General features: G+C 57.5%; 119 protein-coding genes and 5 tRNA genes. 27 read left to right on the top strand and 97 right to left on the bottom strand.

From position 1 onward, the window contains the following. Positions 1-372: 372 nt before the first annotated feature. The gene (gene pssA / locus F1529_RS07515; protein WP_007151102.1) at positions 373-1,149 is read right to left on the bottom strand and encodes a CDP-diacylglycerol--serine O-phosphatidyltransferase; all 777 of its coding nucleotides are present in this window, start codon (positions 1,147-1,149) and stop codon (positions 373-375) included. Positions 1,150-1,245: 96 nt separating this feature from the next. Next, positions 1,246-2,262, bottom strand: coding sequence for a ketol-acid reductoisomerase (ilvC, locus tag F1529_RS07510; protein ID WP_007151182.1), 1,017 nt, complete (start codon positions 2,260-2,262; stop codon positions 1,246-1,248). A 177-nt stretch (positions 2,263-2,439) separates the two neighbouring features. On the opposite strand from ilvC, the gene ilvY reads away from it, so the two are divergent. After that, entirely contained in the window at positions 2,440-3,327 is an 888-nt protein-coding gene (gene ilvY / locus F1529_RS07505) for an HTH-type transcriptional activator IlvY (RefSeq protein WP_007149256.1), read from the top strand. Between the two features lie 95 nt (positions 3,328-3,422). On the opposite strand, the gene ilvN is transcribed toward ilvY, so the two are convergent. After that, complete coding sequence (gene ilvN / locus F1529_RS07500; protein ID WP_039926852.1) at positions 3,423-3,914, bottom strand: acetolactate synthase small subunit; 492 nt, start codon at positions 3,912-3,914, stop codon at positions 3,423-3,425. Continuing rightward, positions 3,914-5,635 (bottom strand): acetolactate synthase 3 large subunit, encoded by a 1,722-nt coding sequence (locus F1529_RS07495; protein ID WP_007148449.1) that lies wholly within the window; start codon positions 5,633-5,635, stop codon positions 3,914-3,916. The genes ilvN and F1529_RS07495 overlap by 1 nt, the downstream gene beginning before the upstream one ends. A 454-nt stretch (positions 5,636-6,089) precedes the next feature. Between F1529_RS07495 and F1529_RS07490 the strand changes: the two genes are divergently transcribed. Beyond that, the gene (locus tag F1529_RS07490) at positions 6,090-6,551 is read left to right on the top strand and encodes a DUF4124 domain-containing protein (RefSeq protein WP_155133372.1); all 462 of its coding nucleotides are present in this window, start codon (positions 6,090-6,092) and stop codon (positions 6,549-6,551) included. A gap of 87 nt (positions 6,552-6,638) precedes the next feature. Here F1529_RS07490 and clpB read toward each other — a convergent pair whose 3' ends face one another. The 4 genes from clpB to rluD form a co-directional block, all read right to left on the bottom strand. Further along, positions 6,639-9,236 carry an ATP-dependent chaperone ClpB gene (gene clpB, locus F1529_RS07485; RefSeq protein ID WP_155133369.1) on the bottom strand — a complete coding sequence of 866 codons (2,598 nt, stop codon included), beginning with the start codon at positions 9,234-9,236 and terminating at the stop codon, positions 6,639-6,641. 292 nt (positions 9,237-9,528) lie between these two features. Then, positions 9,529-10,284 carry a peptidoglycan editing factor PgeF gene (pgeF, locus tag F1529_RS07480; protein ID WP_155133366.1) on the bottom strand — a complete coding sequence of 252 codons (756 nt, stop codon included), beginning with the start codon at positions 10,282-10,284 and terminating at the stop codon, positions 9,529-9,531. Between the two features lie 14 nt (positions 10,285-10,298). After that, a complete protein-coding gene (locus F1529_RS07475; RefSeq protein ID WP_155133363.1) occupies positions 10,299-10,703 on the bottom strand; it encodes a hypothetical protein in 405 nt (134 codons plus the stop codon). Between the two features lie 15 nt (positions 10,704-10,718). Continuing rightward, positions 10,719-11,693, bottom strand: coding sequence for a 23S rRNA pseudouridine(1911/1915/1917) synthase RluD (rluD, locus tag F1529_RS07470; RefSeq protein WP_155133360.1), 975 nt, complete (start codon positions 11,691-11,693; stop codon positions 10,719-10,721). Between the two features lie 68 nt (positions 11,694-11,761). Between rluD and F1529_RS07465 the strand changes: the two genes are divergently transcribed. Continuing rightward, positions 11,762-12,580 carry an outer membrane protein assembly factor BamD gene (locus F1529_RS07465; protein ID WP_007148454.1) on the top strand — a complete coding sequence of 273 codons (819 nt, stop codon included), beginning with the start codon at positions 11,762-11,764 and terminating at the stop codon, positions 12,578-12,580. A 108-nt stretch (positions 12,581-12,688) separates the two neighbouring features. Here F1529_RS07465 and F1529_RS07460 read toward each other — a convergent pair whose 3' ends face one another. Next, positions 12,689-14,314 (bottom strand): NAD+ synthase, encoded by a 1,626-nt coding sequence (locus F1529_RS07460; protein ID WP_155133357.1) that lies wholly within the window; start codon positions 14,312-14,314, stop codon positions 12,689-12,691. Positions 14,315-14,434: 120 nt separating this feature from the next. On the opposite strand from F1529_RS07460, the gene F1529_RS07455 reads away from it, so the two are divergent. The 3 genes from F1529_RS07455 to F1529_RS07445 are packed head-to-tail and all read left to right on the top strand — an operon-like array spanning position 14,435 to position 17,632. Continuing rightward, on the top strand, positions 14,435-14,677 hold the full coding sequence (locus F1529_RS07455) for a PP0621 family protein (protein WP_007149672.1): 243 nt from the start codon (positions 14,435-14,437) through the stop codon (positions 14,675-14,677). Then, a complete protein-coding gene (locus F1529_RS07450) occupies positions 14,667-16,220 on the top strand; it encodes a PAS domain-containing sensor histidine kinase (RefSeq protein ID WP_155133354.1) in 1,554 nt (517 codons plus the stop codon). Before F1529_RS07455 ends, F1529_RS07450 begins: the two co-directional genes overlap by 11 nt. Before the next feature lie 11 nt (positions 16,221-16,231). Continuing rightward, positions 16,232-17,632 (top strand): sigma-54 dependent transcriptional regulator, encoded by a 1,401-nt coding sequence (locus tag F1529_RS07445; protein ID WP_155133351.1) that lies wholly within the window; start codon positions 16,232-16,234, stop codon positions 17,630-17,632. On the opposite strand, the gene F1529_RS07440 is transcribed toward F1529_RS07445, so the two are convergent. Beyond that, complete coding sequence (locus tag F1529_RS07440; protein WP_155133348.1) at positions 17,572-18,687, bottom strand: FAD-binding oxidoreductase; 1,116 nt, start codon at positions 18,685-18,687, stop codon at positions 17,572-17,574. The two genes, F1529_RS07445 and F1529_RS07440, sit on opposite strands and share 61 nt — an antisense overlap. Positions 18,688-18,790: 103 nt before the next feature. On the opposite strand from F1529_RS07440, the gene F1529_RS07435 reads away from it, so the two are divergent. Then, a complete protein-coding gene (locus tag F1529_RS07435; RefSeq protein WP_155133345.1) occupies positions 18,791-19,303 on the top strand; it encodes a GspH/FimT family pseudopilin in 513 nt (170 codons plus the stop codon). Here F1529_RS07435 and F1529_RS07430 read toward each other — a convergent pair. The 13 genes from F1529_RS07430 to F1529_RS07370 form a co-directional block, all read right to left on the bottom strand. Next, positions 19,300-19,755 carry a type IV pilin protein gene (locus tag F1529_RS07430; protein WP_304503043.1) on the bottom strand — a complete coding sequence of 152 codons (456 nt, stop codon included), beginning with the start codon at positions 19,753-19,755 and terminating at the stop codon, positions 19,300-19,302. The genes F1529_RS07435 and F1529_RS07430 overlap by 4 nt on opposite strands. Further along, positions 19,752-22,751: a PilC/PilY family type IV pilus protein gene (locus F1529_RS07425; protein WP_155133342.1), complete on the bottom strand. Its 3,000-nt coding sequence runs from the start codon at positions 22,749-22,751 to the stop codon at positions 19,752-19,754. Before F1529_RS07425 ends, F1529_RS07430 begins: the two co-directional genes overlap by 4 nt. Before the next feature lie 9 nt (positions 22,752-22,760). After that, positions 22,761-23,300, bottom strand: coding sequence for a PilX N-terminal domain-containing pilus assembly protein (locus tag F1529_RS07420; protein WP_155133339.1), 540 nt, complete (start codon positions 23,298-23,300; stop codon positions 22,761-22,763). Then, positions 23,297-24,028 (bottom strand): PilW family protein, encoded by a 732-nt coding sequence (locus F1529_RS07415; protein ID WP_155133336.1) that lies wholly within the window; start codon positions 24,026-24,028, stop codon positions 23,297-23,299. Before F1529_RS07415 ends, F1529_RS07420 begins: the two co-directional genes overlap by 4 nt. Beyond that, entirely contained in the window at positions 24,025-24,543 is a 519-nt protein-coding gene (gene pilV / locus F1529_RS07410) for a type IV pilus modification protein PilV (protein ID WP_155133333.1), read from the bottom strand. Before pilV ends, F1529_RS07415 begins: the two co-directional genes overlap by 4 nt. Continuing rightward, entirely contained in the window at positions 24,543-25,031 is a 489-nt protein-coding gene (locus F1529_RS07405) for a GspH/FimT family pseudopilin (protein ID WP_155133330.1), read from the bottom strand. The genes pilV and F1529_RS07405 overlap by 1 nt, the downstream gene beginning before the upstream one ends. 249 nt (positions 25,032-25,280) lie before the next feature. Next, positions 25,281-26,216, bottom strand: coding sequence for a 4-hydroxy-3-methylbut-2-enyl diphosphate reductase (gene ispH, locus F1529_RS07400; RefSeq protein ID WP_155133327.1), 936 nt, complete (start codon positions 26,214-26,216; stop codon positions 25,281-25,283). A 125-nt stretch (positions 26,217-26,341) separates the two neighbouring features. Continuing rightward, a complete protein-coding gene (locus tag F1529_RS07395) occupies positions 26,342-26,812 on the bottom strand; it encodes a peptidylprolyl isomerase (protein WP_155133324.1) in 471 nt (156 codons plus the stop codon). Beyond that, positions 26,805-27,350, bottom strand: coding sequence for a signal peptidase II (gene lspA, locus F1529_RS07390; protein WP_155133320.1), 546 nt, complete (start codon positions 27,348-27,350; stop codon positions 26,805-26,807). The genes F1529_RS07395 and lspA overlap by 8 nt, the downstream gene beginning before the upstream one ends. Next, entirely contained in the window at positions 27,343-30,156 is a 2,814-nt protein-coding gene (gene ileS, locus F1529_RS07385) for an isoleucine--tRNA ligase (protein WP_155133316.1), read from the bottom strand. Before ileS ends, lspA begins: the two co-directional genes overlap by 8 nt. An 11-nt stretch (positions 30,157-30,167) precedes the next feature. After that, positions 30,168-31,145: a bifunctional riboflavin kinase/FAD synthetase gene (ribF, locus tag F1529_RS07380; RefSeq protein WP_155133315.1), complete on the bottom strand. Its 978-nt coding sequence runs from the start codon at positions 31,143-31,145 to the stop codon at positions 30,168-30,170. 83 nt (positions 31,146-31,228) lie between these two features. Further along, a complete protein-coding gene (gene murJ, locus F1529_RS07375; RefSeq protein WP_155133312.1) occupies positions 31,229-32,794 on the bottom strand; it encodes a murein biosynthesis integral membrane protein MurJ in 1,566 nt (521 codons plus the stop codon). Continuing rightward, the gene (locus tag F1529_RS07370; protein WP_155133308.1) at positions 32,791-32,955 is read right to left on the bottom strand and encodes a hypothetical protein; all 165 of its coding nucleotides are present in this window, start codon (positions 32,953-32,955) and stop codon (positions 32,791-32,793) included. Before F1529_RS07370 ends, murJ begins: the two co-directional genes overlap by 4 nt. Positions 32,956-33,040: 85 nt before the next feature. Here F1529_RS07370 and rpsT point away from each other — a divergent pair, with 85 nt between their 5' ends. Continuing rightward, the gene (gene rpsT, locus F1529_RS07365) at positions 33,041-33,307 is read left to right on the top strand and encodes a 30S ribosomal protein S20 (RefSeq protein ID WP_011587742.1); all 267 of its coding nucleotides are present in this window, start codon (positions 33,041-33,043) and stop codon (positions 33,305-33,307) included. Positions 33,308-33,449: 142 nt separating this feature from the next. Here the strand turns inward: rpsT and proB are convergent, their stop codons facing one another. From proB to rplU, 4 genes are all read right to left on the bottom strand, one after another. Beyond that, positions 33,450-34,580, bottom strand: a complete 1,131-nt coding sequence (gene proB, locus F1529_RS07360) for a glutamate 5-kinase (RefSeq protein ID WP_290518422.1) — start codon at positions 34,578-34,580, stop codon at positions 33,450-33,452. Between the two features lie 67 nt (positions 34,581-34,647). After that, positions 34,648-35,829 carry an Obg family GTPase CgtA gene (cgtA, locus tag F1529_RS07355; protein ID WP_155133306.1) on the bottom strand — a complete coding sequence of 394 codons (1,182 nt, stop codon included), beginning with the start codon at positions 35,827-35,829 and terminating at the stop codon, positions 34,648-34,650. Positions 35,830-36,224: 395 nt separating this feature from the next. Next, the gene (rpmA, locus tag F1529_RS07350) at positions 36,225-36,485 is read right to left on the bottom strand and encodes a 50S ribosomal protein L27 (RefSeq protein ID WP_007149973.1); all 261 of its coding nucleotides are present in this window, start codon (positions 36,483-36,485) and stop codon (positions 36,225-36,227) included. 45 nt (positions 36,486-36,530) lie between these two features. Further along, the gene (gene rplU, locus F1529_RS07345) at positions 36,531-36,842 is read right to left on the bottom strand and encodes a 50S ribosomal protein L21 (RefSeq protein ID WP_007148862.1); all 312 of its coding nucleotides are present in this window, start codon (positions 36,840-36,842) and stop codon (positions 36,531-36,533) included. A 264-nt stretch (positions 36,843-37,106) separates the two neighbouring features. On the opposite strand from rplU, the gene F1529_RS07340 reads away from it, so the two are divergent. Genes F1529_RS07340 through F1529_RS07330 form a run of 3 tightly spaced genes read left to right on the top strand, consistent with a single transcriptional unit; the run spans position 37,107 to position 38,970 of the window. Further along, positions 37,107-38,078 (top strand): polyprenyl synthetase family protein, encoded by a 972-nt coding sequence (locus F1529_RS07340; protein ID WP_155133303.1) that lies wholly within the window; start codon positions 37,107-37,109, stop codon positions 38,076-38,078. Between the two features lie 26 nt (positions 38,079-38,104). Beyond that, positions 38,105-38,686, top strand: coding sequence for a YajG family lipoprotein (locus tag F1529_RS07335; protein ID WP_155133300.1), 582 nt, complete (start codon positions 38,105-38,107; stop codon positions 38,684-38,686). Then, entirely contained in the window at positions 38,686-38,970 is a 285-nt protein-coding gene (locus F1529_RS07330; protein WP_155133297.1) for a SelT/SelW/SelH family protein, read from the top strand. Before F1529_RS07335 ends, F1529_RS07330 begins: the two co-directional genes overlap by 1 nt. A 237-nt stretch (positions 38,971-39,207) precedes the next feature. Here the strand turns inward: F1529_RS07330 and F1529_RS07325 are convergent, their stop codons facing one another. From F1529_RS07325 to F1529_RS07315, 3 genes are all read right to left on the bottom strand, one after another. Then, positions 39,208-39,402, bottom strand: coding sequence for a CPXCG motif-containing cysteine-rich protein (locus F1529_RS07325; RefSeq protein ID WP_155133294.1), 195 nt, complete (start codon positions 39,400-39,402; stop codon positions 39,208-39,210). Beyond that, a complete protein-coding gene (locus tag F1529_RS07320) occupies positions 39,402-39,824 on the bottom strand; it encodes an HIT domain-containing protein (RefSeq protein ID WP_155133291.1) in 423 nt (140 codons plus the stop codon). The genes F1529_RS07325 and F1529_RS07320 overlap by 1 nt, the downstream gene beginning before the upstream one ends. Before the next feature lie 97 nt (positions 39,825-39,921). Beyond that, positions 39,922-40,938: an AraC family transcriptional regulator gene (locus tag F1529_RS07315; protein ID WP_063537251.1), complete on the bottom strand. Its 1,017-nt coding sequence runs from the start codon at positions 40,936-40,938 to the stop codon at positions 39,922-39,924. A gap of 156 nt (positions 40,939-41,094) precedes the next feature. On the opposite strand from F1529_RS07315, the gene F1529_RS07310 reads away from it, so the two are divergent. Together F1529_RS07310 and F1529_RS07305 are read left to right on the top strand one after the other, a co-directional pair. Then, the gene (locus F1529_RS07310; protein ID WP_155133288.1) at positions 41,095-41,931 is read left to right on the top strand and encodes an NAD(P)-dependent oxidoreductase; all 837 of its coding nucleotides are present in this window, start codon (positions 41,095-41,097) and stop codon (positions 41,929-41,931) included. 196 nt (positions 41,932-42,127) lie between these two features. Next, on the top strand, positions 42,128-42,319 hold the full coding sequence (locus tag F1529_RS07305) for a hypothetical protein (RefSeq protein ID WP_155133285.1): 192 nt from the start codon (positions 42,128-42,130) through the stop codon (positions 42,317-42,319). A gap of 38 nt (positions 42,320-42,357) precedes the next feature. On the opposite strand, the gene F1529_RS07300 is transcribed toward F1529_RS07305, so the two are convergent. Continuing rightward, positions 42,358-42,738 carry a hypothetical protein gene (locus F1529_RS07300; RefSeq protein WP_007148508.1) on the bottom strand — a complete coding sequence of 127 codons (381 nt, stop codon included), beginning with the start codon at positions 42,736-42,738 and terminating at the stop codon, positions 42,358-42,360. Between the two features lie 256 nt (positions 42,739-42,994). Here F1529_RS07300 and F1529_RS07295 point away from each other — a divergent pair, with 256 nt between their 5' ends. Together F1529_RS07295 and F1529_RS07290 are read left to right on the top strand one after the other, a co-directional pair. Beyond that, positions 42,995-43,423, top strand: a complete 429-nt coding sequence (locus F1529_RS07295) for a phasin family protein (RefSeq protein ID WP_039926830.1) — start codon at positions 42,995-42,997, stop codon at positions 43,421-43,423. A gap of 210 nt (positions 43,424-43,633) precedes the next feature. Continuing rightward, positions 43,634-44,968 carry an AarF/ABC1/UbiB kinase family protein gene (locus F1529_RS07290; protein ID WP_155133282.1) on the top strand — a complete coding sequence of 445 codons (1,335 nt, stop codon included), beginning with the start codon at positions 43,634-43,636 and terminating at the stop codon, positions 44,966-44,968. An 85-nt stretch (positions 44,969-45,053) separates the two neighbouring features. On the opposite strand, the gene F1529_RS07285 is transcribed toward F1529_RS07290, so the two are convergent. Continuing rightward, positions 45,054-45,605, bottom strand: coding sequence for a porin family protein (locus F1529_RS07285; protein ID WP_007150559.1), 552 nt, complete (start codon positions 45,603-45,605; stop codon positions 45,054-45,056). 136 nt (positions 45,606-45,741) lie between these two features. On the opposite strand from F1529_RS07285, the gene F1529_RS07280 reads away from it, so the two are divergent. Beyond that, positions 45,742-48,168 (top strand): hybrid sensor histidine kinase/response regulator, encoded by a 2,427-nt coding sequence (locus tag F1529_RS07280; protein WP_196220378.1) that lies wholly within the window; start codon positions 45,742-45,744, stop codon positions 48,166-48,168. A gap of 26 nt (positions 48,169-48,194) precedes the next feature. On the opposite strand, the gene F1529_RS07275 is transcribed toward F1529_RS07280, so the two are convergent. The 6 genes from F1529_RS07275 to F1529_RS07250 all read right to left on the bottom strand — a co-directional run bounded on the left by F1529_RS07275 (position 48,195) and on the right by F1529_RS07250 (position 52,953). Further along, on the bottom strand, positions 48,195-49,556 hold the full coding sequence (locus F1529_RS07275; RefSeq protein ID WP_155133279.1) for a VWA domain-containing protein: 1,362 nt from the start codon (positions 49,554-49,556) through the stop codon (positions 48,195-48,197). Next, the gene (locus F1529_RS07270) at positions 49,556-50,485 is read right to left on the bottom strand and encodes a MoxR family ATPase (RefSeq protein ID WP_007148627.1); all 930 of its coding nucleotides are present in this window, start codon (positions 50,483-50,485) and stop codon (positions 49,556-49,558) included. The genes F1529_RS07275 and F1529_RS07270 overlap by 1 nt, the downstream gene beginning before the upstream one ends. A gap of 186 nt (positions 50,486-50,671) precedes the next feature. Then, on the bottom strand, positions 50,672-51,034 hold the full coding sequence (locus F1529_RS07265; RefSeq protein WP_007150411.1) for a putative quinol monooxygenase: 363 nt from the start codon (positions 51,032-51,034) through the stop codon (positions 50,672-50,674). Between the two features lie 89 nt (positions 51,035-51,123). Continuing rightward, on the bottom strand, positions 51,124-51,807 hold the full coding sequence (locus tag F1529_RS07260) for a nitroreductase (RefSeq protein ID WP_155133276.1): 684 nt from the start codon (positions 51,805-51,807) through the stop codon (positions 51,124-51,126). 68 nt (positions 51,808-51,875) lie between these two features. Beyond that, positions 51,876-52,205, bottom strand: a complete 330-nt coding sequence (locus F1529_RS07255) for a hypothetical protein (protein ID WP_007150910.1) — start codon at positions 52,203-52,205, stop codon at positions 51,876-51,878. A gap of 115 nt (positions 52,206-52,320) precedes the next feature. Further along, positions 52,321-52,953 (bottom strand): TetR family transcriptional regulator, encoded by a 633-nt coding sequence (locus tag F1529_RS07250; protein ID WP_007151503.1) that lies wholly within the window; start codon positions 52,951-52,953, stop codon positions 52,321-52,323. A gap of 234 nt (positions 52,954-53,187) precedes the next feature. Between F1529_RS07250 and F1529_RS07245 the strand changes: the two genes are divergently transcribed. From F1529_RS07245 to F1529_RS07230, 4 genes are all read left to right on the top strand, one after another. Beyond that, a complete protein-coding gene (locus F1529_RS07245; RefSeq protein WP_155133273.1) occupies positions 53,188-55,194 on the top strand; it encodes an SDR family oxidoreductase in 2,007 nt (668 codons plus the stop codon). Positions 55,195-55,460: 266 nt separating this feature from the next. Continuing rightward, positions 55,461-57,419, top strand: a complete 1,959-nt coding sequence (locus F1529_RS07240; protein WP_230457737.1) for a GMC family oxidoreductase — start codon at positions 55,461-55,463, stop codon at positions 57,417-57,419. Beyond that, a complete protein-coding gene (locus tag F1529_RS07235; protein ID WP_155133267.1) occupies positions 57,416-57,880 on the top strand; it encodes a hypothetical protein in 465 nt (154 codons plus the stop codon). The genes F1529_RS07240 and F1529_RS07235 overlap by 4 nt, the downstream gene beginning before the upstream one ends. Before the next feature lie 20 nt (positions 57,881-57,900). Next, entirely contained in the window at positions 57,901-58,878 is a 978-nt protein-coding gene (locus F1529_RS07230) for a hypothetical protein (protein ID WP_155133264.1), read from the top strand. 89 nt (positions 58,879-58,967) lie between these two features. Here F1529_RS07230 and F1529_RS07225 read toward each other — a convergent pair whose 3' ends face one another. Together F1529_RS07225 and F1529_RS07220 are read right to left on the bottom strand one after the other, a co-directional pair. Beyond that, positions 58,968-59,459 (bottom strand): nucleoside triphosphate pyrophosphohydrolase family protein, encoded by a 492-nt coding sequence (locus tag F1529_RS07225; protein ID WP_155133261.1) that lies wholly within the window; start codon positions 59,457-59,459, stop codon positions 58,968-58,970. Continuing rightward, a complete protein-coding gene (locus tag F1529_RS07220; protein WP_155133258.1) occupies positions 59,449-60,417 on the bottom strand; it encodes an alpha/beta fold hydrolase in 969 nt (322 codons plus the stop codon). The genes F1529_RS07225 and F1529_RS07220 overlap by 11 nt, the downstream gene beginning before the upstream one ends. 216 nt (positions 60,418-60,633) lie before the next feature. Here F1529_RS07220 and F1529_RS07215 point away from each other — a divergent pair, with 216 nt between their 5' ends. Both F1529_RS07215 and F1529_RS07210 read left to right on the top strand, forming a co-directional pair. Beyond that, positions 60,634-62,133: an adenylate/guanylate cyclase domain-containing protein gene (locus F1529_RS07215; RefSeq protein ID WP_290517646.1), complete on the top strand. Its 1,500-nt coding sequence runs from the start codon at positions 60,634-60,636 to the stop codon at positions 62,131-62,133. Continuing rightward, the gene (locus F1529_RS07210) at positions 62,117-63,136 is read left to right on the top strand and encodes a hypothetical protein (protein ID WP_370456971.1); all 1,020 of its coding nucleotides are present in this window, start codon (positions 62,117-62,119) and stop codon (positions 63,134-63,136) included. Before F1529_RS07215 ends, F1529_RS07210 begins: the two co-directional genes overlap by 17 nt. Before the next feature lie 194 nt (positions 63,137-63,330). On the opposite strand, the gene gspD is transcribed toward F1529_RS07210, so the two are convergent. The 5 genes from gspD to F1529_RS07185 form a co-directional block, all read right to left on the bottom strand. Beyond that, complete coding sequence (gspD, locus tag F1529_RS07205) at positions 63,331-65,415, bottom strand: type II secretion system secretin GspD (RefSeq protein WP_155133255.1); 2,085 nt, start codon at positions 65,413-65,415, stop codon at positions 63,331-63,333. 50 nt (positions 65,416-65,465) lie between these two features. Beyond that, positions 65,466-66,332 carry a type II secretion system protein N gene (locus F1529_RS07200; RefSeq protein WP_155133252.1) on the bottom strand — a complete coding sequence of 289 codons (867 nt, stop codon included), beginning with the start codon at positions 66,330-66,332 and terminating at the stop codon, positions 65,466-65,468. 96 nt (positions 66,333-66,428) lie between these two features. Further along, positions 66,429-67,157, bottom strand: coding sequence for a type II secretion system protein N (gspN, locus tag F1529_RS07195; RefSeq protein WP_155133249.1), 729 nt, complete (start codon positions 67,155-67,157; stop codon positions 66,429-66,431). Between the two features lie 26 nt (positions 67,158-67,183). Further along, a complete protein-coding gene (ssb, locus tag F1529_RS07190) occupies positions 67,184-67,693 on the bottom strand; it encodes a single-stranded DNA-binding protein (RefSeq protein ID WP_155133246.1) in 510 nt (169 codons plus the stop codon). A gap of 90 nt (positions 67,694-67,783) precedes the next feature. After that, positions 67,784-69,151, bottom strand: a complete 1,368-nt coding sequence (locus F1529_RS07185; RefSeq protein ID WP_155133243.1) for an MFS transporter — start codon at positions 69,149-69,151, stop codon at positions 67,784-67,786. Between the two features lie 265 nt (positions 69,152-69,416). Here F1529_RS07185 and F1529_RS07180 point away from each other — a divergent pair, with 265 nt between their 5' ends. The 5 genes from F1529_RS07180 (at position 69,417) to F1529_RS07160 (ending at position 75,744) form a co-directional block, all read left to right on the top strand. Next, positions 69,417-70,067, top strand: coding sequence for a response regulator transcription factor (locus tag F1529_RS07180; RefSeq protein ID WP_007148438.1), 651 nt, complete (start codon positions 69,417-69,419; stop codon positions 70,065-70,067). A 120-nt stretch (positions 70,068-70,187) separates the two neighbouring features. Further along, on the top strand, positions 70,188-73,010 hold the full coding sequence (uvrA, locus tag F1529_RS07175; RefSeq protein ID WP_155133240.1) for an excinuclease ABC subunit UvrA: 2,823 nt from the start codon (positions 70,188-70,190) through the stop codon (positions 73,008-73,010). A gap of 8 nt (positions 73,011-73,018) precedes the next feature. Further along, complete coding sequence (locus tag F1529_RS07170; protein WP_155133237.1) at positions 73,019-73,837, top strand: hypothetical protein; 819 nt, start codon at positions 73,019-73,021, stop codon at positions 73,835-73,837. Between the two features lie 121 nt (positions 73,838-73,958). Then, on the top strand, positions 73,959-75,239 hold the full coding sequence (locus F1529_RS07165) for a glycerophosphodiester phosphodiesterase family protein (RefSeq protein ID WP_196220377.1): 1,281 nt from the start codon (positions 73,959-73,961) through the stop codon (positions 75,237-75,239). A gap of 124 nt (positions 75,240-75,363) precedes the next feature. Next, positions 75,364-75,744, top strand: a complete 381-nt coding sequence (locus tag F1529_RS07160; RefSeq protein ID WP_155133234.1) for a hypothetical protein — start codon at positions 75,364-75,366, stop codon at positions 75,742-75,744. Positions 75,745-75,764: 20 nt separating this feature from the next. Here the strand turns inward: F1529_RS07160 and F1529_RS07155 are convergent, their stop codons facing one another. The 52 genes from F1529_RS07155 to F1529_RS17600 all read right to left on the bottom strand — a co-directional run. Next, positions 75,765-76,100, bottom strand: a complete 336-nt coding sequence (locus F1529_RS07155) for a DOPA 4,5-dioxygenase family protein (RefSeq protein ID WP_155133231.1) — start codon at positions 76,098-76,100, stop codon at positions 75,765-75,767. A 108-nt stretch (positions 76,101-76,208) separates the two neighbouring features. Further along, complete coding sequence (rplQ, locus tag F1529_RS07150) at positions 76,209-76,592, bottom strand: 50S ribosomal protein L17 (RefSeq protein WP_011587709.1); 384 nt, start codon at positions 76,590-76,592, stop codon at positions 76,209-76,211. A gap of 49 nt (positions 76,593-76,641) precedes the next feature. Further along, positions 76,642-77,649, bottom strand: coding sequence for a DNA-directed RNA polymerase subunit alpha (gene rpoA, locus F1529_RS07145; RefSeq protein ID WP_007150795.1), 1,008 nt, complete (start codon positions 77,647-77,649; stop codon positions 76,642-76,644). A gap of 20 nt (positions 77,650-77,669) precedes the next feature. Beyond that, positions 77,670-78,302 carry a 30S ribosomal protein S4 gene (rpsD, locus tag F1529_RS07140; protein WP_007148340.1) on the bottom strand — a complete coding sequence of 211 codons (633 nt, stop codon included), beginning with the start codon at positions 78,300-78,302 and terminating at the stop codon, positions 77,670-77,672. A 16-nt stretch (positions 78,303-78,318) separates the two neighbouring features. After that, complete coding sequence (gene rpsK, locus F1529_RS07135) at positions 78,319-78,717, bottom strand: 30S ribosomal protein S11 (RefSeq protein ID WP_011587706.1); 399 nt, start codon at positions 78,715-78,717, stop codon at positions 78,319-78,321. Between the two features lie 36 nt (positions 78,718-78,753). Next, complete coding sequence (gene rpsM / locus F1529_RS07130; RefSeq protein WP_007150589.1) at positions 78,754-79,110, bottom strand: 30S ribosomal protein S13; 357 nt, start codon at positions 79,108-79,110, stop codon at positions 78,754-78,756. A 116-nt stretch (positions 79,111-79,226) separates the two neighbouring features. Continuing rightward, positions 79,227-79,343 (bottom strand): 50S ribosomal protein L36, encoded by a 117-nt coding sequence (rpmJ, locus tag F1529_RS07125; RefSeq protein WP_008928865.1) that lies wholly within the window; start codon positions 79,341-79,343, stop codon positions 79,227-79,229. 17 nt (positions 79,344-79,360) lie between these two features. After that, entirely contained in the window at positions 79,361-80,743 is a 1,383-nt protein-coding gene (gene secY, locus F1529_RS07120) for a preprotein translocase subunit SecY (RefSeq protein ID WP_039926807.1), read from the bottom strand. An 11-nt stretch (positions 80,744-80,754) separates the two neighbouring features. Then, positions 80,755-81,189 carry a 50S ribosomal protein L15 gene (gene rplO, locus F1529_RS07115; RefSeq protein ID WP_007151502.1) on the bottom strand — a complete coding sequence of 145 codons (435 nt, stop codon included), beginning with the start codon at positions 81,187-81,189 and terminating at the stop codon, positions 80,755-80,757. 3 nt (positions 81,190-81,192) lie between these two features. Further along, entirely contained in the window at positions 81,193-81,375 is a 183-nt protein-coding gene (gene rpmD / locus F1529_RS07110; protein ID WP_007149547.1) for a 50S ribosomal protein L30, read from the bottom strand. A 24-nt stretch (positions 81,376-81,399) separates the two neighbouring features. Next, positions 81,400-81,897, bottom strand: a complete 498-nt coding sequence (rpsE, locus tag F1529_RS07105; RefSeq protein ID WP_007149291.1) for a 30S ribosomal protein S5 — start codon at positions 81,895-81,897, stop codon at positions 81,400-81,402. A 12-nt stretch (positions 81,898-81,909) separates the two neighbouring features. Beyond that, a complete protein-coding gene (gene rplR / locus F1529_RS07100) occupies positions 81,910-82,260 on the bottom strand; it encodes a 50S ribosomal protein L18 (RefSeq protein WP_011587701.1) in 351 nt (116 codons plus the stop codon). A 17-nt stretch (positions 82,261-82,277) separates the two neighbouring features. Then, positions 82,278-82,811: a 50S ribosomal protein L6 gene (gene rplF, locus F1529_RS07095; RefSeq protein WP_007150172.1), complete on the bottom strand. Its 534-nt coding sequence runs from the start codon at positions 82,809-82,811 to the stop codon at positions 82,278-82,280. A gap of 31 nt (positions 82,812-82,842) precedes the next feature. Continuing rightward, a complete protein-coding gene (gene rpsH / locus F1529_RS07090; RefSeq protein ID WP_007150648.1) occupies positions 82,843-83,235 on the bottom strand; it encodes a 30S ribosomal protein S8 in 393 nt (130 codons plus the stop codon). Positions 83,236-83,266: 31 nt separating this feature from the next. Continuing rightward, on the bottom strand, positions 83,267-83,572 hold the full coding sequence (gene rpsN, locus F1529_RS07085; protein WP_007148355.1) for a 30S ribosomal protein S14: 306 nt from the start codon (positions 83,570-83,572) through the stop codon (positions 83,267-83,269). A gap of 11 nt (positions 83,573-83,583) precedes the next feature. Beyond that, positions 83,584-84,123: a 50S ribosomal protein L5 gene (gene rplE, locus F1529_RS07080; RefSeq protein WP_007151080.1), complete on the bottom strand. Its 540-nt coding sequence runs from the start codon at positions 84,121-84,123 to the stop codon at positions 83,584-83,586. A 13-nt stretch (positions 84,124-84,136) separates the two neighbouring features. Then, complete coding sequence (rplX, locus tag F1529_RS07075; protein WP_039926805.1) at positions 84,137-84,445, bottom strand: 50S ribosomal protein L24; 309 nt, start codon at positions 84,443-84,445, stop codon at positions 84,137-84,139. Positions 84,446-84,460: 15 nt separating this feature from the next. After that, positions 84,461-84,829, bottom strand: coding sequence for a 50S ribosomal protein L14 (gene rplN / locus F1529_RS07070; RefSeq protein WP_007151625.1), 369 nt, complete (start codon positions 84,827-84,829; stop codon positions 84,461-84,463). 51 nt (positions 84,830-84,880) lie between these two features. Continuing rightward, on the bottom strand, positions 84,881-85,144 hold the full coding sequence (gene rpsQ / locus F1529_RS07065) for a 30S ribosomal protein S17 (RefSeq protein WP_011587695.1): 264 nt from the start codon (positions 85,142-85,144) through the stop codon (positions 84,881-84,883). A 2-nt stretch (positions 85,145-85,146) separates the two neighbouring features. Continuing rightward, positions 85,147-85,338 (bottom strand): 50S ribosomal protein L29, encoded by a 192-nt coding sequence (rpmC, locus tag F1529_RS07060; RefSeq protein ID WP_007150643.1) that lies wholly within the window; start codon positions 85,336-85,338, stop codon positions 85,147-85,149. Between the two features lie 3 nt (positions 85,339-85,341). Then, on the bottom strand, positions 85,342-85,755 hold the full coding sequence (gene rplP / locus F1529_RS07055; protein ID WP_007150407.1) for a 50S ribosomal protein L16: 414 nt from the start codon (positions 85,753-85,755) through the stop codon (positions 85,342-85,344). Positions 85,756-85,768: 13 nt separating this feature from the next. After that, positions 85,769-86,461 carry a 30S ribosomal protein S3 gene (rpsC, locus tag F1529_RS07050; protein ID WP_007149325.1) on the bottom strand — a complete coding sequence of 231 codons (693 nt, stop codon included), beginning with the start codon at positions 86,459-86,461 and terminating at the stop codon, positions 85,769-85,771. 4 nt (positions 86,462-86,465) lie between these two features. Continuing rightward, positions 86,466-86,810, bottom strand: a complete 345-nt coding sequence (gene rplV / locus F1529_RS07045) for a 50S ribosomal protein L22 (protein WP_007149326.1) — start codon at positions 86,808-86,810, stop codon at positions 86,466-86,468. A 10-nt stretch (positions 86,811-86,820) separates the two neighbouring features. After that, positions 86,821-87,096 (bottom strand): 30S ribosomal protein S19, encoded by a 276-nt coding sequence (rpsS, locus tag F1529_RS07040; protein WP_007151633.1) that lies wholly within the window; start codon positions 87,094-87,096, stop codon positions 86,821-86,823. A gap of 22 nt (positions 87,097-87,118) precedes the next feature. Further along, positions 87,119-87,943 (bottom strand): 50S ribosomal protein L2, encoded by an 825-nt coding sequence (gene rplB / locus F1529_RS07035; RefSeq protein ID WP_011587693.1) that lies wholly within the window; start codon positions 87,941-87,943, stop codon positions 87,119-87,121. An 18-nt stretch (positions 87,944-87,961) separates the two neighbouring features. Beyond that, positions 87,962-88,258, bottom strand: a complete 297-nt coding sequence (gene rplW, locus F1529_RS07030) for a 50S ribosomal protein L23 (RefSeq protein WP_007150124.1) — start codon at positions 88,256-88,258, stop codon at positions 87,962-87,964. Continuing rightward, positions 88,255-88,857, bottom strand: a complete 603-nt coding sequence (rplD, locus tag F1529_RS07025) for a 50S ribosomal protein L4 (protein WP_007150728.1) — start codon at positions 88,855-88,857, stop codon at positions 88,255-88,257. The genes rplW and rplD overlap by 4 nt, the downstream gene beginning before the upstream one ends. Before the next feature lie 14 nt (positions 88,858-88,871). Continuing rightward, positions 88,872-89,507 (bottom strand): 50S ribosomal protein L3, encoded by a 636-nt coding sequence (gene rplC, locus F1529_RS07020; RefSeq protein WP_007149479.1) that lies wholly within the window; start codon positions 89,505-89,507, stop codon positions 88,872-88,874. 42 nt (positions 89,508-89,549) lie between these two features. Next, positions 89,550-89,861: a 30S ribosomal protein S10 gene (gene rpsJ, locus F1529_RS07015; protein ID WP_007148458.1), complete on the bottom strand. Its 312-nt coding sequence runs from the start codon at positions 89,859-89,861 to the stop codon at positions 89,550-89,552. 613 nt (positions 89,862-90,474) lie between these two features. Continuing rightward, positions 90,475-91,665 (bottom strand): elongation factor Tu, encoded by a 1,191-nt coding sequence (gene tuf / locus F1529_RS07010; RefSeq protein WP_007151164.1) that lies wholly within the window; start codon positions 91,663-91,665, stop codon positions 90,475-90,477. A gap of 32 nt (positions 91,666-91,697) precedes the next feature. Further along, positions 91,698-93,797: an elongation factor G gene (gene fusA, locus F1529_RS07005; RefSeq protein WP_290517656.1), complete on the bottom strand. Its 2,100-nt coding sequence runs from the start codon at positions 93,795-93,797 to the stop codon at positions 91,698-91,700. Between the two features lie 78 nt (positions 93,798-93,875). Beyond that, positions 93,876-94,346, bottom strand: coding sequence for a 30S ribosomal protein S7 (rpsG, locus tag F1529_RS07000; protein WP_011587676.1), 471 nt, complete (start codon positions 94,344-94,346; stop codon positions 93,876-93,878). Between the two features lie 134 nt (positions 94,347-94,480). Then, a complete protein-coding gene (rpsL, locus tag F1529_RS06995; RefSeq protein ID WP_011587675.1) occupies positions 94,481-94,852 on the bottom strand; it encodes a 30S ribosomal protein S12 in 372 nt (123 codons plus the stop codon). A gap of 218 nt (positions 94,853-95,070) precedes the next feature. Next, positions 95,071-99,273 (bottom strand): DNA-directed RNA polymerase subunit beta', encoded by a 4,203-nt coding sequence (gene rpoC, locus F1529_RS06990; RefSeq protein WP_007150244.1) that lies wholly within the window; start codon positions 99,271-99,273, stop codon positions 95,071-95,073. 91 nt (positions 99,274-99,364) lie between these two features. Continuing rightward, positions 99,365-103,507, bottom strand: coding sequence for a DNA-directed RNA polymerase subunit beta (rpoB, locus tag F1529_RS06985; RefSeq protein ID WP_155133228.1), 4,143 nt, complete (start codon positions 103,505-103,507; stop codon positions 99,365-99,367). Between the two features lie 146 nt (positions 103,508-103,653). Next, positions 103,654-104,031: a 50S ribosomal protein L7/L12 gene (rplL, locus tag F1529_RS06980; RefSeq protein ID WP_007149799.1), complete on the bottom strand. Its 378-nt coding sequence runs from the start codon at positions 104,029-104,031 to the stop codon at positions 103,654-103,656. A gap of 65 nt (positions 104,032-104,096) precedes the next feature. Then, entirely contained in the window at positions 104,097-104,627 is a 531-nt protein-coding gene (gene rplJ, locus F1529_RS06975; RefSeq protein ID WP_007148782.1) for a 50S ribosomal protein L10, read from the bottom strand. Positions 104,628-104,933: 306 nt separating this feature from the next. Further along, positions 104,934-105,629: a 50S ribosomal protein L1 gene (gene rplA / locus F1529_RS06970; RefSeq protein WP_007150884.1), complete on the bottom strand. Its 696-nt coding sequence runs from the start codon at positions 105,627-105,629 to the stop codon at positions 104,934-104,936. Positions 105,630-105,632: 3 nt separating this feature from the next. Beyond that, positions 105,633-106,061, bottom strand: coding sequence for a 50S ribosomal protein L11 (gene rplK, locus F1529_RS06965; RefSeq protein ID WP_007148611.1), 429 nt, complete (start codon positions 106,059-106,061; stop codon positions 105,633-105,635). Positions 106,062-106,174: 113 nt separating this feature from the next. After that, the gene (gene nusG, locus F1529_RS06960; RefSeq protein WP_039926800.1) at positions 106,175-106,717 is read right to left on the bottom strand and encodes a transcription termination/antitermination protein NusG; all 543 of its coding nucleotides are present in this window, start codon (positions 106,715-106,717) and stop codon (positions 106,175-106,177) included. A gap of 9 nt (positions 106,718-106,726) precedes the next feature. Further along, positions 106,727-107,101 (bottom strand): preprotein translocase subunit SecE, encoded by a 375-nt coding sequence (gene secE / locus F1529_RS06955; protein WP_007150146.1) that lies wholly within the window; start codon positions 107,099-107,101, stop codon positions 106,727-106,729. Between the two features lie 43 nt (positions 107,102-107,144). Continuing rightward, positions 107,145-107,220 (bottom strand) — tRNA-Trp (locus tag F1529_RS06950). Between the two features lie 67 nt (positions 107,221-107,287). Further along, positions 107,288-108,478, bottom strand: coding sequence for an elongation factor Tu (tuf, locus tag F1529_RS06945; RefSeq protein WP_007151164.1), 1,191 nt, complete (start codon positions 108,476-108,478; stop codon positions 107,288-107,290). A gap of 156 nt (positions 108,479-108,634) precedes the next feature. Further along, a tRNA-Thr gene (locus F1529_RS06940) sits at positions 108,635-108,710 on the bottom strand. 44 nt (positions 108,711-108,754) lie between these two features. Continuing rightward, positions 108,755-108,828: transfer RNA gene (locus F1529_RS06935), tRNA-Gly, on the bottom strand. Positions 108,829-108,906: 78 nt separating this feature from the next. Then, a tRNA-Tyr gene (locus F1529_RS06930) sits at positions 108,907-108,990 on the bottom strand. 77 nt (positions 108,991-109,067) lie between these two features. Next, positions 109,068-109,143, bottom strand: a tRNA-Thr gene (locus tag F1529_RS06925). A gap of 83 nt (positions 109,144-109,226) precedes the next feature. After that, positions 109,227-109,877: an SPOR domain-containing protein gene (locus F1529_RS06920; RefSeq protein WP_370456970.1), complete on the bottom strand. Its 651-nt coding sequence runs from the start codon at positions 109,875-109,877 to the stop codon at positions 109,227-109,229. Between the two features lie 17 nt (positions 109,878-109,894). Continuing rightward, positions 109,895-110,632, bottom strand: a complete 738-nt coding sequence (locus F1529_RS06915; RefSeq protein WP_155133225.1) for a type III pantothenate kinase — start codon at positions 110,630-110,632, stop codon at positions 109,895-109,897. Beyond that, entirely contained in the window at positions 110,629-111,591 is a 963-nt protein-coding gene (locus F1529_RS06910; RefSeq protein WP_155133222.1) for a biotin--[acetyl-CoA-carboxylase] ligase, read from the bottom strand. The genes F1529_RS06915 and F1529_RS06910 overlap by 4 nt, the downstream gene beginning before the upstream one ends. A gap of 5 nt (positions 111,592-111,596) precedes the next feature. After that, a complete protein-coding gene (locus F1529_RS06905) occupies positions 111,597-113,279 on the bottom strand; it encodes an AMP-binding protein (protein WP_155133219.1) in 1,683 nt (560 codons plus the stop codon). Between the two features lie 403 nt (positions 113,280-113,682). Further along, on the bottom strand, positions 113,683-113,887 hold a 205-nt coding region (locus F1529_RS17600; RefSeq protein WP_230457736.1), incomplete at its 5' end, for a hypothetical protein.

The following is a 113,887-nucleotide window of genomic DNA, read 5'->3' as shown; positions in this document are numbered from 1 at the left end:
TTGGAAGCCTCGGCCTCCTGACTGCGTCCTTGGCGTGTTGCCGTGTCCGCCGTCTCTGTGGGGGCGCATTCTAGAGATTTACGGGGGACCGTCAACACTTTTTTCATCACTTTTTTATCAAACGGTCACCTTTTAGCCGGGACGGATGAAAAACCATCAAAAACGGCCTAAAACGCTCGTTTCTTATGCGATTTAAATCCCGAACCAGCAACCTCCCGCTCCAGGAAATACGCAGCAGGGAGAGGAAAATACCATAACCCACCGCTTTTTTTTGCGCCAGCTGCCGGTTTTTTCATCACTCCTGTCGCCGCAGCCATCCTCCCCATACAAAAAAGGCGCCCTGCGGGCGCCCTTTATGTGCAACAAAAGCGGTTAATGCTTGCGCAGTTGCCACAAACTCATCAGCAAACCCACCGCCACATAGATCACCGCCACGCTCAGCAACACCAACGGCGGATCCAGAAAAACGATGGCAAAGGCAATAATGACCCCCAGCAGCATCTTGAAGGGCACGCGACCAATGTGAAATTCCTTGAATGAGTGGTATTTCACCGACGACACCATCAGCAGGCCCGCCCCCGCGACCACCACGGCCACCAGCCAGGAGATATCCGCACCTTCGATGCCACGGCTGGCCCCAAGCCACACAAGGGTCGCTACCAGCCCCGCGCCGGTGGGGCTAGGCAAACCGATGAAGAAGCGTTTGTCGGTGGTTTCCGCCTGCACGTTGAACCGCGCCAGCCGCAAGGCAGCACAGGCCACATAAATAAACGCCGCCACCCAGCCAAACTTGCCAAGCCCGGATAGCGCCCAGGCATATGCCACCAGCCCCGGCGCTACGCCGAAGGCCACACAATCGGAGAGGGAGTCGTACTCCGCCCCGAATTTGCTCTGGGTATTGGTCATGCGCGCCACGCCGCCGTCCATCCCGTCCAGGACGCCAGCAATGATGATCCCCAGAGCGGCATTCTCAAAATGCCCGTTCATGGCCGCCACGATGGCGTAAAACCCGGCGAACAGGGCCGCCGTGGTAAACAGGTTCGGCAGCAGATACACCCCCTTGTGGCGAGCGCCTGTGCGATGCTCTGCTTCCACAACCTCAAAGGTTTCCGGCGTATCCGTCGCTGTTGTCTTGTCGTTATCCTGCATGGTTATCCACCCATTAATGATGGCGCTAGTGTAACGCAGTGCCCTCAAACAAAAAACGCGGCCGAAGCCGCGTTTTTTGAAGATCAGGACAAGCGCTTAGTTCTTGCTCTTGTCTACGATCTGGTTAGCCTGGATCCACGGCATCATGCCACGCAGCTTCTCGCCCACCTGCTCGATGGGGTGCGCTGCATTGTTGCGGCGCGCGGCGGTCATGGACGGGTAGTTGTGCGCCCCTTCCGCGATGAACATTTTCGCGTATTCACCGCTCTGGATGCGCTTGAGTGCATTGCGCATGGCCGCACGGGACTCGTCGTTGATCACTTCCGGCCCGGTCACGTACTCACCGTACTCCGCATTGTTGGAGATGGAGTAGTTCATGTTGGCGATGCCGCCTTCGTACATCAGGTCAACAATCAGCTTCAGCTCGTGCAGACACTCGAAGTAGGCCATTTCCGGGGCATAGCCCGCTTCGGTCAGGGTTTCGAAGCCCGCTTTCACCAGCTCAACCGCACCACCACACAGGACTGCCTGCTCACCGAACAGGTCGGTTTCAGTCTCGTCCTTGAAGGTGGTTTCGATGATGCCGGTGCGGCCGCCGCCCACGCCACAGGCGTAGGACAGAGCCAGCTCTTTGGCGCTACCGGACGCATCCTGGAAGATCGCGATCAGGTCAGGAATACCGCCACCTTTGGCGAACTCGGTACGTACGGTATGGCCCGGCGCTTTCGGGGCGATCATGATCACGTCCAGATCGGCGCGCGGCACAATCTGGTTGTAATGGATGGCAAAACCGTGGGCGAAGGCCAGAGTTGCACCTTCTTTCAGGTTCGGCTCGATGTCGGACTTGTACAGCTGTGCCTGGAACTCGTCAGGCGTCAGCACCATTACCACGTCCGCGGCAGCAACAGCAGACGGTACGTCAGTAACGCTGAGGCCATGGGCTTCGGCTTTGGCGATGGACGTGGAGCCAGTGCGCAGACCAACGACCACATCCACACCGGAATCCTTCAGGTTGCAGGCATGGGCGTGGCCCTGGGAGCCGTAACCCAGAATGGCCACTTTCTTGCCCTGGATGATGGAAAGGTCACAATCCTTGTCGTAATACACTTGCATGCTCATAGCTCTGGCTCTTTCAAGTTAGGAGAAAAGGGTAACGGCGCGGCACGCAATACGCGCACGCCTGATGGGCCAGTACTCTAGGGCATCCGTCTTATTGCGTAAAATGATATATTTGAAACATTGCATTCCTTTTTCTGCAACAATGGAGCCACAGCACCAACCGGATACCCCATGGACACCAAACCCCTGCGCCTGTTCCTGACCTTGGCCGACACCCTGCACTTCGGACGCACCAGCTCCATGTGCCACGTCAGCCCCTCCACGCTCAGCCGCACCATTCAGCAGCTGGAGGACGAGCTGGGCGTGCCGTTGTTCTACCGGGACAACCGCAGCGTCACCCTGACCCGGGAAGGTCAACGCTTTCAGGAATACGCCCGTGACACCTTGATGCGCTGGGACGGGCTTCGTCATGCCCTGCAAGAGGACCGCCGCATTCTGCAGGGTGAGCTGAGCCTGTATTGCTCCGTTACCGCCAGCTACAGCTTTCTCTACGATCTGCTCAGCAGCTTTCGACACCAATACCCGCGTATCGAACTGAAGCTTCATACCGGCGACCCGGCCCAGGCCGTGCAACGCATCCAGCAGGGCGAAGAGGATATCGCCATTGGCGCGCGCCCCGACCACCTGCCCGCAGGCATCGCCTTTCGCCCTATCGCCCGGTCACCACTGCTGTTCATCGCCCAAGCCGGGCAAACCCAGCAGGCCGAGCGCCTCAACGGCGCGGCGAATAAGTCAGCCTGGGAAGACATCCCCATGATCCTCTCCGAGGAAGGACTGGCGCGGGACCGGGTAGATCGCTGGTTTCGTCAGCTTGGCGTCAAACCACACATCTATGCCCAGGTCAGTGGCAACGAGGCGATAGTGAGCATGGTGAGCCTGGGCTTCGGGGTGGGCGTGGTTCCCAAGATTGTGCTGGATAACAGCCCGTTGGCCGGGCGCACCCGGCAACTGGATGTACAACCCGCCCTGGCACCTTACGAGGTAGGCCTGTTTACCCAGGAGCGACGCCAGGAAGAACCGCTCATCAATGCCTTCTGGTCGCAGGTTAGTGACGCCTGACGCCGAAAGGCCCGATGCCTGACGCTTAAAACCAAAAAAAGCCGCTCCGAAGAGCGGCTTTTTCATCTGGCATACAGCGTCAGGCGTCGGGCTTTCTACAAGCTCAATACCTTTTCACCGCGGGCAATGCCGGACACGCCGGAACGGACCACTTCCAGCACCTGGGTTTCCCCAATGGCGCCGATAAAGGCATCCAGCTTGTCCGATGCACCGGTGAGCTGAATGGTGTAGACAGTACTGGTCACATCCACGATCTGGCCACGGAAAATATCCACGGACCGCTTCACCTCAGCGCGCTGAGCGCCGGTGGCCTTCACCTTGATCAGCATCAGCTCGCGCTCGATGTGCGGCCCTTCGGTGAGATCCACCAGCTTGACCACTTCGATCAGCTTGTTCAGATGCTTGGTGATCTGCTCGATTTTCAGATCATTACCGAAGGTGGTCAGCGTCAGGCGAGACAAGGTGCTGTCTTCGGTGGGCGCCACCGACAGGGTTTCGATGTTGTAACCCCGCTGGGAGAACAGACCGATTACCCGGCTCAGTGCGCCCGGCTCATTTTCCATCAGGATAGAAATAATTCGACGCATCAGGTCCGCTCCGTCTTGCTCAGCCACATATCACGCATGGAACCGTCTGCGATCTGCATCGGGTATACGTGCTCGGTGGGGTCAACATAGATATCCATGAATACCAGGCGATCTTTCAGGGCAAAGGCTTCCTCCATGGCCCCGTCCAGATCCTCAATCTTCGTGATCTTCATGCCCACATGGCCATAGGACTCAGCCAGCTTGACGAAGTCCGGCAGGGACTCCATGTAGGACTGGCTATGGCGGCCACCGTACTGCATGTCCTGCCACTGGCGAACCATGCCCAGCGCCTGGTTATTGATGTTGATGACCTTCACCGGCAAACCATACTGCAGGCAGGTGGACAGCTCCTGGATATTCATCTGAATGGAGCCTTCACCGGTCACACAGGCAACCGTTGCTTCCGGGAACGCAAACTGCACACCCATGGCCGCCGGCAGGCCGAAGCCCATGGTCCCGAGGCCACCGGAGTTGATCCAGCGACGCGGCTTGTCGTACTGATAATACTGAGCCGCAAACATCTGGTGCTGACCCACGTCGGAGGTCACATAGGCATCACCCTTGGTGGCCTTGTACAACGCCTGCACCACCTGCTGGGGCTTCATGGGGCCATCTTCGTTGGTCTCATACCGCATGCCATGCACTTTGCGCCAGCCGTCGATTTCTTCCCACCAGCGCTCCAGCGCCTTGCGGTCCGGCTCGCCGCCGTGCTCGTCCAGCGCCGCCAGCATCTCTTCCAGCACCTGTTGCACCGGGCCCACAATGGGAATGTGCGCCATGATGTTCTTGGAGATGGTCGCCGGGTCGATATCGATATGGATGATCTTGGCGCCCGGGCAGAACTTCTTGACGTTGTTGGTCACCCGGTCGTCCAGACGGGCGCCCACCGCCAGAATCACATCGGAGCTGTGCATGGTCATGTTGGCTTCGTAGGTGCCGTGCATGCCCAACATGCCCACGTTCTGACGATCGGTGCCGGGGAAGCCCCCCAGCCCCATCAGGGTATTGGTCACCGGGAAATTGAGGCGGTGAGCCAACTGGGTCAGCAGCTCGCTGCCCTCGCCCTGCACCACGCCGCCACCGGCGTAAATCACCGGGCGCTTGGCTTTCATCAGCTCGTCCAGCGCCTTGCGGATCTGGCCGGAATGGCCACGGCTGACCGGCGCGTAGGAGCGCATCTTCACTTTCTTGGGATACTCGTAAGGATTCTTGACGTTCGGCGCGGTCTGATCCTTGGGAATATCCACCAGCACCGGGCCGGGACGGCCGGTGGTGGCAATATAGAAAGCCTTCTTCATGATCTCCGGGATGTCTTTCGCGTCACGGACCATGAAGCTGTGCTTCACCACCGGACGGGACACACCAATCATGTCGGTTTCCTGGAAGGCGTCATCGCCAATCCAGTCAGAGCGAACCTGACCGGATAACACCACCATGGGAATCGAGTCCATAAAAGCGGTGGCCAGGCCGGTAATGGCGTTAGTGGCGCCCGGCCCGGAAGTCACCATGACCACGCCGGGCTTGCCGGTGGCACGGGCATAGCCGTCCGCCGCATGGGTAGCCGCCTGCTCGTGACGAACCAGAATGTGACTGACAGAGTCCTGCTGGAACAATGCATCGTAAATGTGCAGTACGGACCCTCCGGGATACCCGAAGATGTACTCCACTCCCTCGTCTTGCAGCGCACGGACCACCATTTCCGCGCCGGATAACATTTCCACGGTTGCTACCTCAAATTTGAATGCATACAACCCACTGCCACGCAGCGGGACGATGTTTATTGCTTGCTGCCTGCGGAAAGCACCGTATTTGGGTGCTCTGGGGTCCTGTCGGAGGTGGCCGACACGAACGCAGGCTGGGAAGGGCGACACGGAGGAACTGCAAACCTGAAAGGGAGTACTCCCGCTTTTAGGAATTGAGAAACCTCCGGAGGCTCCCACAGCGGGACGAGAGTGCAGTGATACTGCTGGCAGGACATCGCGGTAACGGTGCCCCGGGTCCCGGCCTCACACACGCCGGTAAGCGAATGCGGGTCCCGATCTCCGGAAAGCCATAATTTTGGCAGAAATGTGCGGCCAATCAAAGCCCTTGGTCGACTTTAGGTTGCAGAAAATCCCTTTCTCACGTCATGCTAAAGTCTGATGAATCACCCGAAATCATAAGAAGACTGACACCATGACAAAATTCAGCCTGATCCTTGGGGCCGCCCTGCTCGCCATTTCCAGCCTGAGCCCAGCGGCCAAGTTCTATAAGTGGGTGGACGACAAAGGCGTTACCCATTACGACGCCCAGCCTCCACAGGGGGCGAACGCGACCGAAGTAAACACCCGCGCCAATGCCAGCTCGGATCAGAGCGAGGCCATCGAAGCCCTTGAGGCCAAGCGCAGCGCTGTACAAAAAGCCAAAGAAGCCGCAGCAACCCAGGCCAAAGAAGAGCAACGGTTAAAAACAGAACCGGATGCCGTCGCCCAGGAGCGTTGCGAACAGCACCGCAAGAATCTGGAAACGCTGGCAAACAAACCCACCGTGCGGCGCAAGAATCCGGAGACCGGCGAGATGGAAGTGCTGGATCAGGAAGCCAGAGACAAGATGGTGGAAGACACCCGCAACGCGCTGGAAAAGTGCGAAACACGCTAAGAGCGCATCTGCCGACAGCCTCTGCACCCATAAAAAACCGCCGGCATCATCGCCGGCGATTTTTGTTTACAGACGACTTCCCTCAATTTAACGCTTGAAGGTAAACCGCTCGTCTTCCACGTCCACACGGACGGTATCGCCCTGAAGGTACTCGCCCCTCAATAGCGATTGGGCCAACGGGTTCTCCAGCTGCTGCTGGATGGCTCGCTTGAGCGGCCGCGCCCCGTAGACAGGATCGAAACCGGCATCCACCAGCTTGTCCAGCGCCTCGTTGCTGAGTGCCAGACCAATGTCCCGCTCCGCCAGTCTTTTTTGCAAAAAGCCCAGCTGAATCGACGCGATGCCCTTGAGCTGATCCTTCGCCAACGGATGAAACACCACGGTTTCATCCACCCGGTTGATAAACTCCGGCCGGAAGTGGCTACCCACCACCTCCATCACCGCGGACTTCATGGCCTCATAATCACTACCGGATTGCGCATCAGCGCCCGCCAGTTTCTGGATCAGGTCCGACCCCAGGTTCGACGTCATCACTACCACGGTATTGCGAAAGTCCACGGTGCGGCCCTGGCCATCCGTCAGGCGCCCATCATCCAGCACCTGCAGCAGAATGTTGAACACATCCGGGTGGGCTTTTTCCACTTCATCGAGCAAGACCACCGAGTAGGGCTTACGGCGCACCAGCTCAGTGAGGTAGCCGCCTTCCTCATATCCCACATAGCCCGGAGGGGCACCCACCAGCCGTGCCACGGAGTGCTTCTCCATAAACTCGGACATGTCGATACGCACCATGGCTTCTTCGGTGTCGAACAGGAAGTTGGCCAGCGCCTTGCACAGTTCCGTCTTGCCCACCCCGGTGGGACCGAGGAACAGGAAACTGCCGTTGGGCCGGTTCGGGTCCGACAAGCCGGCCCGTGAGCGGCGCACCGCATTGGCCACTGCTTCCACGGCTTCGTCCTGACCGACGACCCGGTCGTGCAGGGCCTCTTCCATGCGCAGCAGTTTGTCTTTCTCGCCTTCCAGCATTTTCGACACGGGAATACCGGTCCACTTGGCCACCACCTCGGCGATTTCCTCGTCGGTGACCTTGTTGCGCAGCAGCTGGGTTTCCGCCTGGGCCTGCTCTTCGCGGTCCTGGGCATCCTTCACTTTCTTTTCCAGCTCCGGAATCTGCCCGTACTGCAGCTCGGACATGCGACTCAGGTCGCCGGCGCGACGCGCCTGCTCCATTTCCACCCGCGCCTGCTCCAGCTCTGCCTTGTATTCCGCAGCGCCCTGCAGGGCCGCTTTTTCCGCCTGCCAGATTTCTTCCAAATCGGCATACTGTTTTTCCAGTTCGTCGATCTCTTCTTCCAGCTTCTCCAGACGCTTGCGGCTGGCATCATCTTCTTCCTTGCGCAGCGCTTCGCGTTCCATCTTTAGCTGGATCAGGCGGCGGTCCAGACGGTCCATTTCTTCCGGCATGGAATCAATTTCCATACGGATACGGCTGCCCGCCTCGTCGATCAGGTCGATGGCCTTGTCCGGCAGCTGCCGGTCGGTGATGTAGCGATGGCTCAAGCGCGCGGCCGCAATGATAGCGCCATCGGTGATATCGACGCCGTGGTGCACTTCATAGCGCTCTTTCAAGCCCCGCAGAATGGCAATGGTGTCCTCCACCGTGGGCTCATCCACCAACACCTTCTGAAAACGACGCTCCAGCGCTGCATCTTTCTCGATGTACTGGCGGTACTCGTCCAGGGTGGTAGCGCCCACGCAATGCAGCTCGCCACGGGCCAGTGCCGGCTTGAGCATATTGCCCGCATCCATGGACCCTTCGCCCTTGCCGGCACCGACCATGGTATGCAGTTCATCGATGAACAGAATGATGCGCCCTTCCTGCTTGCCCAACTCATTGAGCACCGCTTTCAGGCGTTCTTCGAATTCACCCCGGTACTTGGCTCCGGCGATCAGCGCGGCCATATCCAGAGACAGCACCTGTTTGTCTTTCAGGCCTTCTGGCACTTCACCATTAACGATACGTTGGGCCAGCCCTTCCACAATGGCCGTCTTGCCCACGCCAGGCTCACCAATCAAAACCGGATTGTTCTTGGTACGACGCTGCAATACCTGGATGGTGCGGCGGATTTCATCATCACGACCGATCACCGGGTCCAGCTTGCCGGACTCGGCCCGCTCGGTCAGGTTGACGGTGTACTTGTCCAGCGCTTCGCGCTTGTCTTCCGCATTGGGATCGTTCACCGCTTCCCCCCCGCGCACTTCGGCAATTTTTTCCGCCAGCACCTTGCGGGTCACACCGGCGTTCTTGAACAGCTTGCCCAGCTCGCCGTTATCATCACAGGCCGCCAGCAACACCACTTCCGTGGACAAATACTGGTCACCGCGTTGCTGCGCTTCCCGGTCGGCAAGGTTCAGCAGGCGGCCGGTGGCCTGGCCCATCTGCACGTCGCCATTGAAGTTATTCACGGTGGGCAGCTTGTCCACGGCCATATTCAGGGCGGTGATCACATCGGCGCTGTTGGCACCGGCTTTTTCCAGCAAGGGCCGGGCAGCACCACCCTGCTGCTGCATCAACGCCAGCATCAGATGGACCGGTTCAATGGAGCTGTTGCCTTGCCCCACGGCCAGGGATTGCGCGTCTGACAGGGCTTCCTGCAAGCGGGCGGTGAGTTTATCCATTCGCATTGTTACTCTCCTATCCGGTCGTGATCCGCACAACGCCTCCCTGACGGCAAGGCGCTCTTACCTATAGAGAAGGGATCACCGGTTATCAATCAACTGAGAGTTAAATGGGTCCGATTGGGCCAAACTCAAGAGCAATTAATAGTTAATAATGAATAATTAATAGCTACGCGTTCAGCGCTGTTGGAACGCTCAAACAATGAGGCCGCGCCCAAACTCTGGGCGCGGCCTCCTGCATTTAAGATCAATCTAAAATCCTGTCGCGCGTTATTAATTATTCATTATTAACTATTAATTATTGACCACCGCCATCCAGCCAGATCAGCGACGCAAAACGCCCTGTCTCACCTTCCTTGCGATAGGAATAAAAACGGGACAGGTCACAGGCTGTGCAGAGATCCCCACCGTGGACATCGTCGACACCGAGCTGGGCCAGCTCGATGATGGCGGCGTGAGCCACCGAGAATCGCCAGTGGTTGGGAGTAGCATCTTTCTGGAAAGCAGGCTTGAACGCAGGCCGATTCTCGGTAAAGGCACGGTAGACCTCATCCCCCACCTGATAGCACTGCCCACAAATGGCCGGACCCAACCAGGCACTCACGGGCTCACCGTTGGGCGCAATACTGGCCACGCCTTCGGCAATAATACCGGCCTGAAGGCCCCGCCAGCCGGCATGGACCGCCGCGACAGCCGTTCCATCAGTGCGGGCCAGCAACACCGGCAGGCAATCGGCGGTCAGCACCACACAGGGCCAGCGTTGCTGGTCAATCCAGACCCCATCGGCCTCGTTATCCTGGGCATCGGCGCGTATCACCTGCTTGCCATGGACCTGCCACAACCAGGCGGCAGGGTGATCCGCCTGCAGCAGTTTTTCCACATGATGACGGGCCTGCTCGACCCGCGCCGGCTGGTCACCGCAGTTCAACCCCAGATTGAACCCGTGCCAGGGCTTGGGGGAATGATCACCGGCACGGGTCGTCACGCACACCCGCACGGCCGGGTGTGGATTCCAGTCCGGGCATAGCCATTGGCTCTTGTCAGGCAGTGACATTGCTGGCTCCTTGGTCAGTCGGGGGAACACACCCCTTCCGCCACACGCAACTTGAACAGCACTCCGTGCTGAGACAGGCCGGGAGAACTGAAGTTTCCACCCATGGCATCGCCTCCGGTTCGCACTGGCGCACTGGTCGCCATGTCTGACTGGGCCACATTGCCGTGGATTCGGTGGGTGATATCCGTCACCGAAACAGCTTGCAGGCCCAGTAGCGTCTCACAGCGGCGCTGCAGATAGCCATCCAGCACCGCCCAGTCTGTTCCTTTTTCCGCGTGGTAACTTACCGCGTAGGTCTGATCGCCCAAAGGCTGATCCTGATACCCCTTGGCCCCATTCCAAGGGTGGTAGCTGCTGGCACAACCAGCCATCAGCAACGTCACACCCAGCCATCCCACGCCACCCCGAGACAACCCCATACCCTTCACCTCTTATCACTCTTCTTCTTTGATATCGTTTTCCAGTGCGGCAATCAGCCCTGTCATATCCGCCGGCAGCGGCGCTTCGAATTCACGGTATTCGCCCGTGGCCGGGTGAATCAGCCCCAACTTGCGGGCATGCAGTGCCTGGCGGGGGAACTTGTGCAGCGCCTGGCGCAGCGCTTCGGTGGCCCCGGCAGGCTGCTTGAGGCGACCACCATAGAGCGGATCCCCCACCAGCGGGTAGTTACGATACGCCATGTGAACGCGGATCTGGTGGGTGCGGCCGGTTTCCAGCTGCACCTGAATGCGGGTATGGGCCCGGTAGCGATCCAGAACACGATAGTGGGTCACCGCATTCTTGCCGCCGGTTTTCACCACTGCCTGCTTCTTGCGGTCCACCGGGTGACGCCCCATGGGTGCGTCCACCTTGCCGCCGCCAGTCATCACGCCCACAGCAATCGCCTCATATTGCCGGAACAGGCTCTTGTCCTGAAGTTGCGCCACCAGGCTCTGGTGGGCCTCCAGGGAGCGAGCCACCACCATCAATCCGGTGGTATCACGGTCCAGCCGGTGAACAATCCCCGCGCGGGGCAGGCTATTGAGCCGTTCATCAAGGTGCAGCAGACCGTTCAGCAAAGTGCCATCTGCGTGCCCCGCCGCCGGGTGGACCACCAGCCCGGTGGGCTTGTTGATCACGATCAGGTCGTCATCCTGGTATACCACGTCCAGATCAATGGATTGGGGCTGATCATCCAGCTCCGGCTCAATTTCCACTTCCAGCGTCAGCGATTCATTACCGGTCAGCTTCTCTTTGGGCTTGGTCTTGGCTCCGTTGACCGTCAGCACGCCATTCTTGATCCAGGTCTGCAGGCGAGACCGGGAAAAGCCGTCAAACAGCTCTGCCGCCACCTGGTCTACCCGCTGCCCGGCGTGCTCCGGCTTCACCTGTTCGGTGCGCTGAATTTTTTCGCCGCCAAGATGTCCCATATAAAAGGTTCCTCAACCTGTGCTTAAATACCGAATTCGCGAATTGTAACCCGTTCAACGAGGAAAGAATGCCACGACTTTTATGGCCACTACTGTGTGTACTGATTCTGGCCGGCTGCGCCGGCAACCCGGAGGATCGCCCGGAACTCACCGAGGCCGATCAATATCGGGAGGCCAGCGAGTCCATTGAATCGAAAAACTACCTGACGGCCATCGACCAGCTCAAGGAGCTGGAGGCGCGCTTTCCGTATGGGGACTATGCCGAACAGTCTGCGCTGGACCTGATCTACGCCCAGTACAAGTCCGTGGACTACCCGGCCACCGTGGTAGCCGCGCAACGCTTCATGCGCAACTACCCCGCGCATCCACGCATGGACTATGCCCTCTACATGCGCGGGCTGGCCAACTTCAACATGGAGAAAGGCCTGTTTGACAACATGGTCACCTCCGATCGCTCCAGCAAGGACATGGATGCTGCGAAAGACGCCTTCCGCGATTTCGAGCGACTGGTTGCCCGCTTCCCGGACAGCGAATACTCCCCCGACGCCCGCGCTCGCATGGTCCACATCCGCAACCAGCTTGCCCGTCAGGAGCTGCACGTAGCCCGTTACTACGCTCGCCGTGGCGCCATTGTTGCCTCCATAAACCGGGCACAATACGTGGTTAAACACTACCAGCAGACCCCGGCGGTGGAAGAAGGCCTGGCCATTATGACCAAAGGCTACCAGCGGCTGGAGCTGCCCGAGCAGGCAGAGAAAAGCCGCGCCGTGCTGGCCCTGAACTGGCCAGACAGCGCCTTTCTGGATGACGACAAGCAAGTGGATCTGGCCTGGTGGCCGGATGAAGATGAAGGTCTACTCAGCCTGCTGACGTTTGATTTGCTTTAAGAGACGCCGCACGCTTCACGCCACAAGCATCACGCTAAAGAGCCCGCAACTGCGGGCTCTTTTTGTTTTACGTGTAAGCGTGTGGCGTTAAGCGTGCAGCGTCTCTTGCTAATCCCCCGGTCGCCAACCGTTGGTAATCGGATACCGCCGGTCCTTGCCGAAGGCGCGGCGGCTGACGCGGGGGCCGACGGCCGCCTGGCGTCGCTTGTACTCATTGCGGTCGGTGAGCTTCACCACCCGGTAGACCGTGTCGCGGTCAAACCCATCACGGATCACCGCTTCCGCGCTCATGTCCTGCTCCACGTAACGCTCCAGAATCGCGTCCAGCTCGTCGTAATCGGGCAGCGAATCACTGTCCACCTGATCCGGGGCCAGCTCGGCGGACGGCGGACGGGTGATTACCCGGTCCGGAATGATTTCGGCCCCGGCCTGCTGGTTACGCCAGCGGCACAGGTTAAACACGGAGGTTTTGAAAACATCCTTGAGCACCGAGAAGCCCCCGGCCATGTCGCCGTACAGGGTGGCGTACCCCACGGCCATTTCGCTCTTGTTGCCGGTGGTCAGTACCACGGAGCCATTTTTATTGGAAAGCGCCATCAACAACACCCCCCGACAACGGGCCTGGAGATTCTCTTCAGTGGTATCCCGGGCCGTGCCGGAAAATGACTCACTGAGGATATCCATAAAGCCATTGAACGCGGCCTCGATGGGCAACACACGATAATGGACACGCAAAGTACGCGCTTGCTTCTCGGCATCTTCCAGGCTCATGGCAGAGGTGTACTGGAACGGCATCATCACCGCCTCTACCCGTTCCGGGCCGAGGGCATCCACCGCCACCGCCAGCGTCAGGGCAGAGTCGATACCACCGGATAGCCCCAATAGCGCGCCCTTGAAACCATTCTTGTTCACATAATCGCGCGTCGCCAACACCAGCGCCTGGTACATGCCCTCTTCCGGGCCTGGCAATGGCAGCTCCTCCCCGCGGGGCTCACAGTGCCCGCCCTGGCATTGCAGATCCACCGGCACCAGCGCTTCAGTAAAACTGGCGGCCTGCACGCAACGACTCCCCTTGCTATCACAGACAAAGGAGGCCCCATCAAAGACCAGCTCATCCTGCCCCCCCACCAGGTTGCAATACAGCACCGGCAACCCGGTTTCCCGGCAACGGGCCTGCACCTGGGCAAAACGCTCATCCGCTTTGTTGGCCCGATAAGGGGACGCATTCAGATTCAGCACCAAGTCCGCATCCGCCTGCTGCAATTGGGCTGCCGGGCCATCGTGCCAGATGTCTTCACAGATGGTGATGCCCAGCGTCCAGCCCTCGATATCAAAGGTGCAGATATCCGTGCCCGGCTGAAAATAGCGCTTTTCATCAAATACCCGGTAATTGGGCAGATGCTGCTTGAAATACTCATGACGGGGGCCGGACTCACCGGGAAACACCACGCCGGCCGTATTACGGCGATGTCCATTGCGCACCGCCGGATAGCCCAGCACCACGGGTACCGAAATCGCCGCGCCAATGTCGGCCAGCGCCGCATCAACCCGGCTGTTCAGGCTGGGACGCAACAACAGGTCTTCCGGCGGGTAACCGGTGAGCATCAGCTCCGGGAACAATACAAGGTCCGCGCCTAGCAGTCGGCGCGCTTCGTCTGCAGCGGCAATAACGCGCTGGGCGTTCCCTTCGATATCGCCCACCAGCGCGTTCTGCTGGGCCATAATAATTCGCATGATCAACCGGCCTTTCCTCAAGTGAGCGCTGATTGTACTCTTTAGCCGGCAATCGATGAATGCGCTAAAAACACAGAACACCACAGCAGCTGACAAAAACACCAACCCGAGGGGAGCTCCATGGGCCTGATTCGCCTGATTATTATCGCCGCGTTGATCTATCTGGCCTGGCGGGTCATAAAACGATTGCTGGCCCAGGCCCGGCCCGCAGAATCCGACAATAACGCCGGCAACCCGCAGATCATGGTCAAATGCGCGCAATGCGGCGTCCACGTTCCCACCCCCGAAGCCTTCAGCCACAACGGCCAACACTTCTGCAGCCAGGACCATCAGCGTCAATATCTGGAACACCATGACCGCTAGCCAGGGCTGGACACCGGCACGCATTTATAATGTCTATCGCATTGCCATTGCCTGTGTGCTTCTGCTGCTGCACTACGGACCGGACAAGGCACTGCTCGGCACCCATTTTCCGGCCCTTTTCGAAACCACACTTTTTCTTTACCTGGGCCTGACACTGGCCTCTGCCACCCTGGACAACCGCCGGCACCAGCGGGCTTTCCCTACCTGGGCACAACCGGCGGCGTTAATCAGTGATCTGGGGATGCTGACGCTGGTCGTGCACTCCAATGGCGGGCTGGAAGGTGGCCTGGCGGTGCTTTTGCTGGTGACCGTTGCCGCCGGCAATATTCTGTTGCGCGGTCGACAGGGCTTTCTTATTGCAGCACTGGCGACCCTGTCCGCCATGTTCGAGCAATTCTATTTTTCCATCCATGCACAATTATCGTCCCCGTTCGCCCTGACCGAATCTGGCCTGCTCGGCATCGCGTTCTTCATGGTATCGCTGATCATCCAACAGATTGCCCAGCGCCTGGAACAAACCGAAAGAATCACCAAACAACAACAGGTCGCCATTGAACGTCTGGAAGCACTGAACCAACAAATTGTGCAACGCATGCGCACCGGCATTCTGGTTTTCGACGACACCTTCCATGTCCTCATGTCCAACCAGTCCGCCAACAACCTGTTTGACAACCCGATGCTGGGCAAACACTTGCCCAACTCCCTGACCAGCCGCTTTCAGCGCTGGCAAGACAACCCGCTTCTGCCCTTGCCCACCCTGCGCGTCTCGGAACAATCCCCCGTACTGAGCCCACGGTTCGCACAGCTGGACACCGGTCACGAAAGCCTGACCTTATTATTTCTGGAAAATACTGCACAAGTCGCGCAGGAAGCCCAGCAAATGAACCTGGCATCGCTAGGCCGGTTGTCTGCCACCCTGGCCCACGAAATCCGCAACCCGCTCAGTGCCATCAACCATGCCACGGACCTTTTGCTGGACGACGAACCCAGCCCGGAAGATCAACACCTGCTGCAAATCATCCGCAACCATGTGACCCGGGTTAACGGCATCATCCATGACGTCCTTGACCTGTCACGACGCCCCAAGGGCCAAGCCGAACGTTTCACCTTGACGGCACTGATTCAGGAAGTGACTGCGCAATGGGAAATGAAAGACGCCACGGGCAGCTTCAGCCTGCATTGTCAGCCCGACGTGGAAGTCCGTTTTGATCGCAACCAGCTTCTTCAGGTTCTGGACAACCTGATCGGCAATGCGCTTCGCCATGGTGGCACCCCCTGCACTGTCACACTGCGGTGCGGCCACCACGACCGTACCGGCCTGCCCTGGCTAAAAGTTCAGGATAATGGCCAGGGCATCAGTGAAGAGGCCATGAATTATCTCTTCGAACCCTTTTACACCACCGCCAAAGACGGCAACGGGCTGGGCCTTTATCTGTGCCGGGAATTGTGCCATGCCAACCAGGCCACACTGGACCTTGAGGAAACCCCGAAAGGCGCCAGCTTTGTGATAACCTTTGCTCACCCGCACCGACAATTTCAATAACAGAATCGCCTATGAGTGCAGATACCCCCCACGTACTGGTTGTTGACGACGAAGCTGACCTGCGCGAACTGCTGGTCATCACACTCGGACGCATGAAGCTTCAGGCCACCGCAGCCGACTCCCTGTCTGCCGCCAGGCAGCAGCTCAAAGACGCGCATTACGACCTCTGCCTGACCGACATGAATCTGGGCGATGGCACAGGCCTGGAACTTCTCCAATTCATCTCACAACACTGCCCAACCATGCCCACCGCCGTCATCACTGCCTACGGCAGCATGGAAACCGCCACCGATGCGATGAAATACGGCGCCTATGATTTCATTGCCAAGCCTGTGGCACTGGACCGGTTACGGCAGCTGATCGAAGACGGCCTGGGCATCAGCGAAGTCGAAGAACACCATGAGGAAGAAGACAATCTGATTGGTGACGCACCCAGCATGGTGGCGCTGAAAGCCCAGGTTCGAAAGCTGGCCCGCAGCCAGGCTCCCATCTATATCAGCGGCGAGTCAGGCAGTGGTAAAGAACGTATTGCGCGGCTGATTCATACTCTCGGCCCACGCCGGGAAAAACCGTTTGTCGCAGTCAACTGCGGCGCCATTCCGTCAGAGTTGATGGAAAGCGAATTCTTCGGCCACCGCAAAGGCGCGTTCACTGGTGCCGTGGAAGACCGAAAGGGGCTGTTCCGCGAAGCCGACGGCGGCACCCTGTTTCTGGATGAAGTGGCCGACTTGCCACTGCATATGCAGGTCAAGCTACTGCGCGCCATTCAGGAAAAATCCGTGCGCCCGGTAGGCGAAGCCAAGGAATTCCAGGTCAACCTGCGCATTCTCTGCGCGACCCACAAGAACCTGGAAGATGAAATGGAAGAGGGGCGCTTTCGCCAGGATCTCTTCTACCGACTGAATGTTATCGAAGCGCATGTGCCGCCGCTGCGCGACCGACGTGAAGATATTCCCAAACTGGTTCAGCATATTCTCAACCGGCTCAGTCAGGCCTGGGACATACCACCACCCAGCGTCAGCTCTGACGCGGTGAACGCCATAGAAAATTACTCCTTTCCCGGCAATGTCAGGGAACTGGAAAATACGCTGGAGCGGGCGCTAACCCTGTGCGACGGCAACACCATTCTGCCAGAGCACCTGCGCCTGGCATCAGGCCGTTCGACCGCGGCTGCCCCCCGCCATAACGCCCAGGCATCGACAACGACACCATCAACGAGACCTGGCGACCAGCCTCTGGAAGACTTTCTGCAAGATATTGAAAAGCAGGAAATTCTCAAGGCGTTGGACGCCACCCACTGGAACCGCACCGCTGCCGCCAAAAAACTCGGCATGACCTTTCGCTCTTTGCGTTACCGGCTGAAAAAGCTGGAGCTGGACCGGGACGATGGCGAGACAGAAGATAACGAATAAGGCTCGGGATCCGTAAAGGGCGGCTCACCGACTATCAGCTGGGCAAGCAGTTCTGCACTGGCCGGTGCTGACACCAGCCCATTGCGATAATGCCCCACCGCGGCAAATATACCGTTGGTACCGGGCACCGGGCCAATGAACGGAATATCCCGATCACAACCTGGCCGCACTCCTGCCCAGTGAAAAGCCGGCGAGCAGGATGCCAACGCCGGCCATAACGACGCCGCCAACCGCTCCAACTGATAACGCCCGGCAACCGTGGGATAGGTGGTATTGTCCCCTTTCCTCAGCGTTGACCCTACCAGCACGGAACCATCCTGCCGGGGGATCAAATACCCTTTCTCCGTCAACATAACCGCAGGCACCTGGCCGGGCTTCATACGAAACAGAAGCATCTCCCCTTTTGCAGGAAAGAGCGGCATCGCCATCCCCATCGGTAACAAAAGCTGCCCCGCCATATGCCCGGCACTGACAACAACCGTATCGCCTTGCCATTTCCTTCCATCAGCAGCCAGAACCTCTGCCCCCACCCTGGTGGGCAGCACCCGGCTGACCATTGCTGATTGAAAACGAACCCCCAACCGCTGCAAATGCGCACGCAGCACTTTCAACAGACCAGGGTTACGAATATTGCCCAGTGACGGGAACAACAGCCCCGCCCCGGCAGCAGACTCTGGCATCCGCTCACTGGCAGACACTGACTGTACAGGGATTTGCCAGCGCTCAGCCCACTGGCGGGCACGAACAGCGTCATCGCCGGACGTTTCCACCCACAGACCGCCACTATGCAGCAGCGCCTCGCAACCCGGAATGCGAGCGGCATCGCACTCACCCAGTATCTGTTGATAGCGGGCAAACGCATCCACGGACAGACGCGTCATGGCATCGGAATAACGCCAGGCATACAACGGAGAAAGAATGCCGCCACCCGCCCAGGAAGCCGGGGGGCATTGAGCCGGGGCATCAATAATCGTCACCGCTCTTCCGCGCCGTGTAAGCTCAAGCGCACCAAGAAGGCCGACAATTCCACCACCTACAACGAGTACATCAGACATGGCAATACGGGGAAACGGAAGACACTAAGGGTGGCAACAATAGCATAACCACCAGGCGCATTCTTCCGTAGGCTTCCATAACAGTGTCACAGGAGCCACGCCGATGCCCCGTTTTCGATGCCAACAGCAGCAAGGATTTACACTGATTGAATTATTAGTGGGCCTCTCCATAGCCGGCATTCTTCTTGTCTGCGTCTCACATGCCTGGAACGACCTCCTTCCTCGTTACCAGGTGCGCACGGCCACAATGACATTACACAGCCTGATCCGGCAGGCCCGTGCCGGCGCGATCACCGACGGCAATCGCATGCTCTGCGACGGACAGACGGGATGCAGAAAGTTCGAGAAAACGCAGAAGGTATGGATGGGATTTGATCAAAATGAAGATGGGGCACTAAGTGCGTCTGAAATTATTGAGCACTACCAACTTCCAGGAGCGACCCGGCTGGTCTGGAAGCGATTCAAAGGAGATGCACTCGTATTCCACAACCGAGGCAACAGCCACTTCCAGAACGGCAGCTTCTATCTATGCAACAACGTCGCGGCGAGAAGAATTGTCATGAACTGGATTGGCCGCCCCAGAGTGGAAACGGCCAAACCAGAAGACTGCAATTAGTGTTCTTTCCAGGAATCATCCGTGCCAATAGTGCAACCAGAGACTTTCATGCATGTTTGCCCCTCACTATTGAGCTTCAGCACTTCCGTCCCTGTCATTAAGCCCGTTTTTGGCGTCGTGGTAATTTCATACTGCTGGCTTCCGGTCCCTGTCACTGAGATGGCTGTAGTGAAATAGTCACTATTGGCAAGCACTGGCGACAGCTCCGACAATTTAGTATTGGCGTCTTTATAGGAGAAATTCTTGGCGCGGTAACGCTCCAGCGCTCCGGACAAGGCCATCATCTCACCCTGCGCTTCCGCCTGCCGGGTATCCTGCACATAGCGGGTATAACTGGGGTAACCGACAGCGGCCAGAATGGCCACTATCACTACCACAATCATCAGCTCTATCAGGGTGAAGCCAGACTCACTTGACTTCCCTTGTAAGTTCATCAGCTGATTCCATTTCATTTTGCCGCCTTGAATTCGTTGGCCTGGGTTTTATCCATTTGATACCAACGCCGCTTGCGAAGGTGGCTGTACCCCATATCCTGTTCGCCAACCACCTCCGTACCGACGACAACATCGATGTTACCCTCACCGTCCGTAACAAGAACAGGAGAAGGGGGAGGCGTAGTTTGGTCCATGTCCTCTCTGCGTGAATTAGGCACAGTACCGTCATTATTCGTAGCAGGCTTCGACGTCACTATATCCACGGTATGCAGGAAAGACCGACCATAGCTGACTGCACATGGATTATCGTCCAGATCCTCCCCTTTCGGTGAATAGGTCGAAAAGCGCAACACGCCATCAAAAACAACGGGCGAAGACATGGATTTTTCACCCTCTTCAAGATAGTAATACCACCCCATATCTTTAGGATCCGCTTCACCACTGGAGACATTAGTCATCTCCGCCAAGCTTACATCCTTAGGTGCCGTTACTGTTTTCGCCAGTGCCGTCTTGTCTTTCACAACAAAAATACCATCTTGTGTTTTCTCATCCAGCGGATGGGAGCGATAACCAGACGCAGCAGCCACATAGAGCACCTTCTGCCCACCTTCATTAAGGTAAACCACCGACGGGGCATCGTAAAAACGTCGATTCGTGGAAGCAGAAGAGCCACCTAGGCTAGCAAGGCGATGAACCGAATTCTTCAACGCACCGGACTGATCAATATCAACCCGGAATAACTGCCCCCCAAGGTCCCCGAAGTAAAGAAAGTCTGCAACGCCATCAAACTCTTTATCGACAACGGAAATTCCGCCCGGCACAGACCACTTCAAGTTGGTATTGTCTGAGCCTGTGGCAGACCAAAGTAAATCACCACTCTCAGCATCAACTATGTAAATCGCATTTCCCATGGAATCACCCGACACTCGACCCATTCCCTGACGATTGTCATGCCCGGAAGGATCATAGCCACCACCAAAGATGAGAACAGGCTTTTTGCCCTCCCCAAACGGGATTTGCGTCAATGTGGGTGTTGACCAGGTTTGGCCGAGATCATCAAACTTCCCCTGACCGCCCTCAATCACGGGGAATTTCATTTTGGGGCTGCTAAGCGACGTAACGTCAAGCGCATAATAATTACGCCCACCGCGACGCATTCCGCCATAGATATATACAGCATCAGGCTTATCCGTCACTGAATCGCCAGGCTTACGCCATGAAATCCAGCTTCCATCCAGCCTGTAACTTTGTCGAGTATTGTCGCCATTCAAGCCAAGCGTATGCGTAGTCACCTCATCCGCCCGACTAAGAAACTCATGAGGCATAAAGGCAAACTTCTCAGATCCATCAGAGACATCAATCGCGTGAAGCATGCCCGCATTATTCGAAACAAATACAATATTGTTCTCACTATTACCCCCATAGTTTACCATCAGCGGAACACTATGGAGAGGATCGCCCCAAACAACCTTAAGCTTATCTATCAACAATGCGAGATCGGCATCTGTTGCTGTTGATTCAAGCCCAAAATCAGTTTTCCCTAAATAGCCAGTTGTACCGACCTTATCCCAGTCCAGCTTACTCAGGCTTGTGTTGGTATTAGAGGTACTATAGAAAAGCGTTCGGTCGCTCACCTCATCACGCGCACCACCAACCTTGGCATCGTAACCATCGACCTCAGAACTCCAAAAACTCTGGGCAGAGTTTTTAAAATACCCCGTATTCTCACTAACAGCGGATCCGTTTTGGCCTTTAATTACACCATCTTCAAGCTGATAGCGCTTCAAATTCCCTTCCCAAAAGCTGCTACTGGTGGGCTCGAATACGGAATAATACAATTGATCCAAGTGTTGAAACCGATTCATCTGATTAATCGCAACACCGGGAGAGGAAATAGACCGAGAATTCTCGTCAATCAAATCCAATTCATCAATAAACGCCTGAGCCAACTGCTCTGCTGATTCAGCATTGTATGTCTGTCCACCACCAGCCTTGGACACGCCTTCCATATCGTCTTTATAATTCCCCATGTAGAGACCGATATTAGAAGTAATGACCTTTCTCTTCATCGCATTTGAATCACTATTCAGGTAGCTGGCTGTCTTCTCCTGGCAGGTATAACTACTCGATATACTGCCGGTTGCCGAGGAACACAAAGAGGAAGGAAGCTTATCCGAGTTTTTACTTGGCGCGCCATCCGTCATAACGATGACATAATTGGATTCGCACTGGTTTTTCATATTCATAGGTGAGACATATTTTCCATCTTCAACGATGGGCGCAGGATCAGCACAATATTCTTCCATAATTTCCTTCGTGCCAAATTCAAGCTCGTAATATCTAGGATTCCAAAAAGGCCCCTCCCGATCACAATTATTATTATTGGCATTGCAGTAATTTACTTCTTTCCTACTGATAACATTATTATAATCCGGCACGGTAATCGGTCTCTGAGCATAGCCCAGACAAACAGAATTCTGACTGTAACCCCCGTTTCCATTTTCACCATAAATAGGAGACTGCCCCATCATATAACGGCGCATTTCATAGTAAGCTTCAGAAGTCGGAGTTCCCCCAGTGGGATCACTTGAGTATTTATACGTGCTGGCCACAGCCTCTTTGAGAACTTTCTTTGTCTTATTGTCGACATCAACAACAGGCACCATGACATGGCCACCATCAGTCTCATCACGACGAAAACGGCTAACGCCAATGCGAACACCATTTGGCACATTATCGATCATTGTATTAAATGCATTAATCAGCATCACAATGCGGCGGTTATTCTCTTTATTACACCATTTGGGACCGTTATTACCAAACTCTAAATTTGATTTACAGTATCTCATGCTGCCAGACGTATCTAAAAGAATCATCACGTTAGCCGCAGGCACATTTTCACTATTGTCTGCCGTCGCTCTGGAAAAGAAAATTTCCGTATCATCTGCATAAAGGCTGACCGGAGACAAGCAGACCACCAGTATTAAAAGTAGCGTATTTCGTATTCTGTTCATGACTCCCCCTTATTCGATTTCCGAACCTGGTTTGAGGCCGCGCTTTAACGCTTCCTGAAAATGATGATTATCAAGATTAAAACTTTTCATATCGCTCTCACCAAGCATCGCGACCTTATATTCCACATATACTGCGCCGCCTCCAGAGGTGCTAATCTGCGATCCTGGAACAGGCTCATATCCATTAAGCTTACTGACCGAAGATGACTGTAGTAACTGGCGCGAATCGAGGTAATCGCCCTCAACGCATGCCCCTTCTTTATTTTTGTCCGAACTGGAGACGCAACGTTGCAGCACAGCCCCGCCCCCCATTGAGGCATATAAATCCTCACCGCTCATGGCATTCAGCTCGGAATACACTTTTATTAACGCTGTTTCCGCCGCCTCAAAAGTCATTGCATCTGCCTGGGTGCCCGTAGCCACCTTCGCCGAGAACACGCTGGACTTCATTGCTGACACCCCAAGCAGGGAAACCACCACCAGAATTAGTAATGCAACTACCAAGGCAGCGCCTTGCTGGCTTCGCAATGTCGCAATATTGGTATTCATACGGCATCCCACTTGTAGTTACGCATTTTGACTGTAGACATAAATACACGACGAACAGAACGATCTTCCGGTTCGTCCACTGTCTTGGTCAGCACATAAAATTTCCGTTTTCCATCACTTTGCGGCAGAGAATTACTCTCCTCTTTGAGCAAAAGAGAAAATCGAACGGCGATGACAGGAGAGGTACCCTGAGAGCCAGCCTCAACATAGCGACTAACATTGGCGTAGCCATCCGTGTTTTCATCTATGCCGTACAGCACCTCAAATGCCTCAACGTCATCAAGCAGCACCACACCATTACCTCCAGTCAGATTGCCCTGACAGACAAGCTCGGCATCGCTGTTCACAAAATACGTATTCACCACTTCTGTCAGGCCACTGGCCACTGAGCCTTCACAATCCGACGTGCCATGGTAGCCCAGCGTGAGACGATCATAATCGTTCCCATTTGCCGAGCCTGGCACTGCCCCCCCCCAAGCCGCAAATCGAACCCCTTTCTCATCAGGTAATGCAGCAAGCCCATCTCTTTCAAGGCCAGCCCGGCGTAGATCAGCCACAAGGAAACGCACGAAAAGTTGCCCATTTTCCTGAACGCGGGACAACGTCTGCTGCAAGGCAAACGATTGCTGGTTAGCAAGAAATAACTGCAAGGCAGCCCCGGTTATCAGCAGCCCGAGAAGCATTGCCACCATCAGCTCAACAAGGCTAAACCCTTTGCTTTTTCTCATCGCGCCACCTCCAGCACCACGCAAGACGTCCCTTCATCCATGTTAACTCCAGCGTTTGTCATGCAGTCATCTGGCGCATCATCGTTCCAGCTAATGACGACACAGCTGATCCCGGTAGCATGCTTGCATTCGTCTACAGCAATCATTCCCGCCGGCAACCGATTCGCCGCCTGCCACGCCAGCATGCTGATATCCCAGGAAGCGAGGTCATCAGCACTACAGGACTTGGTAATGCAATCATTCAGCTTCGCCGGCTTTTCCCTAGGAGTCGCGCTCTCATCTGGCCATTCATCAACATTGGTGTACGTCGCCATTGCTGTTTCGTTGGCCAGAAAGCGCTCCAGCGCATCCTGCCCCAGCAAGGTTGCCTGTGCGCGGTTGTTGGCATCTTCTGCCGCTTTCAGCGCGGTAAGCTGCATGCCCGCATAGCCAAGCACGCCAATTGCCAGCACTAGCAAAGCAATCAGCACCTCGATAAGGCCTACACCCCGTTGCGGTTTTCTTGAGATTTTCATCAGCTACAACTCTTCACTTCGTTGGTGATCTTGCCAAAGGGCGACACCGTGATTGTCCTTCCTTCCTCTCCGCTGCGGTCATCGCATAGAGAGAACTCCGCCTCACCCGCGCTCGACAGACCATTGCTGCGAAATTCAATTTTGCTCAGGCCGTCTTCAGAAACAATTTTCCCGCTACCGGTTGGCGAAAATTCCTGGTCTTTCTCTGTGATGACCGATGCTGGATACTCAATCTTCCAGCCAGCGCCCCAGTTATTACCCGAAATAGGTTTAAGGGTTACAGAAGTTCGTAGATTGATTGCCTGAATGCGTGCCGTGTTCACCGCTGTAATAAAATCTGCGGCGGTAGAGCGGAGTGCATTTCTTTCCTGAAAGCCAGTAAACGCTGGCACGGCAATCGTCAAAAGAACGCCCGCCACAGCAATACCGATCATCAACTCGATGACAGTAAAGCCAAACTGATTGCGGCTTTTAAATCCTGTTTTCATCCCTGCCCCGGCCTATCGGTTTTTGTACGTGGTATCACTCTAGCAAGGCCGGATATGCCTTCAATTGAATGGAGACCAGCGGAGCCTTGCTGTCGCCGAACGGTATAAGCTGCTGAAAAATAATGATTTTTGGTACTTTAGTGTGTGAGAGGGCTCACACTTTAATCGTAGACTGGCGCATTTTTTTGCCTAACCTAAAGAACCAGATCTTAACGCGGGGGATGAACGGTCAAACAAGCGGGACAGGCGCTACGGGCGTAGCGCCTTGGGCATGGAGAAGCGGATGTTTTCTTCACGGCCAGGGATTTCTTCGGCGTCTTCGCCTCCCAGGCCTTTGAGGGTGGCGATGACTTGCTGCACCAGGTCTTCAGGCGCGCTGGCGCCGGCGGTGACACCGACAGTGGTTTTCCCTTTCAGCCAGTCCGCATCAATCTGCGACGGCTCGTCAATCAGGTAGGCATCCGCACCACAGCGTTCGGCCAGCTCACGCAGCCGATTGGAGTTGGAGCTGTTTACCGAACCGACCACCAGCACCAGACCACACTCCAGCGCCAGCTGGCGTACGGCATCCTGGCGGTTGGTGGTGGCATAGCAGATATCTTCGCGCTTGGGACCAAGAATGGCCGGAAAGCGCTGGCGCAAGGCATCAATGACTCTGGCGGTATCGTCCACACTCAGGGTGGTCTGGGTCACGAAGGCCAGTTTGCTCTCATCGCGCACCGTCAGGCTCGCCACGTCGGCTTCGTCTTCCACCAGATAAATGTCACCGCCATAGGATTTGTCGTATTGCCCCATGGTGCCTTCCACTTCCGGATGGCCGGCATGACCAATCAGGATACTTTCGCGGCCTTCCCGGGCATACCGAATGACTTCCATATGCACCTTGGTGACCAGCGGGCAGGTCGCATCGAAAACCTGCAGCTGGCGCCGCTCGGCCTCATCCTGCACCGCTTTGGAGACACCGTGGGCGCTGAAGATAACAATGGCGTCGTCCGGCACTTCGTGCAGCTCTTCCACAAACACCGCGCCGCGCTGACGCAGGTCCTCCACCACATAGCGGTTATGCACCACTTCGTGACGGACATGAATCGGTGGCCCGAACACTTCCAGAGCGCGGTTGACGATGTCGATGGCACGATCCACGCCAGCACAGAAGCCACGGGGATTAGCGAGACGAATTTCCATAATTCAGCTGATAGTTGACTGTGGATAATGGACAGCGGAAAGCCAGAAACATTCCTCCTGCCCGCTGTTTGAACGCCTACCCATGAACGTTCCTCTCTTCACCGGCGGCTGTCCACCGTCAACGGTCAATTGAGGGTTACAGGCTGCTCGGGGGCGTGACGTTCGATACCGATGATCTCCACTTCAAAGGTGAGATCCCGCCCTGCCAGCGGGTGATTGAAGTCCACCATCACCCACTCATCGTCCGCCTTGGCGATCACGCCTGGCAGCTCGGCACCGGCCGCATCGGCGAAACTCAGCACCATGCCGGGCTCCAGGGAATCGTGCTCGGCAAAGGTGTCGCGGGTGAAATGCTGCACATTCTGCTCGTTGTACTCCCCGAACGCCTTGGCGGCTTCCAGGAAAACGCTGCGACGATCACCGGCCTTGAGACCACGAATGGCATTTTCAAAGCCCGGCAGCAGGGACTCATCCCCCCACACAAAAGAGGCGGGCTCACCATCGAAGGTGGAATCCAGGTCCGTGCCGTCCATCAGTCGCACGGCAAAATGCAGGGTAATCCGGGTCTCCGGGCCTGCGCGCAGTAACTCAGTCATTGTCTTTGGGCTCCTTTCTGGCTCCCAGCAGCATATCCAGCAGAATCAATCCGGCGCCGATAGTGATGGCGGTGTCAGCAATATTAAAGGCCGGAAAATGATAATCGCCCCAGTAAAAGTCGAGGAAATCCACCACATGCCCCAGCACCAATCGATCGTAGAAATTGCCCAGGGCTCCGGCAAGAATCAGCGACAGGGCTACCCCTTGCAGTTTCTCGGCAGCGGTAAGCCGGGCCAGCCAAATCAGAATCATCACCGAGGCGCCCACCGCAATAGCCGTAAAGAACCAACGCTGCCAGCCGCCAGCATCAGCCAGAAAACTGAATGCGGCGCCGCTGTTATAGGCCAGGGTCAGATTGAAGTGCGGAAACACTTCCAGCCGTTCATACAGGGAAAACACCGCGACCACTTCATGCTTGGTCCATTGGTCCAGCGCGACAATCAGCGCCGTCAGCCACAACCAGGACAATTGCCCAGGCAGCCATTTTTTTGCACTGTCCAGCGCTTGGCGTCCGGCATTCGGCGTATTATCAGGCATAGTGTCGAACCTCACCGTCACCATCCACATTGGTGATACAGCGCCCACACAATTCCGGGTGTTCAGCGTGGCTGCCCACATCCGGCTGGTGATGCCAGCAACGAGCACACTTGCTGTGATCCGAGGCCAGCACCTGTACTTTCAATCCCGCCACAGCAGTGTCTTCCAGTTCCGCCGGCGCTTCCGCCAGTGGCTTGAGCACAGCGGCAGAAGTAATGGTGACAAAACGCAATTCATCACCCAGGCGCTGCAACAACGCATCCTGTTCGGCGTCCACAAACAGCACGACCTCGGCACTCAGGCTACCCTTGATCAACTTGGCAGCACGAGCCCCTTCGATAGCCTTGTTCACTGCCTGCTTGGCGTCCTGCACCTTGTCCCAGAACGCCCGGCCCATATCGGCATCGTCGGCCAGCGCAAACAGGCCGTCGTACCATTCGGTCAGGAACACGGAATCGAGCCGCTCGCCAGGCAGGTTCTCGTAGATTTCCTCGGCGGTGAAGCTGAGCACCGGCGCCATCCAGCGCACCAGCGCCTGGGCGATATGGTACAAAGCCGTCTGACAGGAGCGCCGTGCCACGGAATCGGCCTGGGTGGTGTACTGGCGATCCTTGATGATATCGAGGTAAAAACCGCCCAAATCCAGTGCGCAGAAGTTATGCAGCTTCTGGTAAACCTGATGGAAGTGATAGCCGTCGTACAGGTCTTTGATCTCGCCCTGCACTTGCAGCGCCCGATCCACAATGTAACGGTCCAGCGCCAGCATTTGCTCCGGCTGCAGCGCATCCGTGGCGGGCTCGAAACCGCTCAGATTGGAGAGCAGGAAACGGCTGGTATTGCGGATACGGCGATAGCTGTCGCCCATCTGTTTGAGGATATCCTTGGACACGGACATCTCGCCCCGGTAATCCGTGGCGCAGACCCACAGGCGCAGAATATCCGCACCCAGGTCATTCCAGACTTCCTGCGGGGCAATCACGTTGCCCACCGACTTGGACATCTTGCGACCGTGCTCGTCCACGGTGAAACCGTGGGTCAGGACGGTGCTGTAAGGGGCCGCATCACGAATCGCCAGGCTGGTCAGCAGTGACGACTGGAACCAGCCACGATGCTGATCCGAGCCTTCCAGATACAGGTCCGCCGGCGCGCGCAGCTGCTCGCGCTGGTCCAGCACGCAATAATGGGTAACACCGGAGTCAAACCAGACGTCCAGTGTATCGGTGACCTTGCTGTACTGATCCGCGTCGTCACCCAGCAGCTCCGCCGGCTCCAGATCAAACCAGGCATCAATGCCTTCTTTCTCCACCCGCTCGGCAACCTGTTCGATCAGTGCCGGGGTTTGCGGATGCAGCTCGCCGGTTTCCCTGTTCACGAACAGGGCGATCGGCACACCCCAGGTGCGCTGGCGGGAAATACACCAGTCGGGGCGATCGGTCAGCATGCCTTCGATGCGCGCCTTGCCCCACTCGGGCAACCACTGCACCTTGTCGACTTCCTGACGGGCACGGGGCAACAGGCCCGCTTGATCCATGGACACGAACCACTGCGCCGTCGCACGGAAAATCAACGGCGTTTTATGACGCCAGCAATGCGGGTAGCTATGTTCAATTTTCGCCAACTTGACCAGATTGCCGCTGTCTTTCAGCGCCTCGATCACCGGCTCGTTGGCCTTGCTCACATGCAGGCCACCCACCACCGGCAGATCATCGCGGAACAGGCCGTTATCCAGCACCGGGCTGATCGGATCCAGGTCGTACTGCTTGCCCACCACAAAGTCGTCGGCACCATGGCCCGGGGCGGTGTGTACCAAGCCGGTACCCGCGTCGGTGGTAACGTGCTCACCGAAGATGACCGGCACCTGGGCCTCCAGGAAGGGATGCTGCAAAGGCATCATTTCCAGCTTGCTGCCTGTGACGGTCGTCGAACGGGACACATTGTCCAGCCCCCAGCGCGCCACCAGATCATCGGCCAACGCCTCAGCCACCAGCAACTCACGGGCCACGCCGTCCTGCTCGCCGGAAAGCAGCACATAATCCAGCTCCGGGTGCACTGCCACCGCCCGGTTGGCCGGCAGAGTCCAAGGGGTGGTGGTCCAGATCACCAGCGCCGGGGCGCTGGCTTCAATGCCTGAGCGGGCAACGAAGTCCGCCACATCCACCACCGGAAACGCCACATCGATGGCCGGCGAGGTTTTGTCTTCGTATTCCACTTCCGCTTCCGCCAACGCGGAGGCGCAATCCAGACACCAATGCACCGGCTTGAAGCCCTGCTGCAGGTGACCGTTGTCCACGATCTTGCCCAGCGAGCGGATGATGTTCGCCTCGAAGGCAAAATCCATGGTCAGGTAGGGGTTATCCCAGTCGCCAAACACGCCCAGACGCATAAAGTCCGACTTCTGCCCAGCCACCTGTTTGCTGGCGTATTCGCGGCATTTCTTGCGGAAGGTACCGGCGTCGACCTTGTGTCCGGCCTTGCCGACTTTCTTCTCCACCATCAGCTCGATGGGCAGACCATGGCAATCCCAGCCCGGCACATAGGGCGCATCGAAGCCCGCCAGTGTGCGGGACTTGACGATCATGTCCTTGAGGATCTTGTTCACCGCGTGGCCGATATGAATATCGCCGTTGGCGTAGGGAGGGCCATCATGAAGAATGAACTTGGGCCGACCGGCAAAGGTCTCACGAATCTTCTGGTACAGCTGTTTTTGCTGCCACTCTTTGAGCCGCGCAGGTTCACGCTGGGACAGGCCGGCTTTCATCGGAAAGCCGGTTTGGGGAAGGTTTAGCGTTGCCTTGTAGTCCGTCATGATTCCGCTTATTACACCGTAGGCATATCAAAAAAAGCCCGAACCGCATCCACATCCTGCCGGATGGCAGTCTTGAGCTGGTCCAGATCCGCGAATTTTTCTTCCGGGCGCACATAATGGCGAAAAGCCACGGTCAGGTGTGCGCCATAAAGGCTGTCTTGATGCGTGTGCTGCGCGTCGCCCGAACCACCCGCCGAATCACTGTAATCCAGCAGATAAACTTCCAGGCGATTTTCCGTGCCATTCACCGTGGGCCGCGTGCCCATATTGGCCGCCCCTGGCTGATCGACCAGCCCGGCACCGGTGACCGCCACCGCGAAGACGCCGTGCAAGGGGGACTGCAACCGTTTCAGCGCCAGATTCACCGTGGGCAGGCCGAGGGTCCGGCCGATCTTGTCACCATGGCGCACCCGCCCACTGATGGCAAAAGGCCGCCCCAGCAGGCGCTCTGCCAGCGCGAAATCGCCGTCACACAACGCCGCCCGCACGCGCGTACTGGACACCCGCTCACCATCGACCTCACAGGTAGCGGTATCCGTCACCGCAAAACCGAACTGCTGACCGGCCTGTTGCAGGTAGGCAAAATCACCGTCCCGGCCACAGCCGAAACGGAAATCATCCCCTACCACCAGATATTCCACGCCCAGGCCATCCACCAACAGGGCTTTCACAAAGGCCTCTGCGGTCAGTGAGCGGAAACGCTCATCAAAGCGCACACACAGCACCTGATCCACGCCGGCTTCGCGCAGGGCGATCAACTTGTCGCGCAGCGACATCAGCCGTGGCGGCGCGGTCTGCGGGGAAAAGAATTCCTGGGGCTGCGGCTCGAACAACATCACCGTGGATTTCAATCCACGACGACGGGCCTCTGCGATCACCTGATCCAGAATGCGCTGATGGCCCTGATGCACCCCATCGAAATTGCCGATGGTGGCCACACAGCCGCGATGCGTGTCGCGCAGATTGTGAATGCCGCGAATCAGTCGCATCTCACCCTCATATCAAAAGACGCCCGATTATACAGAGTTGCGCAGGCCCACGACACACGCCCGGGCGCCACAATGCGAAATCACTACCGGCGCAGATGGCGCACCCGCAAACCTAACACCACCAGTGACGACAGATAAATCACCACGCCAGCAGCCACAATCAGCGACAGCCAGCCAACCCGCGACCACACCCCGGCCTCATTCCACACCGTCGTCTGCAACGACAACCAGTAGCAAGCCGCCACCATGGCGGCCCCTGCCAACAGCATCCGCAACCATTGCAACGCCCAGCCCGGCAACGGCTGATACACCCCACTGCGGCGCAGCCCCAGATACAGCAACCCGGCATTCAACCAGGCCGACAGCGCCATGGCCGAGGCCAGCCCCACATGGCGCCATTCCCACACCAGCAGTGCACCCAGCAACATATTGGCCAGCATGGCCAACACCCCGATCCGCACCGGGGTGCGGGTATCCTGGCGGGCGTAGAAGCCCGGCGCCAACACCTTGATCAGCATGGCCGCCAGCAACCCGGCGCTGTAGGCCCGCAGCGAGGCCGCCGTCTGCGTCACATCAAAGGCGGAAAATTCCCCGTACTGGAACAGCGTAGACAGCAGCGGCTCGGCCAGCGCGAACAACGCCAGCGCCGCGGGCAAGCCTATCAGCAGCACCATGCGAATGGCCCAATCCAGGGTGCGCGAGAACGCCTCTGGCGAGGCATCTGCATGCTTGCTGGACAGACTGGGAAGAATCACGGTGCCAATGGCCACCGCAAAAATGCCCAGCGGCAGCTCGATCAGCCGGTCCGTGTAGTACAGCCAGGTCACCGACCCGGTTTCCAGCATGGAGGCCAAAATCGTGTTGACCAGGGAGTTGAGCTGATAGACCGACGCCCCGAACAGGGCCGGCGCCATCAGTTTCATGATCTTGCGCACACCCGGGTCACGCCAGCCCATGCGCGGGATCGGCATCAGATTCAGCCGGGCCAGGAAGGGCAACTGGAATAACAACTGCACCACCCCGGCGATCAACACCCCCCAGGCCAGGGCCACCGCCATGCGGTCTTCGGCAAAATGCGGCGCCAGAAACAGGGCGCAGCCGATCAGGCTCAGGTTAAGCAATACCGGAGTGAAAGCCGGCACGGCAAAGCGGTTCCAGCTATTGAGAATGCCACCGGCGAACGCCGTCAGCGCAATAAAGAAAAGATAAGGGAACGTCAGGCGCAGCATCTCTACCGTCAGCGCCCTTTTTACCGGATCATCGCCAAAACCGGGTGCAAACACCCAGATAATCGCCGGCGCGGCCAGCACACCCACCAACGTCACCAGCACAAGGGTTCCCCCCAGGGTGCCGGCTACCCGGTCCACCAGCAATTTCGTGGCGGCCATGCTGCCATTGCTGCGGTATTCGCTGAGCACCGGCACAAAGGCCTGGTTAAAGGCCCCTTCGGCAAACAACCGGCGCAGGAAATTGGGAATTTTCAGGGCCACAAAAAAGGCATCGGCGCCGGCGGACGCGCCCAGCATTCGGGCGATCACCACATCACGCACCAGCCCCAGCACCCGCGACAGCATGGTCATGGTCGCCACCACGGCGGTGGAGGCCAGTAAACCTGCCTTTTTCGGGGGTTGCTCGGGGGTATCAGTCATGGTCGCTCCAGGAAACCGGTGAAGGTTAACGAAAGGCCACCCAAACCGCCAGAGACGCGCATGCCGATCATCATTTCAGCAGGCTTTTCCCATTGACACAGGCCGCCTTGATCGGCATAGTTGCGCGTCTTTAGACCGTGACCCGTGTGTTTTTTGACCATAGATTGGCTTCCAATACTCAGGTCGGCCCACAGGGCCAGTGTCGTAAACCGAATTTGACCTCGAATTTTAGATAGGAGCAGGACCTTGGCTAACTCACCGCAAGCACGCAAGCGTGCGCGTCAGGCGGAAAATCGCCGTCAGCACAACGCAGCGATGCGCTCCATGGTGCGCACATACCTGAAGAAGGTGAACGCGGCTATTGCGTCCGGCGACCAAGGCAGCGCTCAGGAAGCTTATAACCAAGCGGTGTCTGTGCTGGACAAAGCCACCCGCAAGGGCAAGTTTCACCCGAACAAGGCCGCTCGTCACAAGAGCCGCCTGAACACCAAGATCAAGGCGATGGCTGCCTGATCCCTTGGTGGACATAAAAAAACCGGCCTCGAGCCGGTTTTTTTATGTCTGAAGATCAGTATCGAGTTGCGAGAAGCGAGTTTCGAAAATCCAAACCGGTCTTGCCTTTCGCTTCTCGAAACTCGCTCCTCGCTTCTTCGCGTCAAGCCTCCGGCGTCAGGCTTCCGGCGTCAAACACCACCAGATTATCCCGGTGGATCAGCTCTTCCTCATTCATAAAGCCCAGAACCCCTGCGATCTCGGCGCTCTTCTTGCGGCAAATTCGGCGCGCATCCGCCGCATCGTAATTCACCAGGCCACAGCCGATCCGCTCGCCCTGCTCATCCTCACACGCCACCATCTCGCCACGGGAAAACTGGCCGAACACATCCACCACTCCCACCGGCAGCAAACTCGAGCCGCCATCACGCAAACGCGCCACCGCCCCGGCATCCAGCACCAGGCGCCCGCGCATCTGCAAATGCCCGGCCAACCACTGCTTGCGGGCGTTCATGGGCGAGGTATCCGGCAACAACGTCGTACCCGGCCCCTGACCATCCGCCAACTCGATAAGCACTTCCGGGCTACGCCCGGAGGCAATAGTGGTAATCGCACCCGAGCGAGCGGCCAACTTGCCAGCCCGCACCTTGGTGGCCATACCACCGCGCCCCAATAAACCGCCGCCACCAGCGACACGGGCAATGGTCGGGTCCGAGGCTTGGGCCTCGCGAATCAGATTAGCATCGGCATTGTTGCGCGGATCCGCATCGAACAGACCTTCCTGATCCGTGAGAATCAGCAGCCGGTCCGCCTCTACCAGATTCGCCACCAGCGCCGCCAGGGTATCGTTATCCCCAAAACGGATTTCGTCGGTGACCACGGTATCGTTCTCATTCACCACCGGCACCACACCAAATCCCAGCAGGGTCAGCAAGGTAGAGCGAGCATTGAGATAGCGCTTGCGATCAGACAGATCGTCGTGGGTGAGCAGCACCTGGGCGGTATGCAACTGATGCTGCTGAAAGCGGGACTCCCAGGCCTGCACCAACCCCATCTGCCCCACCGCAGCGGCGGCCTGCAATTCATGCACGGAATCCGGACGCACCGACCAGCCCAGCCGGGTCATCCCCTCTGCCACCGCCCCGGATGAGACAATAACCACTTCGATGCCGCGCTCACGCAGCGCCACCATGCGGTCCACCCAGGTTTGCATGAGCGCACAGTCCAGCCCCTTGCCATCATTGGTCAGCAGGGCACTGCCTATCTTGATTACCCAACGCTGGCGATCCGCCACGCTCACTCCTTATTCCCGGGGCCGAACATCTGATAATACTTGCCGCTCGCGCAGCAAAAGCTGCTCGCTAGGGCTCGTAGACGATTTCCACATCGTGATCATCGTCGTCGTCATTGTCATTCTGGCGAGCACGACGCGACTCCGCCTTGAGCTCCTGCACCTTCTCCCGTGCCTCTTCTTCCAGACGGGCACGCAGGTCCTGCTGGGCGGCGGCGTAGGCCGCATCCTCTTCCTCAAGACGACGGCGATCCTCAATGGCATTCATCAGGGCGTAAACCAGATCCTCACAGCCCACACCAGCGGCGGCCGAAACCTTGAACACCGGCCCCTGCCAGCCCAGTTCATCCACGATGGCATCCGCCTGCTCCCGGGCCTCGTCATCGGCCATCAGGTCGATCTTGTTGAAGACCAACCAGCGTTCCTGCTCCGCCAGTGCCGGGGAAAACCGGTCCAGCTCATCAGCGATCGCATCAATATGATTCGCCGGGCTGGAACCGTCCATGGGCGCCAGATCCACCACGTGCAATAACAAACGGGTGCGCGCCAAATGCTTGAGAAAACGGATCCCCAGGCCAGCACCATCCGCCGCCCCTTCGATCAGGCCGGGAATGTCCGCCACTACAAAGCTGCGGTAGCGGTCCGCCTTCACCACCCCGAGATTCGGGATCAAAGTAGTAAACGGATAATCCGCCACTTTCGGCTTGGCCGCGGAAATGGCACGAATCAGCGTGCTCTTGCCCGCATTGGGCATACCCAGCAGACCCACATCCGCCAGCACCTTAAGCTCCAGACGCAAGCGCCGGGACTCGCCGGGCTTACCCTTGGTGGTTTTACGCGGCGCCTGGTTCACACTGCTCTTGAAGTGGATATTGCCCAGCCCGCCACGACCGGCCTGGGCCACCATCACTGGCTTGTCGGTGGCAGTCAGGTCCGCCAGCACCTCTTCCGTATCCAGGTCGACCACGGTGGTACCCACCGGCACATACAGAATGACATCGTCAGCGGATTTGCCGGTCATCTGCCGACCCTTGCCCGGCTCACCATTCCGCGCCTTGAAAATACGGTCGTACCGGTAATCCACCAGGGTGTTGATATTGGTATCGGCCTGCACATAGACATGACCGCCGGCACCACCGTCTCCGCCGTCCGGCCCGCCGAACTCCACGTATTTCTCGCGACGAAAGCTCAGACAGCCGTCACCGCCCTTTCCGGCATGGACATCAATAGTGGCTTCATCGACAAATTGCATGGGGAACAGACTCTCAACGGGGTAGATGCCATTTTACGGCATAAGGTACGACTTGGAACACGGAAAACACATACAAAAAAGCCCCGCGGGCGAGAGCCTCACGGGGCTTTGAGAACCTGTTCGCGCTCTATACACAGCAGCGCCGGAGTCAATTTTGTCGCCAGGTCGTGATTGCGTTTGTGTCGTGTAGTCATTCTACATAAGCAATCGCAATCGCGAACTGGCGGCAAAAGGGGCCCGGCCCTTCGGGTTGCCACTAAAAAAACCGCCATGCTGTGTTGTGAACCTTGAACTTGACCCGTCAGGCCCTACGGTTCACGCCTTGCCTGGCGGCTTTTTCAGTGGCAACGCTGTTGCGTATAGAGCGCGAGCAGGTTCTTACCGATCCCTCAGGATCAGGCCACAGGCTCGATTACCACATATTTGCGGCTCAGCGGGCCTTTGACTTCAAACTTCACACGACCGGTTTCCTTGGCAAAGATGGTGTGGTCTTTGCCCATGCCGGCGTTTACGCCAGCGTGGAATTTGGTGCCGCGCTGACGAACAATGATTTCGCCTGCACTAACAACCTGGCCGCCATAGCGTTTCACGCCAAGGCGTTTACTTTCCGAATCGCGACCGTTACGAGTACTACCACCGGCTTTTTTATGCGCCATGTCTCAATCCTCTCTACTCAATTTCTAAAAATCAGGTCTTAAGGATCAGCCCTGGATCCCGGTGATTTTCACCGCAGTGTACCACTGACGGTGACCCTGTTGCTTACGGGAATGCTTACGGCGACGGAACTTCACAATCTTGATCTTCTTGTGACGGCCCTGCTCCAGCACTTCCGCGGTTACCTTGGCACCATCCAGCATGGGCTGGCCGACTTTCACGTCGTCGCCATTGGCAACCAGCAGCACCTGGTCGAAATCAACGGATTCGCCGGTAGCTACTTCAATTTTCTCGATGCGAACAACATCGCCTTCTTCAACGCGATACTGCTTACCACCGGTTTTGATTACTGCGTACATGTGTGTGCTCCAGCACAACTCCACTCAGGCGGGCGATCCACGGCGCCCCCAACACTGTAACAGTGCGGGAAACAGCCACCACCACTTGCAAGCCAGGCAGAGGATGAAATTGGGTCGCGAAGTGTACGCGAAGCAACCAGGACCTACAAGCCTTTCCTGCCCGCCTTGACCCAGTGATCACGCGGGCTGCGGTTTCCTTGACTACCCGCCAGCCACTGCTAGCATTGCCCGCTGTCGCGCCACCCTTTGTCTGGACCTGAATACATGGATTTCAAGGCTATCTATGCCGTCGTCGATGACGACTTCGAGGCGGTGAACCAGTTTATCAGTCACCACCTGGATTCCAACGTCCCCCTGATCCGCGAAGTGGGCGATTACATCATTCAATCCGGCGGCAAGCGGCTACGCCCGCTGATCGCCATTCTTTGCGCCCGGGCCGCCGGCTATCAGGGCGATCGCCACGTGGACGTGGCCGCCATTATTGAGTTTTTGCATACCGCCACCCTGCTCCATGACGACGTGGTGGACGAATCCAACCTGCGCCGCGGGCGCCCCACCGTCAATGCGGTGTGGGGCAACGCCGCCAGCGTGCTGGTGGGCGACTTCCTGATTTCCCGCGCCCTGCAACTGATGGTTGCCCTGCGTCACCCGCGCCTGCTGGACATTTTCTCCCAGAGCACCAACACCATTTCCGAAGGGGAAGTACTGCAGCTGATCAATGTGCGCGACCCCAATACCAGCGAAGAGAACTACATGCGGGTGATTCACCACAAAACCGCCAAGATGTTCGAATCGGCGGCGGAAACCGGTGCCGTGCTGGGCGCGGACCAGGTCAGCGATCATGTGGACGCCTTTGCCACCTATGGCCGCCACCTGGGCATCGCTTTCCAGCTGATCGACGACGTGCTCGACTATCAGGGTGACGCCAGCGAACTGGGCAAGAATGTGGGCGACGACCTGGCCGAAGGCAAACCCACCCTGCCGCTGATCTATACCATCGCCAACGGCTCCCCTGAACAGGCCTCCCTGATCAAGGATGCCATTCGCAGCGGCGGCCTGGAACATCTGGAACAAATCGTTGAAACCGTTCGGGCCAGCGGCGGTCTTCAATATACGGTGGACGAGGCAGCAGAGCAGACCCGCATTGCCCTGGCGGCTATCGACCATGTGCCCGCCTCACCGTACAAGGATGCCCTGTTCCGCCTGGCGGAAGAGTCACTGAAGCGCACCTACTGAGCGTACCGACCCACTAAGGAGTTACCATGCTGCGTGCAGCCCTGATTTTGACCGCAACCACCCTGTTTGCCGGTTGCGCCCTGAGCCCCCAGATGATCAACGTGGCCCCCAAGGCAGACGTTGAAGCGGCCAATATCGGCCAGAATCAGCCGGTGCAGGTTATCGCTGTGGATTCCCGTGACCAGAGCGCCTTCGGCACCCGCGGCGGCGTCTACAAGGAAACCGCCCTGGTTCAGCCCGCCAACGACGTGAAAGCCGCCATTGAAGACGCCGTGCGCAAAGGGCTGCAAACCCAGGGCTTTAACGCCTTCAACGCCGGTGCCGACGCCACCCGCCTGGAAGTGCGCCTGGAACAGCTGGACTACGTGCCCGAGGAAGGCTCGGTGGTAAACGAAGTCACCCTGTCGCTGACGCTTCTCGCCGAAGCCACCCGTGGTGATGTGGTGCACACCGGCACCTACAAGAGCAGCGTGATCCACGACCTGCCGCTCACCCCCACCGCCGATCGCAACCAGACCATGGTCAACGAGATCCTCAGCGGCGCCATCACCCGCATGCTCAACGACCCTAAAATGCAGGCCTTCCTGGCCGGCAATGACACCCCCTGATGCCCGCCAACCGCGTTGTCATCCATTATTGCAGCCAGTGCAACTGGCTGCTGCGTAGCGGCTGGTATGCCCAGGAGCTGCTCGCCACCTTCAGTGATGAACTGGACGAAGTCGCCCTGCAACCGGGCACCGGCGGCGTGTTCTGGATTGAGGCCAACAGCCAGCCAATCTGGGAGCGCAAGGCTGACGGGGGTTTCCCGGAAATCACCGAGCTGAAACGACGGGTGCGGGATGTGGTCTGCCCGGAGCGGGAGCTGGGGCATATTGATCGCAAGGACACCTGATAACACCACCCCTCCAATCGCGCTGTAGGAGCGTCGCTGGCGGCGCGATAACCAGAGTTTCGAGTTGCGAGAAGCGAGTTTCGAAAGGCAAACCCCAATACACGGCAAAGCCCGATGATTTTCGCTTCTCGCTTCTCGCTTCTCGCTTCTCGCTTCTCGCTTCTCGCTTCTCGCTTCTCGCTTCTCGCTTCTCGCTTCTCGCTTCTCGCTTCTCACTTCTCGTAACTCGGGACTGGGCTACTCATTCTCCGGCCGCACATCCACCTGCGGCTCTTCACTGCCAAATGGCACCGCCACCGTAAACAACAGCGGCTGGCAGCACACCTGGCAGTCCTCCACGTATTCCTGCTCTTCCACCGAAGGATCCACCAACACCTCGATGGCCTCCCAGCAATGCGGACACTGAACCGTCACTGGCAACAACCCCGCCATTAACGCCCTCCTGTGGTTTCCACGCCCCCGGCCAACCCCAACTGTGCGATCCAGCCCGGTTCCTGATTGTCTGGCCAGGGTTCAGGTTGCCCCTGCCCCCACACCGGCCCAGGCCAGCAAGGGTCATCCGCAAAGCGGGCGATGATATGCACATGCAGCTGCGGCACCATGTTACCCAGCGCACCGATGTTGATCTTGTCTGCGCCGGTCACCTGTTCAAGCTGGCCTGCCAGCGCATTCACCTGCGCCAGCAACGCCTGCTGCTCATCCACGGGCAGATGATGCCATTCGCGCAGTCCGTCCCGCTTGGGCACCACAATAATCCAGGCAAACCGCTGGTCGTTCATCCACCGCAACCAGCAAAGCTCTGTTTCTCCCAGAGCCCGGGTGTCGGCAGCAAGACGGGGATGAAGCGAGGCCATAATCTCTCCTTAAGCAATACAACCCATGGCACCACAGACCGGATTCAACGCCAAACCGGCGCTAACCATCCAGCCAGTCTACGGCTCAGCCGCCACCCTATGGGCGATAATCTGACGGACTGCGGGCGGTCCAGCGGCGGAACGCGCGGGCAAAATTCGACGCATCGGAATACCCCAGCGTCATCGCAATCTCGTCCACGGTTTTTTCGGACTGGGTGAGATATTCCACCGCCAGCCCTTTGCGCAGCCCATCCAGCACTTCCTGGTAACTGGTACCCAGCTGCTGCAGCTTGCGCTTCAGGGTCCGCGATGACATATGCAGCTCGCCGGCCACTTCTTCCACCCCGGGGAAACGGCCACCACCGCCCAGAATAATCCGCCGCACCTGCCCCAGCAGCGGCGGCGGCAGCTTGATGCTGGCCATTTCCTGCTCACACTGGTCCGCCGCCATTCTCGCCAGGCGCGGATCCGCAAACTGCAGCGGGTACTGCATCCGCTCCACCGGAAAACGCATCTGGTTATAGGCACAATCGAAATAGACCGGCACCGGCATCACCGGGCGCATGCGCGCAAAATAATCGGGTTCCGGGTAGGAAAAACGCAACTCACCAATCACATCCAGCCCCGGCACCAGCTTTTCACCCATGAAATGGAAACTGGAGAACAGGCTTTCCATGATCAACGGCGCCAAGTCACCCAATGCCAACAGCTCGTTGATCTGCATCACGGCCATGTCGCCATCGGTAAAGGTTTCCAGCTGCACCAGGGTGCTGCGGGTACGGAAATATTTCACCGCCAGCTCCAGCGCCTCTCCCAGAGTGGCACTGCTCATGGCCGCATAGCCAAGAAAACCATGGGACGACAGAGTCATGGACGCGCCCAGCTCCCAGCCCAGCCAGGGTTCACCGGATAACGCCATGGCCCGTGTCGCCACCACTTCAAAATCCTGGGCGGTGATGCGCGCCTGGGGGTCGCGCCAGCAACCAGGTTCAATGCGGGTGTCTGCCAGCAACGTTTCCGTGGCCACACCACGCCGGGACAACACATCCAGCAACAACGCCAGATATTCTGCTGATACGGAGTACTCCGTCGGGTCCATTTTTAGAATTGTCATGACTGCATTCCGATTACGCTGCGCTGGCCCCAAATGACCGAATAGGCCACCATAGCGTCACCACGCGGCGCTGACAAGTAACTCACGTTTACTTGCCAACAAACCAAGCGCTTGGTAGGTTCCCTCTTTAATCTGCACAAAGCTCGGGAGAGCAGCATGAGTACACCGTCACTAAAAGGGAAAACCCTGTTCATCACTGGCGCCAGCCGCGGCATTGGCAAGGCTATCGGGGTGCGTGCCGCCCGCGACGGAGCCAACATCGTCCTGTTCGCCAAAACCACAGAACCCCACCCGAAACTACCCGGCACCCTGTATACCGCCGCTGACGAAATTCGCGAGGCCGGCGGCACACCGTTGATCTGCGTGGGAGACATTCGACACGAAGACCAGCTCCAAGCTGCCGTGGACAAGGCGGTTTCTACCTTTGGCGGCATTGATATCCTGGTCAACAATGCCAGCGCCATTGCCCTCACCGGCACCGAAGCCACCAGCATGAAGTCCTATGACCTGATGCATCAGATCAACAGCCGCGGCACCTTCCTCGCCAGCAAGCTGTGCCTGCCACACCTGCGCAAGGCGGAGAACCCCCACATTCTCAACCTGTCCCCGCCACTGAACATGACTCCACACTGGTTTGGCCGCCATGTGGCCTACACCATGGCCAAATACGGCATGAGCCTGTGCGTGCTGGGCATGGCCGATGAATACCGGGGCAAAGTCGCTGTGAATGCGCTGTGGCCGAAAACCGTGATCAACACCGCCGCTGTGCAGAATCAGCTCGGCGGCGTACCAGCGGTGCAGGCAGCGCGCCAGCCCTCCATCATGGCCGATGCCGCCCACGCCATCCTGTCTCGCCCCATGGCCAGCGCCTCCGGGCAGTTTTTCATTGATGAAGAAATTCTGAGAGAAACCGGCACGACGGATTTCAGCCCGTATCGGGTCGACCCGGCACTGGAAGACAACCAGCTGCTACCGGACTTTTTCCTGGACTAGGCAGACCAGGCAACCGCACAGGGCGGGCTCGCAGGCAGGGGTTACCAAAATTGTCACTTGCTGCCGCACCCCGCCGGCCACCCTGTACCCTTTTTCATAGCAAATTTTTAAGTCTTTGTTATGAAAAGAGAAAAATGGCAACCCGCGACTGGCACAGTTCTCGCTTTATTGATCCCAAACCACAGGGAACAGTGCCATGAGCAAGATACTGACCTTACACAAACACCGCCCCGAAACGGCCCTGAAGAACCTGAACCGGCTCACCGGGCTGGATTTTCAGAGCTGGCCGGAATCGCTGATCGACAACGGCGACGCCACAGTGCGTGCGCAGGACAGCGAAGACACGGACAGGCCGGCGGCCCCGCAACGCGTCAGCCGACAAGGCTGACACAAGCATTCAGGCAACTGACTGTACGGAAAGCAGAATCAGTAGTTGGAAATCAACTTGTCGGAAGACTTCAGTGCCGCACCGCGTCGCTGCATGAACAGCTCCTCCACCACGTGGGTCATGGCGGGGTCCGCCAGACGCAGGGAAATCTGCACCTGCTCCACCTCGGCACTCAACTTCAACCGAATGGACCCTGACAACAGGGCACTGCCCTCGCCACCCACATCGGCCGTATCCACCAACACCGCCTTGTCATTCTTGTTATCGATATAGCGCACCAGCAGCTGCACCTTGCCCGGTGAACCTGCGATACGCACCCAGGACGCCACATTGAACTCGGCCTCCCATTGGCGGGCACGGGCCGGGCGGCCATCCGCCCAGATTCGGGAGGGCACCTTGGCGATAAACTTTTCAATCATGTCGCTCTCTCTAAGCCGGTACAGTCTTTTTTGCCAGTGTACGCATGAGACGAAATCCCGACCATGGTCGGTTTGGCGTACTGACTTTGATGGATATCACACCTTGGAACTTCACCGTCACTTTTCCCGTGTCTAATTGTTAGACACTTCCTCGCAGCTCTAGCCGAAAGAATCCTTACTCTTTGTCCACGCAGCGCGACAAACGTTGCAGCGAATTTTTTTCTTTTTCACCGGACAACGTTAAGGAATGATCGAAATGGGCGAACTGAAAGATCTCCGCGAACAAAGCGAATCTCTGGTAAACCGTGCCAAGGAACTGGGCAACAAGCTCTACCTGGCAGGCCTGGGCGCCTATGAAAAGGCCGAGGAAGGCTCCGAAGAGCTGCTCAACAAATACGTCGAAAACGGCTCCAAAGCCTTTGGCGACGATGCCGAAAGCAAGCCCAAAGCCCTGCTGGCAAGCCGTGGCGCCCTGGTTGCCGCTCGCGAACTGCTCGACAGCGCTCCGGAAAAGCGTCAGGCCCTGTACGAAAAACTGCTGGAAGCCGGCAAGAAAGAGCGCGGCGAGAAAGCCGAAGAAACCAATGAATACCTGCTGGCCGGCCTGGGCGCTGTTGCCACGGCTCGCGAAGAAGGCGAGAAACTGTTCAACGAACTGGTTTCCACCGGCGAAAAACGCTCCTGATTCTGTTTTACCGTTAATGCTGTAAACCGTGTTGTTTTAATTCTGCTTACTCTCCTTTTGGGGCCCCGATTTGGGCCCCTTTTCTTTGCCTTCCCTCTCACAGGCGCCACCCGCCCCTTCTGTCACCATTTCACCTTGTGCACACGCCTCCCATGGCGCTAGCCTTGATGCAACTGTAGACATAACAAGAAAACCCGCGAGGTTTTACCCATGGCCGACGACCGTCGCCGAAAACGCCCCACCACCGCTACTGGCCGCTTGTTCCGCCTGACCGGCATGACCACCTCTATCGCAACCCGGGTGGCGGGCCACCAAGTCAAAGGACTTTTTCAGTCGGACCAGTCCAAAGCGGCGGACCGGGAAAAGCTGCTGCAACACATCGGCAAGGAAGTGGCAGCAACGCTTGGGGAGATGAAAGGCGCGGTCATGAAAGTGGGCCAGATTGCCTCCCAGATGCAGGACATACTGCCTGCCGAAATCAGCGATCAGCTGAAAGTCCTCCAGAATGCTTCCGCCCCCATGCCGTTCCATGTGATACGGCGACAACTGGAGCGCGAACTCGGCGCGCCGCTCAACGAATTATTCACCCGGTTCGATGAACAACCCTTTGCCGCGGCCTCCATTGGCCAGGTGCACTACGCGCTGACCCCGGACGGCGCCGAGGTGGTGGTAAAAGTGCAATACCCGGCAGTCAAGGAATCCATCGACTCGGACATGAAGCACCTGCGCCGCATTCTGCGCCTGGGCAGTTTGCTGAAAGTGGATGAAGCGGCACTGGATGCGGTATTCAGGGAAATTCGCAATCAGCTCCATGAGGAACTGGATTACCGACAGGAAGCCAACAACCTGGAGCATTTCCAGGTCTTCCACCAGGACCAGCCCTGGCTGGTGATCCCCCGGGTTTTCCCGACCCTCTCCAGCGAGAAGGTGCTGACACTGAGTTACGAAACCGGCACCGCACTGGACCAGGTGGACGATGCACACGGCTTCGACCAGAGCACCCGTAACCAGCTGGGTGAGCGACTCTTCGATGCCATCGGCCAGCAAATTTTTCAGTTACGTGCGGTCCATTGCGACCCTCACCCTGGCAACTTTGCCTTCCGCCCGGATGGCACCATCGTGATCTACGACTTTGGCGCGGTAAAGCGCCTGCCTGAGCAGGATGCCGAATTGCTGAAACGCCTGGTGCGCACCGCCATCAACAAAGAATGGGGCGCTCTGGACACCCTGCTGCTGGAGCTGGGTGCCCGCAAAAAAGATACCCGGGTCAGCGATGATTTTTATGCGGTCTGGATCGAGCTGTTACTGCGCGCCTTTGATAACGAGCCCTACGATTTCGGAGATTCACAGCTGCATACCGACATCATGCGTCAGGTGAAGCGCACTCCACTGGAGCAGATGCTCAAATTCCAGCCCTCCTCGCGCAGCCTGCTGGTCGAACGGGTCATCAGCGGGCATTACTGGACCATGATGAAACTCGGCGTGAACACCGCATTTCGCCCCAACCTGGAAAAAGCGATCAACGCAGCAGCCCCCGGAGACTGATGCACGCCAACAGGCAGCCTCTGCCACCACCAAAAAGCCCCTCACTGGGAGGGGCTTGTTGGTGTCCTTGTGTTGGCTGCCGCAATCAGAACGCGGAACGCAGCCCCACGCTGATACCGGAAATCTCCTCTTCATCGGTATCCACATAGCGCATGTATTCAAGGTTGGCGCCAACGGTATCGGTGATATTGAAATCCAGGCCGGCACCATAAGACTCGTCTTCAAACGTTTCGGTATCGCTGTAGGAGTAGTCCACACCGGCTACCGTGCCATTGGCCGATACCTTGCCTTTCACCTTGGTATAACCGCCGATGACATACGGGCGGATTGTTTCGCCAATGGGCGCGCCGAGCTTCACGTAACCCCCGTACAGGTGGTCCATTTCGAAGTCCGCGATCCCCTGGGAATCTTCATCAAACCCCAGGCCACCACGCGCTTCCAGCGCCAGAAAATCGGTAAACTCAAACCCGGCATTAACCGTGGCCGAGTCGATTTTCAGGGTGTCCGTATCGAATTCTTCATTGTCGTACTGGATCTGACTGTAGTTACCGCCAATGTAGGGACCGGCCGCAAACGCACCCGGGGCAGCAATCAGTGAACAAGACAATACCAGTGCATTACGCATAATGACTTTCATACAGGACTCCTTTTCCGTTAAGTCACCCATTTCGAGACGTTGTTTGTCGCACAGTTCCAGTGACTACGGTAAATTCTGTAAAATGAATCAATAACACCAACTCCGTATCCACATAACAGTGATAACAGGATCGGGAATGACACAGGGATTCGTCATCTTCAGGCAGGGGATTGCCAGCCTTTTGCTGCTCGTGCTGGCCACGTCAGCCCACAGCCTGACCCTCACCGATAACCAGGACAGCTACCAGGCGTCTCTGGGCATGCAATGGCTCGCCGATAGCCAGCACGCCTATAGCCCGAAAATGGCCCTGCAGGCTTTTATCGATGGCGAAGGCGAAGAAATTCACGACAAGTACCCTTCACTGGGCTTTCGTGAAGGATTGCAGTGGTTCCTGGTACCGATCGACAACCAGAGCCAACAGGCCTTGTGGTTTGTCCGACTGGGACGCCCCCACCTGGACTATCTCGACCTCTACCTGTTCGACCGGCAAGGCACACGGCTGTGGCACAACCGCCTTGGCGATCGCGTGCCCTTCGACACCCGCACCTTTGCCCACAATCACCTGGTCTCCACCCTTGATCTGCCGGTGAATGCGCAACGTTATCTGCTGCTGCGTGCCCAGGGCGACAATGTCATTGAGCTGCCGATCTCGCTGATGTCGCCCATCGCCTTCAATCAGCAAGACACCCAGGTGTCCATTTTTCATGGGCTGTATTTCGGCGCCATGGTGGCCATCTTTCTGTTCAACCTGCTGATATTTGTCTCCATCCGGGACCGCAGTTACCTGCTTTATGTTCTCTATCTGGGCACGTTCACCCTGAACCTGTTCACCCGCGAAGGGCTGAGCTATCAGTGGCTCTGGCCCCAGGCCACGCTTTGGAACCATTACTCATTACCAATCCTGAACCTGCTCACGCTGGCATTTTCCATTCTGTTTACTTGCCAGTTTCTGGAGCTGAAAAAGCGCGCCCCCGCCATCAATCGCTGGCTGGTGGCCACCGCCAGCGTATTGGCGCTCTTTGCACCGCTGACGCTGATAAATTTTCATTTTTTCATCCAGGCCAGCACTGCCGTTATCCTGCCCTGGCCGCTTATCGCCATCGCCCTGTCTATCTGGTTGATCCGGCAGGGCTACAGCCCCGCCCGCTATTTTCTGTTGGCATTTACCGCCGTGGCACTGGCCACCATGGCCTATATTTTGAAAACGTTTCAGCTTATCGATGGCGGCTGGATACTGGAAAACATCATGCAGCTGGGCACCTTTACAGAAGCACTGCTGTTGTCGTTTGCGCTGGCACATCGCATGACCGTACTGAAAAGCGAGAATGCCCGCATTCAGCGCGAAGCCAACGAAGTACTGGAGCAACGCGTCACCGAACGCACCGGCGAGCTGAACGCTGCACTCAGTGCGCGCAGCGAATTTCTGGCCGTCATGAGCCACGAAATTCGCACGCCGCTAAACGGCATTATCGGCACCGTGGACATGCTCAAGGGCACCCCCCTGGATGATGAGCAACGCCACAACCTGAACGTGATTGAACAGTCCGGCAACAGCCTGCTGAACCTGATCAACGACATTCTCGATTATTCCCGCATCGAAGCGGGCAAAATGCCCATCGAGCAAACCAGCTTCAACCTGTTCAACCTGATCAATGAATCCCTGGCCCTGTTCCAGCACAAGGCCCACGTTCACTCCAACACCCTGACCCTGGAGATTGCTCCTCACGTGGGTGAACGCTGCCTTGGCGACCCGGTGCGGCTACGACAAATTCTGGTAAACCTGATCAGCAACGCGGTGAAATTCACCGACAACGGCACCATCACCGTGCGGGTGCAACGGGACCCGGACAACGCGGATTACGCCTTTTTTGAAGTGCATGACAGCGGTATCGGTATTTCCGAGGAACAACAACGTCGACTCTTCGATCACTTTCAGCAAGGTGACAGTTCCACCAGCCGGCGTTACGGCGGCACCGGCCTCGGGCTTGCCATTTGCCGGCAACTGGTAGAAATCATGGGAGGAGAAATCGGTGTGGACAGCCAGCCCAAACAGGGCTCGCGCTTCTGGTTCCGGCTCCCCATTCCATCCACGGAACGCGCCGATACCTTTACCTCGGAACCCGTCGCAGACAGCCTGCCAGGCCTGTCCGGCGGCCGCCTGCTGATTGTGGACGACAACCACATCAACCTGATGGTGGCCGAAGGGCTGTGCCAAAAACTGGGCTACGAGACAGAAGTGGCGGAGAGCGGGCTGGAAGCGATCGCCGTCTTGATGTCCGCAGAACAGCCCTTCGACCTAGTACTAATGGATTGCGAAATGCCGGACATGGACGGCTTTGAAACCTCGCGGGCAGTGATCAAGCTGCAACAGGAAGGCCGCCTGCCCTGGGTGCCCATTATTGCCCTCACAGCCCACGCCATACCGGACAAGATCCATGCCTGTCACGATGCGGGCATGATCGGGCATCTGGCCAAACCAGTTAACCTGGCACGCCTGCAAACCACCTTGCGGCAAATCCTCCGTGACGGCGGGACACGACCGCCAAAAACCCATAACGACTAATCCCCGGACTAATCCCTGGATAACGCCTAGTTCAGTCCCTTGAGCAACGAATCCACAATTCGCTCAAGATCATCCAGCGAAGCGCACTGGCGGGCCAGCCGACAATGGGGCAGATAACGATCCATCACAGCATCGCCACTGTTCCAGCGAGAGCGGGCTTCCGGGTTCAGCCACCAGACCTGCTTTACCCGCCGACGAATCTGCTGCAACACCTCCGCGCCTTCCGGGAGATAGTTGTTGCGGGCATCGCCGAGAATGATAACCGTGGTGTGGCCATCCAGCTCCCGCTCGCAACGGCGCCAGAAATCCGCAAACATTTCGCCATAATCGGTACCACTACCGGAAAGCCGATCCAGCACCCGCCCCACCGCCACGTCAGGACTGTAGCGCTGAAAATCCTCGCTGATTTCATCAAACCGTGATGCGAACGCAAAGCTGCGCACCCGTGGCAGCACATCGTTCATGGCGTAGAGAAACTGGAGCAGGAAACGGGCGGCATCACTCACCGAACTGGAAACATCACAAATCACCATCACCCGGCTTTTCTGCACGGGCCGCTGGCGCCAGTGCAATCGGGCGGGAACCCCGTCGTGACGAATACTGGCCACCAGGGTCCGCCGGGCATCCAGCATGCCGCGACGACTTTTTTTCATGCGCCGCTGGTGGAGGCTGGCCAGGCGCCGAGCCATGCGACGCACCAAGGTTTTCACTTCCTGGAATTCACGCAAATGGCGGAACGGCACCGCGCGCATGGTTTGCTCCCGCAACGCCCGGCCCTTGCCGGCACCGTGCAGCAGAAACTGGCGGCGCACATGGTCGGCAGCCTGTTCGCGCACCTCTCGCCGCCACTGACGTAGCGTCTCCGCTCGCGCCTGGCGGGGCGCATCGCCCTGGTCCAGCTGCAGAATGCGATCATCCACCGCCCCCATGCCCATGTTCATCAGCAAACGGCGGGTGTACAGGCCCTGCTGGGTAATCACCTCCATCTGGGTGAAATCCATTTGTGCCGCCGCCTCGGCCAGCCGCTGGTCCAGCTCGGCAGGGGTTTGTGTCGTCAGATCGGCAGCATCGCTCTCTGCGCCGTCCCCCGCCGGCCCCTCATCCCCCTCGCCCGCATCCCCTACAGGCGCCGGCATGACGCTGTCTTGCGGTGCGGCCGACGCCACGCCGGACGTCACCGCAAAGAAACGCGCGAAGGTTTCTTCAAACGCAGGGCGATCGTCTTCGCGCTTCACCAGCGTCATCGCCAACGCATCATGGAAACGTTGCCGCCCTTGATAGCCCACCAGCGCCGCCGCATCCATGCCCTGGGTGGCCTCATCCGGCGATATCCGCAAGCCCGCCCCCCGCAGCGCCTGCACAAATTCTGAAAGGCGACGGACCGGCATCAGCGTTTGCCCAGTTTGCGCAACCAGGCAGGCAACAATTCCCGCGCCAAAGTCACGTCCTGCTCGGTCTTCAAAACCAGATTGAGCGTATCCGCTACCTGCTCCTGCTCCAGCGAATCCGCATGCAACAACACCAGGGCCCGGGCCCAGTCCAGGGTTTCGGAAATGGCCGGCAATTTTTTCATGTCCTGCTCGCGCAGGTACTGGATAAACGCCACCAACTGCTCACGCAATCGGGCATCCAGATCCGGCACTCGCGCCGCCACGATCTGTACTTCCAGCTCGGCTTCGGGATAGGGAATATACAGGTGCAAACAGCGGCGCTTGAGCGCATCGGACAACTCACGCTGGTCGTTGCTGGTCAACAACACCAGAGGCTGATGGCGCGCCTTGACGGTGCCCAGTTCGGGAATGGAAATCTGGAAATCCGACAACAGCTCCAGCAGAAACGCCTCGAACTCCTGGTCAGCCTTGTCGATCTCATCGATCAACAGTACCGCAGGTTCCTCACTGCGTAGCGCATGCAACAGGGGGCGCGGCTCCAGGAAAGTTTCACTGTAGAAAGCCTCACCCAGGTCGCCCAGGCGATCCATGCTGGCTTCCAGGCTATCCGTATCGGCCAGCATGCCACCGAGCTTGTCGCGCAGCAGTTGCGTATACAGCAACTGCTTGCCGTACTTCCATTCGTATAGCGCCCGGCTTTCATCCAGCCCTTCATAGCACTGCAAGCGGATCAGCGGCGCCTCCAGAAAGGCAGCGGCCGCTTTTGCCAGCTCGGTTTTGCCCACTCCCGGTGGGCCCTCCACCAACACCGGCTTGTGTAACTGCGCCGCCAGGTACACCGCCAGCGCAATACGCTCGCTGCAAATGTAGCCCTGCTCGGAGAAGCTGCGAATAATGTCTTCGACGGAGTCGATACGGGTTTTCATGGGCACTCCTGCACAACCTTGCCAAGGCACAGCGAAAGCCGGACCTTGCCTGAGCCAGACAGAGTAACGCAGAGCACGACGGGAGACACTGGCCAACCACGACACAACACCGACCGGAAACGGCGGCATGGCAAAAATCAGCGAAGAAGAATCAATAGACGGGCACGGAACGGCTCGTCCGGGGCATCAATGCAGAATGATGTTATCCGCCAGCACCACAGGGGCGATCTCGCTGACATCCTCGACAATGGGGTCGCCATCCATGCTGGACACATCAAAGCGAGCCGAGGTGACATCACCATCGATCATGTCGGGAATGGCATCGAGAAAGGCGTCCACATGTTCAGAGCCAAAATGGATTTCCAGCGCGTCCAGGTTCGACCACTGCTGCCACACCATAATTACCCTGGGCGCATCCGCCTGCAGATAGACCTCATAGGCCAGACACCCCCGCTCCCCCCGCGACGCACTGGCAAGCGCCTGCACCAGCTCCAACGCATGGGGCTGTTCGTCTTCTTTCACGGGGAAGGAGCCTTTCACTATGATCATTGAGGGTCACTACGCTGGGAAAACGAGCATTGTAGCACAATCGCGCTGCGACTGCCGGCCTCCCTGCCTTCAGCGCGTGGACCCGGCGGCTACACGCTATCGCAAAACTGCACTGAATCGGAGACAGGCACCCGATCCACGCGGGCCTTGTTCGCCGCGACAGCCGGGTCCTCGTACCCAAAGCTGATCCCCAACACGATGGCCGTGCTGGACGGAATTCCCAGCATTTCCCGCACATCGTCGGGATAATAACGCATGCTGCCCTGGGCACAGGCGCCCAACCCATAGGCACTCATGGACAGCAGCAATGACTGTACATACATGCCCACATCCAGGCCCACGGTGACACCGAAATCCCGCTCCATGCCGATAAACGCCACATGGGGTGCATCAAACAACTGGAAATTACGCAGCTCTGCACGCTGGCGACCGGGGCGGTCTTCGCGGGCAATCCCCATGCTGCCGTATAGCGCCATGGCGCAATCCACCTGCCGCTCCCGGTACACTCCCTCGAAACGGGGCAGGCTGTCGTAATCCGGAGCAAAAGGGACGCCCTGGGTAACCTTCTCCACCATGCGCTCGCGCAGCGCATCGCGCACGGCACCGGACGCCACCCACACTTTCCAGGGCTGGATATTGCAGTTGGAGGGAGAGCGCTGGGCGAGTGAGAATACCGCGTCCAACACCTCTTTGGGCACCGGCTCGTCGGTAAAGCCGCGTACCGAGCGGCGCTGGATCATGGCATCAGCCAGGGAAATATCGTGGGCGGTCATCAGGGGCTCCTGTCAAAACTCGCTCCGAGTCTACCGGGGCAAGAGGACAGACACGATGACCGTAGCGATCAGGCCGCTTGTTCGGACGCGTCACGCATGGCCTGGCAGATCTGGTCGATCACCGGTGCCGCCAACTCCATGCGGCCGTCGCAGCCATCTACCCCAAAGCGCCGGGCACAGTCAGGGCAAAGCACGTTGAACACCAGTTCATCACCGTGATTGCGGGCCGGCAGCACCGCCCACTTATCAAGCCGGGCCTGCTGACCGATACGGTGGTAATAATCCAGATTCACCTCACCACCGGGTTCAAAATCAAAGGTGGCAGGACAACGGCTACAATTGAGCCACATGTCATACAGCGCAGCGGCGTCGTATGGGTCCTTGGGATCGAAAGACATCGCCACCTCCTGTGGCAATCGGCGGCAACGTTGCGGTATTAACGTTGCTGAGTTCGCGACCCTTTTTAGTGCATTTTGCGGCACAAACCCACGAATCACGTCACAAACCGCCATTTCATAGCCGATTACCTACGGCCATCTGCCTGCCGCCCAATGCCATCATTTCCAGCTGCAGGCAGGCATGATCGGCCAGCACACGGCGCGCAGCAGGGCTGCTGTCGAGCATGGAAATGCCGGCGCCGAACATGATCGCGATGGCCGCTTGCGCTTCCTGCTCCGCCGGCACCTGGGCACGCCCCTGGCTGGCCACCGCCTGGCGCACGTCTTCGGCCAGCTCGTCCACCAGCAACTGTAATTCGCGCTGAATTCTCAAACGGTAGCGATCATGACTGCCCAGACGCTGCTGCACCAGCAGGCGAAAATCATTGCCGTTCTCCGCAATGTAACGGGAAAACCGTCCGACCAGCTCCTGCACTGCCTGGGCCGCACCGATCTCGATCATGCTGCGCCGCTCGTATTCCATGGCAGAGCGCAGCCGAAAACAGCAGGAGTCGATCAGCGCCAGCCCCAGCGCTTCCATATCCGGAAAATGGTTATACAGGGAGGTGGCAGCCAGACTGGATTCCCGGGCCACTTCACGCAGCCCCAGGCTGTCCAGGCCCCGCCCGCCCGCCATCAAATTTCGGGCGGATTCCAGAATCCGCTCCCGGGTTTGCCGTTTCTGGCGCTGCCGCGCTGTTTCAGCCATAACAGTATCACTAACGAATGTTAGTTAAATATTCCCATAAACGGCAGCACCTGCGCAACAGCACGGCGGTTACAAAACAATCTTTGACAAACACTTGTTAGCTGGAAGAGAATTCACCTTACAGATGTAAGGCCGAAGATTTGGCACACGGCCTGATCACGGCGCATGATCAGACAGCGCTACAACATAACCTGCCTGCCCGAGCAGGCAGCAAGGAAGCACAAGGGGAAAGCAATGAACTATTTCGTTACCGGTGCCACCGGGTTTATCGGCCGTTTTCTGGTTGGCCGTCTGCTGAAACGCGACGATACCCGCGTTTTTGCCCTGGTCCGCTGTGGCTCCGAGTACAAGCTGGATGCCCTTCGCAATCGGCTTGGTGTGGATGCCGACCGGCTGGTCGCCATTCATGGCGACATCAACGAAAAACTGCTGGGCGTGAGCAAGCGTGACCAGGATGATCTGAACGGACAGATCGATCACTTTTTCCATCTGGCCGCCATTTATGACCTGACCGCCGATGAAAACACCCAGCGCTACACCAACATCGAAGGCACGCGGCAAACGCTGAAACTGGCTGAAAAAATTCAAGCCGGCCGTTTTCATCATGTCTCCTCCATCGCGGCCGCCGGCCTTTACGACGGCACCTTTACCGAAGACATGTTCGAGGAAGCCACCGGGCTGGATGACGCCTACCTGCTGACCAAGCACGAATCCGAAGCACTGGTACGCCAGGAAAGCAAAATCCCCTGGCGCATCTACCGCCCGGCCATGGTCGTCGGTCACTCCGAAACCGGCGCCATGGACAAGGTGGACGGCCCCTATTACCTGTTCAAGTTCATCCAGAAACTGAAAGACGTACTGCCCAACTGGATCCCCCTGATCGGTGTGGAAGGCGGGCACTTCAACGTGGTGCCGGTGGATTTCGTGGCGGACGCCCTGGACCACATTGCTCACCAGCCTGACCACGACGGCCAATGCTTCCACCTGACGGCAGACCGCAGCTACAGCCTGGGCGAGATCATGGACATCATCGCCGGCGCCGCCCAAGCGCCGCGCATGGCCCTGAAGCTGGAAAACCGGCTATTCGACGTAGTGCCCGGCTTTGTTCGCAAGGGCGTCAGCGCCCTGACCCCCAACCTGCTGCTCAATGCCGCACTGGACAACCTGGACATTCCACCCTCGGCCATGAAGTTCCTCACCTTCCCCACCGAGTATGACAACAGCCGCGCCAAAGCGGCTCTGGAAGGCACCGGCATCGCAGCACCCGAGCTGGAAAGCTATATCCAGCAACTGTGGGATTTCTGGGAAAACCATCTGGACCCGGACCGCGGCGAGCGCAAGGATGAACTGCAACCGCTACCCACCCTGCCCGAACGGGTGGAAGGCAAGGTAGTCATGGTCACCGGTGCCACCTCCGGTATCGGCAAGGCCAGCGCGCTGAAGCTGGCTCGCGCCGGCGCCACCGTGCTGGTGATCGCCCGCACCGCCGAAAAACTGGAAGAAACCCTGCATGAAATCGACCAGCTGGGCGGCACCGCACAGGCCTACAGCTGTGATGTCTCCGATCTGGCGGACGTGGACAATTTAATCCAACAGGTCCTCGCCGATCATGGCCATGTGGATATTCTGGTGAACAATGCCGGGCGTTCCATTCGCCGTTCCGTGGTGCATGCGTTTGACCGTTTCCACGATTACGAACGCACCATGCAGCTCAATTACTTCGGCGCCCTGCGACTGATCATGCAGTTGATGCCCAGTATGATCGAGAATGGCGGCGGCCATGTGATCAACATTTCCAGCATTGGCGTACTCACCAATGCGCCCCGCTTTTCCGCCTATGTGGCATCCAAAGCGGCACTGGATGCTTTCACCCGCTGCGCCTCCAGCGAGCTGGCCCACGAGGGGATCCGCTTTACCACTATCAACATGCCGCTGGTGCGCACACCGATGATCGCGCCCACCAAGATCTACAATCACGTGCCGACCATCAGCCCCACCCAGGCAGCGGACATGATCTGCGACGCCATTGTGCGCCAGCCAAAACGCATCGCCACCAACCTGGGCGTAATGGGGCAGGTGATGCACTTCATCACCCCCCGGGTCACCGAAACCATCATGAACACCGGCTACAAGTTGTTCTCGGATTCCTCTGCCGCCCTGGGAGGCAAAGAGGGCACGCCGAAGAAGATCCGCCGCGAACAGGCCGCTTTCTCGCGGTTGTTCAAAGGGATCCATTGGTAAAGGAAGACGCTTCACGCGACGCGCACCATGCATCACGGGCGTGTCGTGTAAAGCCGGCAGGCGCGGACAAAAAAAGGCCCCGCTTCCGGGGCCTAATTGTTTCCGGAGACAACCGGAAGCATACGCAGCGGGATCAAATCCCACCGCTATCCTCTCTCCTCACCGCCTCCCCCGCCTTGATCGACATCAAGGTTTTTGTCCGTAGCCACAATCAATCCCTGTCAGCGAAGACAAGCACGCATTTCCGTGCTGACTACACTGAAGCCATGGGACAACTCACACTACGCCAACACCCCACCGCCATCGCCCTGTGCCGCGCCCTGTTTCCGGCCGGGAAGACGTTACCGGCGGCAGATACCGACGCCCTACTCGGCAAGATGGATGCGCAACTGACCGGCCACCCGGCCCTGCAACGCAGCCTGAAAAGCGGCTTGCTGTGGCTGAACAACCGCCACCGATTGGTGCGGGGCTACGCCTTCCATCGAGCCAGCCCGGCCCGCCAGGCCCGCTTTCTCGACAAACTGGCCACCACCCCGGTGTCCGGCAAATTGCTACGCCTGCTGGCCCTGCCCTTCAAGGCCGCCTATGTGCTGGATGATCAGGTGGAGCAGGCCACCGGCTGTCGCGAACCCGTGCAACTGCCCGCCCAGATTGAAACCTTTCGCTGGCAGCAGCAGATCACCGCCGCCCGCGACTGCGAAGAAGACCTGAGCCTGGAAGCCGATGTGGTAATCCTGGGCAGCGGCGCCGGTGGCGCAGCGGCGGCCTATGAGCTGGCTTGCCGCGGCCTGGCCGTGGTGATCATCGAGGAAGGCCAGTATTACGACCGCAGCCACTTCAATGGCAAACTCACCGAGGTGATCCCCAAGCTCTACCGCAGTTGGGGCGCCACCGTGGCCACCGGTAACGCCATTATTCCGGTACCGGTGGGCTGCAATGTGGGCGGCACCACCACCATCAATTCCGGCACCTGCATGCGCACGCCGCCGTCGGTACTGGCCCGCTGGCGGGAGCAGGGGCTGCATGATTTCACCGAACAGAATCTGGCCCCCTGGTTCGAGGGCGTGGAACGCATGCTCTGTGTACAGCAAGCGACGCCGGAGACCGTCGGCCCCATTGGCCACATCATCGACCAGGGCGCCGCCGCCAACGGTTTTTTGCAACGCCAGCCGCTGATGCGCAATGCTCAGGGCTGTGACGGCCAGGGGCTCTGCCAGTTCGGCTGCCCCACGGACGCCAAGCAATCCACCAACGTCAGCTACATCCCCCGGGCCCTGGAACGGGGCGCCTTTCTGTTCAGCGGTTTCCGCGCCGAACGACTGCAGCGCCAGGGCAACCGCATTACCGGCGTCACCGCCCGCGGCACCAATGCCGCCGGGCGCCCGGTAACCCTGCGACTCACCAGCCAGCGCACCATTGTTGCCATGGGCAGCTTGTTCACGCCCCTGTTCCTGCAGCAACAAGGCGTGCGCAATCGTCATCTGGGTCGCCATCTGACCCTGCACCCGGCAGGGGTAGTCAATGCTCTCTTTGCGCAACAGGACCTGGGCAACGGTCGCAGCATTCCCCAGGGCTACGGGGTATCGGACTGGGAAGAACAGGGCCTGATGTTCGAGGCCGGCACCATTCCGCTGGCCGGGCACAGCCTGCTCAATCCCCTGGTCGGGCGGGACTGGGTGCGCTTTACCGAAGACTATCCGCACACCGCCTACTTCGGCTTCATGATCCGCGATACCAGCGAAGGGCGGGTACGCCGGGGGCCACACCGGGGCCTGCCGTTGATTCGCTATCGTATGAACCGACAGGACTTTACCCTGTTCAAACGCGGCATCCATACCCTGGCCTGCTGGTATCTGGATGCCGGCGCCGAACAGGTGCTGATCCCCGGCCTCAACCGCATCGCGCGAATCCACAACCGCACCGAGCTGGAACGCTTTCTGCGCTCGCCACTGAAACCCACGGACTTCCTGATCAGCGCCTATCATCCGCTGGGCACCGCCCGTATTGCCGCCTCCCCTCAAGAGGGCGTCTGCGATAGCGATCATCGGGTATTCGGTCATCCCGGGCTGTATGTGATGGATGGCGCCAGCGTGCCCACCAGCCTGGGCGCTAATCCCCAGGTCACCATCATGGCCATGGCCAGCCGGGCCGCCGACACCCTGGCCCGGGAACTGCTCGACGATATGGATTCCACCCACACACAACCACAAGGAGAATGCGCATGACCCTGGGCTTGTTACTCAAGGAACGCATGAGCGGCTGGCTACAACTGGACCGTCAGGGCCGCCAGCAACCCTTTGCCTTCCAGATCCGCGCCTTTACCACCCGCATCTTCAGCATCAGTGCCCCCCGTTACTTTCGCGGCACCGTCAATCTGGACGGACAGGACTTTCCCTGCGAAGGAGAACTGACCATCCACCTGAACGGTCCCCATTACTGGCTGACCTTCAGTCACCCGGAGCTGGGCCAGCTGCGCGTGGAGGGCAAGAAACAATACGGCCGTAACGGCCTGCTGGCCTCGCTGGTTACCTGCCCGATGACGGTCTACCGAACCCGGCAAGCCATCGGCCAGGCGGAAGTGGCCTACCGGGAAAGCATGCTGGCCTTTCCCTTCACCGCCCTGCGCCTGGTGGACGAACAACAGGCTTACCAGCAAGATCATGGCGTCGGTTCGTCCCGCGGATGATCCGGACCAAGGAGCCCTTCATGATTCCCTACTACGGCCTGCAGGCACCGGTCAAAGGCGGTCACTACGAGTCCTGGTTTGTGCGTGCCAATCACCCGCACAAACCCCAGGCAATCTGGATTCGCTACACCCTGTTCCGCGCCCGTGATCAGCGCCCGGCCCTGGGTGAAGTGTGGGCGGTATGGAGTGACGGCGCCCGGCAGCAGACCCATGCATTCAAGGAAGAGTTTCCTCTGAAGCAGTGCCACTTCAGCACCACACAGATGCAGGTGAGTGCCGGTGACAACCACCTGCAACCCGGCGCCCTGCAGGGCCAGCTGAACCGGGGCAACGACCAACTGAGCTGGGATCTGCACTACGATGACGGCGAGGCGCCATTGCTGTTTCTACCGGACAACTTCTACCAACGCTCCCTGCCCAAGGCCAAGTCCCTGGTCAGCCGCCCCCATATTCGCCTCAGTGGCACCCTGACCCTGAACGGCGAATCCCTGGTGCTGGACCGGTGGCCCGGCAGCGAGAACCATAACTGGGGGAGCCAGCATACCGACCGTTATGCCTGGGGCCAGGTGGTGGGTTTCGACAATGCGCCGGACGCCTTTCTGGAATGCGCCACCGCCCAGGTGAAAGTGGGCCCCCTGTACAGCCCGCCATTGTCCATTGCCGCCCTGCGGCTGGACGGGGAAACCCTGCTGTTCAACAGTCTGCCCCGGGCGCTGCGGGCCAACGCCGGCTACCGCCCCTTCCAGTGGACCCTGCAGACCAGTAACGGCGATGCCCGGTTGAGCATCAGCATGGCCACCGTGGCAGACCGGGTGGCCGCTCTCACCTACTACAATCCGCCCGGCGGCAACAAGATCTGCCTGAACAGCAAACTGGCCCGGGTCACCGCCACCCTGTCGCGACGGGGCAAACCGGAGCGGGTATTGCACAGCGCCCACGGCGGCGCGTTCGAAATTCTCACAGACCAGTTGCCGGCGGAGATGGAGCTGCAGGTATAGGGACGAGTTTCGAGGGGCGAGTAGCGAAAACATTAACAGCCCAAACCCCGAAAGGGTTTTGCCTCTGGAAACTCGCTTCTCGCAACTCGTTATTCGCCGCTGATGTTGCCTCCCTGCGCCGCCAGCACCCTCTCCAGGGATGGCGGCGAATAATCCGGGCCCTTTAGCACCTTGCCCCGCGCGTCCTTAACCGGCTTGCCATCGGCGCCCAGCTTGCTCATGTTGCTGCGATGCACTTCTTCGCAGCAGGCATTCAGGTCGATACCAAAGGTGTGCCCGGCGCCGTAGGTGACATAGTTGATATCGGTGAGCGCATCCGCCACCTCCACCAGGTCCACCCGAAAACCATCCAGCGTTTCCAGCTGCTCGCGGGCCTGGGCCAGCGTGGCGAGAAACGCCTGCTGACTATCGTTGGCCTCCTGGCACGTCGCTTCAGCCAGCTCGTGAAACTCCTCCAGTAACAGGGCCAGCCGCAAACGCACGGTGGCATCATCTGGCACCATCGGTGTCGGTTCCACTGGCAAGGAAAAGGCCCGATGGAACGCTCCCACCTTGTCAAAATTGCTGACGCTATTCCCCATCGACCTGAATCTCCTCCAGGAACGCCAGGATTTCCCGGTTCACTTCGGCCGCCTGCTCCATCTGGATCCAGTGACCGCACTGATCCAGCATCACGGTACGCAGGTCCGGAATATAATCCGGCATGCGCTGCAGCGCTTTCTGGCCAAACATGATGACCGGGTCCTGCAAACCACCGATAAACAAGGTCGGCATGGTGATCTGCCAGTTGCTGTCGTCACGGCTTTCTTGCCAGGACGCATCCATGGCACGGTACCAGTTGATTGGCCCGGTAAAGCCACTGTGCTCAAAACGTTCCACGTAATAAGCCAGATCCTCCTCGCGCATCCAGCGCGGCTGGGTCTCCGGCACCGGCATGGATTGAAGGAAACCGGTGTCATCCGGCTTCACATTGAAATCTGCAATGCCATCCGCCGACAAGCCATGGAAGATGCATCGCAAGCTATGCGCCACATCAGCTTCCAGCTCCTGCTCCGGCAAGGCCGGCTGCTGGAAGTAGAGCATGTAGAAAAAACGGTCTTCAAACAGTTTGCGCATGGCGGCAGTGGGCGGCTCCGGAGCCGGCCCACCATAGGGCACCGACATACCGATCACGGCCTTGATGGTTTTCGGGTATTGCCGTGCGACCTGCCAGGCCAGACCGCACCCCCAGTCATGCCCCATCAAGATAGCGCTTTCATACCCCAGCGCCTGAATCAGCGCCATCACATCCTCGACCAGCAAACTCTGCCGGTAGGCATCCACCTCTTTGGGGCCACCGGTAAAGCCATACCCCCGCAGATCCGGAGCCACCGCGTAATAACCGGACTGGGCCAACACCGGCAATTGGTACCGCCAGGACGCCCAACATTCGGGGAACCCATGCAGGCACAGCACCAGCGGGGCGCCGGCTTCACCGGCCTCCGCCACAAAGAAATCCAGCCCATTCGCGGGGACCTGCCGCTCTCGCGTAAACGCCATACTCATATCCTAATTCAGGGCCGGGCAACAAACAGTCAGACGGCTACTTACCCGGCACGACGAAAATGCTATTGTTGGCATAATATAGGCTCGAATTTGACAGCAAGAACTGCCGCTGACAAGCACAGACCGGAGCCCACGGATTCCGGCCTGCGCGAACCTGCTTGCTGACAGAAACACGGGGATCCACCCCCACAGCAACACCAGGGATGAAACGTGAACACGCCAAAGGGACCTGAACAATCCAGCCCCCCACGCACCCGCCTCGGCGAGTGGCTGGCCCCCTATGTGCCTGCGTATTTCCCGGTGGCCTGGAAACTGGGGCTGTCCATCTCTTTGCTGATTCTCTGCGGCATGACCATCCTCGGTACCCTGCTGCTCAATAATCAGCTCAGCCGCATGCGCGACCAGGCCGACAGCTTCGGCACCGCCATCGCCCAGCAGCTGGCCAACACCGCCCGCGAACCCCTGCTCGCTGACGACACCTTCTTTCTCAAAGTGCAGCTCAACAACCTGAGCCGCAGCGACAGTGTTCGCGGCGCCGCCCTGTTCGGCCGGGACGGAAACCTGATCGACAAGGCCGGTATTCTGCCGCTGGCCGCCAGCCCGCTGCACGAGCAGGTAAAGCGCTGGAGCCTGGAAGACGAACCGGTCACCACCTACTACGCCCCCATCAAGATCAGCGATGCCGTGGCCGGGCACACTGCCATCTCCCTGTCTGACCGCCCGATCATGGCGGCCCGCCAGGCCGTGCAGGACACCATGGTGACTGCCACTCTGATCATGAGCGTGATTGCCATTATCGTTGCCTTCCTGATCAGCCGCCGGCTCGCCCAGCCCATTCATGATCTGCTGGCCGCCACCAGTGCCATGCGCAAAGGCGACTTGAACTACCGCATTCAGGACCGCCGTAACGATGAAATCGGCGGCCTGATCGAGGCCTACAACACCATGGCCCACGGCATGTTGGAGAAAGACCAGGTGGAACGGGTACTGCAACGCTTCGTCAGCCCCTCCGTGGCCCGCAACATGATGGCTGACCTGGATCAGGTGCAGCTGGGAGGCCGTGACGTTTCCGCCACCGTGGTCTTCGCGGATATCGTCGGCTTCACCCGGCTGTCCGAAAACCTGGCGCCGGACGCCATCGCCGACATGCTCAACGTCTACTTTGATGCTATCACCACCGCCACCAGCTTTTACCGAGGCACCATCGACAAATACATGGGCGATTGCGCCATGATTGTCTTCGGCGTGCCAGAGAAAGATGACGAGCATCTGTTTCACGGATTGTGTTGTGCGGTGATGATCCAGCGGCTGGTGGAACGGCTCAATGAACACCGTCATGCCCACGGCCAGACCACCGTTAAGTTCCGCATTGGCATCAATTCTGGCGACATGCTGGCCGGTAACCTGGGCTCACGCGACCGCATGCAATACACCGTGGTCGGCGACGCGGTCAATTTGGCTTCACGGCTGTCGAACATGGCAGGCGGCAACGAGATCATTGCCGCCGCGCCCCTCCTGTCCAACCCCAACATCGCCTCACGGGTGCGTGCTACGGAATTCGGCGCCATGCGGATTCGCGGCAAGGCCGAACCGGTCAGCACCCACCGTATTGATGGTGTCCATGCCCTGTCGGAAACCCTGATGGAACAACGTATTGCCCAGTTTCTGGCAAAACTGAACACGGAGCATCAACGTGTACAAGGCGAGTAGCCTGACCCTGGTCACGGTGCTGGCTGGCTGCACGACCTTCGGCAACCCCCACCCGGAAAGCGATATCAGCGCCGCGCTGGAACAGCACGACTACACCCGGGCGGCGGCCATTATTGAACAGACCAAACCCAGGCACCCGGAATACCCGGCCCTGCAGGAGCAATACCCCGGTATCCGCCAGGCCAGCAAGGCATACCGCCAGCACATCATTCAGCAGGCACAGGAACTGGGCAGAAAACAGCAGTGGGAGGACGCCTTCAGGCTGCTGGACGATAACCGCGACAAGGTGTTGAACCCGGCGGCCATGGATGAATTGAGCGCCGCCCTGACGACTCTGGAAGAGCGCCAGCTGAACCAGCTACTGGCAGAGAGGCGCCAGGCCCAGGCTACTGCCATGCTGGCCAACGACAGGCTGGAACAGCAACTGGCCAACTTCCACGCGGCCGACGCCAAGCAGGAGCGCCAGACCCTGGCCGAGGAACGCCAGCAGCTGATCCAGGACCTGACCACGCTGGGCGAATATTTCGGTGAACGGGAACAGTGGATGCTGGCCCGCGACCTGCTGCGCTCCGCCCATCAGCTGGCCCCCCAGACCAAACCGTCCCCGGTACTGGCACAGGCCCAGCAAGTGCTGAACAACGAAGAGCAGCGCGCTCGCGCCAAGCGCAACCTGGCCCTGCAAACCGAAGCGGAACAACGGATGAGTCGTTACCAGCGCAACGGCCAGCTGCAATCGCTGCTCGCCGCCCGCGCCTTCCTGAACCAGCACCCGGGCAACCCGGCTCTGGCAAGCCATCGCAAACGGCTCGAGCAATGGTGCCGCCGCCGGTTCGCGGAAGAGATGAACACCGGGGAGGCCCTCTACGCCCGCGGCCAGTATCGCGAGGCTTACCGAATCTGGAAACAGGTCGCACCGCTGTACCCGGACAATGAAGAACTCAACAAGAAACTGGAACGCAGTCAGCGTGTACTGACCAACCTGCGCAGCCTTCAGCAATCCTGATAAGGCATGCCCTCTGAGTGTCATTCCCTCCAAGGGAGCGAATAACACCTCTCTGCTCTGAATCCTCAGCAAAGCACGAAAGGCCTCATCACAATCCGGGCAGCCGGCGGTCACCGGCTTGCTCATTTCCCCCGCGACGAACATAAAAAAACGCGCCGAAGCGCGTTTTTTTAACTCGAACGAAGGAAGACCTACTACAGGTCGGAATCCCCCTCCGCCTGACGATCAACCCCTGGAACCTTCCTGGGCTGTTTGTCCTCGATGTCCTTTTTGGTGGCCGGAATCGGCGCATCCTGCTCATTGAAGTAGGCATCACGGAAATCCTGCGGCACCGGTGTACGCCCTTCAAAAATATGATCCAGAGTCTGCGGGATCGGATTCTTCTCCACCTGCTCCAGTTCGCCATCATCGTTAAGACGGAACTGCAGGGCGGTCAACCCCATGTACTTCTCCCGGCTCATTTTTACCAGGCGATCATTGTTGGCCAGAATCGTCGGTTTCAGGAAGACCATAAGATTACTTTTCACCCGGTCCTTGCTGGTCGAGCGAAACAAGAAACCCAGAAACGGGATATCGCCCAGCAATGGCACCTTTCGCACCGTAACGCGAATATCATCCTTGATCAGGCCGCCCAGGGCGATGGTCTCAGCATCATCCGCCAGCACCGTACTTTGCAACTTGCGGGTCGTGGTAACGATATCCACGGCATCACCGGCGGAGTCCTTCACCGCGGAGTTTTCCTGCTCCAGCTCCAGACGAATGGTGGACAAGCCCGCCACATGCGGGGTGACTTTGAGGGTCAGACCCACATCTTCCCGCTGAATGGTGGTGAACGGATTGGATACCCCGGAGCCTGTGTTGGTGCTTTGCCCGGTCACGAACGGCACATTTTCACCGACAACAATTGAGGCTTCTTCATTGTCCAGGGTCAGAATGCTCGGCGTGGACAGCAGGTTCACATCTGACGAAGTGGAAAGTGCCTGAACCAGGGCGCCCCACTCCAAGTCGCCGTTGGAATCGGTTTCACCCAGCCCCGCGGTAATTCCATCGCCCAGGCTCAGGCCAGAAGGATCATCAGTGGCCAGGGCCTGGACGATGGAATTGATGCTCAGCCCACCGCCACCAAAATTCACTGCGCCGACGCCACTTTCATTGCTGCCGCCCACGTACTGAAAGCCCAGGTTCTTACCCTGCTCGCCGGAGATTTCTACAATCGCCGCCTCAATAAGAATCTGCGCACGGCGCACATCCAGCTGGCTGATCACCGACTGTAGCTCACGCATCATGCTCGGTTCGGCCCGGATCACCAGCGCGTTCAGAGATTCATCTGCCTGAATGGACACCTTACTGTTATTGGATGATGCGGCTGTGGCGGTCTTGCTGTCGCCGCCCGCCTTGGTCACCGATGCGCCATCGGCAAAATTCTTGAGCAATTCGGCCAGGGTCTTGGCATCGCCATGGCTAAGACGGATGACTTGCACGCCGCCATTATCCGTTTCTTCGGTGTCCAGGCTGCGGATCATCTGCACCATGCGCTGACGGGTGACCCGATCACCTTTTATGATCAACCGGTTGGTACGCTCATCCGCCACCACCGTGACCCCGCCATCCGGCGTTTTGCCACGGCGACCACCGGTCTGCGGCGTCAGGCTTTCCAGCATCTTCACCATGTCACCAGCGAAGGCATACTTGAGCTTGATCACCTGAACGTCTTCGGATTCCGCACTATCCAGGCTGGCAATAATCGCTTCCATGCGACGGATGTTGTCCATGTGATCACTGATGATCAGCGCATTGGCAGACCCCACCGCCGCCAGATGGCCGTACTGGGGCACCAACGGGCGCAGTACTGGCACCAACTCTTCCACCGGCGAGTTTTCCACCGGAATCACCCGGGTCACCAACTCTTCTCCACCGGCTGCATTCTTGCCCACCAGCGGCAGATTACTCTGTTTGGCCGTGGTGTTGGGCACAATCTTGATAATGTCGCCGGCCGGCACCGCCGCATAGCCGTGAACCTGAAGCACGGACAGGAACAACTCATAGACTTCACTGGAGGTAAGCGACTTGGTGGACACCACCGTCACGTCCCTGGCCCGGACCCGGGGATCCACCACGAAGTTCTTGCCGGTCATGTCGGCCACCTGGCTGATAAACGCCTGAATATCCGCATTGCGGATATTCACCGTCCAGCTCTTGCCGTCATCACTGGCCTGCACTTCGTTCGTTGTCCGCGCATGGGCTGTGGTCGCCATGGCAACCGACAACGCCAGCAGCATTATTATTCTTGATAGAGACGTTCTGAAAAAAGGCGTCATAAAACCACTCACTAAGGCGGATAGTTCACGGTAAATTGCTGGTCACCCCGTTGCACCACAATGGATGCCTGCTGGGTGTCCTGATACGAACGCAGAGCCGCCATGTCGTTGCTTTCTGTTCCCAGCGGGTGTCCGTTAACCGAGAGAATTACGTCATCGCTTTGCAGGCCAACCTGCGCAAGCAATTGCTTTGGAGCACGTTTGCCCAACCGGTAACCGGCGCTGCCACCCTCGGTGACAGGCTCCAGCCCCAGCTGGCCAATAATAGTGGTACGCTGGCGAGCCAGATCGGCCGCCCCGCCCTCATTGCCGGCAGGCACCGTGGGTGCCGGGCGCGGCGCGGGCTCACGCGACACTTCAGTCACACCGCCCAGGGCATTGTCGCTCCAGCGCAGCGTTTCCAGTCGACCCGCCCGGCGCAGGATCACCCGGTCGGGGTACACTTCTTCCAGTTTGGCGTTACCGGGAATGCTGTCACCGATATGGTACAACTCACCCTCTTTGCCTTTCTCGGCAATAATCGCCGTAGCGCGCTTGGTATCGGCATTCTGGAAGACCCCCAGCAGCTCCAGGCGCAGGCGGGTATCGGGGGCGTCGGTGGGCTTGTCATCGCCGGTGCTGGCCACGGGCTCATAGTTACCGAACAGTTGCCAGTTATCGATCTGGGCCTGGGAGAGGGTCGGGGCATCGCCAGAAGAAGAGGAGACCTCCAGGCGCGTCCGGGTATTCGCCGGCACGGGCTCACTGGGGCCATACCACAATAGCCATACGGTCTGCGCCAGCACATAGGCCAGCACGACCACCAGCAATACAGCGATCACCCACCGAAGCGGTGCGCCCCATTGCTGCTGCTTTCCCCAACTCGCCAGTTGCGACATAACTGTCCTGCGACTTCCTTTATCGTTATTGCCGATTACCGATATGGCAGAGGCTACAACCTACCGGATTCTACGGCTTATTATTGCAATATAGTGTTACTGACCGCCCGGCAAGGCAAAAGGTTGCGACATCTGGAATACCACATCCTCCGGATTGCCTCCCTGGCTCACACCCAACAGCATGGGCCAGGCACGCCGCACTTCCAGTTCGAAGCGCCCATCTGCCAGTCGGGCATCCACCAGCGACTCACTCTCCGGCCCCACCACTTGCAAGGTCGGCTGCGTATTGTCCATGCTCAAACGACCCTGCAGCACCGGTACCGTTGCGGAGCCATTGCGGCCCCAGGTGACCGTGCCGCCGCCGTACTGCAGCGTGCCCTGCAATGCCTTGATCTTGCCATCACCAAAGGTAATCTGCATCAGGGTCGCGTCCACACGCCCGTCTGCACTGCCCTGGGGAATATGGTCAGCCACCAGCGCCACCGGCAACGACAGCCGGGTCTGCTGCAATTGCCAGTCACCCCAATCTGCACCCAGCCAGCCGGACAGGCGCGCGGCGTCATCATCACTGCGGGTCTTCAGTGCCAGGCCTGGCACCAGCCCGTGCCAGTCCAGCGCCCACTGCACTGTTCCCTGGCGGCGCTGCCATTGCCAGTCCGCCTGCCCGTCCCACCAGAGCCCCTGGGGGTTAGTGATGGCCAGCGGTGCACCGCCAGGCCGCAGGGCCGGGACGCGCTCCACCAATACAGCTGCTGGCATCAGCAGCAGCAGGAACAGTAGCAGGCTGACGCTGAAAAGCAGCGCCAGTGTTATTTTTCGTGGCATAACGGAGCCGGTTTCCTGTCTACCGATCAGAACGGGATGTCGTCGTCGAAGTCATCCGCCGGGCCGCTGAAACCGCCGCCCTGGTTGCTATTCTGGTTCTGCGCCGGCTGGCCGCCTCCGGACTGGCTATCGTAGCCACCCTGATTGCCCTGAGCCGGGGAAGACTGGGTATATCCGCCGCCCTGGCCGCCGCCGTCACCGCGCCCATCCAGCATCTGCATCTCGTTGGCCACGATTTCGGTGGTGTAACGATCCTGGCCGTCCTGCCCCTGCCACTTGCGGGTACGGATAGAGCCTTCGATGTACACCTTGGAGCCTTTTTTCAGGTACTCGCCAGCAATCTCGCCCAGCTTGTTGAAAAACACCACCCGGTGCCATTCGGTGCGTTCCTGCATCTGGCCGCTCTGACGGTCTTTCCAGCTTTCACTGGTGGCCAGCCGCACATTCGTGACAGCGCCACCGCTGGGCATAAAGCGGGTTTCCGGGTCCGCCCCCAGGTTACCAATCAAAATTACCTTGTTAACGCCGCGCGCCATGTTTCTCTCCGTGACTTCTTATGGTCTGACTACTGTCTATCTTCTCGTTATCGCCGCTGGACGACAAACTCAATCAAGCTGTCCATTGTGTCAGCTTTGTCCGGCTCCGGCGACACCCTGTAACTGTTGCTCATCCAGCTGGCCGGCATCCACCTTCAGCAGAGCCAGGGCCTGCTCTTCTACAATCACTGTTTCTACCACCCCCGGCACGGATTTCAGCCGCTCAGTCAGGGCCTGCCAGTCCTGCCCGGGAGACAACGGCAGAACCCGGTTATCCAGCTTGGGCAGCTCTTTCATGCCCACCAACACCAGCAGCCAGATCAGCGCCAGTGCACCGCAGCCATAAAAAACGGCTTCCGCGCCCACCCATTGATACAGCGCGCCACCCATTTGCCCGCCGACAAACACGCCCAGAAACTGGCTGGTGGAATACACCCCCATGGCCGTTCCGCGGGTGCCGGCCGGGGCAGCGCGCCCCACCAGCGAGGGCAACAAGGCTTCCAGCAGGTTAAAAGCCGTAAAGAAAACCAGCAAGGCCAGGACAAAATGCCACAATTGCGCGCCAGCCAGCGCCAGCAGCAACTGGGAAACCGCCAGCAACACTACCGCCAGACGCTTCATGGGCACCGCTCCGCGGCGCTCCGCCCGGATAATCAAGGGCACCATGGCCAGGAACCCTGCCACCAGCACCGCCAGATACAACAAGCTGTGGCTTTGCAGCGTCAGCCCCAGGCGCTCGCTAAGCAGGGCAGGCACCACCACAAAGGATGCGGTCATGATCAGATGCAGGCTAAAAATGCCCACATCAAAACGCAGCAATGTCTTACTGCCCAATACGCGGCGGAAGCGCTCCGACGCGGGCAATGCCTCACCCTGCAAGGCTTTCGGAGCCGGCACCACAAAAGCAACCAGCAAGGCAAAGCCCCCCAGCACCGAGGTCATCCAGAACAGGCCGGACAAGCCCAGCCAGCCCGCCAGCAAGGGCCCCAGAATCAGTGCCAGAACAAAAGAGCCGCCCACCGACATGCCAATCAGCGCCATGGCCCGGGTACGGTGTTTTTCCGTCACCACATCACCAATCAACGCCATGATCACGCTGGCGATGGCCCCGGCCCCCTGCAGCGCCCGCCCCGCAATCACTCCGTAAATATGGTCACTCATGGCCGCCACTGCGCCACCGGCAATAAACAGCAACAGGCCAATTAACAGTAACGGACGACGCCCAAAACGGTCCGAGAGCATGCCAAACGGAATCTGCAGCAATGCCTGCATCAGGCCATAGGCGCCAATGGCCGTACCGATCAAAAGCGGGGAAGCCCCTTCAAGGGCCTGCCCGTAGACTGCAAAAATCGGCAGGATCATGAACAAACCAAACATCCGCAACGCGAAAATAGTTGCCAGATAACCCGTGGTTTTCAGTTCTGTCCGCTGCAGGGCATGGGAAGATGATGCCGTCATGAACCGTGATCGCTCCTAACCCGGAGAGGCCGCTGCACCGCAGCACACAGCTGCCGCAACCCCGGCCGATACAAAAGGGCACGCAGTGTAGCAGATTCCGGCCCCGTCAGGACCAGTGCCCGGAAGACCCGGTCCACAACCTTTGATCGTGAAATCGGTAAAACTCGACTGCATCAAATTGAACCCCCGCCAAAGCGGTGATAAATTGACAGGCTGATCAGTTTTTTTTCTTAGGTGTTTGCCTGAGCAATCACGGACGGGGCCAATGAATAGCCAAGAACATACCCAGCAAGTTTACGTGGTCGGCAGCCAACAGCTGCAAAACGCCCTGCTTACAGAGTTTCTCGTCAAGGAAGACGTGGCAGCCAAGAGCATTCCCACCGCCCTGGATATCACCACCGAGATCCTGCGCGAACAGAACCAGAACCTGTTTCTGGTGGACTACCACTCAGTGGACGTGAATGAAGTCATCGCCCACTTGCTGGAAGCCGACCAGGAAGTGGAAAGCGATGTCCTGATCGCCGTTTTCAACGTGGACAGCGATGAGTCACTCTCCAAACTGGCCGGGCTTCCCATGGTCAACGGCGGCTTTCAGCACGACTGCCCCCAGGCCCTGCTCAGCAAAGGCATCAAGGCCATTTTCGACGGCGAGCTGTGGTTCCCGCGCGCCGTCCTGCAGACCTACCTGATGAAGAGCCGGACCTTCAACAAGACGTTCTCCCGTAGCGAGGTCAGCCTGACAGACCGGGAAGTGGAAGTGCTGAAAGTCATGGCCACCGGCGCCAAGAACTCGGAAATCGCCAGCAGCCTGAATCTGAGCCCGCACACCATCAAGACCCACATCTACAACATCTTCAAGAAAATCAACGCCTCCAACCGCCTGCAAGCGGTGAACTGGGCCCAGGAAAATCTGTAACCACGCCTGACGCAAGACGCCAAATGCCTGACGCCGGCTTTTCGCATCCTGCGTCTGGCGTCGGGCGTCCAGCGTCCCTTATACTGCCCTGTTCATTTTGACAGTACTCAGGGGCAGTAGATGGATACCATTCTGGTTCGTGGCGCACGCACCCATAACCTGAAGAACGTGGACCTGGATATTCCCCGGGACAAGCTGGTGGTTATTACCGGCCTGTCCGGTTCCGGCAAATCGTCCCTGGCGTTCGACACCCTGTACGCGGAAGGTCAGCGCCGCTATGTGGAATCGCTGTCCACCTATGCCCGCCAGTTCCTGTCGATGATGGAAAAGCCCGATGTGGACCACATCGAAGGGCTGAGCCCCGCCATTTCCATTGAACAGAAGTCCACCAGCCACAACCCGCGCTCCACCGTGGGCACCATCACCGAAATCTACGACTATCTGCGCCTGTTGTTCGCCCGGGTCGGCGAGCCCCGCTGCCCCGAGCATGATGCCCCGCTTGCCGCGCAAACCATCAGCCAGATGGTGGACCAGGTGCTGACCATGGAAGAAGGCAGCAAGCTGATGCTGCTGGCCCCGGTCATCCGCGAAAAGAAAGGCGAGCACGTTCACCTGTTCGAAGAACTGCGCGCCCAGGGCTTTATCCGGGTACGCATTGATGGCCGCATCTACGACATGGACGACACTCCGGACCTGGACAAGAACAAGAAGCACACCATCGAAGTGGTGGTGGATCGCTTCAAGGTCCGCGACGACCTGCAGAACCGTCTGGCCGAATCGTTCGAGACTGCCCTGAACCTGGCCGACGATATCGCCGTGATCGCGCCCATGGACGGCGACGGCGAAGAAACCACTTTCTCCGCCAAATTCGCCTGCCCCAGCTGTGGCTACTCGATCCCCGAACTGGAACCTCGCCTGTTCTCGTTCAATAACCCGGCCGGTGCCTGCCCCAGCTGTGACGGCCTGGGCATGAAACAGTTCTTCGATGAAGGCAAGGTGATCAACTCCGACGAGCTGTCTCTCTCCGAAGGCGCCATCCGTGGCTGGGACCGACGCAACGTCTATTACTTCCAGATGCTCAATTCCCTGTCCCAGAGCATTGGTTTCGACATGGACGCGGCATTTAAAGACCTCCCCAAGGAGGTCCGCAAGAAGGTGCTACATGGCACCGGCAAGGAAAGCATCGAATTCCGCTACCTGAACGACCGCGGCGATATCATCAAGCGTAACCATCCGTTCGAGGGCATCATTCCCAACATGGAACGCCGTTACCGGGAAACCGAATCCGATGCGGTACGCGAAGACCTGCTCAGCTACATGTCGACCTCCAGCTGCCCCAGCTGCAACGGCTCACGCCTGCGCGAGGCCGCCCGCCATGTCTTTATTGAACAGACCACCCTGCCGGAAGTGGTGCGTCTGGCGGTGGGCAAGGCCCACGCCTACTTTAGCGAGCTCAAGCTGCCCGGTAGCAGAGGCGAAATCGCCGACAAGATTCTCAAGGAAATCCGCGACCGCCTGCAGTTTCTGGTTAACGTGGGGCTGGAATATCTGACGCTGGAGCGCAGTGCAGAAACCCTCTCCGGGGGCGAGGCCCAGCGTATTCGCCTGGCCAGCCAGATTGGCGCCGGCCTGGTGGGCGTGATGTATGTGCTGGATGAGCCGTCTATCGGCTTGCATCAGCGCGACAACGAGCGCCTGCTCAGCACCCTCACCCGCCTGCGGGACCTGGGCAATACGGTGCTCGTGGTGGAGCACGATGAAGACGCTATTCGTCTGGCTGATCACGTCATTGATATCGGCCCCGGCGCCGGCGTCCACGGCGGCGAGGTTATCGCCCAGGGCAGCGCCCAGGACGTGGCGGACAACCCCGCGTCACTCACCGGTGACTACCTGTCCGGGCGCAAGCAAATCGCCATTCCCGCCCAACACCGGGAGCACAATGACGATCGCTGGCTGACCTTGCACGGCGCCACCGGCAACAACCTGAAAGGGCACCCGCTGAATATTCCGGTCGGGTTGCTGACCTGCATCACCGGCGTGTCCGGCTCCGGCAAATCCACGCTGATCAACAGCACCCTGTACCCGCTGGCGGCCACCAAACTCAACAAGGCCACCACCCTGACCGCGGGCCCCCATGAGTCCATCGACGGTCTTGAGCATTTCGACAAGGTGGTGGATATCGACCAAAGCCCCATTGGTCGCACCCCGCGCTCCAACCCGGCCACCTATACCGGTATTTTCACTCCGGTGCGGGAATTGTTCGCAGGCACCCAGGAAGCCCGTGCCCGCGGCTACAAACCCGGCCGCTTCAGCTTCAACGTGAAAGGGGGTCGCTGCGAAGCCTGCCAGGGTGACGGGGTCATCAAGGTAGAAATGCACTTCCTGCCCGACATCTATGTTCCCTGTGAAGTTTGTGAAGGAAGGCGCTACAACCGGGAAACCCTGGAAATCACCTACAAGGGTAAAAATATCTTCGAAGTGCTCGACCTGACTATCGAAGATGCCCGCGAGTTTTTCGATGCCGTACCGTCGCTGGCACGCAAACTCCAGACCCTCATGGATGTGGGCCTCAGCTATGTGAAACTCGGCCAGGCAGCCACCACGCTATCCGGCGGCGAAGCCCAGCGGGTCAAACTGGCCAAGGAATTGTCACGCAGGGATACCGGCAACACCTTGTACATCCTCGACGAGCCCACCACCGGCCTGCACTTCCATGACATCCAGCTCCTGCTGGACGTACTCAATCGCCTGGCCGACCACGGTAATTCTGTGGTGGTGATCGAACACAACCTGGATGTGATCAAGACCGCTGACTGGATCGTGGATCTGGGTCCCGAGGGCGGTGACGGTGGCGGTGAGATCATCGCCGAAGGCACCCCGGAAGAAGTCGCCAAGGTGAAAGGCAGCCATACCGGGCGTTTTCTTAAGCCCATGCTTGGATAATAATAAGAATGAACACCATCACACCTTATCTGCTACTTTGCGTCTTAACCTGTTGTTCCATCCTTACAGGATGCAAGAGTGCTAAAACGCTTTATAACGGCGTGGCTTGTGGGGCCGGAGCGATATGCACAGAAGCTTACCCCCTAGAGTCACTGTCAGACACAAGAAGCGCTGAAAAGATCGTCATCGCACCACCGTTTTTCGAGCTTGAGATACGCGATCGTGATGGCGATTACCACCCATTTCCGACGATGCTCGAGCATATTCCACCTGATACTATCCAGTATTATCAGAAACATGCCGACGCCTACGAAATCTCCCTCTCCATGCCTTCCGCAGGCCTCTCGGGTCACTTGGACGAATTTCAGAATCTATACTTCGACACCTTCATTGATTTTGCACCTATTGACCGCCCATCCCCGAGCGTAAAAGGCTTTCTGCAGGCAATGGCTACAGGCCCTGAGCGACAAAATCCTGTAAAGACAGACGCCATTAGACTTGACGGGAACCGGGCAGCAGAACGACTGGACGTGAATGAGGCATGCTGCATCCTGCTCACCCGTGTGAGAGGCTGGCATGAAAGCCGGGAGAGCTATAACGCCTCCGTGACCAGCGCCATCATATTCAGCTCCTTAGCAGGCAGTAGCGGTGCCGCCTCTTATGCAGGAGAGGTCGTTGTGGACATGGCAGTTATTCGGCTCGAAGACGGGAAGCTCATCTGGAGCTCTCAAACCACCGGGCCGGTCAGTGGCCTTGCCATACGAAGAGGGATCACCCCGTATTATTCTGCTGTCGCCAATCTTCGCCTGGGCTCGAGCGATAAATGACCCCCTGACTGTGCTTTACTGCACAATATCAGCCTTTGTCATACCTTCGCCACCACCCCCAAACATGAGCGTCACAACCCGCTCACAGACCCAACCTCCAACGCAACGCTGGAGGCTGATCATGAAATGGATATGGGCCTGGAAAGGATGCATCGCCACCCTGGCTATCGGCATGGCAACCGTGGCGTGTGCCAGCCAGGATCACAAAGATAGCGGCACGAACACGATTACGCTCGGCCCTCGCCCCTATTACCTTGTCTCTGATATGGATAGCGGGCCAGCCAAAGAGACCCTGCAGGCCTGCGCCGCGGAGCGCCGCCCGCAGCGACGAAGCGACTTTTCCATCGGCCACCGCGGCGCACCGCTGCAATTCCCGGAACACACTGAAGAATCCTACCGTGCAGCAGCGCGTATGGGCGCAGGCATTGTGGAATGTGACGTTACCTTTACCAAAGATCGGGAGCTGGTTTGCCGTCATTCACAGTGCGATCTCCATACCACCACCAACATCCTGGAAACCGAACTGGCCAACCAGTGCAGCGAACCGTTCAGCCCGTTTGATGGCACACGCGCCGCCAGTGCGAAATGCTGCACCAGTGACATCACTCTGGCCCAATTCAAAACCCTGAAAGGGAAGATGGATGGCGCCAACCCTCAAGCCACCACCGTTGACGAGTACCTGAATGGCACCCCCGACTGGCGCACCGAGCTCTACCGCCAACGCGGCACCCTGCTCAGCCACCAGGAAAGCATCGCCCTGTTCCGCCAGCTGGGAGTCAAGATGACCCCGGAACTGAAGGCCCCTCAAGTTCCCATGCCCTACCAGGGCGACTACAGCCAGCAGGACTATGCACGGCAAATGATCCGTGACTACCAAGAGGCCGGCGTCAGTCCCCATCGCGTCTATCCACAATCATTCAATCTGGAAGATGTTCGCTATTGGTTATCGGCCACACCGGCCTTTGGCCGTCAGGCGGTCTACCTCGACGGCCGTGACAGCAGCGGACTCGACCCGCAAAACCCCGGCACCTGGCAGCCCGACATGGCAACGCTGAAAGGCTACGGGGTCAACATCATCGCCCCGCCGCTATGGATGCTGGTCACCACCGATGCCCAGAACCGCATCATCCCCAGCGTCTATGCCCGCTCCGCACAACAGGCCGGCCTGGATATGATTGCCTGGTCCCTGGAGCGCTCCGGACCATTGGCCAACGGCGGCGGCTGGTACTACCAAAGTATTCCTTCGGCCACCAATAACGACGGTGATACCCTGACGCTACTGGATGTTTTAGCTCGCCAGGTGGGCGTCATCGGTGTCTTTTCCGACTGGCCCGCCACCACCACCTTTTATGCCAACTGCCTGCGACAACACCGCGCCCCACGCTCCCACGCACGACAATAGCGCAGCCGCACCACACTTTGCCCCGCCCGCCCTGTGGCGGGGCATTATCGCCCCCAGGCGGGCCTGAATTGATGGCACGCTTTCTGCTTTGTACCAGGCTATACACAGGCCGAGGAGTACCAATATGGAATCCACCCCGGACCACCGTTGGCTGATGCAGTACAACATTGTTAATCTGGTCAATCAGTGTCGGCGCTTGATCCGCGCCGAGTTCGACGAAAACCTTTCCCTCACCGACCCACAACTGCGCTTCAAGCTGGCTCACTTCGCCGGCCGTACCTGCTCTCAGGGGCTCCAACGGCTGTACGGTGAAATTCGGCTTGCACTACTCAAGCTGGAAGGCGCCGACCCGGAACCACAGCAGCCGCCCGCACCAGTAGTGCGACGCTACCGGGGACAAGCGATCAGCCCAGCGCCTGAAGAGCCCCCCAGACAAACGGCCACACGCTCACGCTCGACACAAAAGGCCGTTATTTACCGGGGAAGGACGGTCGCACAAGGGTAGAAAAGCAAGGCACAACCTTGTCAGGCGGAGAACTGAAAAATACTTAAATCCAGCGGCTGGCTCTCCCCCAGCCACATCACCAACTCCGTATGATCACGAAGATCGTCACCACTGAGGCCATGCACAAACACGGTTAGGCCGTTACGGCTGGCCATTAACCAGGGAATAACCTCCCCTGCCAAACGGCGCGGGATGGTCAGCTGACAGCTCCAGCATGGGTGCGGCCCCACCGGCTTGCGGTGCATATGACCCATGGGCACGGAAAAGTGTTGGTGTGCAGCCTGGCAGAGAGCCGCCGCTTGGGAAAAGGTGTGTTCGTCGAAATAGACGTGTGCGTGAAAACCGTTAATCGCCATACGCTGTGCCCGTTAATAACAACTCCAGCATAGCCGATGCTTTCACACTTGCAACAGGCACAAAAAAACCGGGCACAGGGCCCGGTTTTTTTCTGGAACGGTTAACGCTTACTCTTCGTCAGCATCAACCAGTTCAGGACGGTCAACCAGCTCAACATAGGCCATCGGTGCGTTATCGCCCGCACGGAAACCCATCTTGAGAATGCGGATGTAGCCACCCGGACGCTCCTGGTAACGAGGACCCAGCTCGTTGAACAGCTTACCGACCATTTCCTTTGAACGGGTACGGTCGAAAGCCAGACGACGGTTAGCGACGGAGTCTTCCTTAGCCAGAGTGATCAGCGGCTCAGCCACACGACGCAGCTCTTTGGCTTTCGGCAGAGTGGTCTTGATCGCTTCGTGCTCGAGCAGAGACACAGCCATGTTACGGAACATCGCCTGACGATGAGAGCTGTTCCGATTCAGTTTTCTGCCGCTTTTGCGATGACGCATGATTCTGTTCCTATGTTCAGGGGCGCTTCACAGCGTCCACAACAACTAATTAGCGCAATTTGGTGTTCAGCCGGTCATCATCCCGCAGGCTGACCGGTGGCCAGTTCTCGAGACGCATGCCCAGTGACAGACCTTTAGAGGCCAGCACATCTTTGATCTCGGTCAGCGACTTCTTACCCAGGTTCGGGGTTTTCAGCAGCTCAACCTCGGTACGCTGTACCAGATCACCGATGTAGTAGATGTTTTCCGCTTTCAGACAGTTAGCGGAACGAACGGTCAGCTCAAGATCATCCACCGGACGCAGCAGGATAGGATCGATTTCCTCACGCTCCTGCTTCGGCTCAGGCTTGGCATCCTGCTCCAAGTCTACAAACACCGCAATCTGCTGCTGCAGAATCGTTGCTGCACGACGAATCGCTTCTTCCGGATCAATGGTTCCGTCTGTTTCCAGATCGATAACCAGTTTGTCCAGGTCAGTACGCTGCTCAACACGGGCCGCTTCAACCACGTAGGCCACGCGACGAACCGGGCTGTAGCTGGCATCCAGCTGCAAACGGCCAATACCACGAGTCTCGTCGTCTTCAGACTGACGGGAATCCGCAGCAACATAGCCACGCCCTTTCTGAACCTTCAGCTTCACACGCAGTTCGGTGTCGCCGGTGATGGTGCAGATCAGGTGATCCGGATTAACAATCTCAACGCTGTGATCGCGCTGGATGTCATTCGCGGTTACAGCGCCCGGGCCTTTTTTGACCAGCTCGAGGGTCGCTTCTTCGCGATCTTCCATCTGCAGGGCAACGCCCTTCAGGTTCAGCAGGATGTTGATCACATCTTCCTGAACCCCTTCGATAGAAGAGTATTCATGCTGCACACCGTCGATCTCCACTTCGGTGATCGCACAGCCGGGCATGCTGGAGATCAGGATGCGGCGCAGCGCAGTCCCCAGAGTGTGGCCAAAACCACGCTCCAGCGGTTCCAGAACCACTTTGGCGTGGGTCTGGTTGATCGCGTTGACCGCGATCGAGCGGGGCGTGAGAAAGTCGTTCACGGCGGTCATAGAGATCCCTCAGGCAGTCCTTACTTGGAGTACAGCTCGACGATCAGATTTTCGTTGATCTCGGCAGGCAGGTCGATACGCTCAGGCTTCGCCTTGTAGGTACCTTCCAGCTTCTTGTCATCAACTTCAATCCACGGCATAAAGCCGCGCTGCTGAGCGAGCTCCATGGCGTTTTTCACGCGCAGCTGGTTCTTGGACTTCTCGCGAACGTTGATCTGGTCGCCAGGCTTCACCTGGTAAGACGCAACATTCACAGACTGGCCGTTAACCAGAATGGCACGGTGGCTAACCAGCTGACGCGCTTCGGAACGGGTAGAACCAAAGCCCATGCGGTAAACCACGTTGTCCAGACGGCCTTCCAGCAGCTGCAGCAGGACTTCGCCTGTTGCGCCCTTGGAAGCGGCCGCTTTCTTGTAGTAGCTACGGAACTGCTTTTCCAGCACACCATAGGTACGACGAACTTTTTGCTTCTCGCGCAGCTGAACACCGTAGTCAGACAGCCGTGCCGGGCGACGCCCGCTTGCACCAGCAGCCTGGCCAGGAGCCTGCTCAGCTTTACACTTGGATTCCAGAGGGCGGATACCGCTCTTCAGGAACAGATCAGTGCCTTCTCGACGGGAAAGCTTGCACTTGGGACCGATGTATCTTGCCATCTTGCTCTAACTCCCGTTACACGCGACGCTTTTTAGGCGGACGGCAACCGTTATGGGGAATCGGCGTTACGTCCTCAATATGGGTGATCTTGTATCCGCAGCCGTTCAGGGCGCGAATAGAAGATTCACGACCCGGACCGGGGCCTTTCACCCGCACTTCAAGATTTTTCAGACCGTAGTCCTTCGCAGCATTACCCGCGTTTTCAGCCGCCACCTGGGCAGCAAACGGGGTGCTTTTACGGGAACCACGGAAACCAGCACCACCGGAGGTCGCCCAAGACAACGCATTGCCCTGACGATCAGTGATGGTGATGATGGTGTTGTTGAAGGAAGCGTGCACGTGCGCAATACCGTCCGCAACGGTGCGCGTTACCTTCTTACGACGTGCGCCACTATCTTTCTTTGACTTAGCCATAATGCCTATCCAAATCCAGCCGCTGTCTAATTCAGCTTATTTGCGAATCGGTTTACGCGGACCTTTACGGGTGCGCGCATTGGTCTTGGTACGCTGACCGCGAAGCGGCAAGCCGCGACGATGGCGAATACCACGGTAGCAACCGAGGTCCATCAGACGCTTAATGTTCATGTTGATTTCCCGGCGCAGGTCACCTTCGGTAGAGAACTTGGCAACTTCGCCACGAATGGCATCAAGTTGCTCACCGGTCAGCTCGCGAACTTTCGCGGTCTGCTCAATACCAGTCGCTACGCAGATTGATGCTGCGCGGGTGCGACCGATCCCGAAGATGTAGGTGAGAGAAATCACCGTGTGCTTATTTTCCGGGATGTTAACGCCTGCAATACGGGCCATCCGAATATCTCCGATTCACAAAACGGGTGGCGCCAGGCTCACAGGCGCCGAAAGGCGGCAGAGTCTAGCGCTACACCGACTGAATTTCAACCAAACACTTAAAAGAAGACTAAACCTTAACCCTGGCGCTGCTTGTGCCGGGGTTCGGCACTGCAGATTACCATGACACGCCCCTTACGACGGATCACTTTGCAGTTACGGCAGATCTTCTTTACAGAAGCCTGAACTTTCATCGCACTCGCCTCGTTCGTTAACGCACCAGACCGGTGCCACCATACCCTTTCAGGTTGGATTTCTTCATCAACTTCTCGTACTGGGTGGACGTCAGGTGCGAATTAACCTGCGACCAGAAGTCCATTACCACTACCACAACGATCAGCAGAGAGGTGCCGCCCAGGTAAAAGGGCACATTGGCAACAGCTTGCAGACCCAGCGGCAGTAAGCACACCAGCGTCATGTATACCGCACCGATCAGAGTCAAACGCCCCATCACCGTGTCGATATAGCGAGCGGACTGCTCGCCCGGGCGAATGCCCGGAATATAAGCGCCGGATTTCTTCAGGTTGTCAGCGACATCCTTCGGATTGAACACCAGCGCTGTATAAAAGTAGCAAAAGAACACAATTGCCAGGGTAAACAGCAGAATATACAGCGGCGTACCCGGCAGCAGAGCTTCACTGACATTACGCAGTGCCTGGCCCCACCATGAATCCGGATTGGAGTCACTGAACCACTGGGTCAGGGACGCCGGAAACAACAATATAGAGCTGGCAAAAATCGCAGGAATTACCCCTGCCATGTTCACCTTCAGCGGCAGATGACTCTGCTGTGCTGCATACACACGACGCCCTTGCTGACGGCGCGCATAGTTTACCGTAATACGGCGTTGCCCGCGCTCCACGTACACCACACCGAAAATCACGGCCATGGCGACCAGGAACACAAACAGCATCATGATCAGGCTGAGGTCGCCGGTACGCGCAGATTCAAACGTCTGCGCCACCGCACCAGGCAGGCCGGACACGATGGAGGCGAAAATCAGCATGGAGATACCATTGCCGATACCGCGCTCGGTAATCTGTTCACCCAGCCACATCAGGAAGACAGTACCCGTAACCAGGGTGCTGACTGCCACAAAGTAGAAGCTGGCAATTTGCATGGTGCTGGCTGTTTCAGGCAGTAGCGTAATGCCCTGGCTGTTAAGGCCGGCCACCATACCAAAAGACTGAATCGCCCCCAGTGCCACCGTCAGATAACGGGTGTACTGGGTGATCTTGCGCCGCCCTTGCTCACCTTCTTTACGAAGCTGCTCAAGTGTGGGCACTACGGCCGTCATCAGCTGAATCACGATGCTGGCTGTAATGTAGGGCATGATGCCCAACGCAAAGATACTCATGCGCTCCAGTGAACCACCAGAGAACATGTTGAACAGGCCAAGAATGGTGTCCCGGTTATTGTTGAACATCTGTTGCAACGCTTCCGGGTTCATGCCCGGGACCGGGATATGCGCCCCGACCCGGAACACCACCAGGGCGCCCAACAGAAAACCGATCCGCCGCCACAGTTCACGCATTGCGTTACCGTCAGCTTTCGGCGCACCGCCATTTAGTGTTTGAGCGCGATTCTTCGCCATAAAGCGCAGCCTTACTCTTCGACTTTACCGCCAGCTTTTTCAACCGCTTCACGGGCGCCTTTGGAAATGGCCACACCACGAACGGTCACTGCACGATCAATTTCACCTTGCAGAACAATCTTGGCCCGCTTCATGTCACGGCGAACAACGTTGGCTGCTTTCAAAGAAGCCAGGTCGATCACGTCACCTTCCACTTTTGCCAGCTCAGCAAGACGGACTTCAGCAGTACCCATTGCCAGCTTGGACGTGAAGCCGAACTTCGGCACACGACGCTGCAGCGGCATTTGACCACCTTCGAAACCTGGCTTCACGGTACCACCGGAGCGAGACTTCTGACCTTTATGACCACGGCCACCAGTCTTGCCCAAGCCGGAACCGATACCGCGACCTACGCGCTTACCTTCCGGACGGGAACCTTCAGCAGGATGCAAATCATTAAGACGCATCACTTATTCTCCCTCTACCTGCACCAGGTACGAGACCTTGTTAATCATGCCTCGTACTGACGGGGTATCTTCAACTTCAACGGTGTGGCCAATACGGCGCAGACCGAGACCACGCACGCAGGCCCTATGCTTTTCGAGCCGGCCGTTGGTGCTTTTAACCAGCTTTACCTTGATCTTTTCAGCCATCGTATCGATTCCGCTTATCTGCGCTTAGTTCAGAATCTCTTCAACAGACTTGCCACGCTTGGCAGCCACAGATTCCGGAGAAGCCATGGATTTCAGACCATTGAAAGTAGCCCGAACCACGTTTACCGGGTTAGTGGAGCCATAGCATTTGGCCAGTACGTTCTGAACGCCTGCGACTTCCAGCACGGCACGCATGGCACCGCCGGCAATCACACCGGTACCTTCATCGGCCGGCTGCATGTACACCTTGGAGGCACCGTGACGGGCCTTCATTGGGTGCTGGATGGTAGAACCGTTCAGCTCTACCTGAATCATGTTGCGGCGGGCAGCTTCCAGGGCTTTCTGGATAGCAGCAGGCACTTCACGCGCCTTGCCACGACCAAAGCCAACCTTGCCCTTGCCGTCACCCACTACAGTCAACGCGGTAAAACCAAAAATACGGCCGCCTTTTACTACTTTAGCAACCCGGTTTACCTGAACCAGTTTTTCCTGCAGACCTTCGTTGGGATCAACCTTCGCCATAACCAAGCACCCTTAGAATTCAAGCCCGTTTTCACGCGCGGCATCAGCCAGCGCCTTTACGCGACCGTGATATTTAAAACCAGAACGGTCAAAGGCTACGCGCTCAATGCCCGCTTCTTTGGCACGCTGAGCAATAATCTGACCAACTTTGGTCGCTGCATCAGCGTTGCCGGTAGCGTCAGCACGCAAATCTTTCTCCACTGTACTGGCAGAAGCCAGTACCTGGTCGCCTGCCGCAGAGATTACCTGCGCATAAATATGACGCGGGGTACGATGTACGCAAAGACGAACTTCGCCCAACTCGCGGATCTTCAGACGAGTGCGCTTGGCCCTGCGTAGACGTGCAACTTTTTTGTCTTTCATGGCATCAATCTCGACGATTATTTCTTCTTGGCTTCCTTACGGCGCACTTGCTCATCAGCATAGCGCACCCCTTTACCCTTGTAGGGCTCAGGCGGACGGAAGGCCCGAACATTGGCTGCAACCTGACCAACCAGTTGCTTATCAATGCCCTTAATGACAATTTCAGTCTGGCTCGGGGTTTCTACGGTAATCCCTTCAGGCAACTCGTAAGCCACCGGGTGGGAAAACCCGAGGGTCAGGTTCAACACCTTGCCCTGAGCCTGTGCTCGGTAACCAACACCCAGGAGCTGAAGCTTACGCTCAAACCCATCGGCTACGCCGGTTACCATGTTATTCAGCAGAGCACGGGTGGTCCCGGCCAAAGCCCAGGCCTTCTGGGAGTCGTCGTGAGGCTTAACAGACATCACGCCTTCTTCCAGGGACACGGCTACCAGCTCGTGAACTTCATGCTCCAGGCTGCCTTTGCCACCTTTTACGGCGACTTTCTGGCCATCGACTTTAACTTCGACGCCCTTCGGCAGATTTACCGGATTTTTTGCTACTCTAGACATTGTTGCACCTAACCTGTCTACGCCGCTTCTGTTAGGACACTTCGCAGATCAGCTCGCCACCAACATTGGCTTTGCGCGCTGCGCGGTCAGAAATAATGCCCTGATTAGTGGATACGATCATAACACCGAGGCCATCTTTAACCTTGGGGATCTCACCAGCGGACTTGTAAACCCGCAGACCAGGACGGCTTACCCGTGCGATCTTTTCGATCACTGGGCTGCCTTCGAAATACTTCAGCTCAACCGTCATTACCGGTTTTTTATCGCTGGTTACTTCGTAACCTGCAATATAGCCCTCGTCCTTCAGTACTTTGGCAACAGCTTCCTTTGCTTTTGACGCAGGAATCTCTACCTGTACTTTCTTGGCCATTTGGGCGTTACGGATACGAGTAAACATATCCGCCAAGGTATCTTGCATGCTCATGCCGCAATCGCTCCGCTACCTAACTCTTGGCTTACCAGCTGGCTTTTACCAGACCGGGAACATCACCGCGCATTGCTGCTTCACGCAGCTTGATCCGGCTCAGGCCGAACTTGCGGTAGTAACCGTGCGGACGACCGGTGATGCGACAGCGATTACGCTGACGAACCGGGGAAGAATCGCGCGGCATTTTTTGCAGCTGAAGCTGAGCATCCCACTTCGCTTCAGGTTCTGCATTGGGATCCTGGATGATCGCCTTAAGCGCTGCGCGCTTGGCGGCAAAACGCTGAACCAGCTTAGCGCGTTTTGCTTCCCGGTTTTTCATGGATTCTTTAGCCATGATAAATCCTCTTAGCCCTTCAGCGGGAAGTTGAAGGCGCGCAGCAGCGCCCGTGCTTCGTCATCGGTCTTGGCTGTAGTGGTAATGGTAATATCCATACCACGCAGCTTGTCGACCTTGTCGAAATCGATCTCCGGGAACACGATCTGCTCGCGCAGACCCATGGAGAAGTTGCCCCGGCCATCGAAGGATTTCGGATTCAAACCACGGAAGTCACGGATGCGCGGAATGGCAACAGAAACCAGGCGTTCCAGAAATTCATACATTCTCTGGTTGCGCATGGTCACCTTGCAGCCAATCGGCCAACCTTCACGGATCTTGAAGCCTGCAACAGACTTGCGAGCGTTGGTTACCAGCGGCTTCTGACCAGAAATGGCCGTCATGTCCGACAGTGCACCTTCCATCGCTTTACGATCCGCAGAAGCTTCACCAACACCCATATTCAGGGTGATCTTGGTGATCTTCGGCACTTCCATGATGTTACCGAGACCAAGCTCTTCTTTCAGCTTGGGCGCGATTTCGTCTAGATAAATCTTTTTCAGATCACTCATGGGTCACCTAAACCTACAGCGTTTCGCCGTTGGACTTGAAGAAGCGAACTTTTTTGCCGTCTTCAAAACGGAAGCCCACACGATCCGCTTTCTGCGTCTTGGGGTTCCAGATGGCAACGTTGGAAGCGTTAAGCGATGCTTCCTGTTCTACGATGCCGCCTTGAGTACCGCGGTTAGGGTTGGCTTTAACATGCTTCTTGACCATGTTAACGCCAGCAACGATGAGGCGACCGTTGTCCAGGACTTGCTGAACAGAGCCACGCTTACCTTTGTCCTTTCCCGCAATTACGATGATTTCGTCATCACGCTTAATCTTGAGCATTACCTTCACCCGCCTTTACAGAACTTCAGGTGCCAGGGAAATGATCTTCATAAATTGCTCAGTACGCAGCTCGCGCGTTACTGGGCCGAAGATCCGGGTACCGACCGGTGCTTTGTTGTTGTTCAACAACACCGCGGCATTTTCGTCGAAACGAATCAGTGAACCGTCGGGACGACGTACACCTTTACGGGTACGTACGACAACGGCGGTCATCACGTCGCCTTTCTTTACACGGCCGCGTGGAATCGCTTCCTTTACTGTGACCTTGATGATGTCACCAATGCCTGCATAGCGGCGGTGAGAACCACCCAGCACTTTGATGCACTGTACTCGACGGGCGCCACTGTTATCAGCTACCTCGAGCATGCTTTCGGTCTGAATCATCGCTTAATCTCTCCAACTCTGCCCTTACAGGCAGCCACAGCAACGGTCCGTTTAGGCCTTAGACTGTTCAACTACGTTAACCAGCATCCAAGCTTTACGCTTGGACAGCGGCCGGCACTCCTCGATGGTGACCAGGTCACCTTCACGACACTGATTTTCTTCATCATGCGCCATCAGTTTGGTGGAACGCTTGATGATCTTGCCGTAAATCGGGTGCTGTACCCGGCGCTCTACCAACACAGTGATAGTTTTGTCACCTTTATTAGAGATGACTTTGCCGGTAGCGGTCCGGCGCATTGTGTTCGCCTCTGCCATGACTAGTTACCCTGTTTCTCTCTCAGAATGGTCTTAACGCGCGCAATATTGCGGCGAACCTTCCCAAGCTCATGGGTTTTAGAAATCTGACCGGACGCGCTCTTCATACGCAGCTTGAATTGTTCCTCAAGCAGCTCGATTTGCGTCTGCTGCAGCTCCTCGACACTCTTATCTTTCAGCTCGCTCGCTTTCATGGCTTACATCACCGTCCGAGTCACGACACGGGTGCTTACCGGCAGCTTGGCCGCGGCCAGACGGAACGCTTCACGCGCAACGTCTTCTGACACACCTTCCATTTCGTAAAGCATCTTTCCAGGTTGAATCTGAGCAACCCAGTACTCTACAGAACCTTTACCTTTACCCATCCGCACTTCAAGAGGCTTATTGGTAATCGGCTTGTCCGGGAATACCCGGATCCAAATTTTACCGCCCCGCTTGATATGGCGGGTCATTGCACGACGGGCTGCTTCGATCTGGCGCGCAGTAATACGGCCACGACCGGTTGCTTGCAGGCCAATGGTGCCGAAAGACACCTTGCTGCCCCGCTGTGCCAGGCCACGGTTACGGCCCTTCATCACTTTCCGGAATTTGGTACGCTTCGGCTGCAACATCGTTCGTTACCCTTTAACCGCGGCCGCGCTTCTTCGCGCCCTTGGACTGCTTCTGCTCTTCCTGTACCTGCTCCATGCCACCAAGCACTTCGCCGCGGAAGATCCAGACCTTCACACCGATGGTGCCGTAAGTGGTTTCAGCACGTACGCTTGCGTAGTCGATGTCGGCACGCAAAGTATGCAGAGGCACTCGGCCTTCGCGGTACCATTCGGTACGCGCAATTTCTGCACCACCCAGACGACCGGACAGCTGAATTCGAATACCTTCAGCGCCAGACTTCATGGCGTTCTGCACCGCACGCTTCATAGCGCGACGGAACATGACTCGACGTTCCAGCTGACCGGCGACATTGTCACCTACCAGGCGGGCATCCAGGTCGGGTTTGCGCACTTCCTCGATGTTGATGTGCACAGGCACACCCATCTTGGCAGCAACATCACGACGCAGACGCTCAACGTCTTCACCTTTCTTGCCAATAACAATGCCCGGACGCGCAGTAGCAATAGTGATGCGAACGTTTTCAGAAGGACGTTCGATCTTGATACGGCTTACCGATGCACTTTTAAGGCGCTTGAAAAGATATTCACGCACTTGCAGATCGGTAACCAGGCAGTCTGAATAAGACTTCGGTCCGGCATACCAAAGCGAGTTATGCTCTTTGACAATGCCAAGGCGAATACCGACCGGATGAACTTTCTGACCCATCTGGTTACTCCTGACCTTCTGAGACTTTCACAGTAATGTGGCAAGTACGCTTGAGGATACGGTCAGCGCGGCCTTTGGCGCGCGGGCGGATCCGCTTCATCGTCATGCCTTCATCCACGAACACCGTGGACACCTTCAGCTCATCAACGTCAGCGCCGTCGTTGTTTTCCGCATTTGCAATCGCGGACTCCAGCACCTTCTTAACGATTTTTGCCGCCTTCTTCGGGCTGAATTCCAGAAGATTCAGCGCCTTCTCGACCTCCAGGCCACGGACCTGGTCGGCTACGAGGCGGGCTTTCTGAGCCGAAATTCTTGCACCGCGCAGACGGGCTGCAACTTCAGTAGCCATAACTGTCACCTTATCGCTTAGCCTTCTTGTCCACGGCATGCCCGCGGTAATTGCGGGTCAGGGCAAATTCACCCAGCTTGTGGCCAACCATGTGCTCGGAAACCATTACCGGCACATGTTGCTTGCCGTTATATACCGCAATAGTCAGGCCCACCATCTCCGGAATAATCATGGAGCGGCGAGACCAGGTTTTAATCGGCTTACGGGAGCCGGCTTCCACCGCATCTTCCACCTTGCCTAGCAGGTGGTGATCCACAAAAGGACCTTTTTTCAGTGAACGTGGCACAGCCTGAACCTCTCTCTATCCCTTACTTACGACGGTCACGCACAATCATTTTGGTCGTGCGCTTGTTTGTACGGGTCTTGTAGCCTTTGGTCGGAACACCCCAAGGTGTAACCGGATGACGGCCACCAGAGCTGCGCCCTTCACCACCACCATGCGGGTGGTCTACCGGGTTCATCGCCGCACCGCGAACGGTGGGTCGAACACCCCGCCAGCGCTTCGCGCCCGCCTTACCCAGTGAGCGCAAGCTGTGCTCACTGTTGGATACTTCACCGATTGTGGCCTTGCAGTCAGCGTGAACTTTACGCATTTCGCCGGAGCGCAAACGCAGAGTCACATACTGGCCGTCTTTTGCCAGCAGCTGCACGGAAGTCCCTGCAGAGCGAGCAATCTGACCACCTTTGCCAGGCTTCATTTCCACATTGTGGATAGTGGAACCCAGCGGAATATTACGCAGCGGAAGTGCGTTACCCAGCTTGATCGGCGCATCTTCGCCGGACTGGATACGATCTTCTGCTTTCAGGCCTTTGGGGGCCAAAATGTATCGACGCTCACCGTCCAGATACTTCACCAGCGCAATGTGCGCGGTACGGTTCGGGTCATACTCCAGGCGCTCAACAACACCAGCAATACCGTCTTTGTTACGACGGAAGTCGATCACGCGATACTTCTGCTTGTGACCACCACCTTTATGACGGGTGGTAATACGACCGTTGTTGTTGCGACCACCGTTTTTCGCCTTGGCTTCCAACAGTGGCGCGTAGGGAGCACCCTTGTGCAGATCTTCGTTGACCACCTTGACTACAAAGCGGCGGCCCGGAGAAGTCGGCTTGCACTTTACAATCGCCATTATTCCTTACTCCCTTCCTTACTCTGCGCCCAGGAAGTCAATGTCCTGGCCTTCCGCGAGGGAAACATAGGCCTTCTTCCAGTCAACGCGCTTACCCGCAACGCGACCAAAGAATTTGGACTTGCCTTTCATGTTGGCGGTACGAACAGCTTCAACCTTCACTTCAAAAAGCGCTTCTACCGCTTTTTTGATTTCCAGCTTGCTCGCATCTTTAGCAACCTTGAATACGAAGGTGTTGTTCTGATCGGCTACAATCGTGGCCTTTTCAGAAACGTGCGGCGCACGCAGCACCTGCAAAATACGCTCTTGATTCATGCCAGGGCCTCCTCAAGCTTCTTCAGAGCCGGCACAGTGATCAGCACCTTCTCAAAAGCAATCAGACTTACCGGATCAACGCCCTGAGAATCGCGCACATCAACCTTCGGCAAATTACGTGAAGCCAGGAACAGGTTTTCGTCAACGTCATCAGTGACGATCAACACGCTGCTCAGCTCCATGTCTTTCAACTTGGCTGCAACCGTTTTGGTCTTGGGAGAGTCAACAGTAAACTCATCCACAACAACCAGACGCTCTTGACGCACCAGCTCAGACATAATGCACTGCAGCGCACCGCGGTACATTTTGCGGTTCACCTTCTGAGAGTGGTCACGTGGCACCGCAGCAAAAGTCTTGCCGCCGCCACGCCAGATCGGGCTACGAATCGTACCCGCACGGGCACGACCAGTACCCTTTTGACGCCACGGCTTACGACCACCACCACTCACATCGGAACGGTTTTTCTGAGCTTTGGAACCCTGACGGGCACCTGCCAGAAACGCAGTCACAACCTGATGAACCAGAGGCTCGTTAAAGTCCTTGCCGAAGGCGACTTCGGAAACGGTAACGGTACCTCCAGAGGCAGTATTGAGATTCATCCTCTATTCCTCTTTCAGGCCTTCGCCTTCACTGCCAGACGCACGATCACATCACCACCGGTAGCACCGGGGACCGCACCTTTAACCAGCAACAGATTCTTGTCAGCATCGACACGTACCACTTCCAGGTTCTGGACAGTGACACGCTCAGCACCCAGATGACCGGCCATCTTCTTGCCTTTAAACACGCGGCCCGGGGTTTGGTTCTGACCAATAGAACCCGGAGCACGATGGGACAAGGAGTTACCGTGAGTGGCGTCCTGGGTGCTGAAGTTCCAGCGCTTAACGCCGCCTGCGAACCCTTTACCCTTGGAGGAGCCAGTGACATCGATCATCTGACCGGCCTCAAACCCCTCTACAGTCACCGCGGAACCCGCCTCAAACTCACCAGCTTCAGCACGGAATTCCCAGACACCACGACCCGCCTCAACACCAGCTTTCGCGAAATGACCGGCTTGCGCCTTGGTCACGCGGCTGGCACGGCGCTCACCTACAGTTACCTGTACGGCCTGATAGCCATCTGATTCTTCGGTCTTGACCTGGGAAACCCGATTAGGGCTAACCTCAATCACAGTCACCGGAACACTGACACCTTCTTCAGTGAACACCCGGGTCATGCCGCATTTTCGACCGATCACACCAATCGCCATTGTTTACCTCTTCACAACCTGTCGGGATAAACCCGCCCGTTGTTAACCCAGGCTGATCTGCACGTCCACACCAGCAGCCAGATCCAGCTTCATCAGCGCGTCTACGGTTTTATCCGTAGGCTCGACAATATCCACCAGCCGCTTGTGGGTGCGGATCTCATACTGATCTCGCGCATCTTTGTTTACGTGCGGAGAGACCAGCACTGTAAAGCGTTCTTTACGCGTCGGCAGCGGGATTGGACCCGTTACTTGCGCGCCTGTCCGTTTGGCCGTATCCACGATCTCCTGGGCGGACTGATCAATCAGACGATGATCAAAGGCCTTGAGACGAATACGGATTCTTTGGTTAGCCATAGCTAACAAACTCCAGACCGTTTCGAGCCATAGTTTATATGGCAAAAAGCCCACTTACCTCATCGCTACAGGATAGGTGAGTGGTATCAAAACAAGCCCGGGAACAATGCCCCGGTTGGTACTGCCCGAAGGCAGGGCGCGAATATTAGCCATACCCCGGGGGTATTGCAAGGGGTATTTCGCCAAAAACCCCAAATTAACTGTAAAAGCAGTTATCGCAAAGCGACATCCGCCGCCACAGGGCCCATCAAAGCCACAACCGCGGCGCCAGCCAAGAAACAAGCCAATACTGAACCCCTTCCTGGTGGCATCCTACCGGGCTGTGACGGTACTCCTGTTTTTCCGCCCCGCCAAGCCCTGTCTTGAAAATCCGACAATTCATTGCCGAACAGGCAGCTCACTACCTTCGACTGCAACCACCACAAGCGCGAACAGCACCAGGCCGCATCACACTGCAGAAACCGCCTCACACACCGTTCAGCACGCACAGTGAAGCCGTCAGACCACTCACAGCCCCAACCTTCAGCAGCCCGAAAGACACCTTTGACAACAGCATAAAATCGCAGGCAAAAAAAAGGGCCGCCGAAGCAACCCTTTTTCATCACCGTAAAACTTACTCGGTGATTTTAGCTACCACGCCGGCGCCAACGGTACGGCCACCTTCGCGAATCGCGAAGCGCAGGCCGTCTTCCATGGCGATCGGAGCGATCAGCTCAACGTCCATCTGCACGTTATCGCCCGGCATTACCATTTCGGTACCTTCCGGCAGAGTACATGCACCTGTCACGTCAGTCGTACGGAAGTAGAACTGCGGACGGTAGCCGTTGAAGAACGGAGTGTGACGACCACCTTCGTCTTTGCTCAGGACATACACCTCAGCAACGAACTTGGTGTGCGGCTTGATGGAGCCCGGCTTGGCCAGTACCTGACCACGCTCAACTTCATCACGCTTGGTACCACGCAGCAGAACGCCAACGTTCTCACCAGCGCGACCTTCGTCCAGCAGCTTGCGGAACATCTCAACACCGGTACAGGTGGTCTTGGTGGTGTCGTGGATACCCACGATTTCCAGCTCTTCACCCACCTTGATGATGCCACGCTCTACACGGCCGGTTACTACGGTACCGCGACCAGAGATGGAGAATACGTCTTCGATCGGCATCAGGAACGGCTGATCAACGGCACGCTCCGGCTCCGGGATGTACTCGTCCAGGCACTCAACCAGCTTCTGCACGGCAGGCATACCGATTTCGCTGGTATCGCCTTCCAGTGCTTTCAGGGCAGAACCCTTGATGATCGGCGTATCGTCACCCGGGAAGTCGTAGTCGCTCAGCAGCTCACGCACTTCCATTTCTACCAGCTCGAGCAGCTCTTCATCGTCAACCATGTCCGCTTTGTTCAGGAACACAACGATGAAAGGCACGCCAACCTGACGGGACAGCAGGATGTGCTCACGCGTCTGCGGCATGGGGCCGTCAGCTGCGGAACAAACCAGGATTGCGCCGTCCATCTGCGCGGCACCGGTGATCATGTTTTTCACATAATCAGCGTGACCGGGGCAGTCTACGTGGGCGTAGTGACGAGTCGGAGAATCGTACTCTACGTGTGAGGTCGCGATGGTAATACCACGCTCACGCTCTTCCGGGGCATTATCAATACCATCGAAAGCAATGGCGCTACCGCCCCAGACTTCTGCACACACGCGTGTCAGCGCGGCGGTCAGGGTGGTTTTACCATGGTCAACGTGACCGATGGTGCCTACGTTTACGTGCGGTTTATTACGTTCAAACTTTTCCTTTGCCACGGCTCTATACCCTTAACAAATTAACCGTAAATTTAAGATTTCTTGCCGCTGATGACTTCATCAGCGATATTCTTCGGCGCCTCAGCGTACTTCAGGAACTCCATGGAGTAACTGGCACGGCCCTGAGACATGGAACGCAGATCAGTAGCGTAACCGAACATTTCAGACAAAGGCACCTCGGCACGAATAATCTTACCGGCCATGGTGTCTTCCATGCCCTGAACGATACCACGGCGACGGTTCAAGTCACCCATCACGTCACCCATGTAGTCTTCCGGGGTTACCGCTTCCACCTTCATCATCGGCTCAAGCAGTACCGCACCGGCTTCCTTCGCTGCGTTCTTCACCGCCAGGGCACCCGCCATACGGAAAGCGTTTTCGTTGGAATCCACCTCATGGTAGGAACCATCGTACAGAGTCGCTTTCACGCCCAGAATCGGGTAACCCGCCAGCACACCGGATTGCAGCTGCTCGTCGATACCCTTCTGCACCGCGCCAAAGTATTCCTTCGGTACGGAACCACCGTGAATCTGCTCCTCGAACTGGAACTCTTCATCACGATCGATAGGCTCAAACTTGACCTTAACGTGACCGTATTGACCACGACCACCGGACTGCTTCACGAACTTGCCATCCACGTCCGCAGCGCGGGTGAAGGTTTCGCGGTATGCCACCTGCGGCGCACCGATGTTCGCTTCCACCTTGAATTCACGCTTCATACGATCCACGAGAATATCCAGGTGCAGCTCACCCATACCAGAGATAATGGTCTGGCCGGTTTCTTCGTCGGTCTTCACACGGAAAGACGGATCTTCCTGCGCCAGACGACCCAGCGCCAGGCCCATTTTTTCCTGGTCCGCTTTCGACTTCGGCTCCACAGCAACGGAGATTACCGGATCCGGGAATTCCATACGCTCAAGAACGATCGGGTGCTTCATGTCGCACAGGGTGTCACCGGTGGTGACGTCTTTCATGCCAACACAGGCCGCGATATCACCCGCGAGAACCTCTTTGATCTCTTCACGGCTGTTCGCGTGCATTTGCAGCAGACGCCCCACACGCTCTTTCTTTTCGCGCACGGAGTTGATCACGCTATCACCGGAGTTCAGCACACCGGAGTAGACACGAATAAAGGTCAGAGAGCCGACAAACGGGTCAGTAGCGATCTTGAATGCCAGCGCAGAGAACGGCTCATCGTCTGAAGACTTACGCGCTTCAACGGTTTCGCCATCCGGCAGCACACCCTGGATGGCTTTTACTTCATCCGGGGCCGGCAGGAATTCGATCACTGCGTCGAGCAGCGCCTGAACGCCCTTGTTTTTAAACGCGGAACCACACAGGCCGAGAACGATTTCGTTGGCCAGAACCTGCTGACGCAGACCCGCCTTGATATCGTCATTGGAAAGGTCACCTTCTTCCAGGTACTTTTCCATCAGCTCTTCAGAGCCCTCTGCTGCCGCTTCCGTCATTTGTTCACGGAGCTCGTCACAACGCGCCTTGATGTCGTCCGGGATGTCCTTCTCTTCGTAGGTCATCCCCATGTCGTCTTCGCTCCAGTAGATAGCCTTCATCCGGATCAAATCGACGACACCCTTGAAGTTGTCTTCCGCACCGATGTTGTACTGAATCGGCACAACGGAAGCACCCAGACGCTTGCGAATCTGGTTACAAACGGAGTCAAAATCTGCGCCAGCGCGGTCCATCTTGTTGACGAACACGATACGCGGGACTTCATATTTGTTGGCCTGGCGCCATACAGTCTCGGACTGCGGCTCAACGCCGGAAGAACCACAGAACACCACCACGGCACCATCGAGTACACGCAAGGAACGCTCTACTTCAATAGTGAAGTCAACGTGCCCAGGGGTATCAATGATGTTGATACGGTGCTGATCGTACTGCTGGTCCATACCCTGCCAGAAAGTGGTGGTCGCAGCGGAGGTAATGGTAATACCACGCTCCTGTTCCTGCTCCATCCAGTCCATGGTGGCAGCACCGTCGTGCACCTCACCAATTTTGTGAGACACACCGGTGTAGAAAAGAATACGCTCGGTAGTAGTGGTCTTGCCCGCATCTACGTGCGCACAGATACCGATGTTGCGATAGCGATTAAGAGGAGTCTTACGAGCCACGGTGCTAACCTCGATTCACTGGTTCAAATACAAAAACCGGCCTGTACACAGGCCGGTTTCACTCGCTTGCCTTCTGCCTTAGAAGCGGAAGTGGGAGAAGGCCTTGTTGGCCTCGGCCATACGATGCACGTCTTCACGTTTCTTCATCGCAGCGCCTTTGCCTTCAGCGGCATCCATCACTTCGCCGGCCAGACGAGCAGGCATGCTCTTCTCACCACGCTTACGGGCAGCATCTACCAGCCAGCGCATTGCCAAAGCAGTACGGCGGCTGGGACGAACCTCAACAGGAACCTGGTAAGTCGCACCACCAACACGGCGGCTCTTTACCTCGACGGCAGGACGGATATTGTCCAGCGCCTTTTCGAACGTCTCCAGGGAATCAAGCCCTTTACGCTCGGTGATAATATCCAGCGCACCGTAAACAATACGCTCGGATACAGATTTCTTACCACTAACCATTACATGGTTCATGAACTTGGCCAGAATCTGGCTTCCAAACTTCGGATCCGGCAGGATCTCCCGTTTGGCGACAACGCGACGTCTTGGCATCGGATGTGTTCCTCTAACATTCCCGCTTTGGGCGGGGAAAGCTTCAGGTGACTCCGGAACGGCCATGCCGTCCGGACCTTACTCATCCCTCCGCAGCCACACGGGCTACGGCATTCAGAAAAGGTAGCTAGGTATTACTTCGGACGCTTGGCGCCATACTTGGAGCGACGCTGCTTGCGGTCCTGCACGCCTGCCGTATCCAGGGTGCCACGTACGGTGTGGTAGCGAACACCGGGAAGGTCTTTTACACGACCGCCACGGATCAACACTACGGAGTGCTCCTGCAGGTTATGCCCTTCACCACCAATGTAGGAAGAGACTTCATAACCGTTGGTCAGACGCACACGACACACTTTACGCAGCGCGGAGTTCGGCTTCTTCGGAGTAGTGGTATACACCCGAGTGCAAACGCCGCGACGCTGGGGGCAGCCCTGCAGGGCTACGGAGTCGCTCTTTTCTACCTTGCTTTTGCGCGGCTTGCGCACCAGCTGGTTTACAGTTGCCATGAAACTACTGCCTCACGCTTACAGTTCTGTGACAAAAACCGTCAGTTTACGGCCCATGCCACCCAATTACCGCCCATGAAACCATGGGGGGCAGCGATTGTAGGGAGCCCCCGGCATCCCGTCAAGGCGCCGGAGAATCTCTACTGTTGCCCCCGAAGGGGCGAAATGGCACCAGCCACTTGTGCGGGTGCCATTATCGGGTCAAGAAAACGCCCGCACTACTCGTCGGAGGAGCTAAGCGCCTCGGACAGAGCCGCTTCCACCTCGTCCATGGTCGGCGCTTCCGGCCCGCGTGCGTCAGCACGCTGGCGGCGGCGATCCATGTGGTAGGCATAGCCGGTACCGGCCGGGATCAGACGACCCACAACCACGTTTTCTTTCAGGCCACGCAGATCGTCTTCCTTGCCGGTTACCGCCGCTTCGGTGAGAACGCGGGTGGTTTCCTGGAAAGACGCCGCAGAGATGAAGGACTCGGTTGCCAGGGAAGCCTTGGTGATACCCAACAACAGACGCTGGTATTGCGGCAGCATCTTGTCTTCGGCTTTCAGACGGTCGATCTCTTCCATAACGCGGGCATATTCTGCCTGCTCACCCTTGATGAAGTGAGACTCGCCCACTTCCAGGATCTCTACTTTGCGCAGCATCTGGCGGATGATCGTTTCAATGTGCTTGTCATTGATCTTCACACCCTGCAGGCGGTAAACCTCCTGCACTTCGTTAACGATGTAACGGGCCAGCTCGGACTCACCTTTCAGGCGCAGGATATCGTGGGGGTTCAGCGGCCCATCGGAAACCACCTCGCCCTTCTCAACCCGCTCACCTTCAAACACGTTGAGCTGACGCCACTTGGGAATCAGTTCTTCGTAGTTGTCATCACTGTTATCCGGAGTGATCACCAGGCGAACCTTGCCTTTGGTTTCTTTACCGAAGGACACGGTACCGGTTTTTTCAGCCAGGATTGCCGCTTCTTTCGGGTTCCGTGCTTCGAACAAGTCAGCAACACGGGGCAGACCACCGGTGATGTCACGGGTCTTGGAGGATTCCTGCGGAATCCGCGCAATCACGTCACCCACACCGATGTTGGCGCCATCCTTCAGGCCACACAGCGCGCCGCCCGGCAGGAAGTACTGAGCCGGCATGTCTGTGTTAGGCATGACAATAGGCTTGCCCTTGCCATCCAGCACCCGGATAACCGGACGCATATCCTTACCCGCAGAAGGACGGTTCTGGGAACCGAGCACTTCGATATTGGTCAGGCCGGTCAGCTCGTCGGTCTGGTGGTTTACGGTGATACCTTCTTCCATATCACCGAACTGCACCTTACCTTCCACTTCCGCGATGATCGGGTGTGTGTGCGGGTCCCAGGTTGCAACAACCTGACCACCGCCAACTTCGTCACCTTCGTTCACGGTCACAGTGGCACCGTAGGGCAGCTTGTAACGCTCACGCTCACGGCCGATCTCATCAGCCACCGCCAGATCCGCAGAACGGGAAACGATGACCAGACCGTCCTTGTGCTGCACGTGCTTGGCATTGTGGAAACGCACCTTGCCGCCGTGCTTGATCTGAATGCTGGACACCGCAGATGCCCGGCTAGCCGCACCACCAATGTGGAAGGTACGCATGGTCAGCTGGGTACCCGGCTCACCAATGGACTGTGCCGCGATAACACCGACAGCCTCGCCCACGTTGACCTGATGGCCACGGGCCAGATCACGACCGTAACAGGTGGCACACACGCCCCAGCGAGTCGCACAGGTAATCGGCGAGCGCACCAGCACTTCGTCCACACCCATGGTTTCCAGCTGCTCAACCCAGACCTCATCCAGCAGGGTGCCGGCTTCCACCGCCACTTCGTCCTGTTTCAGCGGGTTCATCACATCACGGGCAACCACACGACCGAGAACACGTTCGCGCAGCGGCTCTACCACGTCACCACCTTCGATCAGCGGCGTCATCAGCAGGCCTTCCTCGGTGCCACAATCGATATGATTGATCACCAGATCCTGCGCCACATCCACCAGACGACGTGTCAGGTAACCGGAGTTCGCCGTTTTCAGTGCGGTATCCGCCAGACCTTTACGTGCACCGTGAGTAGAGATGAAGTACTGGAGTACGTTCAGACCTTCACGGAAGTTACTGGTAATCGGCGTTTCGATAATGGAGCCATCCGGCTTCGCCATCAGACCACGCATACCGGCCAGCTGACGAATCTGGGCGGCGGAACCCCGCGCCCCGGAATCGGCCATCATGAAGATGGAGTTGAAAGAGCCCTGCTCTTCGTCCTTGCCGTCGCGGTTCTTGACCACTTCAACACGGAGGTTTTCCATCATCGCCTTGGCGATCTGGTCATTGGTCCGCGCCCAGATATCCACGACCTTGTTGTAACGCTCGCCGCGGGTTACCAGACCGGAAGCAAACTGCTCCTCGATCTCGCGCACTTCCTCTTCGGCAGCATCGATCATGGTGTACTTGGCATCCGGAATCACCATGTCTTCCACACCAATGGAAGAACCGGACAGCGTCGCTTCGCGGAAGCCCAGGTACATCAGCTGGTCAGCGAAGATACAGGTCTCTTTGGTGCCCAGAATCCGGTAGCAGGTATTCAGCAGCTTGGAGATGGCCTTCTTGGTCATGTTCTGGTTGACCATGTCGAAGCCCAGACCCGCCGGCACGATATCCCACAGCTTACAACGGCCGGGGGTGGTGTCGGCGATGAAGGTACGCTCTTCCACGTTACCTTCCAGGTCTTTCACCACTTCATGCACTCGCACTTTAACGCGGGCATGAATGTGCACCTGCTTGTTACCCAGCGCACGCATCACTTCCTTGGTGTCGGCAAACACCTGGCCTTCACCCTGTGCATTCACACGGTCACGGCTGATGTAGTACAGACCCAATACCACGTCCTGGGTAGGACCGATAATCGGTTCACCGTTGGCCGGGGACAGGATGTTGTTGGTGGACATCATCAGCGCACGGGCTTCGAGCTGGGCTTCCAGGGTCAGCGGTACGTGTACCGCCATCTGGTCACCATCGAAGTCGGCGTTGAATGCCGCACACACCAGCGGGTGCAGCTGGATGGCTTTACCTTCAATCAGTACCGGCTCGAACGCCTGGATACCCAGACGGTGAAGGGTCGGCGCCCGGTTCAACATCACCGGGTGTTCGCGAATCACTTCGGCGAGGATATCCCACACCTCGGCAGTTTCGCGCTCGACCATCTTCTTGGCCGCCTTGATGGTGGTCGCCAGACCACGCCCTTCCAGCTTGGCAAAGATAAACGGCTTGAACAGTTCCAGCGCCATCTTCTTGGGCAGACCACACTCGTGCAGCTTGAGAGTCGGGCCTACCACGATCACGGAACGACCGGAGTAATCGACTCGCTTGCCCAACAGATTCTGACGGAAACGACCCTGTTTACCCTTGATCATGTCGGCCAGGGATTTCAGGGGACGCTTGTTGGAACCGGTAATGGCGCGGCCACGACGGCCGTTATCGAGCAGCGCATCCACAGATTCCTGCAGCATACGCTTTTCGTTACGCACGATGATGTCCGGCGCACTCAGGTCCAGCAGACGCTTGAGGCGGTTGTTCCGGTTGATCACCCGGCGATACAGATCGTTCAGGTCGGAGGTCGCAAAACGGCCACCGTCCAGTGGTACCAGCGGACGCAGATCCGGCGGCAGAACCGGCAGAACGGTGAGAATCATCCACTCAGGCGCGTTACCGGAATCCTTGAAGGCTTCCATCAGCTTGAGACGCTTGGACAACTTCTTCAGCTTGGTGTCGGAGTTAGTGGATTCCACTTCCTCACGCAGGATCTTGATCTCTTCAACCAGATCCAGCTCCATCAGCAGCTGCTGTACGGCTTCGGCACCCATCTTGGCTTCGAATTCGTCACCGAACTCTTCCAGGGAATCGAAATACTCTTCGTCGGTAAGCAGCTGTCCACGCTCCAGCGTGGTCATGCCCGGCTCGGTCACGACAAAAGATTCGAAGTACAAAACCCGCTCGATATCACGCAGGGTCATGTCCAGCATCAGACCGATACGTGACGGCAGTGACTTCAGGAACCAGATGTGAGCAGTGGGGCTGGCCAGCTCGATATGGCCCATGCGCTCACGACGCACCTTGGACAGGGTGACTTCAACGCCACACTTTTCACAGATTACGCCACGATGCTTCAAACGCTTGTACTTACCGCACAGGCATTCGTAGTCCTTGATCGGACCAAAGATTCGCGCACAAAACAGACCATCACGCTCAGGCTTGAACGTGCGGTAGTTAATGGTCTCAGGCTTTTTCACTTCGCCAAAAGACCAGGAGCGGATCAGATCCGGCGGCGCAAGCGCGATGCGGATCTTGTCGAACTCCGTGACTTGTCCCTGACTTTTGAGCAAATTCAGCAAGTCTTTCAAGGCCAGTCCTCCGTAGTGAGCTTTCGCTCTAGATTCTTTCCTAAACCCGGGTAACAGTGGCGCCGTCCGCTATCAGACAACGCCCACTGCCTCAGTCGTTTTCCAGCTCGATATTGATACCGAGAGAACGAATTTCCTTCAGCAACACGTTGAAGGATTCCGGCATACCCGGATCCATGCGGTGATCACCATCCACGATGTTCTTGTACACGCGGGTACGGCCATTCACGTCATCGGATTTCACAGTGAGCATTTCCTGCAAGGTGTAAGCGGCGCCATAGGCTTCCAGCGCCCACACTTCCATCTCACCGAAACGCTGACCACCGAACTGCGCCTTACCACCCAGCGGCTGCTGGGTAACCAGGCTGTAGGAACCGGTGGAACGCGCATGCATCTTGTCGTCCACCAAGTGGTTCAACTTGAGCATGTACATGTAGCCCACGGTCACCTTGCGGTCAAAGGCTTCACCGGTACGGCCATCCCACAACTGCACCTGACCGGAGCGGTCGTGTCCAGCCAGCTCCAGCAGCTCCTTGATCTCGAACTCTTTGGCGCCGTCGAATACTGCCGTCGCCATGGGCACGCCGCCCACCAGGTTCTTGGCAAGGTCGATGATTTCGTCATCGCTGAAGCTGTCCAGATCTTCCGGTGTGCCACCGGCACCCGCCTGGTTGTAGATCTTGTCGAGGAAGACGCGAATGTCCGCAATCTTCTTCTGCTCGGCCAGCATTTCGCCGATCCGCTCACCAAGACCTTTCGCAGCCCAACCCAGGTGGGTTTCCAGAATCTGCCCCACGTTCATACGGGACGGTACACCCAGCGGGTTCAGCACCACATCCACCGGCACGCCGTTCTCGTCATGCGGCATATCTTCTTCAGGCATGATTACGGAAATCACACCCTTGTTACCGTGACGGCCGGCCATCTTGTCACCGGGCTGAATACGACGCTTGATTGCCAGGTAAACCTTGACCACTTTCAGGACGCCGTGAGCCAGATCATCACCACCGGAGATCTTGGCCTGCTTGTCCTTGTAGCGCTCGTCCTGCTCCTTCTTGTGCTGCTCCAGATACTGCTGGGCACGCTCAAGTTGCTCGGCCACATCATCGTCAGCCGGACGCAGTTCGAACCACTTCTCGGCATCCAGGCCGTCCAGAACGTCACCGGTCAACTCTGCGCCGCGCTTGAAGCCCGCACCACCGTTAACCTTCTTGCCCACCATTACGGTGCGCAGACGCTCAAGAATATCCTGCTCGAGAATACGGTACTCGTCTTTCAGATCCTTGCGGAACTGCTCCAGGGCAGCCTGCTCGATCTGACGAGCGCGCTCGTCTTTCTCAACACCATCGCGGGTAAAGACCTGTACATCGATGATGGTGCCCTTAACGCCGGAAGATACGCGCTGAGAGGTATCCTTCACGTCGGAGGCTTTCTCACCGAAGATCGCACGCAACAGCTTCTCTTCAGGGGTCAGCTGGGTTTCGCCTTTCGGCGTTACCTTGCCCACCAGAATGTCGCCGGCTTCCACTTCTGCACCGATGTAGACAATGCCGGACTCATCCAGTTTGGACAGCGCCGCTTCGCCCACATTGGGGATATCCGCAGTAATCTCTTCCGGACCCAACTTGGTATCACGGGCGATACAGGTCAGTTCCTGAATGTGGATGGAGGTGAAACGATCATCCTTCACCACCTTCTCGGAGATAAGGATGGAATCCTCGAAGTTGTAGCCATTCCACGGCATGAAGGCCACGCGCATGTTCTGACCCAGGGCCAATTCGCCCATGTCCACAGAAGGACCGTCAGCCATGATATCGCGGGCAGCAACCCGATCACCCACCTTCACCAGCGGACGCTGGTTGATGCAGGTGTTCTGGTTGGAGCGGGTGTATTTGGTCAGGTTGTAGATATCAACCCCGGCCTCACCTTCACTCACTTCACTGTCATTAACCTTAACGATAATCCGTGATGCATCGACCTTGTCGACGATACCGCCACGGGTGGCGACCACACAGACGCCGGAGTCACGGGCAACGTGACGCTCGAAGCCAGTACCCACCAGCGGCTTGTCAGCACGCAGGGTCGGCACAGCCTGACGCTGCATGTTCGAGCCCATCAAGGCCCGGTTCGCATCATCGTGCTCGAGGAACGGGATCAGCGACGCCGCCACGGATACCACCTGACGAGGAGAGACATCCATATGGGTAATGGTGTCGCGCTCCATCACGGTAAATTCGTAACGGTGACGCACGGTAACGAAGTCTTCCTCGAAACCGCCGTCTTCTGTCATTTTCGCGTCCACCTGTGCGATCACGCACTCAGCTTCTTCGATCGCAGACAGGTATTCGATTTCTTCACTGACCTTGCCGTCAATCACTTTCAGGTACGGAGACTCGAGGAAGCCGTACTCGTTGGCGCGGGCATAGGTGGCCAGAGAGTTAATCAGACCGATGTTCGGACCTTCAGGGGTCTCGATCGGACACACACGACCGTAGTGAGTCGGGTGTACGTCACGCACCTCAAAGCCGGCACGCTCACGGGTCAGACCACCCGGGCCCAACGCAGAGACACGACGCTTGTGCGTAATCTCGGACAGCGGGTTGTTCTGATCCATGAACTGGGACAGCTGGGAAGAGCCAAAGAACTCTTTCACGGCAGCAGCCACCGGCTTGGAATTGATCAGATCCTGCGGCATCAGGCCTTCGGATTCGGCCAGGCTCAGACGCTCCTTGACCGCACGCTCAACACGTACCAGGCCCACACGGAACTGGTTCTCGGCCATTTCACCCACGGAACGCACACGACGGTTACCCAGGTGGTCGATGTCATCGACCACGCCGTTACCGTTGCGGATATCCACCAGGGTTCTCAGCACTTCAATGATGTCGGAGGTTTCGCCGCCCATCTGTTCGAAGTACTGCTTACCTTCCTCATCGGAGCGGGCGCTGAAGTAACGGCCGTCATAAAGGATGCCAGGACCGGTCTCATCTTCACGACCGAGACGACGGTTGAACTTCATCCGGCCAACACCGGACAGGTCGTAACGCTCATCGGTGAAGAACAGGTTCTTGAACAGGTTCTCAGCCGCTTCCTTGGTCGGCGGCTCACCCGGGCGCATCATGCGGTAGATTTCGACCAATGCCTCAAGCGGCGTACGGGTCGGATCAGCGCGCAGGGTATCGGCCATGAACGGGCCGTTATCCAGATCGTTGGTATAGAGTGTTTCAAAGTCGGTAATACCGCCTTGCTCCAGCTTCTCCAGCGTTTCCGCGGTCAGCTCGGTATTACACTCCACCAGAATCTCGCCGGTGTCCTGGTCGATGATCGACTTGGCCAGGTATTTGCCTTGCAGGTATTCAGCCGGGATTTCCAGGTATTCAATGTTGGCTTTTTCCAACTGGCGAATGTGGCGCGCGGTAATACGACGACCACGTTCAACCACGACTTCACCGTCAGCCAGGATATCGAAGGTCGCGGTTTCACCACGCAGACGCTCCGGCACCAGCTTCATACGGTAAATGCCGTCTTCTACTGCGATTTCATTGGTGTCGAAGAACATCTCCAACACTTCGTCGGAGGTGTAACCCAACGCACGCAGCAGGATGGTCGCCGGCAATTTGCGGCGACGGTCGATCCGCACAAAGACCTGGTCTTTGGGATCGAATTCGAAGTCCAGCCAGGAACCACGGTAAGGAATCACCCGGGCAGAATAGAGCAGCTTGCCGGAAGAGTGAGTCTTGCCTTTATCGTGGTCGAAGAACACACCGGGAGACCGGTGCAGCTGGGACACGATTACACGCTCGGTACCATTGATAACGAAGGTACCATTTTCGGTCATCAGGGGAATTTCACCCATGTAGACCTGTTGTTCACGAATATCCTTGATCGCCCCGGATGATTCACGATCGTAAATCACCAGACGAATACGCACACGCAATGGCGCCGCGTAGGTAGTACCGCGAATGATGCATTCTTTTACATCAAAAACGGGTTTGCCGAACTCGTAGCCGGCATACTCCAGCGCTGCATTTCCTGAATAACTGGCGATCGGAAATACCGATCGGAAAGCGGCTTCCAGACCTTCTTCCAGGCGTTCTTCTGCGCTCTTATCCTGCTGCAGGAATTTACGGTAAGAATCGAGCTGTATCGCCAGGAGATAAGGCACTTCCATAACTTTTGGAAGCTTGCCGAAATCTTTGCGGATCCGCTTTTTCTCAGTGAATGAGTATGCCATCTGCGTTCCTCAGCTGTTGACCTATCACCCTGTGGTGATATTTCTGCATGAAACCCTTCATACAGAAACGACAAAAGGCTGGCAGCCAAAAAGCTGCCAGCCGGCGCCTTTCCGCGAAACCGCGGAAAGACATAGCGCTAACGCGCTTACTTGAGCTCGGCAGTACCGCCAGCCTCTTCGATCTTTTTCTTGATCTCTTCGGCTTCGTCTTTGGCAGCGCCTTCCTTAACAGGAGCAGGAGCGCCTTCAACCAGCTCTTTGGCTTCTTTCAGACCCAGGCCAGTCACTTCACGGACAGCCTTGATCACGCCAACTTTCTTGTCACCGAAACCGGTCAGAACAACGTCAAACTCGGTTTGCTCTTCAGCGGCAGCAGCTTCACCACCAGCGGCTGCAGGAGCAGCAGCAACAGCGGCAGCGGCGGTAACGCCGAATTTCTCTTCCATGGCCTCGATCAGTTCAACGAGGTCCATAACACTCATATCGGCGATAGCGCCGAGGATATCTTCTTTGGAAACGGCCATTTTCAATCTCCTAAATCACCACTTTGGTGATCCGATTAGATCGGGTAGTTACGCAACCTGAAAAATCAGGCAGCACTCTGTTTCTGGTCCTTGACTGCAGCAACCGTGCGAACAAATTTGCCGGGCACCTCGTTGAGGGTACGAACAAACTTGGCCACCGGGGCCTGCATAACGGACATGAGCTGAGAAATTGCTTCGTCGCGAGTCGGCAACTTGGCGAGGATATCGATATCCTGCGCACCATAAGTTACGCCACCCACGGCCAGAGCTTTTACTTCCAGCGCGTCATGGTCTTTGGCGAAATCCTTGATGAGGCGAGCAGCAGCGCCCGGATCATCCTGGGAAAAAGCCAAAACAGTGGGGCCAACCAGTGCATCGTTCAGACACTCAAATTCAGTGTCTTTCACGGCGAACTTCGCCAGCGTGTTCCGTACTACTTTCAGGTACACGCCGGTTTCACGGGCCTTACTACGCAACTCAGTCATCTGAGAAACAGTGAGACCACGATAGTCAGCAACCACAGCAGACAGCGCTTCAGTAGCAACAGCATTAACCGAAGCAACAATCGCTCGTTTGTCCTCCAGATTCAAAGGCATGATGTACCTCCTGGATTCACAAACATTAACCGTCAAAATCGACTGCAATCTGATTTCGAGGCGGTCGCCAGAGCCGGTTTCCCGGCTATTATCGCGGAGCCACAACCTGAGCAAATCAGGAAACAACTACCGCGCCTGCGCAGGCGGTTACCCCTTAATTCCGGCGGCTTACTTACCTCATAAAGGCAGACACCAAAACACACCGAAAACCTGCGGTCTTTGACGCCCCGGCGTCGCTCACTGCATGAGACGCGCCGCCGGGATCAAAGCCCTTTTGATCCTGCCTTGCGGCAGGATCGAAACTTCTCACATCGCCAGGGATGCCGGGTCGATGGACAGACCGGGACCCATGGTGGTGGACAAGGTAACCTTCTTGAAGAAAGTCCCTTTAGCGGAAGATGGCTTGGCCTTTTTCAGGTCAGCGATCAACGCTTCCACATTTTCCTTGATGGCGCTGGAGTCGAAACCCACCTGGCCGACGGTGCAATGAATAATCCCGCCTTTATCGGTACGGTAACGCACCTGACCACCCTTGGCGTTTTTAACCGCCTGGGCAACATCAGGAGTCACGGTGCCAACTTTCGGGTTCGGCATCAGACCGCGGGGACCCAGAATGGTGCCCAGCTTGCCGACAACGCGCATGGCGTCCGGGGATGCAATCACAACGTCAAAGTCGAGCTCGCCCGCCTGAACCTTCTCGGCCAGATCGTCAAAACCGACAACGTCTGCACCCGCTTCTTTGGCTTCTTCAGCCTTGGCGCCCTGAGCAAACACGGCAACACGGACAGTCTTGCCGGTACCGTGAGGCAGAACAGAAGCACCACGAACGTTCTGGTCGGATTTACGTGGGTCAACACCCAGGTTTACCGCCACGTCCACAGACTCTTTGAATTTCACGGCAGAAAGCTCAGCCAGCAGTGCGACAGCTTCCTCAACCGGGTACAGCTTACCCGCTTCAACCTTCTCGCGGATGGCACGGTTACGCTTAGACAGTTTAGCCATTGGTTAACCCTCCACATCCAGGCCCATGGAACGGGCAGAACCCGCGATAGTGCGCACAGCGGCATCCAGATCCGCAGCGGTCAGATCCGGCTCTTTAGCCTTGGCGATCTCTTCCAGCTGCGCACGGGTTACCTTGCCCACTTTCTTGGTGTTCGGCTCACCGGAACCGCTTTTGATACCAGCCGCTTTCTTCAGCAGGTAAGCCGCCGGCGGCGTCTTCATGGTGAAGGTAAAGGAGCGATCGTTGTAAACGGTGATCACGACCGGAACCGGCGCACCGGCATCCAGCTGCTGAGTCTGGGCGTTGAACGCCTTACAGAACTCCATGATGTTCACACCGTGCTGACCCAGAGCAGGACCAACCGGCGGTGACGGGTTAGCCTGACCCGCTGCAACCTGCAGCTTGATGTAGGCTTGTACTTTCTTCGCCATTTTAAGACTCCTTGGGTGCAAACGCCGCGCCTATGGCGGGCTCCCCTCAGGTTGTCAAAACGCCCCGGCCGCCTTTCAGCGACCAGGGCACCTAATTTAAACGCTGCTTCCAATCAGGTTTTTTCGACCTGACCGAACTCCAGCTCAACCGGTGTGGACCGACCGAAGATCATCACAGCCACCTGCAGGCGGCTCTTCTCGTAATTCACCTCTTCGATCACACCATTGAAGTCAGCGAAAGGACCGTCGTTAACACGAACCACTTCACCCGCTTCAAACAATGTCTTCGGCTTCGGCTTCTCGACTGCATCATCCATACGACGCAGAATGGCATCCGCCTCTTTCTGGGTAATGGGCGAAACACGACCCGGATTTTTCGGATCTTCACCAATGAAACCCATCACTTTCGGGGTTTCCTTGATCAGGTGCCAGGAGTCATCACACATCTCCATTTGCACCAGAACATAACCCGGAAAGAACTTGCGCTCGGATTTGCGTTTCTGGCCACCCTTGATCTCCACCACTTCCTCAGTGGGAACCAGAATTTCGCCAAAAAGCTCTTCCATAGAACGCAATTTAACGCGCTCCTCAAGAGCACGTTTTACGTATTTCTCGAAACCTGAATAGGCGTGTACTACGTACCAGCGCTTTGCCATGCTTACCCCTTAGCCAATAACCCAGGACATGAGCCCACCGAGAATCCAGTCGAGCACAAACAGCAACAGGGCCACAATCACAACAAAGACCAGAACAATCAGCGTGGTCTGCAAGGTTTCCTGACGCGTCGGCCACACAATCTTGCGAAGCTCGACCAGAGAATCCTTACGCAACTGGTTGAACGCTTTGCCCTGCTCAGTTTGCAGAGCAACAAACACCGCCACCAGAGAAACAGCAACGACACCGATCACCCGATACAGCGTTGCCTGGTCGGAGAAATAGCTATTGCCCACTACGGCCGCAGCAACAAACCCCACAACCAACAACCACTTCACCGCCTCAAAGGCGGCAGAGCCGGAACGCGCTTCTGTTTTCTCGCTCATCTGACGATGCACCCCACCACCTGAGTGGCAGTTTTGGGAAAATTGGCAGGCCAGGAGGGACTCGAACCCCCAACAGCCGGTTTTGGAGACCGGTGCTCTACCAATTGAACTACTGGCCTGTAACTCTTTAAACCTGAAACAAAACAGGGTGGCGGGCCTGCCCGCCACCCCTTATCACCGTAAAACTTACTCGGTGATTTTAGCTACCACGCCGGCGCCAACGGTACGACCACCTTCGCGAATCGCGAAGCGCAGGCCGTCTTCCATGGCGATCGGAGCGATCAGCTCAACGTCCATCTGCACGTTATCGCCCGGCATTACCATTTCGGTACCTTCCGGCAGAGTACATGCACCTGTCACATCAGTCGTACGGAAGTAGAACTGCGGACGGTAGCCGTTGAAGAACGGAGTGTGACGACCACCTTCGTCTTTGCTCAGGACATACACCTCAGCAACGAACTTGGTGTGCGGCTTGATGGAGCCCGGCTTGGCCAGTACCTGACCACGCTCAACTTCATCACGCTTGGTACCACGCAGCAGAACGCCAACGTTCTCACCAGCGCGACCTTCGTCCAGCAGCTTGCGGAACATCTCAACACCGGTACAGGTGGTCTTGGTGGTGTCGTGGATACCCACGATTTCCAGCTCTTCACCCACCTTGATGATGCCACGCTCTACACGGCCGGTTACTACGGTACCGCGACCAGAGATGGAGAATACGTCTTCGATCGGCATCAGGAACGGCTGATCAACGGCACGCTCCGGCTCCGGGATGTACTCGTCCAGGCACTCAACCAGCTTCTGCACGGCAGGCATACCGATTTCGCTGGTATCGCCTTCCAGTGCTTTCAGGGCAGAACCCTTGATGATCGGCGTATCGTCACCCGGGAAGTCGTAGTCGCTCAGCAGCTCACGCACTTCCATTTCTACCAGCTCGAGCAGCTCTTCATCGTCAACCATGTCCGCTTTGTTCAGGAACACAACGATGAAAGGCACGCCAACCTGACGGGACAGCAGGATGTGCTCACGCGTCTGCGGCATGGGGCCGTCAGCTGCGGAACAAACCAGGATTGCGCCGTCCATCTGCGCGGCACCGGTGATCATGTTTTTCACATAATCAGCGTGACCGGGGCAGTCTACGTGGGCGTAGTGACGAGTCGGAGAATCGTACTCTACGTGTGAGGTCGCGATGGTAATACCACGCTCACGCTCTTCCGGGGCATTATCAATACCATCGAAAGCAATGGCGCTACCGCCCCAGACTTCTGCACACACGCGTGTCAGCGCGGCGGTCAGGGTGGTTTTACCATGGTCAACGTGACCGATGGTGCCTACGTTTACGTGCGGTTTATTACGTTCAAACTTTTCCTTTGCCACGACTCTTCACCTCTTAACTTGGCTGTGCTCTCTCGCCATATGGCGCGCATACACCCGATAAAGACACATTTAAGGACTGCAGCTTATTCGCGCAGACCACCTTGGCACCATCAAGACACATGAAGCCGGACCCAGGATATACCTGGGCCCGGAAATTGGAGCTCTTGACCGGATTTGAACCGGTGACCTCACCCTTACCAAGGGTGTGCTCTACCTACTGAGCTACAAGAGCATAACCTTCATGCCACCTTAACGATGACCAAACCTCTCCGGAGCTGGAGCGGGTAGCGGGAATCGAACCCGCATCATCAGCTTGGAAGGCTGAGGTTCTACCGTTGAACTATACCCGCAATTCTTCCGATGCCTGCCAGCCTTCCGGCTTTCTGATTTCGCCGAGCGACTTGATCGCCCGGCAAAATCAATCTATCTGGTGGAGGGGGGAGGATTCGAACCTCCGAAGCTTTCGCGTCAGATTTACAGTCTGATCCCTTTGGCCACTCGGGAACCCCTCCAGAAAAGGGCCTACATTCTCTTTACGCTTCAACAACTTGTCAACTTGTTTTCAAGTAGTTACCAAGCGTTTATTAATTGGAGCTGGCGAGAGGAGTCGAACCCCCGACCGGCTGATTACAAATCAGCTGCTCTACCAACTGAGCTACGCCAGCTCACAAGGGTTGCGAATTCTATAGAAAGGCATGGGGGGACGCAATCCACTTAGGCATCAAACGCCTAATAATTGCGCACCCAATCAATAACAGGAAACCTTGTCGATACCAAGCGACTGATTTCCCTCAAGAAACACCTTCAGGTCGGCGTTATCTTCAGGCTTCGAGTTCGACAGATAGACCCAATATTCGGTCACATCCCGGGCCGTTTCACGGACAAACGCCGGATAGCCCGCATTTTGCATCTTCAACCGAAGCCCTTCTGCGGATTCAGCGCTGGAGAAATAGCCCAGGGAAATCGCATTGGCGTCCTCACCCTCCTTGACAACAAAGCTGTCGACACCATGGTCCTGCAGCTCTCTGAGCACACGCAAGGCACGCTCTCTATCCTCATAGGAAGGCAGATACACCCAGTTAAGGCGGTCCTTCTGCACGCTCAATCCCCGCACCCGGCCGGGCAGCCCAATGGCCTTGAGCTGTACCGCACCCGCCTCTGCCTGCTCACGGTTTTCCCATGGCCCAATCACCGGACACAAGCTACCGCCGGGCACGCTGGCCGCCGGTACACTTTGCGGCTGAGGACTATCTGCGAGCAACCGCAAGCGCTCGCCACCGGCAGCCGCCTGGGAGACCGGCAAACGCAGAGAAGGAGGCTCCGGAGCCAGCGACTTGGTCAACTGAAAGCCCACGTAGACCAAATTGATCACCAGCAAACTGTAGAATATCCACCGCACAGGTGTTCCCCCATCATTTATTGTTGTCGTGCAGCCACTCGCTCCAGCCCATCGAGGACCAAATCCGGCGCGTGCTCAAATTCAAACGCAAACGAACCAATCAACTCCGGCGCATCGCCGCCCGTGACGAGCACTTTGCTAGTATCATCAAGCACTTGGCGCAGTTCAACCACCACCTCCGTGACAAAGGCCACAGACATGCGCAAGAGTCCGTTATGAACACACTCACCGGTAGACTGCCCAAGCTGCAGCTGCGCCGTTCCTGGCTCGATATGCACATCCGAAGTATCGCGAAGCAAGGCGCCACGCAACATGCCAAGCCCCGGCACGATATAGCCCCCGAGGAAAACACCACGCCCGTCCACAGCATCGATCGTCAAGGCGCTGCCGCAATCGATAATGATCGATGCCCCGTAGCGCTGAAACCCCTCAATCATTGCCACCCAGCGGTCAACGCCAAGCTTTCTCGGCTCCGGATAACAACTTTGCACACCAAAATCGGATTCGCAGGAATAATAAAACCGGGGCTGACAACCTGTGCGACTCGCAAGACAGGAGGCAATAACCGTATCCGCCTCCGGTCCGGCGACTGACGCGATCCATATTTCTTCAGGCGACCGCCCTGCTCCCGCCAACATGACATCCACCACCCGCGACCACTCGCGCTCATGGCGGCAGCCACCCTGATGCACCGTTGCGCCGTCGCAGTAACGCCACTTCATGGCGGTATTGCCCACATCAACAAACAGCTTCATTGGATTCTCAAACTCACTTCTCCGCCGTACAGGGAACGCAGCCCATCTTTTGTTTTCAGCAATAGCGCGCCATCAGAGGCCACTCCAGCAGCAACACCCACGAGCTCCTGATCCACGGCCCTGACAACCACATTCTTGCCGGATACCGCATCGAGCTGAGCGAACGATTCCGCAAACGCGGCAAATCCATCGCTCTCGAACAGCGGCAGCATACCCATTAACCGGGTAATCACCAGGCTGGCGAGATCCGTGCGCGATGGCATCTGCGGCAATACAGCAGCCAAATCGATCCAGCGCTGATCAATGGCATCAGCCTGACCCGCCGTCATCCGGCCATTGAGCCCCACGCCGATCACCACATCCACACGCCCATCCATCTCGCCCGCAAGCTCGATCAACACACCACCAATCTTGGCACCATCAACCAAAAGGTCATTGGGCCATTTGAGAGTCACTGGCAGGGCAGGCTCAAGCTCGCGCAACGCCTCGGCAACAGACACGCCAACGGCCAGACTCAGCCCACCCAGCGCGGCAAAGCCACCACGTAATGTGAACCGAATGGAAACATAGAGATTCGCGGCGAACGGAGATTGCCAGGCCCGGCCGCGGCGACCGCGACCAGCCAGCTGGCATTCGGTGACAAACACCTGGGGACGGGTAACGGGTCCCTCCAATGCCAGGGCATCCGCATTGGTGGAACCGGTGACCCACTGATAATGGAGGTCCGCAGCCCCGCCCAGGCGGCGCTGCACAATATCGGAGTCGATCAACTCCAGGGGCTGAGCCAGCCGATAACCTTTGCCTTTCACGGATTCCAGAGTGAGACCAAAATCCGCAAGGCGCTGAACCCGCTTCCAGACCCCGGCCCGGGAAATACCCAACACCTCCCCAAGCTCTGAACCGGAACGAAAGTTACCGTCGGCGAGAAGACGGACCAGCGACTGGTCCGCCTCTTTCATCGCGCTCAAGCCTCCCAAACAACCCCGCGTGTCTTGGACCACTGAATAATATCATCGCCGTAACGCTTTTCGATTTCGTTGCGCTTCAGCTTCAGTGTTGGGGTGATCAGGTTATTCTCAACACTCCAGGCATCCTTGCACACGATCAACGTGGTCATACGCTCGTGAGGGTCCAGCACTTCATTTACGCGGGCGAGAAGCTTCTCCAGCTCCTTGGTAAAGTGCTCCTTCTCACTGCCTTTGCTCAAACGCTCCTGCTCTTCCGGAGTAATGTTAAGCAAGGCAACCGGCTGCCCCATACCTTGCCCGATCACACAGGCCAGCTCGAGACCCGGCATCGTCGACAGTCGATTCTCAATCGGCGCCGGCGCGACATACTTGCCTTTTTCAGTTTTGAAAATCTCTTTCACACGGCCAGTGATACGCAAGCGACCCTTTCCGTCAATTTCGCCCACATCACCCGTGCGCAACCAACCGTCTTCGGTCAGATCTTCTGCTGTCTTCTCTGGCTGCTTGTAGTAGCCCTTCATGTTCCCCAGGCTGCGCACCAGAATTTCGCCACCCTCACCGATGCGGCATTCAACACCGTCATTGGGTGTCCCCACCCAGCCAATCTGTTGATCCCCTTCTTCCGTGGTGTGAGACCAGGCCAGGTTTTCGGTCATGCCGTAGACTTCGAGAATTTCCAGATCCAGCTTCTTGAACCAGGTAATAATTTCCGGTGACAACGCGGCAGCGCCGGACAACGCAATGCGGCACTCATCCAGCCCCATGGCACCAAGCACTTTTTTCTTGATGATCTTGTTAAGGAAAGGAATCTTGAGCAACCGATTGAGCTTCTTCGGGGGCACCGCCTCCGAAGCTTTCTGGTAGAACTTGGACCAGATACGCGGCACCGCAAAAAATACGGTTGGTTGTGCCCGCTTGATATCTTCGCCAAAGGTATCCAGAGACTCGGCAAAAAAGATCTTGTTACCGACATACAGCACGGCAATTTCCACTGCCACGCGCTCAGCCACATGAGACAGCGGTAAATAAGAAATCATGCGCTCGTCAGGCTTAAGATCGTACACCTTGATCATCTTTTCCCCGACAGTGGAAAGACTCGCAAAGTCGTGCATCACGCCCTTTGGCATACCGGTGGTGCCAGAGGTATAAACGATGGTCGCCAGATCACCGAGATCCGGTACATTCACATCCGCCAACGGCGCCGTATCACGAATAATGTCCGACCATTTCGGGAACGACTGCAGGGCATCTTCCGGCGCCAGGCTCAAGGCAATTTGTGCAACCCCTTCTGGCACACCGGCCTTCATCATGTCCCAGTCGTCGAGCTTGCCGACAAAGAGGAACTTGGACTCACTGTGCTCCATGATCTGACGCACTGTCTCGGCCACCAGCGTCGGGTAAAGGGGAACACTGACGCCACCCGCCATCCAGATTGCCACATCAGTGATGATCCATTCCGCACAGTTCTTGGACACCAGCGCAACATGATCGCCCTTCTGCATACCCTGGGACTGCAGGTAGGCGGCAATTTTACGCGCCTCTTCATCCACCTGCTTCCAGGTATACTCTTGCAGCTTACCGCCACCCAGGGGCTGAACAAACGCCACCGCATCGCCGTGCTGCGAACAACGCTGAGCCAGCGCCTGTAGTGGAGTCAGCACACTTTTTTCTGTTGTCATAATTCTCAACCTTTCCCGAGTCCAAAATTCAAAGAAACACCCCGCCATATGGCAGGCCGGTGCAGGCTAACCCTGCGAATTCTGTTAACCATGCCGAGGAAGAGCAACATCTTCCCGGCAAACCAAGCTGTCAAACGCTGACCGGCAATACAGATCCTCTGCCGCCCCTCGTCAGCAAGGCTCAACCATACCACTTTCGCCGACAGCAATGGAGCCTTTCCAGGCTAGCAAATGGTTGGTAAACGCTTGTTTACTGTAGGAATACCGAAAGTCACAGCAGCAAGAATAGAGGCTGCAGGCGCCTGAATAAAGCGTGTTACCGGTTAATCTTCCAGCAGATAACGGTGAACTAAATTCAAGAGGAAATACATGCCGACTGCACCCCGGCTGGTGAGCTAGTCTTTCAAGCGAACACCTCTTCCGGCGACGGCAATAGCTTCATAACACAGGGTCGCAGGACATCGCGGTTGTGGCGTGTCTTTTTGGCAAGGGTATTACAGGGAGGGGGGCGGGGGCCTGACAGCGCCAGATTGTGGCAGGAAGCGCGCTTCTGCCCAGCCTGAACACAAAAAACCCCCGACGCTTTCGCGACGAGGGTTTTCTGTTTG

The organism is Alcanivorax sp. VBW004 (assembly GCF_009718865.1).
GTDB lineage: Bacteria > Pseudomonadota > Gammaproteobacteria > Pseudomonadales > Alcanivoracaceae > Alcanivorax.
Note: the sequence above shows the minus strand (reverse complement) of the source record. Positions and strands in the feature narration are given on the sequence as shown.

Bases quoted from the DNA above. Each gene is read 5' to 3' on its own strand.
- F1529_RS07285 (WP_007150559.1), bottom strand. From the start codon at position 45,605: ATGAAAGTCATTATGCGTAATGCACTGGTATTGTCTTGTTCACTGATT.
- F1529_RS07340 (WP_155133303.1), top strand. From the start codon at position 37,107: ATGGATTTCAAGGCTATCTATGCCGTCGTCGATGACGACTTCGAGGCG.
- rpoA (WP_007150795.1), bottom strand. From the start codon at position 77,649: ATGACCGCCGTGAACGACTTTCTCACGCCCCGCTCGATCGCGGTCAAC.
- F1529_RS07230 (WP_155133264.1), top strand. From the start codon at position 57,901: ATGATTCCCTACTACGGCCTGCAGGCACCGGTCAAAGGCGGTCACTAC.
- F1529_RS07430 (WP_304503043.1), bottom strand. From the start codon at position 19,755: ATGAAATGGAATCAGCTGATGAACTTACAAGGGAAGTCAAGTGAGTCT.
- rplX (WP_039926805.1), bottom strand. From the start codon at position 84,445: ATGCTCAAGATTAAGCGTGATGACGAAATCATCGTAATTGCGGGAAAG.
- F1529_RS07260 (WP_155133276.1), bottom strand. From the start codon at position 51,807: ATGACCGCCCACGATATTTCCCTGGCTGATGCCATGATCCAGCGCCGC.
- F1529_RS07280 (WP_196220378.1), top strand. From the start codon at position 45,742: ATGACACAGGGATTCGTCATCTTCAGGCAGGGGATTGCCAGCCTTTTG.
- ilvY (WP_007149256.1), top strand. From the start codon at position 2,440: ATGGACACCAAACCCCTGCGCCTGTTCCTGACCTTGGCCGACACCCTG.
- F1529_RS07475 (WP_155133363.1), bottom strand. From the start codon at position 10,703: ATGGGGTTGTCTCGGGGTGGCGTGGGATGGCTGGGTGTGACGTTGCTG.
- F1529_RS07305 (WP_155133285.1), top strand. From the start codon at position 42,128: ATGAGCAAGATACTGACCTTACACAAACACCGCCCCGAAACGGCCCTG.
- F1529_RS07440 (WP_155133348.1), bottom strand. From the start codon at position 18,687: ATGTCTGATGTACTCGTTGTAGGTGGTGGAATTGTCGGCCTTCTTGGT.
- rpmJ (WP_008928865.1), bottom strand. From the start codon at position 79,343: ATGAAAGTTCAGGCTTCTGTAAAGAAGATCTGCCGTAACTGCAAAGTG.
- ilvN (WP_039926852.1), bottom strand. From the start codon at position 3,914: ATGCGTCGAATTATTTCTATCCTGATGGAAAATGAGCCGGGCGCACTG.
- F1529_RS07325 (WP_155133294.1), bottom strand. From the start codon at position 39,402: ATGGCGGGGTTGTTGCCAGTGACGGTTCAGTGTCCGCATTGCTGGGAG.
- rplV (WP_007149326.1), bottom strand. From the start codon at position 86,810: ATGGCTACTGAAGTTGCAGCCCGTCTGCGCGGTGCAAGAATTTCGGCT.
- rplE (WP_007151080.1), bottom strand. From the start codon at position 84,123: ATGAGTGATCTGAAAAAGATTTATCTAGACGAAATCGCGCCCAAGCTG.
- uvrA (WP_155133240.1), top strand. From the start codon at position 70,188: ATGGATACCATTCTGGTTCGTGGCGCACGCACCCATAACCTGAAGAAC.
- F1529_RS07335 (WP_155133300.1), top strand. From the start codon at position 38,105: ATGCTGCGTGCAGCCCTGATTTTGACCGCAACCACCCTGTTTGCCGGT.
- rplQ (WP_011587709.1), bottom strand. From the start codon at position 76,592: ATGCGTCATCGCAAAAGCGGCAGAAAACTGAATCGGAACAGCTCTCAT.
- F1529_RS07450 (WP_155133354.1), top strand. From the start codon at position 14,667: ATGACCGCTAGCCAGGGCTGGACACCGGCACGCATTTATAATGTCTAT.
- F1529_RS06910 (WP_155133222.1), bottom strand. From the start codon at position 111,591: ATGAAAGAGGCGGACCAGTCGCTGGTCCGTCTTCTCGCCGACGGTAAC.
- rplJ (WP_007148782.1), bottom strand. From the start codon at position 104,627: ATGCCTTTGAATCTGGAGGACAAACGAGCGATTGTTGCTTCGGTTAAT.
- pilV (WP_155133333.1), bottom strand. From the start codon at position 24,543: ATGAAAATCTCAAGAAAACCGCAACGGGGTGTAGGCCTTATCGAGGTG.
- rplC (WP_007149479.1), bottom strand. From the start codon at position 89,507: ATGGCGATTGGTGTGATCGGTCGAAAATGCGGCATGACCCGGGTGTTC.
- F1529_RS07165 (WP_196220377.1), top strand. From the start codon at position 73,959: ATGAAATGGATATGGGCCTGGAAAGGATGCATCGCCACCCTGGCTATC.
- F1529_RS06905 (WP_155133219.1), bottom strand. From the start codon at position 113,279: ATGACAACAGAAAAAAGTGTGCTGACTCCACTACAGGCGCTGGCTCAG.
- F1529_RS07155 (WP_155133231.1), bottom strand. From the start codon at position 76,100: ATGGCGATTAACGGTTTTCACGCACACGTCTATTTCGACGAACACACC.
- ispH (WP_155133327.1), bottom strand. From the start codon at position 26,216: ATGGAAATTCGTCTCGCTAATCCCCGTGGCTTCTGTGCTGGCGTGGAT.
- ssb (WP_155133246.1), bottom strand. From the start codon at position 67,693: ATGGCGCGCGGCGTTAACAAGGTAATTTTGATTGGTAACCTGGGGGCG.
- F1529_RS07415 (WP_155133336.1), bottom strand. From the start codon at position 24,028: ATGAGAAAAAGCAAAGGGTTTAGCCTTGTTGAGCTGATGGTGGCAATG.
- F1529_RS07420 (WP_155133339.1), bottom strand. From the start codon at position 23,300: ATGAATACCAATATTGCGACATTGCGAAGCCAGCAAGGCGCTGCCTTG.
- rplW (WP_007150124.1), bottom strand. From the start codon at position 88,258: ATGAATCAAGAGCGTATTTTGCAGGTGCTGCGTGCGCCGCACGTTTCT.
- rpsQ (WP_011587695.1), bottom strand. From the start codon at position 85,144: ATGGCAGAGGCGAACACAATGCGCCGGACCGCTACCGGCAAAGTCATC.
- rpsC (WP_007149325.1), bottom strand. From the start codon at position 86,461: ATGGGTCAGAAAGTTCATCCGGTCGGTATTCGCCTTGGCATTGTCAAA.
- rplU (WP_007148862.1), bottom strand. From the start codon at position 36,842: ATGTACGCAGTAATCAAAACCGGTGGTAAGCAGTATCGCGTTGAAGAA.
- rpsN (WP_007148355.1), bottom strand. From the start codon at position 83,572: ATGGCTAAAGAATCCATGAAAAACCGGGAAGCAAAACGCGCTAAGCTG.
- rpsM (WP_007150589.1), bottom strand. From the start codon at position 79,110: ATGGCCCGTATTGCAGGCGTTAACATCCCGGAAAATAAGCACACGGTG.
- lspA (WP_155133320.1), bottom strand. From the start codon at position 27,350: ATGCCTGATAATACGCCGAATGCCGGACGCCAAGCGCTGGACAGTGCA.
- clpB (WP_155133369.1), bottom strand. From the start codon at position 9,236: ATGCGAATGGATAAACTCACCGCCCGCTTGCAGGAAGCCCTGTCAGAC.
- ileS (WP_155133316.1), bottom strand. From the start codon at position 30,156: ATGACGGACTACAAGGCAACGCTAAACCTTCCCCAAACCGGCTTTCCG.
- gspD (WP_155133255.1), bottom strand. From the start codon at position 65,415: ATGCTGCTGGCGTTGTCGGTTGCCATGGCGACCACAGCCCATGCGCGG.
- F1529_RS07490 (WP_155133372.1), top strand. From the start codon at position 6,090: ATGACAAAATTCAGCCTGATCCTTGGGGCCGCCCTGCTCGCCATTTCC.
- rpsE (WP_007149291.1), bottom strand. From the start codon at position 81,897: ATGGCGAAGGTTGATCCCAACGAAGGTCTGCAGGAAAAACTGGTTCAG.
- F1529_RS07250 (WP_007151503.1), bottom strand. From the start codon at position 52,953: ATGGCTGAAACAGCGCGGCAGCGCCAGAAACGGCAAACCCGGGAGCGG.
- rpsD (WP_007148340.1), bottom strand. From the start codon at position 78,302: ATGGCAAGATACATCGGTCCCAAGTGCAAGCTTTCCCGTCGAGAAGGC.
- rplA (WP_007150884.1), bottom strand. From the start codon at position 105,629: ATGGCTAAACTGTCTAAGCGTAACCGTGCCATCCGCGAGAAGGTTGAA.
- rpoB (WP_155133228.1), bottom strand. From the start codon at position 103,507: ATGGCATACTCATTCACTGAGAAAAAGCGGATCCGCAAAGATTTCGGC.
- F1529_RS07240 (WP_230457737.1), top strand. From the start codon at position 55,461: ATGGGACAACTCACACTACGCCAACACCCCACCGCCATCGCCCTGTGC.
- rplO (WP_007151502.1), bottom strand. From the start codon at position 81,189: ATGCGTCTTAATGATTTGCATCCTGCTGAAGGTTCCCGTCCGGAAGGT.
- F1529_RS07370 (WP_155133308.1), bottom strand. From the start codon at position 32,955: ATGGTCAAAAAACACACGGGTCACGGTCTAAAGACGCGCAACTATGCC.
- secY (WP_039926807.1), bottom strand. From the start codon at position 80,743: ATGGCGAAGAATCGCGCTCAAACACTAAATGGCGGTGCGCCGAAAGCT.
- rpsL (WP_011587675.1), bottom strand. From the start codon at position 94,852: ATGGCAACTGTAAACCAGCTGGTGCGCAAGCCGCGCAAAAGCAAGGTA.
- cgtA (WP_155133306.1), bottom strand. From the start codon at position 35,829: ATGCAATTTGTCGATGAAGCCACTATTGATGTCCATGCCGGAAAGGGC.
- F1529_RS07330 (WP_155133297.1), top strand. From the start codon at position 38,686: ATGCCCGCCAACCGCGTTGTCATCCATTATTGCAGCCAGTGCAACTGG.
- F1529_RS07245 (WP_155133273.1), top strand. From the start codon at position 53,188: ATGAACTATTTCGTTACCGGTGCCACCGGGTTTATCGGCCGTTTTCTG.
- F1529_RS07255 (WP_007150910.1), bottom strand. From the start codon at position 52,205: ATGTCTTTCGATCCCAAGGACCCATACGACGCCGCTGCGCTGTATGAC.
- F1529_RS07405 (WP_155133330.1), bottom strand. From the start codon at position 25,031: ATGAAAACAGGATTTAAAAGCCGCAATCAGTTTGGCTTTACTGTCATC.
- rpsK (WP_011587706.1), bottom strand. From the start codon at position 78,717: ATGGCTAAGTCAAAGAAAGATAGTGGCGCACGTCGTAAGAAGGTAACG.
- ilvC (WP_007151182.1), bottom strand. From the start codon at position 2,262: ATGCAAGTGTATTACGACAAGGATTGTGACCTTTCCATCATCCAGGGC.
- F1529_RS07465 (WP_007148454.1), top strand. From the start codon at position 11,762: ATGCCACGACTTTTATGGCCACTACTGTGTGTACTGATTCTGGCCGGC.
- pssA (WP_007151102.1), bottom strand. From the start codon at position 1,149: ATGCAGGATAACGACAAGACAACAGCGACGGATACGCCGGAAACCTTT.
- rplP (WP_007150407.1), bottom strand. From the start codon at position 85,755: ATGTTGCAGCCGAAGCGTACCAAATTCCGGAAAGTGATGAAGGGCCGT.
- F1529_RS07425 (WP_155133342.1), bottom strand. From the start codon at position 22,751: ATGAACAGAATACGAAATACGCTACTTTTAATACTGGTGGTCTGCTTG.
- F1529_RS07275 (WP_155133279.1), bottom strand. From the start codon at position 49,556: ATGCCGGTCCGTCGCCTTTCAGAATTTGTGCAGGCGCTGCGGGGGGCG.
- rpmC (WP_007150643.1), bottom strand. From the start codon at position 85,338: ATGAAAGCGAGCGAGCTGAAAGATAAGAGTGTCGAGGAGCTGCAGCAG.
- F1529_RS07235 (WP_155133267.1), top strand. From the start codon at position 57,416: ATGACCCTGGGCTTGTTACTCAAGGAACGCATGAGCGGCTGGCTACAA.
- pgeF (WP_155133366.1), bottom strand. From the start codon at position 10,284: ATGTCACTGCCTGACAAGAGCCAATGGCTATGCCCGGACTGGAATCCA.
- ribF (WP_155133315.1), bottom strand. From the start codon at position 31,145: ATGCGACTGATTCGCGGCATTCACAATCTGCGCGACACGCATCGCGGC.
- rpsJ (WP_007148458.1), bottom strand. From the start codon at position 89,861: ATGGCTAACCAAAGAATCCGTATTCGTCTCAAGGCCTTTGATCATCGT.
- F1529_RS07295 (WP_039926830.1), top strand. From the start codon at position 42,995: ATGGGCGAACTGAAAGATCTCCGCGAACAAAGCGAATCTCTGGTAAAC.
- rplN (WP_007151625.1), bottom strand. From the start codon at position 84,829: ATGATTCAGACCGAAAGCATGCTCGAGGTAGCTGATAACAGTGGCGCC.
- F1529_RS07180 (WP_007148438.1), top strand. From the start codon at position 69,417: ATGAATAGCCAAGAACATACCCAGCAAGTTTACGTGGTCGGCAGCCAA.
- F1529_RS07455 (WP_007149672.1), top strand. From the start codon at position 14,435: ATGGGCCTGATTCGCCTGATTATTATCGCCGCGTTGATCTATCTGGCC.
- murJ (WP_155133312.1), bottom strand. From the start codon at position 32,794: ATGACTGATACCCCCGAGCAACCCCCGAAAAAGGCAGGTTTACTGGCC.
- F1529_RS07300 (WP_007148508.1), bottom strand. From the start codon at position 42,738: ATGATTGAAAAGTTTATCGCCAAGGTGCCCTCCCGAATCTGGGCGGAT.
- F1529_RS07225 (WP_155133261.1), bottom strand. From the start codon at position 59,459: ATGGGGAATAGCGTCAGCAATTTTGACAAGGTGGGAGCGTTCCATCGG.
- rplB (WP_011587693.1), bottom strand. From the start codon at position 87,943: ATGGCGATTGTAAAGTGCAAGCCGACTTCTCCGGGCCGCCGCTTTGTA.
- F1529_RS07220 (WP_155133258.1), bottom strand. From the start codon at position 60,417: ATGGCGTTTACGCGAGAGCGGCAGGTCCCCGCGAATGGGCTGGATTTC.
- F1529_RS07170 (WP_155133237.1), top strand. From the start codon at position 73,019: ATGAACACCATCACACCTTATCTGCTACTTTGCGTCTTAACCTGTTGT.
- gspN (WP_155133249.1), bottom strand. From the start codon at position 67,157: ATGCCACGAAAAATAACACTGGCGCTGCTTTTCAGCGTCAGCCTGCTA.
- rpsH (WP_007150648.1), bottom strand. From the start codon at position 83,235: ATGAGCATGCAAGATACCTTGGCGGATATGTTTACTCGTATCCGTAAC.
- nusG (WP_039926800.1), bottom strand. From the start codon at position 106,717: ATGGCAAAGCGCTGGTACGTAGTACACGCCTATTCAGGTTTCGAGAAA.
- rplD (WP_007150728.1), bottom strand. From the start codon at position 88,857: ATGAATCTCAATACTGCCTCTGGAGGTACCGTTACCGTTTCCGAAGTC.
- F1529_RS07270 (WP_007148627.1), bottom strand. From the start codon at position 50,485: ATGAAAACCCGTATCGACTCCGTCGAAGACATTATTCGCAGCTTCTCC.
- rpmA (WP_007149973.1), bottom strand. From the start codon at position 36,485: ATGGCGCATAAAAAAGCCGGTGGTAGTACTCGTAACGGTCGCGATTCG.
- F1529_RS07395 (WP_155133324.1), bottom strand. From the start codon at position 26,812: ATGACTGAGTTACTGCGCGCAGGCCCGGAGACCCGGATTACCCTGCAT.
- rplK (WP_007148611.1), bottom strand. From the start codon at position 106,061: ATGGCGAAGAAAGTACAAGCCTACATCAAGCTGCAGGTTGCAGCGGGT.
- F1529_RS07315 (WP_063537251.1), bottom strand. From the start codon at position 40,938: ATGACAATTCTAAAAATGGACCCGACGGAGTACTCCGTATCAGCAGAA.
- rpmD (WP_007149547.1), bottom strand. From the start codon at position 81,375: ATGGCTGAAAAGATCAAGGTAAAGCTGGTTAAAAGCACCAACGGCCGG.
- F1529_RS07200 (WP_155133252.1), bottom strand. From the start codon at position 66,332: ATGTCGCAACTGGCGAGTTGGGGAAAGCAGCAGCAATGGGGCGCACCG.
- rpsG (WP_011587676.1), bottom strand. From the start codon at position 94,346: ATGCCAAGACGTCGCGTTGTCGCCAAACGGGAGATCCTGCCGGATCCG.
- F1529_RS06915 (WP_155133225.1), bottom strand. From the start codon at position 110,632: ATGAAGCTGTTTGTTGATGTGGGCAATACCGCCATGAAGTGGCGTTAC.
- F1529_RS07445 (WP_155133351.1), top strand. From the start codon at position 16,232: ATGAGTGCAGATACCCCCCACGTACTGGTTGTTGACGACGAAGCTGAC.
- F1529_RS07185 (WP_155133243.1), bottom strand. From the start codon at position 69,151: ATGACGGCATCATCTTCCCATGCCCTGCAGCGGACAGAACTGAAAACC.
- rplF (WP_007150172.1), bottom strand. From the start codon at position 82,811: ATGTCTAGAGTAGCAAAAAATCCGGTAAATCTGCCGAAGGGCGTCGAA.
- F1529_RS07460 (WP_155133357.1), bottom strand. From the start codon at position 14,314: ATGCGAATTATTATGGCCCAGCAGAACGCGCTGGTGGGCGATATCGAA.
- F1529_RS07435 (WP_155133345.1), top strand. From the start codon at position 18,791: ATGCCCCGTTTTCGATGCCAACAGCAGCAAGGATTTACACTGATTGAA.
- rluD (WP_155133360.1), bottom strand. From the start codon at position 11,693: ATGGGACATCTTGGCGGCGAAAAAATTCAGCGCACCGAACAGGTGAAG.
- secE (WP_007150146.1), bottom strand. From the start codon at position 107,101: ATGAGCGAGAAAACAGAAGCGCGTTCCGGCTCTGCCGCCTTTGAGGCG.
- F1529_RS07320 (WP_155133291.1), bottom strand. From the start codon at position 39,824: ATGGCCTCGCTTCATCCCCGTCTTGCTGCCGACACCCGGGCTCTGGGA.
- rplR (WP_011587701.1), bottom strand. From the start codon at position 82,260: ATGAAAGACAAAAAAGTTGCACGTCTACGCAGGGCCAAGCGCACTCGT.
- rplL (WP_007149799.1), bottom strand. From the start codon at position 104,031: ATGGCCGTTTCCAAAGAAGATATCCTCGGCGCTATCGCCGATATGAGT.
- F1529_RS07265 (WP_007150411.1), bottom strand. From the start codon at position 51,034: ATGATCATAGTGAAAGGCTCCTTCCCCGTGAAAGAAGACGAACAGCCC.
- F1529_RS07290 (WP_155133282.1), top strand. From the start codon at position 43,634: ATGGCCGACGACCGTCGCCGAAAACGCCCCACCACCGCTACTGGCCGC.
- F1529_RS07160 (WP_155133234.1), top strand. From the start codon at position 75,364: ATGGAATCCACCCCGGACCACCGTTGGCTGATGCAGTACAACATTGTT.
- F1529_RS07310 (WP_155133288.1), top strand. From the start codon at position 41,095: ATGAGTACACCGTCACTAAAAGGGAAAACCCTGTTCATCACTGGCGCC.